This is a genomic window from Nodosilinea sp. LEGE 07298, assembly GCF_015207265.1.
Taxonomy (GTDB): Bacteria; Cyanobacteriota; Cyanobacteriia; order Phormidesmidales; family Phormidesmidaceae; genus Nodosilinea.
This window is the reverse complement of sequence record NZ_JADEXE010000001.1, coordinates 1-85,736: the sequence shown is the minus strand read 5'-3', so window position 1 is coordinate 85,736 and position 85,736 is coordinate 1. Positions and strand designations below refer to the sequence as shown.

Here is an 85,736-nt window from a genome sequence, read left to right as displayed (position 1 = left end):
GAGCAGGGGGGCAGGGGAGCCAGAAAAAGAGTAAAAAGAAGGATGAGGGCTATGCTTCGCTGGAGGTGCAGAGCAGTGCCGATGTGGAGCTGCTGCCGGTAAAGACTATCCCGGCCCACTTTAGCCAGGTGTACGACGCCAGCGATCGCGACTTTCGAATTATTTTTGGCTGGGAAGACGACCCCCATCGCCGCAACTTTGCGATTGGCCAACCCATCGATATGGAGGTGCCCGTCTGCCTGGATCTCGACCGCTTTGTGGAGCGCAGCAACGGCATTTTTGGTAAATCGGGTACGGGCAAATCGTTCCTCACCCGGCTGCTGCTGGCGGGCACCATTCAGCGGGGGGCGGCGGTCAATCTCATCTTCGACATGCACTCCGAGTACGGCTGGGAGGCGGTCAGCGAGGGCAAACAGTTCAGCACTGTGAAGGGGCTCCGGCAGCTGTTCCCCGGCCAGGTGCAGATGTTTACCCTCGACCCTGAGGCGACAAAACGGCGGGGGGTGCGCGACGCTCAGGAGCTATACATCAGCTTTGATCAGATCGATGTCGAAGATCTGAACCTGGTGCGGGGCGAGCTAAACCTGTCGGAGGCCAGTCTAGAGAACGCCATCATTCTGCGCAACGAGTTTGGCAAGAGCTGGATCAACCGCCTGCTGACTATGACCAACGAGGAGATTCAAGAATTCTGCGAGACCAAGATGGGCAGCAAGTCATCGATTATGGCCCTGCAGCGCAAGCTCACTCGCCTGGCCGACATTAAATATATGAAAGCGGCTAGCGGCACCAACTATATTCAGCAGATTCTCGCCGCTATTGACGACGGCAAGCACGTGGTAGTGGAGTTTGGCTCGCAGTCGAACATGCTGGCCTATATGCTGGCCACCAATGTGATTGCCCGCCGCATCCACGCCAGCTACGTCAAAAAGGCCGATCGCTACCTCCAGACCAAAAACGTGGTGGACAGGCCCCGCCAGCTGATGATCACCATTGAAGAGGCCCACCGCTTTCTCGACCCGGCTACCGCCCGGCAGACCATTTTTGGCACTATCGCCCGTGAAATGCGCAAGTACTTCGTCACCCTGCTGGTGGTCGACCAGCGACCCTCGGGCATCGACAACGAGGTGATGTCGCAGATTGGCACCCGCATTACCGCCCTGCTCAACGACGAAAAAGATATCGACGCCATTTTTACCGGTGTGTCGGGGGGGCAGAGCCTGCGATCGGTACTGGCCAAGCTCGACTCCAAGCAGCAGGCTCTGGTGCTGGGCCACGCGGTGCCCATGCCGGTGGTGGTACGTACCCGCCCCTACGACAGCACCTTCTACACCCAAGTGGGGGCTACCGCCTGGGAAGAACTGCCCGACGACGTCGTATTCAAAGCGTCAGAAATGGCGCGGGCCGATCTGGGCTTTTAGGGCCGCGATCGCCTTCTAACGTGATACCCTAATGGCTATTGTCGCCAGTTATGTAGCCTTACCGCTGCTTAATCTCAAATTTTTAAGTATTGTTGAGAGACTTGCTAAGTTAATGGCATGAACGCCGCCCTGCGGTCGGCTGGTTATCATTTTTTTGAGTTCTTGTGCTCTTTTAACCGCAGTCGGGCTTACCACCCGATAGGCTAATTATTAAACTGGGAAATAGGCATCTTCCCCTCGCTTGAGGCCAGGCATAACTACTATGGCTAATCCACCAGGACAATCCCTAGATCGCACAGCCAACTCTGAAATTCGCCACTACTACCAGTCGCATCGGCTGTTTCGCGATCGCTACCGAGTGCTCAAAAAGCTGGGGCAGGGGGGCTTTGGGGTAACCTACCTGGCCCAAAATGCCACCCTGCCTGGAGAGCCCTATTGCGTGATCAAGCAGCTCTGCCCCAAGGCCGGTAGTGAGCTTTCGCTAGAGCGAGCCAAGGTACGGTTTCGCCGTGAGGCCAGAGCGCTGGCCAACCTGGGTAGCCATTCACAAATTCCGCAGCTGCTCGACTACTTCACCACCGAGGGCGAGTTTTATCTGGTACAAGACTATATCCACGGCGAAACCCTGGCCCAGGAAGTGCGTCGCCAGGGTCGGCTGACCGAGGCCCAGGTGAAGTATTTTCTGCGTGAAATTATTCCGGTAGTGCGCTTTATTCACCGCAACCGCATCATTCACCGCGATATTAAACCGCCTAACATTATTCGTAGCGAGCGCGAGCGCCGCCTGGTGCTGATCGATTTTGGGGCTGTACGCGAGTTTCTCTCCGATGTCGAAGATCAGGCCTCACTACAGGCCCCGGCTACCCAGTTCGTAGGTACCCCTGGCTTTGCCCCACCCGAACAGCTTGCTCTGCGACCCTGCTATGCCAGTGATATCTACGCTCTGGGTATCACCAGCCTCTATCTGCTGACGGCCCGCACCCCGATCGAGTTTGACCAAGACCCAAACACGGGCGCTATTCGCTGGCACCACACCGTTAACGTTAGCCCCCACATGACCACGGTGCTCGACAAAATGCTCATGCCCGATGCCCGCGATCGCTACACCACCATCGATCAGCTAGAGCGCGCCCTAGAGCTAGAGCCCCACCTAGAAGCCCTAGCGGGCTGCATGAACACCCGCGATCGCCCCCCCTATGCCCCCGATGGCGATCAGGTCGAACTCAACCCCGATGCCTATCTCACCCCCATTCAGCGCGAGGCCCAGGCGATTCGCAAATGGCGTACCAAGCGATCGCTGAGCCGAGGGCAGCAGGGTCGTCCGGCAGGGCCAGTGTCGCGACCCTAAGTGGGTTCAGGGTACAGGGTTTACGGCAGGCCTTGAACCTGAAACCTTGAACCACATACCTCCCACACCCTTCACTCTTAGGTGTGGCAGACGACTACGTCTTCTGGAGCCAGGTCAGCAGGCGCTGGTTGAAGTCGGCGTCGGTTTCGTCGTAGAGGCAGTGGCCTACCCCCGGCAGCACCTCAAGGGTCAGCAGAGGGCTGAGATTGGCTAGCCCCTTGGACTGGGCGACGGGCACTACGCGGTCTTGGTCGCCCCATAGCAGCAGGGTCGGTACCGCTAGCGTGGTCATCATGTCTTTGACCGAGGGGCTAAAGCTGGGCTGGGTCCGCGATCGCACCAGATAGCATAGGGTACGGGCGGCACCGCGATCGCAGGTAGGTAGCGCAAACAGGTTCACCAAGTCCTTATCCACCCGCTCCGGTACGGTGTAAATGCCCGCCAGCGCCCGCCGCAGAAAGCTAGGACGACGTACCAGGGTAAACAGCGATCGCATGAGTAGCGGGTTGGCGACTAGGCTTTCGACCCGCAGCGCTAGGGCCGCTATCCAGCCCGCCACCAAATCTTCGCGGTTGCCCTCTAGTGGCAGGGCAATTAGCGCCAGCTGCTTGACCCAGTCGCTATGGCTATGGGTCGCCGTCAGAGCTACTAGCGCCCCGAGCGAGTGGCCAACCAGCGCCACCGGCTGACCCACTACAGCCTGGATGAAATCGGCCACTTGATCTGCCCACAGTTCCGCACCGTAGAGGGTGGCCGCCTTCTCAGAATCGCCAAAGCCCAGCAGGTCGATGGCGTAGACCGGGGCCACCCGACTGAGCGCAGGCAAATTGTGCCGCCACTGGTTCAGGTTGGCTCCAAAGCCGTGAATAAGTAACAGCGGTGGCACCGTAGTGCCGACTGGGCCAGGGTGAAACCAGTAGCGCACCCGCCAGCCCCGCCAGTGCCAGAAGCGCTGGTAGCCGGACTGGCTCAGAGTAGAGGGCAAACTGCTCAACAGCGTCGGAGAGATAGCCATTAGCGACGAGAAAATAGCGAGACCAAACTATAGCCAGAGTCACCTAGATTAGGACATCAATAAAGCTTGAAAACGTTCAAACGTTTGAGCGCTCGTCTGACAGACGTCCTAAACAGATTGGCTGTAACTATACCTAAGGGGAGGAACTGACTTAACTACACTGTAGAGCAAACGCCCTGAACGACCACGACAAAGCAGCCTTCTAAAGCAAATGGTAGACTCGGGCGTAGGGTCTTTCGTTCAGGGAGCCACTCGTGATCAACGCTGGCATTTTGACCTTTCACGAATTTGTCATGGGAGAAACCCTACCGCTCGCAACCCTACAGGCGGGGGTGCTAGAGTTTTTGAAGCAGCGTGATGACGCTATTTTGTTTGGCGCGCAGGCCGTCAACGCCTGGGTGAATGAGCCGCGCATGACCCAAGATATTGACTTGCTCTCGAACCGGGCTGCCGACCTGGCCGAAGAACTGCGCATCTGGCTGGCCGAGCGGTTTCAAATTGCGGTGCGTATTCGAGAGGTAAAAGCTGGTTTAGACCGCATTTACCAGCTCCAAAAGTCAGGCAACCGCCATTTAATCAATATTAGAGCCGTGGCAACACTGCCCCCGGCTGAACGCATCGAGCAGGTTTTAGTCTTAACGCCTCCCGCGTTGATCGCCCAAAAAGTGATTGCGTTCTACCAGCGGCGGGGCAAACCCAAGTCAGGTACCGACTGGCGCGATATCGCCATGTTGCTGCTGGCGTTTCCAGAACTCAAAGTTGATGCGGGTCAGGTCACTCAGCAGCTGATCGCCGCTAATGCCTCCAGCGAAATCCTGACCGTTTGGCAAGATCTTGTCCATCAGACCATTCAACCCGTGGAAGAGGATGACGATTTTTAAGCCATAGCCTATCCACCAGGTGTTAGCCTATGCAGCCGTACCGGTTTAAGTCATGCTAGAGACCGAAAACGCAGTGATTTGTGGAGAAAAAAGAGCTATGGCTGAAATGGATCCTGTCAAGCTGATGAAGCAGGAAGTGGGTCGCCAGGCGGCGGCGCGGGTGCAGTCAAACACCGTCGTTGGGCTGGGCACTGGGTCAACCACGGCCTTTGCCATCCAGTTCATTGGCGAGCGGTTGGCCAGCGGTGAAATTAGCAACATCAAGGGCGTGCCGACCTCCTTTCAAGCGTCGGTGCTGGCCAAGCAGTACGGCATTCCTCTCACCACCCTTGATGAAGGTGACGAAATCGCCCTGGCTATCGACGGGGCCGACGAAGTTGACCCTCAAATGAACCTGGTTAAGGGCGGTGGCGCAGCCCACACCCGCGAGAAGATTGTGGACTCTCTGGCCAAAGAATTTATCGTGGTGGTGGATAGCTCCAAACTGGTCGACAAGCTGGGCACCACCTTTGCCCTGCCCGTTGAAGTCATGCCCCTGGCTGTTACCCCTGTGACCAAGGCGCTGGAGGCCCTCGGCGGTAAGCCCGACCTGCGGATGGGGATTAAAAAAGACGGCCCGGTGATCACCGACCAGGGCAACATGATTTTGGATGTGAAATTTGATGCGATCGATGATCCGGCTGGGCTAGAAAAGACGATCAACAACATCCCCGGCGTGCTCGACAATGGCCTGTTTGTCGGCGTAGCCACCGAAGTGCTGGTGGGCGAAGTCAAAGACGGCCAAGCCAGCGTGCGTAAGCTGTAGGACGTCAAATTTTGTGTGTCAATAGCCGAGGGCTGCGATTCTGTTCGGCCCCCGGCTGTTTTTTTATTGTGACGTTACAGCGTGCCATGAACTATGCGCATGGAGTTGGTTTATTGCCTTTGGCAAGGCTTCGCTAACGTTCCTCAACCGCAGCCTACATCTGGTCATTTTACTGATGGCAACCTGCTTTCTGAGATGTTCAAGTGTACGATATGTCGAGCGTGTGGAGATCCAGACTGAGGGGCGATCGCTCAGTTCTTTTAAGGAAATAAATGATTTTGTAGGCCCAGCGGTCAGCCGTCATACACTGCTTATACCAGTCCAGTCGACTGGGTTTATTTTTAGGGCCGGTTAGCAATCAACGCTATGGTTTTTTTAGCAGATTGGCGCGTTCAAAAGCGACAGCTTAGAGGCTGGCTGCTGGGCCTGGCGATGGTGCTGCTGGTGATCGTGCCGCCCATGCTAGCCGCTGGGGATTTAACAGCCCCGCCATCAGAAGGCGCTGGGGTAGAGCAGGCTGAGGCAGAGCGCCCTGGGGGCGAGAACGCTAGCCCGGTTCCTTCACAGGCGGTGGTTGGCAACGTGGTCGATGGCTTTCCGGTAGTGCTGGATGGGGAGCCGCTGTTCTACGTCAGGCAGGGAATTGCCGGGGTGACCTCCGCTGAGGAACGGGCCGCGATTATCACCCAGCGAGTGAGGGCGATCGCCGCCGACCCGACCTTTACCCCAGCCACCATTCGCGCCGAGACTGAAGAAAATCAAAGCGTAGTGCTGGTGGGCGATATGGTGCTGTTTACCGTGCGCGAAGACGATGCCGGGGCCTACGGGCGATCGCATCCTGAACTAGCCGCTGATGCCGTGGAGCGAATTCAGCAGGGGGTCGTTAGCTACCGCGAGCAGCGCAGTATTCAGCGCATTGTCACCAGCCTGGGCATGACCATTCTCAGCACTATTGGAGTATTTCTGGTGCTGAGAGGGATTTTGTTTGGCAGCTCTAGGCTACTGACCTACATTCGGCGGCAACGCAACGCCAACACCCTCGCCATTCGCATTCACTCGGCGCAGGTTTTAGGGTCTGGGGCCACCAGCTATTTGCTCGGCGGGCTAGTGCGTCTGCTGCGCCTGGGGTTGATTTTGCTGGCGCTGTATCTATATGTGCCCTTCGTGCTGAGCCAGTTTCCGGCCACGGCAGAGTTTGGCGATAGTCTGCTGCAAGACATGGCCTTTCGCCTCAGTTTTCTAGCCCAGGGGTTTGTGGCCTACCTACCCGAACTGGCCATGCTGGGCGTAATTGCCGTTGTCACCTACTACGTGATTGAGTTTGCTCGGCAGGTAATTGTTGAGCTGGGTCGCCACGATGTCTATCCCTGGTTTTACCCCGAGTGGATTCAGCCGACGATTCGGCTGGCGATGTTGCTGATTGTGGCGATCGCCCTGGTGATTGCCGGGCCGTATCTGCCGGGGTTTGGTTCCCCAGCGTTTCAAGGAATTTCGATCTTTTTGGGGGCGCTGCTCACCCTGGGCTCGTCGTCAGCGGTAGCCAATGCCCTGTCGGGGATCATTTTGATCTACACCCGCGCCTTTCAGCTCAGGGATTTTATTCGCATTAACGATGTGGTAGGCGAGGTTGAAGACAAGTCGCTGTTTGTCACCCGCGTGTTGACGCCCAAGCAAGAGACCGTCACCATTCCCAATGCTTCGGTGCTCAACAGCAACGTGATCAACTACAGCGCCATCTGCCGCGAGTCGCACGGGTATCTGCTGCTCCACACCACCATTACCCTGGGCTACGACCTGCCCTGGCGCAAAGTACACAAGGTGCTAATCGAGGCCGCCCTGGCCACCCCCGACATCAGCCCGGTGCCAGAGCCCTTCGTGCTGCAAACCGCGCTCAACGACTTTAACGTCAGCTATGAGCTAAATGCCCACACGGCGCATCCGGAGAAAATGCCGGTGATCTACTCTCACCTGCATCAAAACATTCAGGATTTCTGCAACACTGCCGACATTGAAATTTTGTCGCCCACCTTCTCCGCGCTGCGCGACGGCAACCACTCCACCATTCCTGCCGACTACCTGCCCGCTGACTACACCGCCCCAGCATTTGTGGTAAAAGGCAGCAACGGTCAGCCGCCCCTGGCAGACTCTAGGATAAAAGAGTCTCAGCCCGATACCAACGGTGCCTAACTCCTCTAGATGCAGATGGTCACTCCACCAGCCCTTCGGCAACCAATTTTAGAGACCTGGGGCCAGCCGCTGGGGCTGTGCCTGATTTTGTTTATGCTGTCGTACACGATTGGGGTGGTGCAGCCGATTATGCCGCCCCTGGTGCAGGAGTTTAACTCCAGCGTGGGCTATGTGCAGTCGGCCCTGGTGCTGATGTCGCTGGTGACGGCCTCATTTACCCCCACTGCCGAAAACCTGAGCCGACGGCTGGGGCGACGGCCGGTGCTGGCGATCGCCCTGGGGTTCTTTGCCCTAGGGCTGGTGGTGATTATTCTCAGCCCCAATATTGGTCTATTTACCCTAGGGCTGGCGGGGTGCATTGGCGTGGCCGGGGCCGTGCTAATGAGCACTCCGGTCGCCCTGATGGATACCCTCCCCGGTGAGGTAATCCAAAAATATGGACTGGTGGCGCTGGCGATCGCGGGCGTACTTGGTGCCCTGGTCGGCTCCATTACCGGCGGCGTGATGGCTTTTGACTTTAGCTGGCGCTGGGCCTTTGCCTTCGAGCTGGGGCTGATTCCGATCATCTGGTGGCTGGTGCGCTCTATTGCGGTGCCCGCCCCAGTCCAAACGCTGCCCGCCGACTGGCCGGGGGGGCTGCTCTCGGTGGCGGGGTTTGGGCTCACGCTGGTGGGGCTCAGTCTGGCCTCCGAGCTGGGTTGGTGGCAGCCTAAGGGCAACCCTCAAACCCTCGATTTTGTGCTGGCTCCGTTTGGTATTTCAGCGGCCCCGGTGCTGATAGCGACGGGGTTAGTTTGCCTGGGGCTGTTGATCTTTTGGGAGCGGGGGCGATCGCGTTTAGGGCAGCCGTCGCTGCTGCGTCTGGGGGTATTTAACCGCCGCATTTATACCCTGGGCTTAACCATTGGCACTCTGCACACCATGACCACGGTGGGAGTGCAGTTCAACCTGTTCCAGTTCATTCCAGCGGTGCTGGGGCTCAACCCCATTCAAACCTCCATTGCGGTGATTCCCTTCACCGTGGCCCAGCTGGCCGTTCTTCTTCTGCTGGTCAAACGGCGACCTCAGTTTCCGCCCCGCTACCTGCTGCAGTCGGGGCTGGTGGTCAAGACGGTTGGTATTGCCATGCTGTGGGCCGCCGTTAGCCCTCCGGTAACGGCCCTAGAGCTGCTGCCCGCCCTGGTGGTGATGGGGGCTGGCACGGGCCTGTTTGTCACCTACATTACCTCGCTCACCTTTGCCGATACCCACAAAGACCAAAAAGCCGAAGCGCGCGGGGTCTACCGCCCCTTTCAAAACCTAGGTGCCTCGCTGGGGCGAGGCATTTTGGGCACGATGCTGGTGAGTGTGGCCTCGCTCAAGATTGTGGACGGCATTTTGGCCGAGCTGGGGCAATCCGTTGCCCCTGAGGTGCGGCGCAATGCGGTGCGATCGCTCCAAGTGGCCATTCAAACTCTGCGGCGCAGCGATCGCCGCGATCTATTCGACCAACTGCCCGACTCCCTTCAGCCCGCCCTCAACGGCATTTTGCGAACCGCTGCTGTACAAGCGATGCAGAGCACGCTGCTGGTAATTTTGGCCCTGTGCCTGCTGTGTCTGGGGCTGTCATTCTTGCTGCCCAAGACCGTCAAAACGATTGAGGCACCTATTGAGTAAGTCGAGCAAGTATTTCACTCAAACAAGCTGTCTCTGTTGCTACGGGTAGCGCGAAGGGGTTGAAGTGGCGACAAGATAAAAGGCCCTTAAGGCCAACGCTGGGTTGCTTGGCTCTAAGCTCGATGAACCCAAAAGAGATATCACCGAAAAAGAAGATTACTCAACCCAACGTTGAGATGATAGTGGGCGGAGCGAGACTCGAACTCGCACAACCGAAGTCGCCACATTTTGAGTGTGGTGCGTCTACCAATTCCGCCATCCGCCCTTGGATGAGTCCCCATTATACTCGACTGCTGGGCGTTTTACCAGCTGGTAGTAATCATTGGTGCTGGCCCAGCGATCGATCTCTCTAGCCCGCAGTACGGGCACTGGGTGAGTCAGGTCTTGAGTGCGAATTTGCCGCAGGGCATCGCCCAGGGCATCGGCGCTGAGGGTGTCGTAGGCGCGGGCCTGGTCAATAAAGGCGTCTACGTTGAGCTGACCAATGAGCGAGGGCGAGCCGCCGCAGAGCTTCATCAGCAGTGAGGCGACAACGCGGGGGTCTTGGGCAACGAGTAGGGCAGCGCGATCGCAGGTAAACTCGGCACAGCGCACCCACTCCATCAGCTGATTCTGAAGACTTTGAGCCAGCACCCCGCCCAGGGGTAGACTGCCAGCCGCCAGGGTCAGCAGGTTAGCCAGGGTGAGATAAACGCTGTGCTCACACTTGAGGTGGCCCAGCTCGTGGGCGATCACCGCCTGGGTTTCCGCTGGCGTCAGCAGCTCCAGCAGGGCCGTGTGGATGACGATGAAGGGCTGCTCACCGCGCATGGCGAAGGTGTAGGCGTTGGGCACCGGGTTTTGGCGTACGTAGAGCTGAGGCACATCCAGGTCGAGAATTTGGCAGGCTTCGACTAGCGACTGATGCAGATCGGGCAGCTGGCGATCGCTCACCTGCAAGCTAGAGGCCAAATGGTCGAGGTGAAAAAAACGCTCTGCCAGGGGAGCCAGGGCCATACGCACCACTACGTCGAGCCCCGGCAGCTGCTTTAGGGCACGGGTGGCTTCGAGATCGAGGGGATGGCGAAACTGGTCGGCCCGCAGCCCAACCAGAAGGGTTTTGCCGGTCATAATTCAGGGAGCTATGCAGTGTCTTCTATCGTAGCTTGGGGAAGCGGGCTTGGCCTGCGGGCCAGTTTCCCTGCGCCTCAAAAGTTCGCTACTATACCTCTCTGGCATCGATCGCTGAAGCACTGATTGCTGAGTCTGCCAGCAGCTCACTAACTGCGCTCCAAAGACCTCTTTTAAGGCCTGTTTTAAGGAAACACCGTGACGATTCAGGAATTTAGTCTGCTGCTAGCGGCCGTGCTGGCCAGCGCCTTTGGCCAGCTATTTCTTAAGTTGGGAGCAGTGCAGCTGGGCCAGGTGACGAGCGCCAATGCGATCGCCCACATCTTAAGCATTGCCACCACACCTACGCTAATCGCCGGTCTGACGGCCTACGGTGTCGGCGCAGTACTCTATATTCTGGTGCTCACCCGGGTTGAACTCAGCGTTGCGGCCCCGGCGGCTTCTATGATCTACCTGGCCTCTGTTTTGATTGGGGTGCTGGTCTTTAAGGAAGATCTGTCGCCCGGTCGCCTGGTCGGGCTAGGGCTAATTATGGGCGGCGTGGTGCTGGTGGCCTCTCGGTAGCGGCAGGCAGAGCACAGACAACGCCTCTTGATGTCCAATCAGGCAGGGCAGACAATGGGGCCAGGCGATCGCTAGGCTCAAGTCAACGGCGTTGCTTGCACCCATCCCATGATTGTGACCGTAGCCAGCTTTAAAGGAGGCGTGGGCAAAACCACCACCGCCATTCACCTGGCGGCTTTTTTGCAGGGCTACGCCGAAACTTTGCTGATCGATGCCGACCCCAACCAGTCAGCGCTAACCTGGGCCAGTCGGGGCGAGCTGCCCTTCATGGTGGTCGATCAGTGGCAAGCTGGAGCCATTCCTACCCCCCATGGCCACGTAGTCATTGATACGCCAGCTCGACCTATGGCCGCAGACCTAGCCCTGCTAGCGACCTCTTGCGATCTACTGATATTGCCAACCACCCCCGATATTCTCGCCCTCGATGCGCTGGCGCTGATGGTACAGCACCTGGCCGGGCTACCCATCGCCCCTTACCGCATTCTGTTGACCATGATTCCGCCCCACCCCAGCCGGGCCGGAACCGAAGTGCGAGAGATGTTGACTACCACCGGGCTGCCCCTATTTACAGGCGGCATTCGCCGCTACGCTGCCTTTCAAAAAGCCGCTATGGCCGGTACAGCGGTCTACGACGTGAAAGACCCCAAAGCCGAGATCGGCTGGCAAGACTATGCCGCTGTTGGTAAAGAGGTCTTGGCCTACACGCTGAAGATAGAAGGTCAGGGAAACGAGGAAGCGATCGGTCCCTGAGCGAAGTCGAAGGGAGGGCCTGAGCGAAGTCGAAGGGAGGGCCTGAGCGAAGTCGACCCAATCGGTCCCTGAGCGAAGTTGAAGGGAGGGCCTGAGCGGAGTCGACCCAATCGGTCCCTGAGCGAAGTCGACCCAATCGGTCCCTGAGCGAAGTCGAAGGGATGGCCGGAACGGTCCCTGAGCGGAGTCGAAGGGATGGCTTTGTGAGGTGAGCATCCTGCTTGTACACAAACACTCCTCACCTTCCTCATCCCCTCGCACTCCCAGCCCTACGCCAACCCGACCCATTTCCTTCGGTTCTCATCACCTTTGACGGATTAGAGGCTCGTTAACAGTTCGTTACAATAAGTTCATCGGGTAGGGAATGCGTTTCACAGCCAACGCCCTATCCTCAGGTTTTAATATGAGGTGCCCTATGAATGGCAACTTACGGGTAGGGAATCTAATTGGTATTCCCTTTTATGTGAATGTGTCTTGGTTTTTAGTGCTGGCTTTGGTGACGTGGCAGTACGGCAGCGGTTTGGCGGCTGCGTTTCCGGCTTTGGGCGGGTCGTTGCCGTGGGTGCTAGGGTTGGCGGCGGCGCTGATGCTGTTCGCCTCGGTGCTGGCCCACGAACTGGGGCACAGCGTTGCGGCAATGCAGCAGGGCATTGGCGTTAACTCGATTACGCTGTTTTTGTTTGGCGGTTTGGCGGCGCTAGAGAAAGAGTCTGATACCCCAAAGGGGGCATTTCAGGTGGCGATCGCAGGCCCGCTGGTCAGCTTTGCGCTCTTTGCGCTGTTCTCTGTTGCTGGGTTAGTCTTGCCCCTCTCTGGCCCTCTGGCTGGCATTGTGTCGCTGCTGGCCTACATTAACCTGGCCCTGGGTGCCTTTAATCTCATCCCCGGTCTGCCGCTAGATGGCGGTAACGTGCTGAAATCGCTGGTGTGGAAGATTACCGGGCAGCCTCACAAGGGCATGGTGTTTGCCAGCCGCGTGGGTCAGGTGCTGGGTTGGACCGCGATCGCCCTGGGTGTCGGCTCCATTCTGGGCATCAGCCCGGTGGGCAGCGTTTGGACGCTGCTGATTGGCATCTTTCTGCTGCAAAACGCTAACCGTAGCGCTCAGTTTGGTACGGTGCAGGGCCGCCTGGCTGGCCTAACGGCTAAAGATGCCCTGGCGCAAGACAGCCCGGTGGTAGAAGCCAATACATCTCTGCGGGAATTTGCCGACAATGCTCTGCTGGCCGCCCCTTCGGCCTGGCGCAAGTTTTTGGTGGCCGACGAAACGGGTCTGCTGGTGGGTACGGTACTCGTCGATGCCCTCAAGCAGGTGCCCCGCGAGCAGTGGGCCGATACCACTGTTGCCGCCATTATGGAGTCTGCCGGTGACATTGTGACGGTGGGTGCTGAGCAGCCGCTGATGGAAGTCATCAAGACGTTAGAAACTCGCAAGATTCAGGCGCTGGCCGTGATCGGTAACGATGGCTCTCTGGCGGGTCTGCTAGAGAAGACCTCGATTCAGGCTCTGCTGCAATCGCCCCAGGCGGCCTAACCCTGCTTAAAGCCTATTAGAGCGCGCCTCAGCTTAAACGCAGATCAGCTTTGTCTGGTCTGCGTTTTTTGCGATCGCCCATACCCTGTCACCAATGCCTGGCACCTTGAAGTCGCGGTCTCGCCGCAGCGTGCTGTTCCTACCCAGACCTGCCCGTTGTCTAGGTGGTGGGTCTGGGCGGTAGTCATTGTTTGGTTGCTAACTCAGAGATGAATGCTGCCTACCCGGAACCAGCGATACCCGTATCCTTCGAGTTGAACCTCATGAGAACCGTGCTGAATCGATTCGTAAGGCTGGTCTTCTAGCAGATCGATCAGAGGTGTTGCTCTATCATCGTTGAGCTTTAGCGTTACAACGCAGGCGTCTCTCGATAAGTTGTGAATTGCGATTACGGTGCCATCCTTCCACTGGCAGCGATGGGCAAACACAGCCGGACAGTCGGTATCAATGATTTCCCAGCTGCCCCAACCAAATTCAGGGCATTCCTTCCGCATGCGAATGGTGCGTTCCATCCAGTTAAGCAACGATTCAGAATCGCGGCGTTGGGCAATCACATTGAGCTGCTGATAGCCATAGGGGCCTTCGTCAATAACCGATCGCACTAAGTTGCCAGGATCAGCCGTTGAAAAGCCACCGTTCTTCTGATCTGACCACTGCATAGGCGTACGCAGAGCGTCACGGGCTTCGAGGGACAGGTCATCCCCCATGCCAATTTCTTCGCCATAGAACAGAACTGGCGTGCCGGGTAGGGTCAACATCAGGCTGTACACCAGGCGAATGCGACGCGGATCGTTGTCGAGCAGCGGCGGAAAGCGGCGACGAATGCCGCGATCAAACACCCAAACTTCTTCTTTATCCTGGTTAAATCGCTGCAAGATGTCGTCTTGTTCTTCAGCTGAAAGTTTGTCTAAGGTCAGCTCATCATGGTTTCGCACAAAGTATGCCCATTGCCCAATCGCAGGGGGCTGAGGCTGTATTTTTAAGCCATTGATCAGGGGGGCGGCCTCTTCTCGGGCGATCGCTAAGGTAAACGTTTGATTGCCCATAAAACTGAACAACATCTGCATGCGCTCGCCGTCGCCAAAGTAGTCGGCAATCGTGTCCATTGGTTCGTTGACTTCCGCCAAAACGATCGCATCTCCGCGTCGCCAAGACAAAAAATCGCGAATTTCCTCTAAAAATAGCAGCGGATCTTTAGCTTCGGCAGTGTCTTTGATGCCTTCTAGCTCAATCAAAAAGGGAACAGCATCGACTCGAAAGCCAGAGACTCCCATCTGCAGCCAAAAGCCCATCACTTTGTAAATTTCCTCTCGCACCTGAGGATTGGCAACATTCAAGTCTGCCTGATGCTCGTAGAAACGATGAAAATAATAGGCTCCGGCTTCTTCGTTATACGTCCAGGTGCTGTCTTGATACCCTGGGAAAATTACTCCTTCATCAGCATTTTCCGGCTTCTCATCAGCCCAAACATAGTAATCTCGGTACTTAGAGTTTCTATCTTTACAGGCGGCTTGAAACCACCCATGGTCGGTCGAAGTATGATTTACCACCAAATCTACAATCACCCGCAATCCGCGTTGTTCCGCTTGCCGGGTAAATTCAACGAAATCGCCTAATGTTCCTAGCCGCGAATCAACGCTGTAGTAGTCGGTGATATCATAGCCATTATCTCGATTAGGGGTTGGGTAAAAGGGCATCAGCCAGATACAGTTCACACCCAAACCGGCAATGTAATCTAGGCGATCAATTAGCCCCACAAAGTCTCCAACGCCGTCGCCGTTGCCATCCATATAGATTTCTACATCAAGGCAGTAAATAACGGCATCTTTGTACCAGAGATCTAGCATAATCGCCTGTCATTAAGGGCAACGATTATCCTACCGCTACCTACAGCGGCCTTAACATCTATCAGCAGATGTATTTGTACTCAAGCCCATCGCAGAGTAAATCATCACGGGTAATGCACCTCAGCCGTAGCGGATTGGGCGATCGCCGCATACCCTTTACAGCTGGCCCCAGGGCGCGAACATGGCCACCGGAGTAATCACAACGCGTCATTGATGCAACTCAGTCATTGATGTACCTAAGTGTAGAGGCGATGATTGGCCGGTTTTGGGCTGTGAGTTGCCCCAAAGTAGACGGGTTCCTTTTGAAGAGATATTAAGTGTTGCAAAACACTTATATTTTTAGCGCCCCAAAGCAGGTTCAATTGTTTAGGCTTGCGGTAGGTAGAATCGGTGATGAGCATGGCAATACAAACTGCATAAGTGAGCCTGGTGAATGCTTGGTAATTCTTGGTCTTGCCGAAAGACCTGAAGGGGTTTTATCGGCAGCCCGAGCTACGTGCGCATTGGGTTATAGCAAATTATCGTGTCACAGAAATGCTGGTCTGGTCGCGATGATTTTTGATTATTCTGTTGAGCAGTGTGAGTGCAGATTACTGTTTCATTTAGGCATTACTTTCACTTTTCAATCTCGCCGTTGAGAAAGGTCTATCTGGTGTTGAATGCGAGTAAGGAGTTGGGTGAATGGTACTCAATCATAAGGGCCAGCGTGTCCCTCACGTAACTTTTCGGGTATTCGAAGGGGTGGGATGGCATAACATTTCGACAGCGGATCTTTTTGATCACAAAACCGTAGTTGTATTTGCGGTGCCGGGAGCCTTTACATGCCCGCATTCTCCCATTCAGCTATTGGGCTACAACGAGTATGCTCAAGTATTTCGAGCCAACGGAGTCGATAAAATCCTTTGCATTTCGGTCAACGATCCGTTTTCACTGGCGAGTTGGGCTCAAGAAGAAGGAGCCGACCAGGTGCACTTTATTCCCGATGTGAATGGTGACTTTACCCGCGCGATGGGGATGGTGATAAATCTTTCTAGTCAAGGGATGGGGTATCGTTCTCGGCGCTATTCCATGCTGGTGAAAGACGGAGTGATTGAAAAAATGTTCGTAGAACGAGATGACTTTGAGACTATGCCTATGGTTTCAAATGCCGAAACCATGTTGAACTATATTAATCCATTGGCTCAGAGACCCAAGCAAATGGCTGTGCTAATGCAAATGTGGCGAACAATGCTCTCTGTTTAAGGAAAACCTAAGGAAGAACAGTCACGCAGAGAAGAAACAAACGCACCTAACTAAACCACAAAAGGAAAGGAATCATGACAAGTAGCCAAATGAGATGTCCGTTCCCCATGAGCGGGAAGCTAATGGAAATTTGGCGGGCCGTGACATCTGTCCTGGCATCAAGTAGCGCAGAAAAGATGGAAACGGGCACACAACAGTCTACGCCACCCAATGCCGTCAGCAGCGCCAGTAGATGCCCTGTTCTAGCCGGACCTCAGACTCGACTCGGAACGTCAAACCGAGACTGGTGGCCGAGTTCTTTGAATCTCAACATGCTCCATCAGCACTCAGCCAAGGCCAATCCGATGGATGAGTCGTTTAACTACGCTGAGGCGTTCAAAAGTCTCGATTTAGCGGCCCTGCGGGCAGACATCTATGAGCTGATGACTACGTCGCAAGACTGGTGGCCCGCCGACTATGGTCACTACGGGCCGCTCTTCATTCGGATGGCCTGGCACAGCGCCGGCACCTACCGGATTGGCGATGGTCGCGGCGGTGCAGGCTCGGGCAGTCAGCGGTTTGAGCCGCTCAACAGCTGGCCCGACAATGCCAATCTCGACAAGGCGCGCATGTTGCTTTGGCCCATCAAACAGAAATACGGCAATAAAATTTCGTGGGCCGACCTGATGATCTTTGCAGGCAACTGCGCTCTGGAGTCGATGGGCTTTAAAACGCTGGGTTTTGCGGGCGGGCGCGTGGATGTCTGGGAGCCAGAGCTAGACATCTACTGGGGCAATGAAAAAGAATGGCTCGGCAATGAGCGCTACGAAGGCGATCGCGTGCTGCTGAACCCCCTTGCTGCCGTGCAGATGGGTCTGATCTACGTGAACCCGGAAGGGCCTGACGGCGAGCCTGATCCGCTGGGCTCCGGGCGCGACATTCGCGAAACCTTTGCGCGCATGGCCATGAACGATGAGGAGACCGTTGCGCTGACGGCTGGCGGGCATACCTTCGGCAAGTGCCACGGTGCGGGCGATGCGGCGCACGTTGGGCCTGAGCCTGGGGGAGCCACCATTGTGGATCAGGGCCTGGGCTGGAAGAGCAAATTCAACACAGGGGTCGGCGTCGATGCGATCACCAGCGGTATCGAAGGGGCCTGGACCCCTACGCCAACGCAGTGGGACAACAGCTATCTCGAAACTCTGTTTAAGTATGACTGGGAGCTGACCAAGAGCCCCGCTGGCGCGTGGCAGTGGAAGCCCAAGGGTGACGCAGGTGCGGGTACGGTGCCCGACGCCCACGATCCGTCGAAACGGCACGCCCCGATGATGACCACGGCAGATATGTCCATGAAGATGGACCCGATCTACAACCCGATCGCGCAGCGCTACCGCGACAACCCAGATGAGTTTGCCGAGCAGTTCGCCAAGGCCTGGTTTAAGCTGACCCACCGCGACATGGGACCGCGATCGCGCTACCTCGGCTCCGAAGTTCCGCAAGAAGAGTTCCTGTGGCAAGATCCCATCCCTCCCGTCGATCACGACTTGATTGATGAGCAGGACATTGCCTCCCTCAAAGCCAAGATTCTTGAATCGGGGCTGTCGGTTTCTCAACTGGTTTCAACCGCCTGGGCGGCGGCCTCCACGTTCCGCTGCTCCGACATGCGCGGCGGTGCCAACGGGGCACGCATTCGCCTCGCGCCCCAGAAAGATTGGGAAGTCAACCAGCCAGAGCAGCTGACCACGGTGCTGCAAACCCTGGAGGGCATTCAGCAGGAGTTCAACGGTTCGCAGTCGGGCGGCAAGCGGGTTTCGATCGCTGATCTGATCGTGCTGGGCGGCTGCGCAGGCATTGAGCAAGCGGCGAAAAACGCCGGTTACGACGTGACGGTACCCTTCACTCCAGGACGCATGGATGCATCGCAAGAGAAAACCGATGTCGAGTCCTTTGCCCCGCTTGAGCCGGTTGCAGACGGGTTCCGCAACTATACCAGCGGCAGACACACCGAATCGCTCGAAGAACTGCTGATCGATCGGGCGCAGCTGCTGTCGTTGTCGGCTCCGCAGATGACGGCTCTGATGGGTGGCCTGCGCGTTTTGGGTGCAAACGTTGGCGGGTCTAAGCACGGTGTCTTCACCGATCGCCCCGAGACGCTGACCAATGACTTCTTCGTCAACCTGCTCGACCTGGGCACGACCTGGAAGGCGACCTCTGACGAGGAATATGAGTTTGAGGGCAGCGATCGCAAAACCGGCGAACAAAAGTGGACCGCAACCCGGGTTGACCTCATCTTTGGCTCCAACTCGCAGCTTCGCGCCCTGGCGGAAGTCTACGGAGCTGCAGACTCGCAGCCAAAGTTTGTGCACGACTTTGTGGCGGCGTGGGATAAGGTGATGAACCTCGATCGCTATGACCTGCGCTTAGTCCAGGCGCAAAGTGCTGCGAGGAGTTTCTGAACGTAGCCCCACGCAACCTTAAAAGCGAAGCCTCAGCCCGAATAACAGGCTGAGGCTTCGCACATCTGCAGATATCTAAATCGAGTGGAACGAACCTCATCACCTAGCAGCCAAGTCCATTTAGGAATGTGCCTGACTGACAAGGTTCTTTGCCTAGTGAACAAGCCTTTTTGCCTAGTGGGCGAGTCTTTTTACCTCACTAACCAATAGCCCATGGTTCTACTCATAAGCATCTCGTCGATGCTTAATCAACAGGACGATAACGTCTGCAGCATCGTCATCAATGCGATAAATAACCCGATAGTCTCCTACCCGATACCGGTAACGTCCGGCTAGCTCACCTTTAAGCGCCTTGATATTAGGATGCTGACGCGGGCTTTCTTCCAAGACCTCAAAAGCCCTGGCTAGGCGTTTTGATAAGGAAGGATCTACCGATTTAAAGAACTTAGCTGCTCTGTTGACTAGCCTAACCCTATATATCACTACGGAGAACTCTCCAGTCGGCTAACTCGCCTGCATCAGCCTCTTGCTCAGCGGACTTTAGCTCAGCTACAAATCCCGGCAGCGCCAAAAGCTCTTTCGTAGCGTCGTTATCCTCACGCTCTACTAGATACGAGAGAAAATCTAGCACCACTACCAGCCGCTCTTGGGAGAGCTGATCGACATAGCGATAAATTTGCGCACGCGCGTCTGGAGCGTCTAACATAGTCAGCTATTCATGTAGATTTTCCCCATTGTAAGACTGACCTACGGTAGAACTTGCCACCAGGCCGTATGTCTACAAATACTTGTGACATTACCGATTTGGGAACTTGCACACAACTAACATTCCGGCGTCATTCCCGCATAAGCGAGAGTCCATAGTTGAGCAGACTGTCTAGTGGGTGCTTTATTTTGGGCCATATCCCTTAGCCCAGCGATGCGGTCTGCAACGAGGGCTCTACCGCGCTGGCCAGTTTCCGCAGCATAGCGGCGGTGGTGTCGAAGTCAACGCAGGCATCGGTAATGCTCTGGCCGTAGGTCAGCTCCCGCAGATTGTCGGGGATGGGCTGACTGCCCGCCTTAATGTGGCTCTCAATCATCACGCCGAGAATGTGGCGCGAGCCGCCGCGCACCTGGGCAGCGATGTCGTCGAGCACGGTAGTTTGGCGGTTGTGGTCTTTGTTGGCGTTGGCGTGGCTGCAGTCAACCATCATGCGGTGGTTGAGCTTGAGCTTGGCCATCTCTTCGGCGGCTTGGGCAACGTGGTCACCGCTAAAGTTGGGGCCGCCCTTGCCGCCGCGCAGCACCAGATGCCCATCGGGGTTACCGGTGGTGGTGACAATACTGGCCAGACCACTCTGGTTAATGCCCAAAAAGTGGTGGGGGCGGCTGGCGGCCACCATAGCGTTCATGGCGGCTTGCAGGCTGCCGTCGGTGCTGTTCTTAAAGCCAATCGGCATCGAGAGGCCCGAGGCCATTTCGCGGTGGGTCTGGCTTTCGGTGGTGCGAGCACCGATCGCGGTCCAGGCAATTAGGTCAGCAATGTATTGGGGCGTGACCGGGTCGAGCAGCTCAGTGGCGGCAGGCAGCCCCAGCTGGGCCAGGTCGAGCAGCAGCTTGCGAGCCAGGCGCAGGCCGGTGTTGATGTCGTAGCTGCCGTCGAGGTGGGGGTCGTTGATCAGCCCCTTCCAGCCCACGTTGGTGCGGGGCTTTTCAAAGTAGACTCGCATAACAATTTCGAGTTGGCCCGATAGCTCGTGGCGCAGGTTGACCAGCTTTTGGCCGTATTCGTAGGCGGCGTCGATGTCGTGCACCGAGCAGGGGCCAACAATGACCAGCAGGCGGCGGTCTTCGTTGTAGAGAATGTGGCGAATGCGATCGCGGGCCTCGGCCACCAAGGTCGCTGCCTCAGCCGACATAGGAAACTCGTGGTGCAGCAGCGCTGGGCTAACTAGAGGGCGAGTCTCAACAACGTGAAGATCCTGGGTTTGGTGCATTGAATTTGGCCTAATGTTGCCTAATGTTAACGGGGGCTCCGCCACGGAAGCATGCCTACAAAATGGTAGCGTACCTTACTCGCTACCAGGGTTAGGTTACGGTAGTGGGTTCTTAACCAACCGTGACTTCAGAGAGGACCTCAGCCGGTGAGCCCAGGGGCGGCAGCATTTCAAATTCGGCGCTGTTGTAGAGCACCATCGTGGTTGAGGCATTTTCTTCAAAGCCAATGCGCTTGTAAAAGCCCTGCTGGTGGGTGGTCATCAGATATACCCGCTCGACCCGGCTCATGTGGGGGTGAGCTACCAGGGTTTCGACCAATCTGCGGCCCAGCCCGCCACCCTGGTAGTCGGGCGAAATCACCACATCCCAAATGGTGGCGCGAAACACCCCGTCGGAGGTAGCGCGGGAAAACCCAATTAGCTGGTCGCCATCCCAGGCGGTAACGATGGGGTAGCTGTGGGCGATCGCGGTTTCCATATCAGCTCGGGTGCGATCTTTGGCCCAAAACGCCGCCGCCTGAAACAGACTTACCAGCTGGTCTAAATCAGCCGTAGAAAATTGATCGGTGTACTGAAATTGAATAGCACTGCAATCCATCGACAACCTGTTCACATCCCAATCAGGGCTAAGGGGTTAGTGGGAGTTAGCTAAATCGCAAATATTGAGCTGGTTTTGCTCCTCAGCAAGCTGAGTACCTGCCGGTAAAGGTAGACACTCACAAAAACACTCGTGATCTACCGACTTTATTTGCGAGAGCAACGTCGAGGGTGCGCCCAGCGCCATGCTCTCTTGACAGAATAAACAGATTTTTTGGATAGCGGTATACCAAAACCCGAATTCTGTTGACAATACCAACGATCCCTGACAACTGTATGCAGCACGGTACAGGGTTTAGAGCACAGGGTTTACGGTACAGGCGTGCTCCTTAAAACCGTAAACCCTGTACCGTGAACCCCTAAATCATGCTGGAGTACGCTGCTGGCGTAGCTTCCATATGGCACTAGAAACCAGGTTTGTTACCGTGTGGGCCACAATCGGCACCAGCAGGTTGCCCGTCAGCACCGCCCCGATCGCCAGCACCAGGCCAACGGCCGTGGCCCAAACTACGTAGGTCCACTGCTGCAAACTACTCAGGTGCAGCACCCCAAAGCTGGCCGCCGACACCACAATTCCTAGAGTATTAAGCCCGATCGCGGGCAGCATCACTCCGCGAAACAGCAGCTCTTCGCTCAACCCCGGTAGCAGCCCCAGCCAGATTAGATCGGGCCACTGTAGGGGCTGCAGCACCATGCTCAGATAGGTATCGGCACTGTGGCGATAGGCTGGCCACAGTCGGTAAACTGCACCGCTGGCTAAAGTAATCACTAGGCCCAGGCCCAGACCCAGCAGCCCGTCCTGTAGCGACAGTCGCAGCGGCAGCAGCTCCGCTGGGTCAAAGTACAGCCAGATTTTCGAAATCAACAGCAGCACGACTGCCGTAACGCCCATAGCCGCCAGCACCTGCATTCGGGTCAGAGGTTCGAAGGGTGGGTCTGGCTGCGGATTGGGGCTGGAAGGCGGCTGGGTCACAATAAGTTAAGCGTTAAGGGCGAAGAGCATTGCTATCTTAGCGAAGCGAACTACGGAAACTCGTTTTAATCCAGCATCTCGTGGTCTGTCCAACGTCAGGTTTGTAGGGGCATTGCAGTGTGTCACGCGCTGTAAGGTTGTCCCCCCTGCAGGCGACACAAAGTTATGCCCCTACCCAATATCGGTTGCCAAGCGGGGTTTTTGTAAGTCGGATTTGGGGTTTTGGGATTAAAGTTGCGTTAATCCTGGGCCGGTGGGGTCTTGATGAAAGGCCAGGTGAAGTAGAAGGTAGTGCCCTCGCCCACGGTAGACGTAAGCCAGACGCGACCTTTTTCGGCTTCGATAATTTTTTTCACCACGGCTAGGCCCACACCAGTGCTTTCAAAGTCGTCGCGGGCTTTAAGGGTTTGAAAAATGGTGAAAATTTTGTCGTGGTACTGGGGGGCAATGCCAGGGCCATCGTCAGCAACGGCAAATTCGAGCCACTTGCCCCGATCGCGCCAGCTAACGCGCACGCTGCCCTGGTCGCGGTGGTGGTGCTTAATGGCGTTGTTAATCAGGTTGGCAAAGACCTGGCCCAGGGCCGTTTTGTGGCTATAGAGCGTGGGCAAGCCGGTCGGTAGATCAACTACAAACGATTCGGGCGGGGCCAGAGAATCGACAACATTGCTCAGCAACTCATTGAGATCGACCGCCACAATGCTGCGCTGGCGGCGGCCCACCCGCGAGTATTCCAGCAGTCCATTGATCAGCGCTTCCATGCGCTCCACCCGGCTACGCAGTAGATCGAGCTGGCGCTGATTCTCGGGCGGTAGCTGGTTGCCCAGATCTTCGCCAATCCATTCGGCCAGGTTAGAGATAGCGCGCAGGGGCGCTTTGAGATCGTGGGAGGCGACGTAGGCAAACTGGTCTAGCTCAGCGTTGCGCTGCTCTAGCATGGCCGTGGTGTGAGCCAGCACCAGGTTGGTACTGGCCATTTCGTCGGCTCGGTGCAGCAGCTCTTCGCGGGCGGCCTTGCGGTCTCCGATATCTTCGATGATGGCAATCATGGCGGTGGGGCCTGCGGCATCGTCGCTTTCTACCGAGACCGTGACTAGGGTCCACAGGGGGGTGCCGTCTTGGCGCAGGTAGCGCTTCTCAAATTGGCAGGAGGTTTGCTCTCCGGTGATCAGCTGTTGGTAATGGTGCTCATCTTGGCGTTTGTCGCCCTCGTAGGTGATGTCTTGAAAGTGGCGATCGATCAGCGCTTGGGGCTGGTAACCCAAAATATCGCAGAGCTTTTGGTTGACTTGAATCCAGTGCCCCTGCAAATCGAGGCGAGCCATACCCACTGCCGCTTGCTCAAACACCGCCCGAAATCGAGTTTCGCTGGCTTGCAGCGACAGCTCAGCCTGCTTAGCGGCGGTAATGTCCTGCATCACTCCGACCATGCGCTGGCTGCGCCCTTCTTTAACGTCTACCACGCGACCGTAGGCGCTGACCCAGCGACAGGTGTGGTCGGGCCAGTGCAGGCGGTATTGCCCGGCAAATTCGGACTGAGTAGCGATCGCCTCCTTGACCAGCCCCTCTATGGTGGGCAGGTCGTCGGGGTGCACCCGTTCGGCCCAAACCGCAGCCGTCTGTGGCCTGGTGCCAGGTTCTAAACCCATAATGCGCTCGGTCTGAGGCGACCAGATCTGAATGTCGCGATCGAGGTGCCAGTCCCATGACCCCATTTGGGCGGCGCTGAGGGCTAAATTTAGCCGCTCCGCCGTATCTTGCAGGTCATCTTTGGCCTGTTGCAGAGTGGTGCGATCGCGCCGCTCCTGCTCCAGCAGGGTTTCAATCTGCTGATTAGCCTCCTCCAGCTGGGCGGTACGGTGCTGCACCCGCTCTTCTAGGGTTTGGTTGAGCTGCCTAACCTCGCTTTCAGCCGTGCGCAGGCTGGCCTCGGCCTGCTTGCGATCGCTAATCTCGCTCTGCAGCGCCTGGTTCATATTCATCAGCTGAGTCAGATTAGGCAGTGCCAGCGCCAGCGGCAGCCGGGGTACTAGCTCTAGCGCCGTGTAGAGCGAGACCAGCGCCGTCACGGCCTTCATTGCCCCCGACACCCAGTAGGTCGGGAACCACAGCGTCCACACCTCCAGCAGGTGAGTGGTACCGCAAGCGGTAATGAACGCTGCAAACAGCCAAAACAGCGGCTTAAAGGGCACATCGGGTCGCCGCCGCACAAAGTACACTAGCGCCCCCGCAATCATCCAGTACGACAGCGCAATCAGGGCATCTGATAACAGGTGTAGCCACACCAGCCCCGGCCGCCACAGGTAGCAGTGCCCGTGAGGAATAAATGGCCCCGACAGTAGAGCCTGCCAGTACTCAACCATGGCACTATCCTTCTTAGGGAGAAATAGGTGTTACTGAAATAAACGTTTTGCAATAGTCTAAGACCGGTCCAGTAGGGCCAACGCCAAAAGCCTTGATTTACCGAAGGCAAGGCCCACCAGCCTTAATTCAGTACTATTTACAGAGGGGAAAGACAATTCTAAGGAGAGACAAGCGCGTTTTTAATCTTTCTGGAATACCATGTCCTAAGGAGTACAGGGTCTATCCTTAGAGAGAGGCCAAAGGCACGGTAGGTCATCCCGAAGATACGTGCCAGCCTTCTAGAGTTGCCGCATAATCAGAAAACCCTGGGCACCAGTATAGCCCGCAGCTTTTTCAATGCCTCATTTAGGGGGCTACCTATGACAGATATTCGCATCGTATTAATTGAAGATCATGACCTTACCCGGTTAGGCCTGAAGGCGGCCCTCCAGCGAGTACCCGGTATGACCGTAGTCGGCGAAGCTGCCAACGGAGCACGGGGACTCAGCCTGCTCGAAACCGAACATCCTGACATTGCGATTGTCGATATCGGCTTGCCCGACATCGACGGCATTGAGCTGGTAGAGCGTCTGCGCCAGAGCCAGGGCGACAGTGAAAACCCTACCCGCGTGCTCATGTTGACCATGCACGACAGTGAAGCCGCTGTTATGGCCGCTTTTGCGGCCGGGGCAGACTCCTACTGCATGAAGCAAACTGAGCTAGACGATCTGATTGTAGCCGTGCGCGAAACCTACGAGGGCAACTCGTGGATCGATCCCGCTGTAGCCACCGTGGTACTACGCCAGGTGCGCAAAACTCCGGCTGGGGCCTTAGCCGCAAACAACCGCACCGTTGCAATTGAAGCAGTAGAGCCTGAGTTTGAGCAAATTTTAGAATCGTACCCGCTAACCGAGCGCGAGCTAGAAATTCTCGAGCTGATTGTCGGCGGGTGCAGCAACGCTGAGATTGCTGAGCGCTCTTACATTACCGTAGGTACTGTTAAGACTCACGTGCGCAGCATTCTCAACAAGCTAGGGGTAGATGATCGCACCAAGGCCGCCGTGCGGGCCTTGCGATCGGGTTTGGTGACCTAGGCTGCACGAAGGCTCTAGGGCTGCTCAAATTTTAGTTAGCTGTGTCATCTAGAGTCATGGTTAAATAATTTCACAACCGTTCATAACTCTCAAGGTTTGGGCTTACGACCGGTTGTCAAACCCCGACGCACCCCTATGGACACCACCCCCTCTACTCTGTTGCCCACACTGGGTCAGCTTCAGCGCAGGCTGACCCAGCGGTTTCAGCGGCTGTACCGCGAAAATCTCAACCATACCCCCGGCAAAATCACCTGCCAAATCCTAGAAGAAAAACTGCTATTTATCGTTGAAGACTCGGTGACCAAACCCGAACAACTGCTACTAGACGAAGGTCAGTCAGAGTTGGCCGAACAGGTCAGAAGCGACCTTGCCACCGCCCTGCGCCCGCAGATTATTGAGATGGTCGAGACCGTTCTCGATCGCCAGGTAGTCGATGTTTTGACCGATGCTACCCTGGCAACTGGCCGCACTAGCGTGGTGATTATTTTGTCTGAACCGCCAGAGGCGCGGCCTGCCGCCAAAGACTCTCCCTAGGCCATACAAATAAAGCCGGTGGATACGGAGTATCCACCGGCTTTGTCTTTCTTATACATAGTTTTAGTAGTAATTCTTACCAGCTGTGCCTATCGTCACGCTGGCATCCCTGTAGATACAGGCAGGGTCATTTTTTAAAGAGGTATAGAGGCTGTCTCGCGAGGGGAGGCAAAAGCCATTGAGCGTGCCACTTACTCCAGGGTTAAGCGGCCGATTGAGGCACGCTGATAAAGCGATTGATCAGATGCTCTAGCGGTTCAATCAGAAAGGGTTTGCTGATGTAGTCATCGAACCCTGCAGTCAAAATTCTTTGGCGATTTTCCTGGCCAGCCAGAGCCGTCACCGCAACTATAGGAATATCGTGGGTGTCAGCATCGGCCCGCAGCTGCTGAATCAAGCTGTAGCCATCCACCTGAGGCAGATGAATATCCGACAAAATCAGTTGAGGATGATACTGTCGAGCAGCCACTAAAGCGGCCAGACCGTCAGCCACGAAGTAGGTCTCGCACGACAACTGCTCCAGAATGTAGGCCATCAGGGTGAGGCTATCGTCATCATCGTCAACCACAAGCACCATTGGAGCCTGAGGGCGAACAGCTAACGAAACAGAGGCCGAATTTTGCACTACCACAGGCAGAGTTCTCCGTATGGGACCACAAGTACAGGGCTAGCCGTAGCTATAGCCCGTCAGAGAGGCATTCCGCCCGTGGTCAAGAGAGCACGCGAAGGGATTGGCTTAAAGGATCCAGGTCTGCTAAGTCAGTGGTTTGGAAGAGTCAAACTACTACGTTTAACAGAGCTGTAAAAAAACGAAACTTTCTTTAGCTTTGCTTAATCTTTCGTCTATTTTAGCACAGCCTCTCTAGAGATGGAGAGAGGAGGGTTGATTGGATAACTTTCCTTGATTTCCGTATACAGAGATACATTTTCTAGAGGAATAGTTAAAGCTATGCGATGGGAGAGCGGTTGCTAAGCGACGGTAGGCGTAAAACGGTTCCCGGCCACTCTAGCGGCTTTCGCAGCATAGAGTAAAGGGGGTGGGCAGGGATGTGCCTATTACTACGTTATTTAGTTGAAGAAAAAATAGTGCTTTGCGGTCATCGGGCAGGCGATCGCATTTCTTTTTGGAGCTATTGACCCTTGCTTGTACCCCGACTCACCCCGGTTTCATTGCGCCGAGTTTGTTCGGCTGGGTTTGTTAGACTATGAAAGTCCTACTGGCATTTCCCCTCACCCCACAAGGATTCTTTGGCATGACGGTTGCACCCTTACCGACTCCTTTGATCAAGACCAACGACCTGCTCCAGCGTGACTATTCAGCCCCCCGCGATCGCTTCGATGCCGATTGGGAGGCTACTTTATCTACGCTGCTGGGGCTGGGCCGATCTGCCGGAGCCGACTTTGTCGAATTTTTTCTAGAGCGCAACAACTACATCAGCTGCCAGGCCGAAGACGACTCCATCACCAGCCTCTCTCCGCGTCTGGTGACCGGGGCTGGAGTGCGGGTGTTTGTGGGCAAAGCCGACTGCTACGTCAGCACCAACGATCTGACCTTCAACGGGCTTAAAGCTGCCCTCGACAAGGCGCTGGCCATTATGGGACTGGCCCTGCCCGGCCCCAACGCCAACCTGGCCGAGATTAACCTGGAGCTGCTGCGCGACTATGCCACCGCCAAGGGCAAAGACGCCTGGCTAGCTAAGTGCAGCTCGATGCAGGAAATGGGTGATGTGCTGCTGGCGGCCAATGCCGCCCTGGCCAATGAAGCCAGCCATGTGCAGTCGCGCCGCGCCGTCTACTTTCGCGACTGGCAGGAGGTGCTGGTCGCTGGCAGCGACGGTACCTTTGCCCGAGATATTCGCCTCACCCAGTCGGTGGGCTACAACCTGCTCTGCGCCGACGGCGAGCACCGCTCCTCCATTGGCCAACGGGCAGGCGACACCAGCGACCCGGCCTTTTTGCGACAGTGGGACTACAGCACTGCCGCCGCTAGTGTGGCGGAGTCGGCGGGCAAAATGCTCTACGCCGACTATGTCGAGTCGGGTAGCTACCCGGTGATTATGGCCAACAAGTTTGGCGGCGTGATCTTCCATGAGGCCTGCGGCCACCTGCTGGAAACTACCCAGATCGAGCGGGGCACCACGCCCTTTATTGATAAAAAGGGTCAGAAGATCGCCCACGAAAACCTTACCGCCTGGGATGAAGGGATTTCTCCTGACGCCTTTGGCACCATCGATATGGACGACGAGGGTATGCCCGCCCAGCGCACCCTGCTGATCGAGAACGGCGTGCTCAAGAACTTCTTGAGCGATCGCGCCGGTTCCATGCGCACCGGCCACCCCCGCACCGGCAGCGGTCGTCGTCAGGGCTTCACCTACGCCGCCGCCAGCCGCATGCGCAACACCTACATTGCTCCCGGCGACTACTCCCTCGACGAACTGTTTGCCTCTGTCGAAAAAGGCATCTACTGCAAGCAGATGGGCGGCGGCAGCGTTGGCCCTACCGGCCAGTTCAACTTCGCGGTTTCCGAAGCCTACCTGATCGAAAACGGCAAAGTCACCAAACCCCTCAAGGGCGCAACGCTAATTGGTGAAGCCACCGAAATCATGGATAAAATTTCCATGTGCTCCAATGACCTGGATCTGGCGGCGGGCTTCTGCGGCTCAATCAGCGGCAGCATCTATGTCACCGTGGGGCAGCCGCACTTGAAGGTTGACTCAATTACCGTTGGCGGCCGGTAGGGAGGTTAGGAGTAGGGAGTGGGTAACCGTTTCTCATGCAGTTCGAGTGGGATGAGGCGAAGAACTTAGAAAATATTCGCAAGCATGAGATTGATTTTGCCGACATCCCTGACGTGTTTGAAGGGCCAATGCTAATTGAACCAGACGATTGATTTGATTATGGCGAAGATCGCTGGTTCGGCATTGGCTACCTTGGCAATGGTGTAGTGGTTGTGGTTTGGACAGAACGGCAAAATGACGTGATTCGAGTTATCTCAGCACGAAGGGCAAATCGATATGAGCGGCAAAGACTTGAGCAATATCTCGCGTACTAATTGGGCAGCGTTAGAGACACTAGATGATGAAGGAATTGATTACTCCGATATCCCGCCCCTAACAGAGGAGTTCTTTGAGAAGGCCACCCTAAGAATTCCTGCCGCCCAGGCGCGTCAGCTAGTCAAAATCGAGCCTGAGGTGTTGCAGTGGTTTCAGGCCCAAGGCGGTGAATACAAAGCCCTCATCAACTCAATCTTGCGCCACCATATTGAAAGTCAAGGCGAACAGTCAGTTACGTGACGGCTCTTCTAGTGTTTTTGTTGAGAGCCTTAGCAGCGTAAGCTTTGCTCTTGCCAGACTGTATGTTTCGATCCAAAGAACTGCTTCCTGACTGATGTTTAAGCATGTTTTAGTATTCAATTCAACGGCGCAGGTGGGCATGGGTTAGTCCTTTGCCTGCTCTGTATTTCCTATTTCTCGCACCCCTTCACCCCTTACTTTTCATGCCTACTATTCAAGACATCGCCGCCTACGCGGAATCTAGCGCCAAGAAACTCGGCATTTCTAAGTACGACGTCTACGGGTCTTCTGTAGACGAGACCAGCGTGCAGGTCGACAAGGGCGACCCCAAGCAGGTCAAGGCTTCAAATCGCTCCAGCGTGATCGTGCGGGTGTGGAACCCCGACGGCAAGGTGGGGGTGACCTCCACCAGCGATGTCGACCCGCTGGGCATGGATCTGGCCCTACAGACCGCTCAGGAGGCTAGCGCCTTTGGTGTCAGCGACCACATTCCCGACTTTAGCCCTGAGTCGGTGGCCCCCACCGCTGACGTGCAGGTGGAAACAGTGCCCGCAGCCCCAGTGGGCGATTTGATTTCGACCCTGGTTGATGTGGAGAAGCAGTTGCTGGGGGCGCATCCGGCGATCGCCAGCGTGCCCTACAACGGCCTGGCCCAGCGCAGCATCGATCGCTTTTACCTCAACAGCGCCGGGGCCTTGCGCCACGAGGCCCGTTCCTACGCCTCGCTGTACCTGTACAGCAAGACCGAGCAGGAGGGCCGCAAACCCCGCTCTGCCGGAGCTATGCGCGTAAACCGGGGCCTGCCCCAGCTCGACATTGAAGGCTGCCTAAAAGAAGCTACCGAAAAAACCATCAGCCACCTCGACTACAACAAGGTGGCCTCGGGCAAGTACCGGGTGGTGTTTTCTGGCGAGGCGTTTTTGAGCCTGCTGGGCGCATTCTCTAATATGTACAACGCTCAAAGCGTGTTGGATAACCGCAGCCTGTCCACGAAAGACTCCATTGGTAACGTGGTGGCCTCGCCGCTGCTGTCGGTGTATGACGATGCCCTGCACCCCGAGAACGTCAGCGCCGAGACCTTCGATGGCGAGGGCACTCCCACCCGCCGGGTACCGATTATCGAGCAGGGCGTGCTGACCCGATTTTTGCACAGTGCCGGTACGGCCAAGCGGATGGGCACTACCCCCACGGGCCACGCCAGCATTGGCGCTAAGGTGTCGGTGAGCCCCAGCTACTACCATGTGCTGCCGGGGGCCGAGGCTTCGACCGAGTTCAACCTGGACAGTGCTCAGAACGTGATTTTCATCGACGACTTGCAAGCGCTCCACGCCGGGGTAAATGCGCTCCAGGGTTCGTTCTCGCTGCCCTTCGACGGCTGGCTGGTGAACGGGGGCGATCGCGTCAGCGTTGAGTCGGCTACGGTAGCGGGCGACTTCTGCGACCTGCTGAAGGCGATTGTGCATATAGAACCCGAGGCCGAGGTGACCCCCGGCGGCCTATGTCCGCGCATCTGGGTCGATGCCCTATCGATTACTGGAGAAGGTTAGGGGCAACCCAGTTCTGCACGCCTTCCTGCACCAGGCCAACGCTGACCTGCACCAGGGTAAAGCCCACCCCGGCTAGTAGTGTTGCCTTTACCAGGCTAATGTTGAGCCCGGCGCGGACGGCGGCGATCGCCCCCAGCAGCGTCCACCCGGCCAGAGCCAGGGTAATTGGTCGGCCCAATAGCGGAATTACCGTCAGCAGGTTGAGCATCTGGGGCGTGTAGGCAAACCCTACCGGCACCAGCAGTTCCCGGTAGGGTGGCACAGGCGGGGCCAGGTAGGTGTTGATCTTCCAGAGGCCGTAGGTCCACAGGTAGTACCCGACTACCACGCTCAGGCTATTGATGAGCAAACCTAGGGTTAGCTGTAAAAACGAAGGCCGATAAAGCAGCAAAATCAGGCTGCTACCCAACCCGTGCGATAGGCCCGCCAGCACCACAACGCTTCGGGCATATCGCGCCGCTGCCGGGTAGTTATGGCTGTGCTCATAAAAATCCTGGTTGAGGGTGAGGGCATCGGCCAGCACCTGCCTTAACCACCTGATAGAATGCCGCTGCATAGTTGTAGTTGTGTTCACCTGGCCCAGTCTACCGCTGGGGCGCTGCCAATGAAGTCTCTCCTGCAAACTCTAATCGCGCGATCGCTTGGCGACACCAGTAAGCTACTGACCGCCTTAGGATTGTTCTTTTTAGCCTGGGGCACTATAGCGCCGATTAGCACTCTGTCGTGGTGGCTGCGCGACGGCAATAGGCTGGCCCAGCAGCGCCCAGAACTGCCTGAGCAGGATGTCACAACAGGGACAGGGCCGTCGTGCTATCTGGTGTTTTTGGCCGGAGTGGGCAACGTGGCCGACGTGGATCTGTCCCCAGGCGAAGACATCTTTTTAACTCAAATGGCAGCAGCGGTGCCGAATTGTGTGGTGGTGCGCGAGGTGTTTCCCTACTCGGCGGTGAGTGACGATGTGGGCGGGCAGCCCTTCTTTCGCTGGGTTTGGTGGCTCAGTGAAAGAACCGGCGGCGAAGATGCGCCCGCCCGCCTGGTGCTCAAGATTCGCAACCTGTGGCGCATGGCGCTCTCTGCCGACAACCGCTATGGACGGGCCTACAACCGGGGGTCAGCGGCCACTATCTTGGAGCGTATGGCTGCCACAGAGGCTGTTCCCCTAGAGTCTGAGCAGCCGTTTCAAATAGTGCTGGCGGGCACCAGCGGCGGTGTTCAGGTGGCCCTGGGGGCAGCGCCCTACCTACAGCAGTGGCTACCGGTCGAGATTACAGTACTGTCGTTTGGCGGTGTGTTTGACGGTCAAACGGGCTTTGACGCCGTTGAGCAGGTCTACCACTTCTACGGCCAGGACGACTGGATTGATAACCTGGGCACTGTGCTTTTTCCCTCGCGCTGGGAATTGACCCTGGGATCGGCCTTCAACCAGGCGCAGCGGGCGGGACGATACGAGGCGATCGCAATTGGCCCCCATGCCCACGACGGCGATCGCGGCTACTTTGGCCAAGGCTCTGTGGAGGGTGAATCAGCCGAAGATACCACTTACCTAGACCTCACCCTAGAGCAGGTCAAATCTCTGCCGATTTGGCCCAGCCCTTAATGTCACTCATTTTCAGCGGTGTAGCGATGGATTCTGCTTTCCCAAAACCTCGCTCTGGCTATACGCTGCCGGTATTTGCCTGTGCTGGGGCCGTGGCAGCCCTGAGATGCTTGGTGCATGAGGGCGATCGCCCCGCTACCGTCACCCTCGACCTGCTCAACCCGCCCCAGTCGGCAGAAATCCCCATCAATCAACTCGCGCCCCTGCCCGATGGCTCGGTGCTGGCCATTACCCACAGCGACCCCGGCGACAACCTCGACCTCACGCGCCACACGCCGCTGTGGTCAGTGGTAGCCTGGGGCGGGGACGATCAGCCCGAACCCATTCAGCTAGAGGGGGGCGAAGGCATTGGCCGACAGGTAGATCGCGAGAATGCACCCGCCATCTACCGCTACGCCAGGGATCTGATCACCCACAACCTGACGCCCCTACTACCTGAGGGCAAAACCCTGCGGGTCACGATTATTTTGCCGGAGGGCCGGGCGCTGGGCGATCGCACTTCCAATGCCGCCTTTGGCGTCGTCGATGGACTGTCGCTGCTGGGCACCTCTGGCATCTCGGCACCGCTGAGCGCTCCTGGCCAGCTCGATCAGTCGAGGGCCATTCTGCAAGCTAAGGCCGCTCAGTATCCTCACCTGGTCTTTTGCCTGGGTGAAAACGGGCTAGACCTGGCAATAAAGCTGGGGATCGAGGGCGATCGCCGGGTCAAAACCGCCAACTGGCTGGGGCCAATGCTGGTGGAGGCGGGCCAGCTGGGGGTGGCTGGGGTGCTGCTGCTGGGCTACCACGGCAAGCTGGTCAAGCTGGCGGGGGGCATTTTTCACACCCACCACCATGTTGCTGACGGTCGGCAGGAGATTTTGGCGGCCTGCTGTACGGCGGTAGGGGCAGAGCTGCCCGTTATTCAAAGCGTGCTGGGGGCCAAAACCGTTGAGGCGGGGCTAGAGATTTTGCGCCAGCAGGATGAACCCCTAGCCCAGCGCGTCTATCAGCACATGGTCGATCGCATTGACGAGCGGGCCGCCGCCTACGTCTATGCCCATACGGCCCAGCCCCTAACAGTAGGGACCATGGTGTTCGATCGCCAGCGGCAGATCGTAGCTCAAAGTCATCTAGCTAAAGACTTGTTCGATCAAGTTTTGGTAGACTAGAAAGAATAACTTTTTATAAAACGTCCTTAACAGCTGCATACAACATCCACCGCGTTTGCCGCCCCTAGGAAAACCGGTTTTCCTCTCTATCCACTGCTCTTGTTCTGTTGCAGAATCTTTTAATCTGGACGTCGATCAGTCTCGAACGGTAGCTATTAGCAGACGATCAGGGCCAATATCTAGGTTCTGATGGCTTAGCCTCTTCCGTTTTTTCTAGCCCCAGAGCGGCTGACTTTTAGTTCCATCGTCTAACGCCCCCAGCCCACCACCTGCAGGATTTTTAACCCGTGACCATTCAAACCGAACCCACTACCCAGCTTGGGGAAGACTCCCTGCCAGAGGTTAACCGCCAGATGCTGGTCATTCTCGACTTTGGCTCCCAATACTCTGAGCTAATCGCCCGCCGCATTCGTGAGACCGAGGTGTACTCAGAGGTACTCTCCTACCGCACCACCGCCGAGCAGCTCAAGCAGCTCAACCCTAAGGGCATTATTCTCTCTGGCGGACCCAACTCTGTTTATGACAACGGCGCACCCCACTGCGACCCAGCCATCTGGGAACTGGGCATTCCGGTGCTGGGGGTGTGCTACGGCATGCAGCTGATGGTGCAGCAGCTCGGTGGCCAGGTCGACCGGGCCGAGCGGGGTGAGTACGGCAAAGCCGACCTCTTTATTGACGACCCCACCGACCTGCTCACCAATGTCGAAGAGGCCACCACCATGTGGATGAGCCACGGCGACTCGGTTACCCAGTTGCCCGACGGCTTTGAGGTGCTGGCCCACACTCACAACACCCCCAGCGCCGCCGTTGCTGACCATACCCGCAAGCTCTACGGCGTGCAATTTCACCCCGAGGTAGTGCACTCCAAAGGCGGCATCGCCCTAATTCGCAATTTTGTCTACCACATCTGCGAATGCCAGCCCACCTGGACCACCGAAGCCTTTGTAGAAGATGCCATTCGCGAGGTGCGAGCGCGGGTGGGCGACAAGCGGGTGCTGCTGGCCCTCTCGGGCGGGGTAGACTCTTCCACCCTGGCCTTTTTGCTGCACAAGGCCATTGGTGACCAGCTCACCTGTATGTTCATCGACCAGGGCTTTATGCGCAAAGATGAGCCCGAGCGATTGGTGAAGCTGTTTGCCGAGCGGTTTCACATTCCTGTGACCCATGTCAAAGCGCGCGATCGCTTTTTGGCCATGGTCGAAGGCATCACCGACCCTGAGGAAAAGCGCAAGCGCATCGGCCACGAGTTCATTCGCGTGTTTGAAGAAGAGTCAAAGCGGCTTGGCCCCTTCGACTACCTGGCCCAGGGCACTCTCTACCCCGACGTGATCGAGTCTGCCGATACCAACGTCGATCCCAAAACCGGGGAGCGGGTAGCAGTCAAGATCAAAAGCCACCACAACGTCGGCGGCCTGCCCAAAGATCTGCAGTTCAAGCTGGTCGAACCCCTGCGCAAGCTGTTTAAAGACGAAGTGCGTAAGGTAGGCCGTTCCATTGGCCTGCCCGAAGAAATTGTGCGTCGTCACCCCTTCCCTGGCCCAGGGCTGGCCATTCGCATCATTGGCGAAATTACCGAAGAGCGGCTAGAAATTTTGCGCAACGCCGACTACGTAATTCGCGATGAGATCGGCAAGCAGGGCATGTACCACGACTTTTGGCAGGCCTTTGCGGTGTTGCTGCCGGTGCGCAGCGTGGGCGTGATGGGCGACCAGCGTACCTACGCCTACCCGATTGTGCTGCGCCTGGTCAGCAGCGAAGACGGCATGACCGCTGACTGGTCGCGGGTGCCCTACGACCTGCTAGAGACGATCTCTAACCGCATCGTCAACGAAGTTGATGGCGTCAATCGCGTGGTTTACGACATCACCTCCAAACCGCCTGGCACCATCGAGTGGGAATAGATCTTAGCTGCTGAACGTTGGCTTCGACTCCGCTCAGAGAACGCTAGCTGAGCGGAGTCGAAGAGAATGCTGGCTCAAGAATACAAGCCGTGCTCAAAACAAAAAGGGGGGAGGTGACTTTTTGAAAAGTCACCTCCCCCCTTTTTATTCAGCCTGTTCGCCTACAGATGCTAAACGGCAGCCAGCTCGGGCGCGGGGCGCTTGCTGGTGCGAATGCCTTCGATCGCAGCCGCATAGTCCGGCGCATTAAACACGGCCGAACCCGCCACGATCGCGTTGGCCCCAGCCTCTAGCACCTGCCAGGTGTTGTTCACCTTGAGGCCACCGTCTACCTCAATCCAGGGATTCAAACCGCGCTCATCGCACATATTCCGCAGGGTACGAATCTTGTCCACCATAGTGGGAATAAAGCTTTGACCGCCAAAGCCGGGGTTGACGCTCATGATCAGCACCAGGTCGCAGAGGTCGAGTACGTTCTCGATTAGCGATAGCGGGGTGCCGGGGTTGAGCACAACGCCCGCCTCTTTGCCCAGCTCTTTGATCTGACCTAGGGTGCGGTGCAGGTGGGGCGAAGCGTTGTGCTCGCAGTGCACAGTGATAATGTCAGCGCCAGCTTTGGCAAAATCGGCCACGTACTTCTCAGGCTCGACAATCATCAGGTGCACGTCGAGGGGCTTTTGGGTGACGGGGCGAATGGCATCGACAATCAGGGGGCCAATCGTAATGTTGGGCACAAAGCGACCATCCATCACATCTACGTGAATCCAGTCAGCACCGGCCTTGTCAACAGCTTTGATTTCTTCGCCCAGGCGGCTAAAGTCTGCCGACAAAATTGACGGGGAGATTACGACAGAATCTTTGTTGGAAGAAGTATGCGGCATGGTGGATGGTTCTCCTGTGCGTTTGTGACCATCGTAACAAAGTCTTAAAATCACTTCTCACAAAACTTCAGGAATTGAAGGAATTACCCATCAATTTATGATGAACCCCTGGGATCGCCTGGATATGGGCGCGAGGCACGTAGGGTGGGCACCGCCCACCACTCAACTAGGGCACTGCCACTCAACTAGGCATTCGACAACCGCGCCATTGCCTGACCAGCCAACGCCTCGTGAGCCTCAGCCAGCAGATGCGAAATTTTGTCGGCGTGGGGGCTGCGGCGCAGGCAATCAGAGAGATCCACCTGGTCCAAGTTTTCGGCCTTTTCGCCGGGGAACCAATGGCCAGCGTTACCCAGCATGTTGTAGCGAGCTTTGCAGTAGTCTTCCATATCGAAGGCGATGAGCAGATTTCGCAACCACAGAATGGCGGGGATGTTGATATTGCCGGGGGTATCGTCGGGGCTGGGCAGGCCGATCGCCCAGGTGCGCAACCAGTCTTCGCCCAGTACAGCCTGAGCGTGGCGGTGCAGGCGATCGCGCACCGGCTGCAGGTGCAGCTCAGCCTCTTCCAGCAGGGGCAATGTCTTCAGATGTTCGTCAAAATCGCTGGGTCGCGCTGCCCCAATGCTGAGGGTGTGCACCTGGGGATGGCTGAGGCAAAACAGGTCATTAAACACCAGCGGGCTGAGCGGGTCGCACAGATCCACCAGCTTAGCGGGGGGATTGTATAGGTGGCCCCCCTTATCCGACGGGCTAATGATAAACATACCCAGGTCGTGGCGCTGGGCAATGTTGATCGCAGGCCAGTTGTCTTGGTTGATGTAATACCAGTGCAGGTTGACGTAGTCGAACTGATCTGACGCGATCGCCCGCTGAATGATCGCCGTGGGCGCGTGGGTCGAAAAGCCAATAAACCGCACCCGCCCCTGGCGCTGAAACTCCCGCGCCACCTCCATACAGCCGCCGGGGCGCAGGGTCCAGTCCAGCAGTTCGGCGGTGTTAATGCCGTGGATACCCAGCAGGTCTACCGTTTCAAGGTTGAGATTGTCTAGGGATTGGGTGAGGTGCTGGCGAAACTCGGCGGGGTCGGCAGTGGGAGAAACCTTGGTTTGCACGATCAGGCGGCTGCGATCTAGCCCCGGCAAAATTTGCCCCAGTTGCACCTCCGATGTACCGTAGCCCCGCGCTGTCTCGATGTGGTTGATGCCCACGTCTAACGCGCGGCGAATCGTGGCCTCCAAATTCTCCTGATTTTTCTGCGGAATATCCGCTAGCGGCACGTCTTTCCACGAGTGCTGATACCGCATGCCGCCGCAGGAGAACACGGGCATCTGAAGCTCGGTGCGACCAAAGCGTCGATATTGCATAGGGTGTGAGTTCACAAAAGAGCAGAGGGCTATCCATTACGGTAAGTAAGGGATTGCTGGTTGTAAAGGCTGACATGGAGCGATCGCGTCGTTGTAAGCACAAGCTAATCGGGCTGATGCAGCAAAACAAGCTGTGACTAAAATTTGACACCGTTTTTTGACCTGCCAGAGCTGCAAAAAAGGGGTATTGGCTCAGTATTACGCCGTTCTCTCTCTAAGGTTTCGCCCCTCTACTGCTGCTTTGTCCCAGGTATTGTCCATGAATGCTGACGGCGTAGGGCACTAGATAGGTCAGCCCCGCTGAGATCCATCGCACCTGCGTCATGGTGCCCGATCGCACCGCCGCGCCGTGATTAATTAAAAACAGCACTGTCCCCACAAACAGGGCTACCCGCACGGCCCTACGCGCCAGCGACGGCATCACCAAAGCGGCTAAATAGCCCTGAACTGCCTTCATCAGTTGTGGCCTATTGCTACAGTCATACTCAGAACCCCTCTCCTGGGGGAAAGGGGTGGGGCGGAGGGCTAAACGGTCTGCATAAAACCGCCCTAGGAAACTAGCTCCTTGGCCAGATTCGCTTCCCACTTGCGCGGGGGGCTGGCGCGGCGAATAGTGCGCCAGATCTGGGTGGCGGCCAGCGTGCCATCGGCCACAGCTACCGACACCTGGTTAACGCCCTGCTTCAGATCGCCGATCGCAAAGATGCGATCGTGGGCGGTTTGGCACATGTTGTTGGTGACCAGGTTCTCGCCCTCCCACTCCAGGCTGGGGATGCCCTTGAGGTAGTGGTTGTGGTAGATCGAACCCATGTTGATCAGGCCGGTGGTGGCTTCGACGACGGTGCCATCGGTTAGCTCTACACCGCTCATTTTGTGGTTTTCGCCAAGGAACTTGGCGATCGGGGCTTCGTAGAGAGGGTAGCCGTAGTCGGCTAGCTTGGCCCGCATTTCGTCGCCGACGGTGCAGAGACCGTGGGTGAGCACTGTAATGTAGGGGGTAAACCAGTCGAGCACGAAGGCGGCGTTAATCTGCGACTCTTTACCAGCAATCAGAACGGCTTTTTGGTCCCACATGTCGAAGCCATCGCAGATCATGCAGACGTGCAGGGTGTAGCCTGCGTAGTCGTAGACGTTCTGCATATTGTCGAGCTGGGGCAGCACGTCAATGACGCCCGAGGCCGCAATTAAGTACTTGGCACGAAACACGGGGTAAACGCTGTTGGTTTTACCTACTTTCACCTGTACGGCTAGCTGGTCGCCTTCATCGACGACATCTTCAACGAAGCCGCGCAGGTAGTCGGCCCCCCAATCTACCGCCTGCCTGGCACCGTGGATAAGAATGTCACGCCCAGGGGTTTCGGGGTCAAAGCCAACGACGTTGCGCACCTCCTGCATCCACAGCGATCGCCCCTTCCCCTTTTCAATCACCAGACACTTGAGCCCGTAGCGGGCCAGGTAAATAGCCGCCGACAACCCCCCCATGCCGCCACCTACGACAATGGCATCATAGACCTGGTCGGTGCGCTCGTGAAGATTTTGACGGGAGAGTTTCATAGCGGTGATGGATGGAGAGGACTGCGATCGGCCTAAGCCGTAGGGATGAATTAGGCCATATCTCTAGGCTAAAGGATTTCAAAAAATCGAGATGAGAATTGTTGAAGACCGTGGAGATGTCGGTGGAACCTGCCCACACGACCCCAGATCTAAAAAGGCAAAGGGGATTGCATCAACCCCCTTTGCCTAACTCTCACCCAGGGTGAGCCAGAGGGCAATTAGCCCACGAAGGCCAGACGAGGCTCAGAAACACCGGCAGACTCAGTACCTTTTAGGTAGGCCATCATGGTGTCGGCATCAGACACTTCGAAGGGGTCGATGGGGCAGTTGTCGCCGAAGTCAGGCTCGACGAAGATTTTTTCGATATTGCTGTCGTTGACAAGCATGGAGTAGCGCCAGGAGCGCATACCAAAGCCCAGATTGGACTTGTCAACCAGCATGCCCATTTTGCGGGTAAATTCGCCATTGCCGTCGGGCAGCAGGAAGACGTTATTAGCGCCAATCTTTTGGCCCCACTGGAACATCACAAACGCATCGTTTACCGAAACGCAGATAATGGCGTCAACGCCGTGGGTCTTGAACTCGTCATAGAGCTCTTCGTAGCGGGGCAGGTGGTTAGAGGAGCAGGTGGGGGTAAAAGCACCAGGCAGGGAGAAAACGATGACTTTCTTACCAGCAAATAGATCGCTGGTAGTCATGTCTTGCCAGCGGTAGGGGTTGGACCCACCCACAGACTCGTCGCGCACGCGAGTCTTAAAGACGACGTCAGGTACGCGCCCAGTAGCAACCATAGCAACCATAATTACCTCTTTCGTAGTTCTACAACAGTTAACTGCGTTTCCAGCCAGTGCTGCTCAACTCAGAATAATTCCGAGTTAAGAAATCTTCAATAAGCATAATAGCCTAAAAATCAGATTTGTTACAAAGTCAGATTTATTCTTAGATAGGAATGCTAATCTACTAAGAGTAGGTTATCGTGGAATGTCCACCCATCACCCGTGGCCGTTACGTATGGCCGTTACCTGCTGGGGCGGAACTACAGTACGCTAAGCGCCGGAGCCAGGGAGAATGTCGTCCCAAGCCGATCAAATCGTTACTATGCTGAAGTCTCGGGGGTTGCGCGTCACTCCTCAGCGATTTGCTGTGTTTGCCAACCTGCTAGGCCGCTGCGATCACCCCACCGCCGACGATATTCTCAGCGATCTCAATCAAGACGCGCCGACGTCATCTCAGGCCACGGTATATAGCTCGCTGCAGGCGCTGCGTGAAGTCAACCTGGTGCGCGAGGTGCTGCTTGAAGAAGGGGTCTGTCGCTACGATGCCAATGTTGGCCCCCACCACCACTTTCGCTGCCAAAGCTGTGGCGCGATCGCCGATATTCCCTGGGAAACCCTGGCCAGCCTAAACCTGCAAACCCTCAGCCCTCGCTGGCAGATTGAGGGCTACGAGGTAACGGTGCGCGGGGTGTGCGATCGCTGCCAACCTGAGTAACCCCCATGACTGAACCCACACCCATCACTAGTCCCTGGCAGCTTAAACCCTGGTGGTGTCAGCCCTGGTCCATTGTGCTGACGGGGGTGGCGATCGTAGGCGGCAGCTGGGTCTTACTCCATCGTCTCTGGCTCACGGCCCTAGTCGCCGCGCCCATTGGAGTATGGATGGGATTCTTTCTGTTGCTCTGGCCCCGCCTGATGATCGAATCGGGACTGCTGGAACCGCACCACGACATCGAGTAGTCTTAAGCCGTTGCCCAAGCGTTGACAGAATAGGCCGTAGATCGGGGTGAGAAAATCATGGGGAAGGCCGCTACATGTTACGCCCTAAAGTGATATTCCTTGCGGTTTTGGCTGGCGTTGTACTGTGGTCAGGCCGAGGCATAGCAATCACCCCCCATAGCCTGCTGGCTCAGGGGCCAACTCCCCAAGCTCATCACTGTGCCCTGGCTCGCTGGCTCAGGCTGGAACGTGAGCCAACCTTAGCCGACCTAGCGCGCAGGCAAGACCTGTACGTGGGCACAGCCGTCAACCTCAAGGCCTTGGGGCGCGATCGCCGATATCGCCGCCGTTTGGCCCAAGAATTTAACCTGGTCACTGCTGAAAATGACATGAAGCTGGAGCGGCTGCAACCGCGCCCCCACGAGTTCGACTTTAGCCAGGCCGATCGCCTAATGGCCTTTGCCGCCGATCATCACATGGCGGTGAGGGGGCATACTCTGGTGTGGCACCGAGCCTTGCCCGATTGGCTAGAGCAACGAGACTGGAGCCGAGACGAGCTGATGGCACTACTGGAAAACCACATCAAAACGGTTGTCGGGCGCTATCGCGGCCAAATAGTCGCCTGGGACGTGGTGAATGAGGCGATCGCCGATGACGGCACCCTGCGCGACACCCTTTGGCTGCGAGGCATTGGCCCCGACTATATTGAACTGGCTTTTCGCTGGGCCTACGAGGCCGACCCCGACGCCCTGCTGATGTATAACGACTACGGCGGCGAAGGGCTGAACGCTAAGTCTGACGCCATTTATAACCTGGTAAAGTCGCTGCGGGACAAAGCCGTACCCATTCACGGAGTGGGGCTACAAATGCATGTACAAGCTAACTCAGCCCCTAGCCCCCAGGAGGTCGCCGCCAATATGGCACGACTAGCTGACCTGGGCCTTCAGGCGCACATTACCGAAATGGATGTGCGAATTGAGCAGCCCTCCAGCCCCGGCGATGCTGACCAGCAGGCCGACGTTTACCAGGCCATGCTGCAAACCTGCCTGCAAGCCGAAAACTGCAACACGTTTGTGACTTGGGGCTTTAGCGATCGCTACTCGTGGGTACCCGGCTACTTCGATGGCTGGGGCGAGGCCCTAATATTCGATCGCGACTATCGAGCCAAACCTGCCTATCACAGCCTCTTAGACGCTCTAGCGAACCACCCAACATCAAATTAGTCATCCACCAAGCCGATAGTGACAGGTTCGTGGGGGCGTACGGTTCACGGTAGGCCTTAAATCGTACACCTCGTACCCTAAGCCGTCAGAGAGGGTCAAAATCAGCTTGGTCGAAGTACTAGAACGGCAGCTTTTTCTTGTTGGCTTTGTCGCTGTCGTAGTCGAGTTCCTTCAGCTTCTTCATAATGCGGCTGAAGTACTCCTGCATGTAGTCTTCCAGGGTGGTAATTTCGTCTTTAGGAATGCCAAACACCTCATAGACCTCGTCCATGGGGGCATCCAGCGGCTGGCTACCGGCGACAACTTCCACAAAGGCGAGGCGATCGGCAAAATTCCAGCCCCACTGAAAGAACTGCGCCACCTTGCGAATGGCCCGCAGCAGGTCTAACGAAATGCGGGAAACTCTGGCCTCCTGGCCGCACTTGCGCTCGCACAGTCGCATGATCTCGTAGGCTCCCCAAGCGCGGGTGCCCGCCAGCGGAAAGCTGCGGTTCTCGGTTTCGGGTACCGACAGCGCTTTGACGGCGAACCGGGCAATGTCCTGGGTGTCCATGTAGGCGATCGGGGCGGCTTCACCCATCACCCAAATCGGCTGCTTCTCTAGAATGGGGATGGCGTACTGGCCAATTAGCCCCTGCAAAAAGCCGCAGGGCTGAAGAATGGTGTAGTTGAGCCCCGACTCGGCCAAAAACTTCTCGGTGCAGCGCTTGACGTTCATCAAGGGCACGTGGGGAAACTTTTCGGAGTTAAGAATTGAGACAAAGATGAAACGCCGTATGTCAGCGTCCCGGCAGGCCTTGATTAAATTAACTTTGCCGTACCAATCAACCGCCATCACCGACTCCGACGGACGGGCGGTGGAGGCATCGATTACAGCATCAATACCCTCAAGGGCAGGGGGTAGACTTTCTGGCCTGGAGAGGTTGCCCCGCACCAGTTCTACCCCCCACTCTCGAAGAAAAGCAGCTCGTTGAGCGCTTCTGACTAGGCAACGAACCTCGTGCCCCTCATCCAAGGCACGGCGGGCAATTTGCCTGCCAAGAGTGCCAGTAGCGCCAACGACCAATACTTTCATGAGGGAAATGATACAAAAGTTTAACTTCCTCTAAGAATATCAGATGGTTCCACCGGATACACCCCCAAGGCAAAAACTACTCCTCACCACCCTGCACTCGCAGCATTAGAAACCCGATGCCTAGGCCCACCAGGGTGAGGGTGAAAATAATCACTGCCGTACTAAAAATCTCGCCGCCCATACGCTCTCCTTCCACAGCACTATAGTAATTGGGCCAGTTGCCCAGCCCGCCAGCGGTTATATAACCCCTAGCCGCCCTCATTTTAGACCAGTTTGGTATCACCCCCTGCGCCTATGACTACCCCTACAGCCTCGATTTTGAGCCAGTCTCCGGGTCGCCCCCGGTTAGTCATTACCCTGGGTGACCCGGCGGGCATTGGGCCAGAGGTGGTGCTGAAAGCGCTGGGCGCTAGAGACTGGGCCGCGATCGCAGACATCACGCTTATAGGTACGCGATCGCTGCTCGACCAAACCCTCCAGGCCCTCCAGCAATCTGCCTGCGGCGGACCGCTTCCCGACCTGGGCCATCTACCGCTAGTCGAAATTCCCCCGCCCCTGCCCCTGGAGACAGTGACCTTTGGTCAGGCCAGTGCCGCTACCGGGGCAGCCAGCTTTGCCTATCTCAAAAGGGCGATCGCAGGTGCCGTAGCGGGTCAGTACGATGCCATTGTCACGGGGCCGATCGCCAAATCGGCTTGGAAAGCGGCAGGCCATCACTACCCTGGCCAGACCGAGCTGCTGGCTGAAGGGGCGCAGAGCGATCGCTTTGGCATGGCTTTTGTGGCCAAGTCGCCCCATACGGGCTGGTGGCTGCGCGCGCTGCTGGCCACCACCCACATTCCCCTGGCCCAGGTGCCCGATGCCCTGACCCCAGCGCTGCTGACCCAAAAACTCGATCTGCTCATTCACAGCCTGAAGCAAGACTTTGGCCTCAGCCAGCCCCGCATTGCCGTAGCCGGCCTCAACCCCCACAGCGGCGAAGGCGGACAGCTGGGCCGCGAAGAAATAGACTGGCTGATGCCCTGGCTGGAGACCCAGCGATCGCGCTACCCCCAGGTGCAAATCGATGGCCCCATTCCCCCCGACACGATGTGGGTGCGCCCAGGGCAGGCTTGGTTTGGCACTGAGGGAAGCGCGATCGCAACCGCCCACGACGCCTACCTGGCTCTGTACCACGACCAGGGCCTCATTCCGGTAAAGCTGATGGCCTTTGACCGAGCGGTAAATACGACCGTAGGGTTGCCCTTTGTGCGCACCTCGCCCGACCACGGAACCGCCTTTGATATTGCGGGCAAAGGGATCGCCGATGCCAGCAGCATGGTGGCGGCGATGGAGCTGGCCGTGGCGATGGTGGTGGCGAGGGGGGGTGAATGAGTGGATGGGTGGATGAGGCGATGAGGAAGATGTAGACGCTAAGCGGCTTCCCAAAAGGTGGGGATGAGTTTCAACGTACGGTGGGCAGTGCCTACCAGACCCTATTCATGGCTGTTCTGAGTAGGTTACGGGTGTGCGTTAGAGTACTTGGGTTAAAGGCAATTCACGCTGCGCTATGGCTACGCAAGAGGTTCTCTCCGACCAGCTCCATCGCCTCGATGGCCAAGGCTACGGGGCGTACAAGTCGCTTAAGGGAGCGTACGACTTTGAAAACTTTACCCTGCACATTGACCATGTGCAGGGCGACCCGTTTGCGGCTCCGAGCCGGGTACGGGTGGTGGTGCCGCAGGCGGTGGCGGGGTTTCCCAAAAGCCTGTGGGAGCTGCCCTGTCGGGCGATCGCCCTGGCCGACTACCTGACCCGCGAGTTTTACCGGGCTGCCGAGGGGAGCCAGCGGACATCAGGTTCAGGCAAAAGCGGGCTGATTGGCATTGTGCGGCCTAGTCAGGCCGTGCTCAACCGCAGTGCGGCCAGGGTGGCGGCAGAGGCTGTAGAACTTCGCTTTACCGTGGGGCTACCGGCCTTTGGGCGGCGGATTGCAGGGCGGCAGGCGGCGGCACTGTTGTGTGATTCTGTGCCCGCTCTGGTAATTAGGACGTTGTTCTACGAGGCGCTGGATGCGGCCAAACTTGAGCGTCATGTGGATACTGCGGAGGATGCGGAGGTGCTGCGATCGCAGCTCTCCGCCCATAACCTTGTTGCCTTCGTTGCCGACGGCGCAATTCTGCCCCGCCGCAGCGGCGTTGATGAACGCCCTCTGACAAACCAGGCGGTTCCGTTCAAGTCTCCAGACTCACTGCGAGCGACGCTCACCTGTCCCCATGCTGGGGATGTGACGGGGATGGGAGTACCCCAGGGCATTACCCTGATTGTGGGCGGTGGCTACCACGGCAAATCGACCCTGCTGCGGGCGATCGAAACAGGGGTGTACAACCACGTACCGGGCGACGGACGGCACCAGGTGGTGACCGATCGGTTGGCGGTAAAGGTGCGGGCCGAAGATGGCCGCAGCATTGCAGGAGTCGATATTTCGCCCTTTATTGGCAGCCTGCCCCAGGGCAAATCGACCCAAAAATTCTCCACACCCAACGCTAGCGGCAGCACGTCGCAGGCCGCCAACATTATTGAGGCGATTGAGGCGGGGGCGACGGCGCTGCTAGTGGATGAAGATACGTCGGCGACCAACTTCATGATTCGCGATCGCCGTATGCAGGCCCTGATCACTAAAGATCGCGAGCCCATTACTCCCTTTATTGACAAAGTGCAGCAGCTCTACACCGACTACGGCATCTCCACGGTGCTGGTGATGGGGGGCAGCGGCGACTACTTCGATGTGGCCGATACGGTGATTGCCCTAGACGAGTTTGTGCCCCAAAATGTGACCGAGCAGGCCCAGGCCATTGCGGCGGAATATAGGACGGAGCGCGATCGCGAGGGTGGCCCTACCTTTGGTACCCTTACCCCGCGTACCATTCAGCCCGATAGCATTGACCCCAGCAAAGGCCGCCACAGCGTTAAGCTGCGGGCGCGCGATGTCGATCAGCTCCAGATCGGCACCGAAGCCATTGACCTGTCGGCGGTGGAGCAACTAGTGGAATCGGGACAGGTACGGGCAATCGCTGCTGCAATCGTCTACGCCCAGCGCTACCACATGACGGCAACAACCCCGCTTGCGGCGGCGATCGCTGCCGTCATGGCCGACATAACCCAGTCCGGACTCGACTGCTTGACTGAGTGGCCCATGGGCGATTTGGTCTGCTTTCGCGGGCTAGAACTAGCCGCCGCAATTAACCGCCTGCGGACCCTGCAGACCCATTAACCGTCAACCGGCACGCAGGATGCAGCAGGGAGAATAAGCCTGGGCCTTATAAGCAATGTAGACAACGACTAAACGGGTCTGGCCTGTACGACCATGGGTGAATCTACCGTAACGCTATTGGCCACCCGCTGTAGCAGGCGAACTATCTGTTCAATGTGGTGCTCACTCGTGTGGTTTTCTAGGAAGTATTGGTAGGCCGCCTCTGCCCTGGCGCTGGCTTCCTCAGGATGGCTGAGAATGTACTCGACAGTAGCTTTCATCTGATCAGGAGAATCAGGGTTTACTCCCCAGACCAGTCCTTTGTCGGCCATTTCTGTGGCTAAGCCCGTGGTTTTAGTAATTACGACAGGTCTACGGCAGGCCATGGCTTCCATTAAGACCGTTAGCCCGGCAGAGTAGGTGTTGTCAATTAAGCTAACTACGGCTATATCTGCGCTGCGATATAGATCGCGCAACTCGACCCAGTCAAAGTAGCGCATCTCCATGTTTGCGGGGGGGTGCTCTGGAATTCGGCACCGGGTTTTAGAGGTGGCGTTGGGCGATACTGCGCAGACTTTTACGTCTAGGTCTAAGTCCTGCATTGCTTTAGCGAGGGTGACATAGTCTCGCTGTTCTAAGCCAGCACTGGCAATTAACGGGCGATTTTTTTTGATGGTGCCAGGTTCAGGGTAAAAGAACTGTCTATCGGTTTGCTCAGCTAGGCAAAATACATTTTCCTCAGGCAGCTTGAGCATAGTCCTTATCGTTTCAGCCTTAAGGGTTGTATTGACCAGAAAGGTATGAATGAAACGATGAAGTTGAAACCCTTTGAGGAGCAGTCGAGGCCGCCGCCGTTCTGGGCACATGACATTCATGACTAAATGGGGGCGATCTTTTTTGAGTGCGGCCAGAATCGTCAGCGGTAGACCAGCATCTTCTCCACCGCAGTAAACAATGTCGCCCGAACTAGTCTGGGCTAAGACCTGCCTGGCCAAAGTCCACTGGTGGGGCCTGCCAACGATTTTGGCAAGCAGTTTATCGGCGATCGTAACTGAACTATCGTCCTCAAAGTCTGGCTGGTGAACTTGGGCATTGAGCCTTTCTTTGAGTTGCCAAATGGTGTGCCGTGGCCCTTGACCCTGTTCAGCACGAGCAGAAAAGTGCGCAAAGTCAAATTTAGTACTGGTTAAGATGTGAAAATTGGGATTATTTTCTCGACTAGGTGGAGGCGTCATTGTAGGCTAAACCCTAATTAATTGTACAATGCATAGGCCGGAATTTAATGCGATCGCACGCACAATTGCCAGCCACAAAATCATCTGTTTTCTAAAATTCGTCAAAACGACTACCACAGGCTCTACATCGCTAGCCGATTATCTTTGCGTCACTGACATTACTCATCGGTGCGGCGTAGAAAAGTGATACTGCCAAAAAGCATTTGATTCGCCAAATATATCGCTTTCTACAAGGCATTTCAAGCAAATGTTAATCGAAGTAAATGTTGATGCAGACCAGCACTATCTGTAATTAAGCGAGGCTTCTCAACAGGTACCAAATCAATCGACTATGGCCCTTACTTCCTTTGCTTAATACTTGATATTTAGCTAATAGAAGTTAGCTCAAATAAATCTGTTAGATTTGCTTTGAGAACTTTTCTGAGGCTGGCTGGCTAAATTCTATTCATCTCGGCCCTGTCTTTCCGGCCAAAACAAATTCGGCATTCTAAAAACTATTTTGGTTCGAAAAACATGCTTCATTTCGCGGTGCCTCCAAAGACATTGAGCAGCCCTTCCTAGAGCTTGCTGAGATGATTAAGCCTAAGCTATCCGCAAGAGTACAAACTACAGATATGTATTAGCCGTAAGTTATAGTCTTTTCCAGACTGGCTGGGCTTGTTCTTTGGCCAAGGTATCATGGTTGTCCCTGGGGACCAAAGTCTATACGTACGTAGGAAACATAATCTTAATCAATTCAGTCAAGTTTAACCATTGTATAAAGCTTCTATGTTGCATATCTGACGGTGCAGGACGTCTAGCTAGATAAAACCCATGAGTCAAGACGAGAAAGGGCAATTTTCTCAATTTCTTGAAGGGCAGCGGCTAATTCCACATCCGTAGAATTACATAATCTGTTTGTAAAGTTTTCTAAAATTGAAGTTTTGGTGTGCCCTGCCACCGCCAGGATGAACGGAACACCAAACTTCTCTTTGTATTGCTGGTTGAGAGCTTGAAACTGGTGGTACTCCTCCGAGCTAAGGTTACTGAGACCGGCTTTGCTTTGTTCTGCCACAGATGCCTCGGCCATGGCAACCCGAGTTCCCAGATCGGGGTGGGCTTTGATCAGCGCCAGCTTGTCTTCAGGAGTCATAGCCTGCACAACGCTGACCATGCGCTGATGGAGATTAGCTACCGATGTAAAGGGGCGCTGGGGCCAAACTTGGGCAGCAATACTGGGCGTGTCTTCAAAGGCGGGGCCGATGGCCGCTACAAATTCGGCCTTGGTCATGGCGTTGAGCTGGTCTAGGGTGTAGGGCATGGAGAGTGGGTCGATGAGGTGGGTTAATGAGGTGCGCCCTGTCTCCCCTTCGCGAACGGCTTCGTTCAGGGCACGCTGCTAGGAAGCAATCATGAACCATACCAAATGGCTTCGATCGCAGCGGCGGCGGCGGTCGGATCTTCGGCAGGACCAAAACATTGGGTAATGTGGCCGAGCTTGCGACCGGGGCGAATGTCTTTGGTGTACCAGTAGAGGGTGCTTTGGGGCAGTTCTTTGAGCACCTGGAGTTTGCGGTGGTGGCTATCTTCAGGTTCGTCTAGGCCCAGTAGATTGACCATCACCGCCTGGGAGCAGGTGAGGGTGGTGGGTCCGATGGGGCGATCGCTGACCGTCCGCAGCTGCTGCTCAAACTGCGAGGTTTGGCAGGCATCGAGGCTGTAGTGGCCCGAGTTATGAGTGCGAGGGGCAATTTCGTTGATCAAGATGCGATCGTTTTGGGTCAGAAAGCACTCAATACCGACGACGCCAACTAGCTGTAGCTGCTCTGCCAGAGTGCGGGCAATGCCCTCCATTCTGCTATCTACCCCAGCTCTAACCCTGGCCGGAGCAAAGACTCGACGGCAGACTTGGTCAACCTGCTGAGTTTCAACGGTAGGATAAACCGCAACGTCACCCTGAGTCGAACGAGCCACCATAACGGCCAACTCTTGCTTGAAGGGCACAAACTCTTCTAGCAGCACTGGCACGTGGTCAAACCTGTCCCAGGTGGCGCTGAGTTCTGACGCCTCTTTAACGACGGTGGTACCCTGGCCGTCGTAGCCTAGGCGGCGGGTTTTCATCACTAGCGGAAATCCAATGATCTCGGCTTTGGCGGCTAGGTCTGCCTCGCTTTCGTCACCGTCTAAATAGTTGTAGCGGGGGTTGGGTAAGCCAATCTGCGCAAAAAACTCGCGCTGGTGGCGCTTATCGAGCACTAGAGTCAGCACGTCTAGACTGGGGCGAAAGATCGTGCCGCTCTCGGCTAAGGTTTGCAGCCCCGCGCAGTCAATGAATTCATTCTCAAAGGTAATCACGTCGCACTGGGCGGCCAGAGAGGCCGTGGCGGCGACGTCGGCAATGGGGGCGAGCACGGTGGAGTGGGCGATCGCAACGGCAGGGTCGGTCTCCTGGGGGGTTTGCACCACTAGCTCTAGCCCCAGCTTTTGCGCCGCTTGCCCCATCATCCAGGCCAGTTGGCCGCCGCCAATTACGCCGACTCGTTTAATTAGGTTTGCCTTGTCTTGCGCCATACGGCTGCGCCTAGTGCTGTTGTCGTGGATGCAGACTCCTATTATTCCACGGCGCTAGAGTTTCAGAGCGCTGGGGCTAGCCAGGCTAGCCCCAGCGGTAAAAAGGAACGGCTGACATCGCTAGAGCCATCTACCCGACGGCATTCATCCGGCGGATTTTGAGCACATCGGTCATTTTGCGAATCTGCCCAAAGGTTTGGTCGAGGTGGGCGTGGTCTTTAACGTCAAGGCCTAGATCAATTTCGGCGGTTTGGCCGGGGAAGGTTTTAACCTGGGCCTTGTGGACGTTGATTTGCAAGTCTGACAGGTGCGACAGAATATCCTTGAGCACGCCCACTCGGTCAATCACCTCGATCCGCACTTCCACCGGGTAGGTATGGCGAGAGCCGTTGTGGTCGCCAGGATTCCAGCTGACGGGAATAATGCGATCGCACGGAATGTCGGCCAGATTGGGGCAGCCCTGCCGGTGAATAGCAATGCCTCGGCTGCCCAGCGACACGCTGCCCATGATTGGTTCACCGGGCAGCGGGTTACAGCAGCCTGCAATATGGTGTACCAGCCCCTCAATCCCCAAGATGGGGTCTTTAGAGGGGGCCGGGCGGTGGCGGCTGGTAACAGCCCCGGCCAAAAAGTGGTCAGAATCTTGCAGCGATGCCTCAGGCGACAGTACCTCTAGGGGCTGCTTGGTCTTAATCGCCTCCCGCATTCGGTTGACAAACAGGTTGAGGGTGACCTCGCCGTAGCCCAGCCCGGCCAGCAAATCGTCAACGCTTGGGTAGTTGCAGCGCTCGGCGGCAATCTGAGCGGGTTCAGACTTGAGCAGTGCATCAAAGCCGCTGCGGCCCAGCTCTTTTTCGAGCATGTCGCGGCCTCGGGCGATATTTTCGTCGCGGTGCGATCGCTTATACCACTGGCGAATCCGGTTGCGGGCGCTGGGGGTAACGACAAAGTTGAGCCAGTCGAGGCTAGGGTGGCTGTTCTTTTGGGTAATGATCTCCACGATGTCGCCGTTTTCGAGCGGCGTGTCGAGGGTGACAATGCGGCCATTCACCCTGGCTCCGGCGCAGTGGTTGCCCACCTCGGTGTGAATGCGGTAGGCAAAGTCTACTGACGTTGCCCCCCGACTCAGGGGCACCACGTCGCCATCGGGGGTAAACACGTAGACATCTTCGTCAAACAGGTTGCCCTTGACGTTCTCAAGGAATTCTTGAGCATCATCCTTGAGGTCGTTTTGCCACTCTAAAAGCTGCCTGAGCCAGGTAAACTTGTCGTCATCGGCGCTGATGCGAGTGTTGGTGGACGCGCCGGTCTCCTTATACTTCCAGTGGGCGGCGATCCCGTACTCGGCCACGTGGTGCATTTCTAGGGTGCGAATCTGCACCTCGATGGGTTTGCCTTTAGGGCCAATCACCACGGTGTGAAGCGATTGATAGCGGTTGGGCTTGGGTAGGCCAATGTAGTCTTTGAATCGACCCGGCACCGGGCGAAAGGCGTCATGAACAATGGCCAAAGCGCGGTAGCACTCTTCGTTGGTGCCGACAATCAGGCGAATGGCGGCAATGTCGTAGATTTCGCTGAAATCTTTTTGCTGCCGCTCCATTTTGCGGTAAATGCCGTACAGGTGTTTGGGGCGACTGCTCACGTCCACCACCTGAATCTCGGACTGGTGCATGCGCTGGCGCAGGGTTTCGGCCACCTGCATCAGCCGTGCCTCGCGATCGGCCCGCTTTTCGGTAATGTGCCGCTGCATCTGCCGGTAGGCGTCGGGCTCTAAATACTTAAAAGAGAGGTCTTCGAGTTCCCACTTAAAGCGTCCGATCCCCAGGCGGTTGGCCAGAGGCGCAAAGATCTCCATAGTTTCGCGAGCAATGCGGCGACGCTTTTCGTCGCCGAGGTGCTCCAAGGTGCGCATGTTGTGGAGGCGATCGGCCAGCTTCACCACAATCACCCGAATATCCTGGGCCATGGCCAAGAACATGCGGCGAAAATTCTCGGCCTGACGCTCGGTTTTGCTCTCAAAATTAAACTTGGAAAGCTTGGTTACCCCCTCAACCAGCTGTCGCACCTCGTCGCCAAAATTGGCCTCAATTTCTTCGGAGGTGACATCGGTATCTTCGACAATGTCGTGGAGAAAGCCAGAGGCAATCATGGCGCTGTCGCCACCCAGGTCGCGCAGCAGCCCGGCGACGGCAATGGGGTGACAAATGTAGGGTTCGCCAGAAGCTCGCATCTGACCTTTATGCAGGGTGTAGGCAAACTCAAAGGCCTGGCACACCAGCACGTTGTTTGACTTGTCTTCGGGGTCGTGGGCAAGGTCATCCTGGCTGTCGTCGTGGTGAGCCAGCACGCAGGTTTCGAGCCAACCGGGCAGGGTGCAGTCGTCGGGTAGAGGGGGATGAACCGTTGCAGTCATAAAGATGCCAGTGACCTCTCAGGGAAACAGATAGGCTAAAAAATTGCCAGGCTAGATGACAAATAATTGAACACTGTATTCAGCTTTGAACAGAAATCGAAGAACGTAATCGCTATATAGAACGATTTGCCACCCGAGAAAAAGAGAAAGAATTGTTAGGTGGATAGATGCAACGTTAAACCCTCAGTAAAACTCGTACAGGTGTTCTACTAAGGAATGCAAGGCTACTGCTCTAGCGCAGTACGATGAGATAGAGATAACCTACACCATAACTTTGAGGAAATAACCTCTGTTGGCCACGGCGCAATAAATGCTTATGGCCGGTTCTAAGTAGATGGAGTGTTATGTATTAACTTTAACATTTGTCCCCCCAGGGGGGAATCGGCAATTTATCTCTGGCTACGCTAAAGCGCCAGCTAGAGGCTCCGTTCACAGCCCTAAGGGGCACATTTATATGATAAGCGCTCTGTCAAATCTGCGATCGCAGCTGCAAGCTTTAGAGACCCTGGCGCGCTCAGCCAACCCCAGCGGTCGTCAGCTTCAGGAGCAGTTTTTACTGGCTCAGCAACACTTTCAGCACCAGATTTTGCCCCTGGGCAATGAGTTGGCCAGTGCCCAACCTGTACTCACCGAAATGAACCGCACCCTGCGGCTGCTGGCGATGGATGTGGCCTTTTTGCAGGCGGCCCGCCAGTCGAGCACTACACAGCAGCGACAGCGGCAGCTGATTGAAAAGCTTGAGCAACTGTTGGGCTTTTGTCAGGCCTTGGAGCAGGCGATCGCTAATTCGACCTAGTTCTGATGGTGGCAGGTGGGGGACAATTTTTAGATGTTAGGGAGTTAGGGAGCAGGGGAGCTAGGGAGCAGGGGAGCTAGGGAGCAGGGGAGTTAGAACGGTGGTTTATTTCAGCCTTCAGGTATTAACACGCAGACCTAGGGATCATCCCCATTCTGGCGACACACTACAAACGTTGCCCCCTGCTCTCCCGACCCCTAGCCCCAAGAGAAGCCCTGACCAGGCAAAACTGTATGACCCAGGTGGTTTAATAGTAGGGTCTCGTTGGGCCAATGGTAAAAGAACGCGGTGGAGAGTAGGTACGTTGTATCAGTGCCCTAAGGAAGGCAATATTGACCTTCAAGATAGTCAGCTGGCACCGGGTCTGCCGGTCAAAGCGTGCTCAAGCTGTGGCGGAGCCTGGATTCCACCGGAGGACTATGTGACTTGGCAGCGATCGCAGATTGACCCCGATGCTCCCATCAGCGTAGCGGTGCTGCCCCTATCGCTGAGCACCCCCTTTCAGCCTGCCGACCTCGACAATCGGGCGGCTCTCTGCCCCGACTGCCGCAGCTACCTGGTGCGGGGCCGCATTACCCTCAAGCAGGGGGCGTTTTATGTGGAGCGCTGCCCTAACTGCAACGGCATTTGGTGCGATGCCGGGGAGTGGGAGGTGCTGGGACAGCTCGATTTACAGGCTCATATTAACTATATTTTCTCTGCCGATTGGCAGGGGCAGGTGCGCGAGCTAGAGCATGTCGAACGCGAAAGGCAGGCCACCATCGACAAGCTGGGGGACGACATTGCCCACCGCGTGTTTGAGCTGGCCGACCTGCTAGAGCAGCACCCGAACGGGGATTTTGGGGTAGCGTATTTGATGCGACGGGTCGATCAGTGAGGGTATGGGTAGATGGGTGGATGGGTGGATGAATGGATGGGTTAGATCACTGACACAAGCATTTGTTCTCTGTCCGGTTCGCATTTTTCGCACTCCTCCAATCCTCTACTGTCGCACCCCCTACCCATCCACCCCCTACCCGAATGCCTGACGCTCTCCTCTCCCTCGAATCGTTCTCCGTCACGTATCCTGGCCAGGACGATCGCGCGGTCGATCGCGTTTCGCTGACCCTATCGCCGGGGGAAAAGCTGGGCCTGGTGGGCGAGTCGGGCTGCGGTAAGAGCACTCTGGGGCGGGCGGCGCTGCGGCTGTTGCCCAAAGCGACCGATTTGCAGGGCCGGGTGTGGTTTAACAACGAGTCGGTGCTAGATTTCACCGCCCAGCGGCTGCGGCGGTTTCGAGGCGAGGCGATCGCCCTAGTGTTTCAAGACCCGATGACGCGGCTCAACCCGCTGATGACCATTGGCGACCACTGTGTTGAGACGCTGCGGGCGCATCGGGCAGAGGTTTCGCAGGCGGAGGCGAAGGCGCGGGCGATCGCGGTGCTCGAAAAAGTCAACATTCCCGCCAGTCGATTTGGTCAGTACCCCCACGAGTTTAGCGGCGGCATGCGCCAGCGGGTGGCGATCGCCCTGGCGATGATTCTAGAGCCGCAGCTGATTGTGGCCGACGAGCCCACCACCAGTCTGGATGTGACGGTGTCGGCCCAGATTCTTGACGAGCTGACCCGGCTGTGCGACGAGCTGGGTACCGCGCTAGTGCTGATTTCCCACGATCTGTCGCTGGTGGCGGAGTACTGCGATCGCGTTGCCGTTATGTACCAGGGTCGGGTGGTCGAAGAGGGTACCGCCGCCACGGTATTTCAAGACCCGCAGGACGACTACACGCGATCGCTGGTCGAGTCGGCCCTGCAAATGCAGCAGGCGGAAGGGTTGGTCTACAGGGCCACCGCCGCCGAACCCATTCTGCGCCTGACGGATGTCAAACAGCACTACGTTTTGGAGGCCAACCCGTTCGCCCGCCTGTTGGGCAACCAGCAATCGAAGGTGATTAGGGCCGTAGACGGGGTAACGCTAGAGATTTACCCCGGCGAGGTGGTGGGGCTGGTGGGCGAGTCGGGCTGCGGCAAGAGCACCCTGTCGCGCACCATTCTGCAACTGGTAAAACCTACCGCCGGGCAGGTAGTCTTTGACGGCACCGAGCTTACGACCCTGTCGCGAGAGGCCATGCGGCAGCAGCGGCGACAGCTGCAAATGGTATTTCAAGACCCCCACGCCTGCCTCAACCCAATGATGAGCGTGGGCAAAAGCATTGCCGACCCGCTGCTGATTCACAGCCTCGCCACCGTCGCGGAGGCCGAAAAACAGGCCCACGACATGCTCGCCCGCGTCAGCCTCAACCCCACCGCCGACTATTTCAATCGCTTTCCTGGCGATCTGTCGGGGGGGCAGCAGCAGCGGGTGGCGATCGCCCGCGCCCTGATTACCAAGCCCAAGCTAGTGATCTGCGACGAACCCGTCAGCATGCTCGACGCCACCGTGCAAACCCAGGTGCTAGAGCTGATGATTGCCCTCAAGCAGGAGTTCGACCTCACCTACCTGTTTATTACCCACGACCTGTGGGTGGCGCGGTTTATGTGCGATCGCATTGCCGTCATGCAGCAGGGCAAAATTGTTGAACTCGCCCCGACCAAAACCCTGTTTGAGTCACCCCAGCACCCCTATACCCAAGCCCTGCTGCGATCGGTGCCGGTGCTGACCAAGGGCGCTTGATACTCTTTTGCACAGAAGCCGCTATGGCAGGCGATCGCAGGCGCATTCTATATCACTCCTGCGCAATCGTATTGCCGCACCGTGATCTGCTATATCCAGCCAGTGATATGCCATTGCAGACGGATGTTATGCCATGTCCAGCCAGTGATATGCCATTGCAGACGGGTGTTATGCCGTGTCCAGCCAGTGATATGCCATTGCAGAGCGGTGTCACGGCATACGCGGGCGATCGCATATCATTGCAGAGCGATGTCATCGTATGCGCGGGCGATCGCCTGATATTTCATCCCTGGATAATCCGTAGCGGGCGGCGGGTTTTGCGATGCGACCGCTCTACGTTTCGTTAACCTATCGCCTTACTGTCTGGAAAGGTCAGCTACGCTCTTGAAATCTTACCTGTTGGGTTTTTTAGGGCATCTATGAAACAGCTTCCGTTTATCATCCAGAAATTTGTCTTTGCCGACGAGAGCCTGGCTCAAATTGTCGACCTAGACAACTTCAGCGGTGCTGAGGGCAAGGTGCCTGGCTACTTTGTCATGAGTAGCGCCCCGCCCAACATTGAAGATGCCGAAGAATCTAGCGATCGCCATCAGCAGCAGGCCATTCAGGGCATTAACGACATCGCCGACCACCTGTGCCACATGATGACCGACGCCCCCGATCGCTGTGCTGAACTGGTAATTTCGGTGCACGGCTACAACACCAGCCTGGACGGGGTGCAGGCCTGGTACAAAAATATTTTCAAGTATGTCAATCGCCACGACCCGGCCATTAGCAGTAGCCCCAGCCGAGTTTTTGTCGGCTACCGCTGGCCTTCTGAAAATGTCGCCCTCACCAAGCCTAAAAAAGTCATAGAAGCCCTGGGTGCGCTGCCGCCCCTGCCCCGCGATTTGCTGCTGACTGGGGCCGTATGCGCTTTGGCATTGCTTGTTTTTGAGCTTCTTTTCCTATTCAAAATGTCGGTCGCCGGTTTTTTTCTCAGCCTGGTGCTGGCGCTATTTTTGGTGCTGGGGTTGCTGATGGCGGCGCTGGTGGTGCTGCGATTAATTGTCTATTTTCGCGATAGCTACCGAGCCGATAATTTTGGTGTGCTAGACCTCGTCGAGCTGCTGCGCCAAATTGACCAGGCCGTTGTGCAGCGCACTGCCAACAGCCAGTTTCCGCTAGCGGTCACCGAGCATGAGCAGCAGCAGGCGGTCCTCAAAGCTCGCGAGTACTGGGCAAAGAACAGCCGCAACAAGGTCAAGCTCAGCTTCATTGGCCACAGCATGGGCGGCTTTGTGGTGACGAATGTGATTCGCATTTTGTCAGATGTGTTTGACTCGCGATCGATCAGCAAACAACCCCCCAGCGATGTGGGCGATGTGTACCGTCTAGAGCGACTCATTCTCGCCTCACCCGACATTCCGGTGCTGACGATTGTGTCGAGCCGGGCCAACTTTTTGGCCTCATCGCTGCGGCGATTCTCAGAGTCGTACCTGTTCAGCAATGAGGGCGATATTGCCCTGCGCATTGCCTCGACCGCCGCTAACTACATTGCATTTCCGAGCCGCACCCAAGCGCGAGGCTATCGATTGGGCAACGTGGCGCTGCAAAACAAAACGGGCAGCGTTAACGACTATGGCCTGGTCAACTTAGACTCTCTCGATCGCGATTTTCCGGTCGATGTGCCGGTGGGTGAGGCGATTGCCAAGACGAAACAGAACGTGATGGACAATCTGTTTCTCACCTACGATCGGGTTCAGACTCGGGGCGTGGTTACCCTGGCCAAACTGTTTGAAGTGCAGGCCAGACGAGACAGCGATCGCGCTACCGTAGCCGACTTCTTTACCTACTTCGACTGCACCGACTACACCGACCTGAAGTTTGACCTGCAAAACAATTTTTGTTCAGCTCAGCCCGTCGGTATCTTGACCCGCGCCCTATGCAAGGCGGCCCTCAATCCGCTGGACTATTTTTTGCTCACCCTCGACTATGGCACCGGCAAGCGCGACGTGCACGGTGGCTACTTTGAAGGCAAGTTTAGTCAGCAATTGCTCTACCGACTGGCGTTTTTAGGGTTTAGCGACTATTTAGATACGCTTGATGGCGATCGCCAGGTCGCCCTCAGCCAGCTCCATCTCGATTGCCAAAAGCTCAAGATTCAGGGCTACCTATCGCCCATGCGCTACCGGGTCAGCATTCAGGGCGGCAGCGTAGACGGTACGAAGACAGAAATGCTGGATGCGATGCGGATGCGTCAATAGGTGAGGGAATGTTACCAAATCGGAGTTTGGCCCTGGCCCCAAAAGCCGTCGTACTTGGTGACGGTGATATCGCCTAGCACCTGAGTTTGGCAGGCGAGACGCAGGTTGCGCGCGGGGTCGTGGGGAGGGAGCGATCGCCGCGCCCTGTCTTTCCAGTTAACGGCTGAAACGTCGCCATCAATCTGCACCGCGCAGGTGCCGCAGGTGCCCAGACTGCGGCAGTTGATTACCGTCGCCTGGCCGTTGTAGAGATCTACGCCATGGGCCAGCAGCACCTGACGCAGGTTGGCCCCAGCCTCGCACTGAATGGTCTTTCCCTGGGCGGTGACGGTGGGCATGGCATTTCCTGGCAGACGAAGAATATCTACGTTTTATAACGCGATCGCCCCTGCACTCTCAAGCATCCCCAGGCCAGGGCTTACGCTAGATAACTGAATCGTTTAGGTCACCAGTGGCTATGGCTGAGCAGCGCACCTCCCTATACATCTACGACACCACCCTGCGCGATGGAGCCCAGCGGGAGGGGTTGGCCCTGTCGATTGAAGACAAGCTGCGGATTGCGCGACGGCTCGATGCCCTGGGCGTGCCCTTCATCGAAGGCGGCTGGCCGGGGGCCAATCCCAAAGATGTGCAGTTCTTTTGGCAGCTGAAAGAAACCCCACTCACTCAGGCCAGCATTACCGCCTTTTGCTCGACCCGCCGCCCTGGCAAAGTAGCCGCCGAGGAACCGATGCTGCAGCCGGTGCTGGCCGCCGGCACCGAGTGGATTACGCTGTTTGGCAAATCCTGGGATTTGCATGTCACCACCGGGTTGCAAACCACCCTGGCCGAAAACCTGGCCATGATCGACGACACCATTTGCTACTTTCGCAGCCAGGGCCGCCAGATCATCTACGACGCCGAGCACTGGTTTGATGGCTACAAAGCCAACCCCGACTACGCCCTGAAAACCTTAGCCGCAGCGGTGAGTGCTGGGGCCGAGTGGCTAGTGCTGTGCGACACCAACGGCGGCACCCTGCCCCAAGAAGTCAGTGAAATTGTGACCGCTGTGAACACCTGGCTACAGCAGTTCCCGTCCCCCCGGCCCCAGCTGGGCATTCACACCCACAACGACAGCGGCACGGCGGTGGCCAACGCCATGGCGGCGGTGGAGTCTGGGGCCACCATGGTACAGGGCACCATCAACGGCTACGGCGAGCGCTGCGGCAACGCCAACCTCTGCACGCTGATTCCCAATCTTCAGCTCAAGCTGGGCTACCCCTGTATTGCCCCCACCGGGCTCGCAACCCTGGCCGAAACCAGCCGCTTCATCAGCGAGGTCGTGAACCTGGCCCCCGATGACCACGCCCCCTACGTGGGGCGATCGGCCTTTGCCCACAAGGGCGGCATTCACGTTAGCGCCGTGGAGCGCGAGCCCAAAACCTACGAGCACATCGACCCGGCCACCGTGGGCAACAGCCGCCGCATCGTGGTGTCTGACCAGGCGGGGCTGAGCAATGTGCTTGCGCTAGCGCGCAGCTTTGGCCTAGAGCTAGACCGCCACAACCCGGCCTCACGCCAGCTGCTTACCCGGCTCAAAACCCTGGAGCATGAGGGCTATCAGTTTGAGGCCGCCGAGGCCAGCTTTGAGCTGCTGATGCGCGAGGCCCTGGGCGATCGCCCCCGCTTTTTCGACCTCAAAGGCTTCTACATCAACTGCCAGCACCAGGGCAACGGCGACGACCACAGCAGCCAGTCACTGGCCACGATCAAAGTCATGGTAGGCGCAGAAGAAATTCTCGCGGCAGCCGAGGGCAATGGCCCAGTGGCCGCGTTAGACACAGCCCTGCGGAAGGCGCTGCTGAATTTTTACCCAGCGATCGCCAACTTTCACCTCTCTGACTACAAGGTGCGCATCATCGACAGCGGCGCAGGCACAGCCGCCAAAACCCGCGTGCTGGTCGAGTCGAGCAACGGTACCCAGCGCTGGACCACCCTGGGGGTTTCGACAAACATTATCGAAGCTTCGTACCAGGCCGTCACCGAAGGGCTGGAGTACGGGCTAATGCTAGAGACCGAACAGCGATTTTGCGCGGTTACCTTTTAGGCGGGTCTAGCGCGATCGCCCATTGCAACTTGGGGCAGGTTTTAACCTTTGTTAGGAATGGCCCCTGACATATTTGTCGAACCACCGTAACTGCTCCCAGAGGACATGCTCTATGCTCTCTTTGGCTCGATAGCCATGATCCTCAAAGGGCAGCAGCACCAGCCGGGTCGTGCCTCCCGCGCCGCGTACAGCTTCGTAGAAGACCTGGGACTGAAACGGAGGAGTACCAGGGTTAGAGTCGTCATCACCGTGGATTATGAGAACCGGCTCGTTGACCTGGTCGGCGAAGAAGGTCGGTGAAAGCTGAACGTAAGCCTCCCTCGCTTCAAACAGAGAGCGCCGCTCGGCCTGGAAGCCAAACGGCTGATTCGTTTTGTTGTATGACCCGCTGCGAGCAATACCGGCCCGAAACAGATCGGTATGGGCCAGCAGATTCGCCACCATCAGCCCGCCGTGGCTGTGGCCAATAACGCCAACTCGCTCAGGATCGGCCACGCCCATCTCGATGGCCTTCGCTATGGCAGCTTCTGCATCGGCCACCAGTTGCGGCACGAAGGTGTCGTAGGCGGTCTCAGGATCGCCGAGGATCGGCATGGCGGTCTGGTCGAGGACGGCGTAGCCCTGGAGTAAGAAGTAAAGGTGAGAGGCCCCGTACAAACGCATAAAGCGCTGGGCCGACCCTCTCACCTGTCCGGCGATCTCCGCACCCGAGTACTCCATCGGATACGCATAGAGCACCGTAGGCAGCGGTGTACCCTCCTTATAGCCGGGGGGCAGATACAGGTGAAAGCTGAGCGGCACGCCGTCGTTGCGCTCGTAGCGCACAATGCGTTTCTCGATCGCGCGCAGCTGAGGAGTAGGGTCTTCGAACTGCGTAATCGGTTGGCGCGTCAGGGCGCGGGTAGCTTCGCCCGCCGCCGCCTCAATCGCCTCGCCGAAGCTGGCCAAATAGTAGTTGGGTACCTCTACCGCCGACTCGGAGCGCAACACGATGCGGTCGCCACCCGCAACGGCCACAACGTACTCGTAGCGGTTTGAATCGGAGCGGAATAGACGCTCGGTCTCCCCAGTGACCAAGTGGCGCAGGTCTAGAAACGGTCGGTCGCCCTCGTCGGTCGCCCCGCTGCCGCTGAAGTAGACCGCATCTCCCCGCTGGCGCAGCACCTTGCGACCGTTGGGCAACGTGCGAAACAAAGGGGAGCCCGGATTGCCATAGCGATCGCCCTCGTTCAAATCAAACCACAGGCGCGCTGTGCCGTTGTCTACATCCAGTAGCCAAACGTAGCGCCAGCGGCGGATGCGCTCGCGCTGGGTGAGCATGAGCGTGCCGCCCTCTGCAGTCCAACCATTCTGCTGGGGCTGAATGCGGTGCTCGGCTTTAAAGGCGACTTCGGGCTCTGCCGTGAAGGGAGCCTCTAGACGCATGAGGCGATCGCGGTGGGGCACCTCGGCCACAGGGTCGCCGCCGTCGAGCGCCTCGACCCAGAAGAGCGTGTGCGGCGCAGTGGGCCGCCAGGCCACCGATCGCGGGCCGACGGGCACACCGTGGGCTGGTACCTGGTCGGCCACGGGCAGCGACGCGATCGTGGCGACGCGATCGCCCTTCTCAGTCCACACCTCGATCTCGCTGGCGAAGCGCCACCAGGCCACCTCGTGCGACCAGGGGCCAACCAAACGCTTGACTAGCAAATACTCACCAGACGGTGAGTACTTAGCCACGGTGTAGGGAGCCGGTGCCCCGATAACGTTGACCTGGCCAGTTGCCGGGTCAACGATCGCCAGCTCGGAGGTGGCGTAATACGCAAAGAGGGCATCGTCGTGGGCAGTTTCCAGCAGGTTACGGGCCTCGTAGGTGGAGCGAGACGAGGCCCCCGACCCTTCGACAATCTCTGGACCCACTGGGATAGCTGGCGGCGCAGGAACTGGCCCCCGCGCCGGAATGCGGCGAATTAGCAGGCGATGCTGGTCGGGTAGCCAGCTCACGGCGCTACCCAGCAGCGGGTTGAGCGCCAGCCCTTCAAGCTCGACCACGTCGCCCGCCACCGAGCCGACCCATAGACCGATATGGTCGCTATGCCTGACGCTGAGTGCAAAGCGCTGACCATCCGCTGTCCATTTCACCTCCAAAATCTCGACCTCCCCAGGCAGATCGAGCGGGGTTGTGGCTCCGTCCTCGACCCGTACCAGGCGCGGTGAGGTGCCCCCGTGCCGACCGTGGTAGTCGTTAAGCGCAGGATTGAGCCGAATGCCAGCCAGCTTGTGCATGGGCGCAGCCAGTTCGGCCAGAGGTGGGTAAAGCACCGGGTCGGCCAAGAGCAAATACGCTCCGCCGGGTGCCGTCCATACGTAGGGCAGTTGGGGCGCGTGGAGCACCTCCAGCACCTCTTTGGATGGAGACTGCCACCCGGTAGCCGGTTGCAGGCTGTCGTCGAATGCTCCTGTGTTTGCCTCTATGCTTGCCGCTGTCATAAATACCGCCACAAATAACCCAACCGACCGACCAGGTCCAGTTTGAGGGCTGCCGCTGCCGCTCAGGCAAAACGCCGCTTCTAAACCTGGATGTGTCTAATCTTACGCTTACTCCCCGTTTTACCCCCCATAGGGTAAAAGGGCTGCTCAAGACAAGCAAAACAGCTTTGGGCTGGGCATGGGCTACAACGCTCTACCCGGTTGCCCAACGGCAAATGGATGCCCATTAAAAAAGCCCACAAGAAACCTGCGGGCTAGACATCAGGGGAAAATTTGAGCCGCAAAACGCTGCCGAGCTAGGCGCTGCGGCGGCGGGGGCGCTTGTACTCAGACTTTTTCTTGTAGCCAACGGCCTGGGCAGCGTTGCTGTCGGGGCCAAACTGAGCCCGCACGGCTTCTTTCATGCCCAAAATCGAGTTGTGAAAGTCCCATTCGGCCTGCCGGGCGGCATCGGAAGCGGCTTTGACCATGGCTTGCAGCTCGGTTTCTTTTTGCTGCATGGCCAGCATGTTGTTGAAATTGGTCTTGAGGGCTTCGGGCGACGCATCGGTGCGAACGGGGCGATAGCCTTCGACGGTGCCAAGGGCGTTGAGGGAGTCGATATCGTTGCTGATCGTTTTACCGGGCAGGCGACGGGCGATGTTGACAACGGGCATGGTGGATACACCTTTAGTAAATGGGTTTATAGCGGACAGGTTGAACCAGCCTGCCTGAAGAAATTTCAGGAGTGATAACGGATGATTGGGGCAGCGACGAAGGCTTTCAGGTCAGGCGATCGGAGACGACGGTTGGGGCGCGGCGTTGTCTCGTCTGTTGCCAAGATTGCCCGGTGCAGGAAGCCTATTGCGGCCTCGATTTGAAAGATTGTGACCAAACACTAGCAGTTTTGATAAAGCCTGGATAAAAGTTGCAGCGGGTGGAAGCGAGGTTTAGCCCAACAATGGCGATGCAGCGCGAGAATGATTAATTTGCTGCAATGACAGAAGCATTGTGTATTGAGCAGGTAAGGGTGCAGCGAGTGACTATTCGAAGTTGCTCTATGACAGAAGCATTGTGCATTGACTACTTAAAAGGTTGCGCTGTTGCAGCAGCATTGTCGCGCCACAACTTAAGATGTTGCGGCCCGACAATGAGAAGTTGCGCGATCGCATTAAAGAGTTGCAGCCTGACAATCGAATGTTGCGCCGCTGCACTAAAGCATTGTGGCCGCACAATCGAATGTTGGGCTGTTGCACTAAAGCGTTGCGGACTCACACTAGTGCTCTATCACGCCTGAATCTGTAGGTTGGGTGGCGCGATAGCAGAACCCAACAAAACTAGCTCTGGCGTTGGGTTCCACTGCGTTTCACCCAACCTACTTCTAAAGCTCTCCAGCGTCGAGACGCACTCCAGACGCTCCAGCGTCATCTATATCGGAGCGCAGGAGCGCCAGGGGCAACGTTCCCACGCAGAGCATGGGGACGATGCTGTAAGGGGCATCGCACTTTGGCCACCAAACCGATAGCCCGCCTGATGCCCAAGCCGAATGGGCAACGCAATGCTGGGCCTCCTGGCATCAACCCAGCCTAGGGCGATTAGCCCTCGCACTCCCGCAGTATCGCCTGGGCATTGGCCAGGTCGGGTGAGCCGAGTTGGGTGTAGATGGCCACGGCCCGACGGGCGTAGGGCAGAGCCTCGGCGGCTTGGCCCTGGCGCACCAGGGCTTTGGCAATGCGGCGGCAATCCTCGGCGATCAATTCCTGGCGACCCACCTTTTCCGACAAGGACAGCGCCTCGCAGGCCAGGGTCTCGGCCCCCGGCCAGTCTTTCTGGTCTAGGGCCAACGCAGCCAGATTGCCCGTATAGCTGGCTACGCCCTCGGCGTAATCGACCGCGCGGGCCACCCGCAGCGCTTCGCGAAGATCCCGCTCTGCCGCCGCGAAATCGCCGGAGAGCTTCTCGACCCCAGCGAGGCTATTCAGGGCGATGGCCACATCCTCGCTCTCGGCAGACAAACTGCGATACAGGTCGAGCGCCTCGCGGTAGGCGCTGATCGCGGTGGGGTAATCCTGCTTTAACTGGTGCCCGATGCCGCGCAAGCCGATGGCGACGGCACGCTCACGGGCACCAGCGGCCTGCCAGTGGGTCGCCGCCCGGTCGGCCCAGGCCAGCACCGCGTCCGCCTGCTGGCGTAGCTGGTGAATCCATCCCACCTGATGGGCTCGCCAGCCCGCATTGTACAGATCGTCCGCCGCGATCGCCCTGGTTTCCGCCTGCTGGTTGAGCGAAAGAGACTCATCATAGCGGCCTGTAAAGTTGAAGAATTGGAAAAGCGCAGCGCACACCTTTTGCAGGCGAGGATTGGGGCCAGCGAGGAAAAGCGGTATCGCGGCGGCCACGGTGGGCCAGGCGGCATCCAACACCGGGAAGCGATCATACTTCTTATAACTGTTCTCGACGATGAGGGCATAGGCGCGCTGCTCCAGGCGGTTGCCGGTCTCTGCCACCACCTCGGGCTTTTGCTTGCGCAGAAAGTCGGCGACCAGGGGCACGAGGGCAAAGTGGCGTTCCTCTGAGTCTGGCAGCACCAGGGCCCGGTTGGCGAGATCGCTCAGGGCACCCTGGGCGGCGGCTTCATTCAGGCAGGCGAGTTCGACGATGATCTTGGCCGGCATCAGCTGGGTGAAATGGGTGAGCGCAGCGAGAACCTGGGTTTCGTTGGCGGTGAAGGTGTCGAGCAGGTCGCCAAAGACAAACTCCAGCGGGTTATTCTCGGCTGGCGCACGGCGCAGAAAGGCGAGGGCGGCGGCGATGGTTTGGCAGCGCCCCAGGCCAAGCTGCCCCACCACCCAGCGCATCAACAGCGGGTTGCCGCCGGTTTCTTCATAGAGGGCGCGGCGTTCTGGTTCGGTCGTAGGGGCCAGCTGGGCATTGGTCTGGGCCAGATCGGCGAGGAGGGCCTGGGCGGCGGGCCAGTCGAGTCGGTCGAGGCGCAGAATGCTGGCCATAGCATCCGCCCGGCGGCGGCTGGTGACAATGGCGCTACAGCCCCGGGGCAGACGATCGAGAAAGGCGAACAGCCGATCGCGATCGGTTTCCGGGAGGGTCTCCAGATTGTCGAGCACCAGCAAGACTTCTGCCTCCCGCAGGGCCCGTAGAATTGCGTCTGAGCGTTCGGTTTCTGGGGCTTTTGCCAAGTCCGGCTGATCCAACTCACGGGCAATGGCATTGAGCATTTCTAGATAGCTCGGCAGCACGAAGTATCCCAGCGATCGCTGCCCATCGGCGGTGAGTTCGCGCTCCTTCGACGAGAGAAAGATGATGCGTTGGAAGCGCCCGGCAGGGACTAATTCGGCGGCACGAATGGCGAGTGCGGTCTTGCCCATACCGCCGGGGCCATCAATCAGCGCTCCCCAACCCCGGGCCTCGGGGGCGAGGGCGGTGGCGATTTTCTGCAACTCAGCCTCGCGTCCGAAGAAGGCTTGCAGACGCGGGAGGTTGTGGGGGATGTTTGCGCTGGACCGCGCTCCGCCGCCGCCAGAGTTCTTGGTGTAGTAGTCCTTGGGCCTGCCTTCATTGAGGGCAAGCCGTTCGAGAATGAGTGTGGCGGCTTGCGCTGGAGACTTGTGATCGAGTTCGACGAACCCAGCCCCCCCAAAGAGTCCATCGACCTGGGCGCGGGCAAAGCGGCAAAGCATAACTTCTTCACGACGACGTTGCTGCAACAGATTGTGGATCGCCAGCCACTCCAAACCGGTCCATTCTTTAGCATCGTAGTTTGGGCAAACAATGACAACGACGAGGTTGCTGTCTCGGTTATAGAGGTTCGGCAGGTAGATGCCGAGATCGTTGCGACCAAACTCGGCCTCGTGATACTTGTCGTAGAGAATTTTATCCTGACCAAATTGCTGGGTGAGAAGGGTGGCGATCGCTTCGACAAACTCTCTTTTCTCTCCCGCAAAGGAGAAGGCAATGCGAAACCGCTTGGTACTCATAGAGACACCCCCCGCACTCCGTCTGACCACACCACAGCTTTGTCCCTCCAACTCCCCCGAACGGCTTCGCTTTTTCGCATAATATGCTCTACCTGCTGATGAGCCCGAAAGGTGCAGGATTTCTTCAGGCTAGTTGCTTTTGAAGTCTTGCCTAATCTAACCGATACAAGATCAGAACGATCGCCCCAAAGAATTCTGCATCAAAACACGCCAATTCAATGCGATCGCTCAGCACAACAAAAACCTGCCATCATCAGTCGAAAACCGATCAATGACTCAAGTAGCCGACGTAGGTTGGGTGAAACGCAGTGGAACCCAACACCCTCAAACCAAGCCCTAATCCCTTACTCACGACCAATATTTTCATCAAACTCAACCGCTCTTGTCGCGCCCCAATCTGCCGGATAGGCCCTATCTGCAACATAGCGATGAAAGCTCGAATAGGGCCAATCTAGCGGCCTATTCACCAGATTGTGTTTTACCGGATTGTAGTGAATGTAATCCACATGCTGCCTAAAGTCGGCTTCATTACGAATTTGATGTTCCCAAAACCGTCGCTGCCAGATAGCTTGCTCCCCTTTGCGAAGGCGGGAGATAGATTGTTGTTGCTTGTAGGCTTCAGGGCACCGCAGGCTAAACCAGGCTTTGATTCGCTTCCATCGAGAAGAAAAGTCGGCATCACCCTCAGGCAGAGTCCAAATGCTGTGGATGTGGTCGGGCAGGATGACGATGGCGTCAATGGTGAAGGGATACTCTGCTTTGACGATGTGAAAGGCTTTGCGGAGTAGGGCTATGGTTTCGTCGTGATGAAATAGGGGTTGCCGATTGTAGGTAACGACGGTGAAGAAGTAGGTTGCCCCTAAGGTTTGGGCACGTCGGTAGCGCATGAATGTGGTGGAGGAAAATCGTGCGCTTAGGGTAGGTTTTTGGGCAGGAAAACTATCAGGGGAGTTGGGTTACGCTGGCGCTTCACCCAACCTACACGGGCCTGAATTGGCGTTCTAGGCTCTGTAGCGATTTTGACTTGATTTAGGGGTCTGAATAGAGTACTTTACTGAGCTATGGCTGTCTGCGTGCAGTCTGAGCTTCCCAAAAATTTGGTCTAACGCCACTGGAAGGTGCTACCAACACCAACCAGCGGCTAACCCCGTCGACTGACCAACCAGTCTCGGAGGCTAAGGTGATCTTACCTGGCCGCCCTGAACTGCACATGTCTGGGGCGGCCAAATTTTTGGGTTTCTTCCCCGTCGTTTCACCGGAAAGGAACCCGATTATGTTGTGTTTTACCCGTCAAGACCTCCGAGTTCTTCAAGAACTCGGAGGTCTCGATCCCCTACGTCTGGCAAGCCCCAGCCCTCGGCCAGAGCGATTGCGCCACCTGGTCATTGGCTCACCCGAAGGCGTGCGAGCGACCATTAACCTGCTGCATGTGCTGACCTACGCCGAGCAGGCGGCCTGGAGCCAGCTAGTGACAATCCCACCGTCCGGGATTTTGATTACCCCAGAGCAGGGAGAGGTGTTTAGCCTGCTGCGGCGCGATAGTCCAAGACTGGAACGTTAAGGCGATCGGCGAGTAGATTAACGTCAATCTAAATTCCTGGGTTCTGACAGAACCCAGGAAACTTTTCGATAACGGTGAAGCTAGTTCTATCTGAGAGTTGAGCTGGGGTGGATTTCCAGAAGGTCGTTAAATACGCCTATTTGAACGAGGACGTCTTTGCCATGACGGGGGGGACGATTCCCCACAGTCAAATTGCGCTGAATTTAGCCTCTGCGCTTAAAGCCTACCTGCGCGGCAAGGGCTGTCAGATGATGGCCGATGTCACCATCTGATTGGTTTGCCAAATACAACAACTATCTCCAAGGCATTTCCAAAGACTCAGTCTTGGAGTTATGACCCGCGATCGCTAGCCAAATCCCCATCCCTTCTTGGCTTTTTTAGGCTTGCTAGTCTTTACAACCTTGACCCCAGTGACCGCAAAAAAGTCATTCACCAGGTCTCTAACCATGGATGGAATCAGCATCTCTACATTGTTCGCATAGTTTGCCTGCCAAATTTTCATTAGCTCTTGTCTGGCGTCTTCATTGATATACACCGTTTTGTTGCGGGTAGTTAATACCATTGCCACATCGCCAGTGTTTTCTGTCACCACAAAAACAACATCTTCTTTATCGCGCTTGAGGCCCTTGTACAAGTAGTCAACTTGTTCTTTTAGCTCATGTTCATACAGGGCATGAGACATCTCACCATTTTCGAGCAAGGCCTTTTTCAGTAGTTTGGTAATTTTTGCAGCAGACATAGGCGGGTCCCCAGTATCTCGTCATCCAAAAAAGTCTTTTAGTGCTGATGCCTTCAAGCATCAGAAACCCACAAAGACGTAGGCTCTAGCGCCTCATTGCTAAGTCACAATTATTTTGCCATCTTGTACGATGGTCTTCAAAACCGCAGCGGTTGACTAGACCCACCCATGCTCCTGCCTAACCTCACCCTAACCACCATTCAGCACCACGCCACCGAGCCATCCTACGCTCGGGGTGAAAGCTATTTTCGCTCTGGCGCAGTGGTCTCCCTTACCCAGCGGCAGCAGACCCTACAGGCCGAGGTCGAAGGCAACGAGGTTATGCCCTACCGGGTCACCATTGAGTTTGATGAGGTGGTGTAACCCAGGCTAACTGCTTTGGCTCGGCAGGAACGCTACGAGGAATATCTGCACCTGGCTGAGGCCGAAGGGCAGACCCAGCAGTATTTGACTATGCTGGGGCAGCTGGGACGGGTTGACCAGGCAATGACCGTTGCCCAACGCCAAATGACTACCCTGAGCGAGGCCAAGGCGTTGGCTGAGATGCTGCGATCGCAAAACCAACTTTCCCAGGCCTTAGACATTGCTCTACAAGGGCTCCGGTTCGAGCAAAACAACTCCTACATGGCCTTTGATTTTGCCACCTGGACCAGTGACCTGGCGGAAGGCATGGGCAACACCAGTGCCGCCCTGGAGGCTCGCATCCTGGCGTTCAAAGCCAAACCGTCGCTTCAGGACTACCAAAAGGTCGAAATGCTAGCTGGGACCGACTGGCTTGCCGTTCAAGAGACGCTGCTGCAAAACCTGCGCACCAGTCAAACGTGGGGGCTAGAGCAGGCCCAGATCGATATTTTTCTCCATGAAGGGCTGCTAGAGGATGCGATCGCGGTAGCCTCGGGCCTAAGCAGCTACCATAGTCAGCTCGTTTTACGAGTGATGGATACCGTCGTTGCCACCCACAGCCAGTGGGTGATTGACAATGCCCTCCCCCGCGCCGAATCGATTATGGATGAGGGTAAGGCCAAGTATTATGACAACGCGGTGGCCTGGCTGAAACGCGTTAAGGCCGCTTACCACGTCCTGGGGCAAGTGGCAGATTGGTCTCGCTACTACCAAACACTGCTCAACCAGCACGGTCGTAAGCGCAAGCTAATCGGGCTAACGCAGCAAAACAAACTGTGAATAGGATGACCTAACACCAATTGTTGACCCATTTTGGGGCGATGCTCCCACGAAAACCCAAGCATGCCAATGAGGTGATTGCGATCGCTAAAAGCGCCAAAAATACCGTTAGCAGCACTTGGGCTAGGGCGCAGTCGGGTGGCAAAGTCGCTCAACAAAAGCTGCGCTTCCTGTTCATAGCTAGAGGCAAACACCATTGGCGACTCTTTTAAAGCTTGCAGGCGCAGGTCTCGGTAGGCGATCGCATCCACTACACCCACCTCCCACCAGATCTCACCCATTTTCCCCAGCTCTGCAACCTTTCGCTACCTATAGCGGAACCTTACGATCAGCCGATAAGCTAGAGGGTGCAATCGATTCGCCCCTTTTGGTTTGCTATGAAACGATTCTTTCGCGCCCTTACGGCTCCCCTCTTAGCCTCAACCCTGGTCGCTGGCTCTATACCTCTTCCCATTGGCAACGCCCGCGCCCAAGAGTCGGTCGCGTCCCGCGTGGCCCAGGTGCCTCGCACTCCCGACCAGGTCGTAGAGTGCGAACTGCTGATTGTCGGCGGCGGCTTGGCCGGGACAGCAACCGCCTACGAAAGCCTGCTGATGGGCCACACCGTCTGTATGACCGAGCTAACCGACTGGGTAGGCGGGCAGATCTCCTCCCAGGGCACCACGGCGCTAGATGAGTCGCGGGAGCAGCGTAACCAGCTGTTTTACTCGCGGGGGTACAAGGAGTTGCGCGATCGCGTGGAGCGCAAGTACGGCAAACTCAACCCCGGCAACTGCTGGGTTAGCGCCACCTGCTTTCTGCCCGCCGATGCCAACGCCATTTTGATGGAGATGCTGGCCGAGGCCGAGCGCGAGGGCGGCGGCGAACTGAAGTGGTTTCCCAATACTGTCGTCAAAGACCTCAGCCTCAACGCCGACAGCACCCACATTGACGAAGTGATTGCCATTCGCCACAGCCCTGCACCGGGCACTGCCCCCCTCAATACCGACTTTCTCTCCAACATCATTGAAGACGCCTACACCTACGACGACTCGGCCCGACTGGCCAAAGAGATTATTCAGTTTGTGCCCGCAGGCATTGAGCTAGAGGGCGGTGAGAATGCTGCCCCCAGTCGAGTGGACTGGTTTGTAGTCGAGGCCACCGAGACCGGCGAGCTGATTGTGTTGGCCGATGTGCCCTACGAGCTGGGGCTAGATCCCAAGTCACCGCTAAACCCATCCTCGCCCGTGGTCGAGCGCGACCCCTACTGCACCCAGGGCTTCACCTACACCTTTGCGATGGAGCGCACCGCCGAGCCGCAAACCTACGATATTCCTGAGTTTTACAGCATCTACCAGCCCTACTACAGCTGGGAGCGCGAGCGCGACTCGCTCAAAACCGCCCAAGACCACTTCGATTTTGTGTTTACCTATCGGCGGCTGTGGAATGCCTCGCCCCGAGCTGAGGGCAACATTGCCGGGGTGTCCCGCCCTGGGGTTGGCGATATTTCAATGCAGAACTGGACCTGGGGCAACGACTATCGCCCCGGCACCAATCTGGATAATCTGATTCTCTCCGAAGATCAGCTAGCGGCCAGCGGTCAGCTAGAGCCAGGCGGCTGGCTGGGGGGACTGCGAGCCGACACGCTGCGCAAGGGTGAAGAAAATGCGATCGGCTATTTCTACTGGCTGACCACCGGCACCACCGATTCGCAAATTCCCGATACCTACAAAGAGCCTGAACCTTACAACGTCTATCTGCAAGGGCTAGATTCACCGATGGGTACGGCCCATGGATTGTCGAAGTACCCCTACATTCGCGAGGCCCGGCGCATCATTGGTCGCCCCGCCTACGGCTACGAGAACGGGTTCATGATTAGCGAAATCGACTTTTCGTGGAACGACTTTGCCTCCGATTATTACCAGCAAAACCTGGATGAGGAAACCTACACTTCGCTACGGCGCTACCTGGCGGGGCTAGATACGGTTAGCACCTTTGAGCCCGATGCCAACCCCAATGATTTTCCGATTCGGCAGCGATCGCGCCTTTACCCCGACACCGTAGGCATTGCCCAGTATGCGATCGACTTTCACCCCTGTATGGCTGAGTATCCGGCCGAAAAGCCCGGCAACATCGAGCGCCCCGGCGTGCGCCAAGCCCACGGCCAGGCCTACCCGGCCCAAATTCCGCTGCGGGCGATGATTCCTCAGCGGGTTGACAACATGCTGGTGGCCAGCAAGAGCATTGCCGCCAGCACCATCGCCGCCGCCGCCTACCGGGTGCACTCGTTTGAATGGTCGGTGGGGGCCGCCGCTGCCCACACCATTGACTTCTCACTGCGCAATGGGGTGCTGCCCTACGAACTGGTGGATAATTTGCCCAGCCGCGAGCCCCTGCTCGACCAGCTGAGGGCCGAAATAGACGCCAGCGGTAACCCGACGAAGTTCCCCAACACCTCAATCTTCAACGAAGACTGGGGCAACTGGCGACCCTGGTAAGTAGAAGGGTCAAATTAAACCCAGCTTAAGTTTCTGGGTTTTCTCCCTTCGGGAGACACTTCGTGAACGACTCCGCTCAACCCTCTGCCCAGCAACGGATCGAGCATTGAGCGGAGTCGAAATGCGTCTTATAGATAATCAGATCTACTTATCTAGGTGACGAGTCGGTATCCCTTGAACCCTCACCAGCAGGCCTCAGGATCCCTAGCGATCTTGAGGCCTGCTCGTTACGGTTAGAATTGGCATAACCTCTGGGCGAATGGACTATGGTGCAGACCATTGCGGCAAATACAGCCACCCTGCGCGATCTCAAACAGGCGCTGGGGTTACAGCAATCCTTAGATCCCGCCTTTTTTGACGAGTGGCAGCAAGACATGCCTCCTTTGAGTGAGGCCGAACAACAGCTGCTCGATCGCGTCAAAGCGAATTTCACGGCATTGATGGAAGATCCACCCATGCTAGAAAATAGCGTCAAGATGGTGGTGTTATCTCCTCTGCTAGATTTAGCCGGGTTTTACCGCAAGCCCTTTCGGATTGAAACTGAAACCAGCATCGATCTTGAGCTAGAGGATGACGGCATTGTCATTCGAGGGCGCATTGATGTGCTGGTCTTAAAAGAACAGTTTTGGCTTTTGGTGATTGAGTCCAAGCGCAGCGATTTTGCGGTGACGAGGGCCATTCCCCAAGCCTTGGCCTGCATGCTAAGTAATCCCAAATTGACTGATCCAACGTTTGGTCTAATTACGAATGGTAATGAGTTTTTGTTTCTCAAAGCTACCCGGCAGCCTACGGCTCAATATGCTAATTCTCGGTTGTTCTCGTTAATCAATCCGGGTAACGAACTGTACAGGGTATTGCAAACGCTCAAACAGTGGGGGGCAGAGATTTTAGCAATAGAAGAACCATAGACGGCAACCCGCCTGAGAACGATCGTAAACACCGACCCTGCTAAGCAGGCCAGTCTTTCTACAATGCAACCATACAGAGATTTTATGGAGTAACACCGGAGAGCGGAGCCTATGCAACCCACCCAAAATTTATTTACTGAAAAAGCCTGGGATGCCATTGTGCGATCGCAGGATGTTGCCAAGCAGTCTCAGCAGCAGCAGATTGAGAGCGATCACATGCTGCTGGCGCTGCTCGACCAAGACGGTCTGGCCAACAGTATTTTTGCCAAGCTGGGCGTCAACGGTCAGGTGCTGCGCGATCGCACCGAAGCCTTTATCAATAGCCAGCCCAAAGTCTCAGGCAGCGGGTCGTCTGTCTATTTAGGCAAGTCGCTCGATAGCCTGCTCGATCGCGCCGACAAGTCCAAAAAAGACTACGGCGACGAGTATATTTCCATCGAGCACATCATTCTGGCTTACCCTGGCGATACTCGCTTTGGCAAATCCCTATTTCAAGATTTGGGGCTGAGTGAAGCCAAGCTCAAGCAGGTTATTCAAGACATTCGAGGCACCCAGAAAGTGACCGACCAAAACCCTGAAGGCAAGTACCAATCGCTCGAAAAGTACGGGCGCGACCTCACCGATGCCGCCCGCCGGGGCAAGCTCGACCCGGTGATTGGCCGCGACGACGAAATTCGCCGCACGATTCAGATTCTCTCGCGGCGCACCAAGAATAATCCGGTGCTGATTGGCGAACCAGGGGTGGGCAAAACCGCGATCGCCGAAGGTCTGGCCCAGCGCATCGTTAACGGCGACGTGCCCCAGTCGCTCAAAGACCGCCAGCTGATCGCTCTCGACATGGGGGCGCTGATTGCCGGAGCCAAGTACCGGGGCGAGTTTGAGGAGCGCTTGAAAGCGGTGCTGAAAGAAGTCACCGACTCCGAAGGGCAAATTGTTCTCTTTATCGACGAAATTCACACCGTTGTCGGCGCGGGCGCGACCCAGGGTGCCATGGATGCAGGCAACCTGCTCAAGCCCATGCTGGCTCGCGGCGAGCTGCGCTGCATTGGCGCGACCACTCTCGACGAGTACCGCAAATACATTGAAAAAGACGCCGCCCTGGAGCGCCGCTTCCAGCAGGTATATATCGACCAGCCCACGGTGCCCGATACGATCTCGATTTTGCGTGGCCTCAAAGATCGCTACGAAACGCACCACGGGGTAAAAATCTCCGATAGTGCCCTGGTAGCGGCGGCCACGCTCTCGACTCGGTACATCAGCGATCGCTTTCTGCCCGACAAAGCCATCGACCTGGTCGATGAAGCCGCCGCCAAGCTCAAAATGGAGATCACTTCCAAACCCGAGGAGCTTGACGAAGTCGATCGCAAGATCCTCCAGCTCGAAATGGAGCGCCTGTCGCTGAAAAAAGAGAGCGATGCCGCCTCAATGGAGCGCCTAGAGCGAATCGAGAAAGAGCTGGCCGACCTCAAAGAACAGCAGAGCGCCCTCAATGCTCAATGGCAGTCTGAAAAAGACATCATTGACCACATTCAAGCGATCAAAGAAGACATCGACCGGGTCAACATTGAGATTCAGCAGGCCGAGCGCGACTACGACCTCAACCGGGCCGCCGAGCTTAAGTATGGCAAGCTCACCGAGCTACAGCGCCAGCTCGAAACCGCCGAAACCCAGCTGGCCGATACCCAGACCACCGGCAAAACCTTGCTGCGCGAAGAGGTGACCGAGGAAGACATCGCCGAAATCATCTCCAAGTGGACCGGCATTCCAGTCAGCAAGCTGGTGCAGTCGGAAATGGCGAAGCTGCTGCTGCTCGAAGACGAGCTGCACGAGCGAGTGATTGGTCAAGAGGAAGCGGTGACGGCGGTAGCCGATGCGATTCAGCGATCGCGGGCTGGCCTGGCTGACCCCAACCGCCCCACCGCCAGCTTCATATTCCTTGGCCCCACCGGGGTCGGTAAAACCGAGCTGGCCAAGGCCCTGGCCGCCTACCTGTTCGACACCGAAGAGGCGCTGGTGCGCATCGACATGTCGGAATACATGGAAAAGCACGCCGTCTCGCGCCTGATCGGTGCCCCTCCGGGCTACGTCGGCTACGACGAGGGCGGTCAGCTCACCGAGGCCATTCGTCGCCGTCCCTTTGCGGTCATTCTCTTTGATGAAATTGAGAAAGCGCACCCCGATGTCTTCAACGTCATGCTGCAAATTCTTGACGATGGTCGCGTCACCGATGCCCAGGGCCATACGGTGGACTTCAAAAACACCATCATCATCATGACCAGCAACATCGGCTCCCAGTACATTCTCGACGTGGCGGGCGACGACAGCCGCTACGACGAAATGAAGGCTCGCGTGATGGAGGCGCTGCGAGGCAACTTCCGGCCCGAGTTTCTCAACCGAGTCGATGAAATGATCATCTTCCACGGGCTGCTCAAGTCGCAGCTGCGCGAGATTGTCAAGCTGCAAGTAGTCCGGCTCGAAGAGCGGCTGGCCGATCGCAAGATGGCCGTCAAGCTCAGTGAAGCAGCCCTCGACTTCTTAGCCGAGGTGGGCTATGACCCCGTCTATGGGGCTCGCCCCCTCAAGCGGGCGATCCAGCGAGAGCTTGAGACTCAGATTGCCAAGTCTATTCTGCGCGGTGAGTTTGGCGAGGGCGACACGATCTACGTCGATGTCGAAAATGAGCGGCTTTCCTTTAAGCGGCTACCGACCGAACTACTGACCCTGTAAAACGGGTCAAGTCTGGGGAAGGGGGGAAACCCTCTTCCCCCAATTCTAGTCCTATGGTATGAATCTTTGAAACAAGCCGTTGAAGTTTTGATGACTACGGTTGCGAGGATCCATATTATTTTGTCAGTATAGCTAGATAGGCCAATTAGGCATATTCACCAGGTCAGGTTGTAGCTAGCCACCGAACAATTTCCGTAAGTTTCCGGAATCCATTCGGGCATACTGTTGTTAGGCAGTACGCTGCTCCCCAGCCACCTTGTCCCGTTTACCTCTGGTTGTGGTCCTTGAGGTTTGGGACTAACGCCGTTGGTGACCCATTAGGAGCATCGTTATGGCGGGCCGGTTCTACCGGGGTTCGCCAATTTATTCAATAGAAATGGGGTTGGTTATGAAAGTCGCTCACGATGTTCCCAGACATAGCTACATGAATGCTATGGAGCTCCTCGTTACCGAAGAGGTAGAGAAGCAGCTCAAGACCATGCACCCCCGCGTGCTGAAGTATCTGAAGCGGGTAGAGGTCGAAACCTATGCCCTCAACCGTTTACCATCGCTCTATGCCTCCAGTGAGAAGGGGTGGCAGCACCAGTATGAAAAAGCTGGCCGAGAGTTGCACAATCAGATTAAAAGCGCTGTGCGTCAGGCTTTTGCGGCGGTACAGGTAGACCCCATTCGCTCCTCTGAGCCCCTGCGTGGGCAAGACAACGAAGCTGCCAACGTTGCACTCAACGCCTTGAGAGACATTCTTAGACAGCCTGACCTCACCTGGGATGGGGCCATCACTCGCCTGCGAACAGTGCTAAGCCGTCGGGGCGAGCAACCCTCTCCCACCGCCGCCAACGGCACCGATACCTCTCACCGCACCCGCTACCGGGGTGGCCCTTCTGAAACAACAAACGGTGAGCAGGCCGACGGTAATCAAGGCCACTATTGGCGACCGGGCACTTACGGTTCTGACGTGTCGTGGCAAAAGTCGCACCCGTCTTCTTCAGGTAATTCCTCTTCAGAGGGTGGCTTTGATTGGAATGATGCCCGCTACTCTAAGTAACTAAGCAGAGCGCGGCTTAGCCGCGCCACTCATTTACACTAGCCCTGCCTGAGCTAACAGCTCTGGGGGAATACCGAGTTTTGTCACTCCCTGGCGCAGACTGGCGGCAGTAGCCGGATCGATCGCCTCGTAAAGGGCGATCGATCGCCGGAAGGACTGCAGTGCCTCGGGCAGTTGCCCCAGCTTAAACAGGGCCACAGCCAAGTTTTGGTGCGCTGCAGCATAGTGGGGGTCGAGGTCGATCGCGCTGCAGTAGGCAGCGATCGCCTCGTCGAGGTAGCCCCTAGCCCGGTGAGCCGTACCCAAGTTGTAATGGGCGACGGCCAGGGTGGGGTCGGCCTCAACGGCCTGCTGAAACAAGTCAACAGCGGCTTCAAAATCGCCCTGAGCTTTCTTGAGGCTACCGTAATTAATCCACGCGCCCAGCTTGAGCTGAGGCGGCACCGGCTGGGCTAGAGCTGCCTGATAGTCGCTGGCGGCTTCACTTGGCTGACTGGCCAGGGCCAGGGCGCGGTGGTAGTGCAGTTCGTAGCGGGTCAGTTCATCTAGGGTGTCAGCCTGGGTTAGAGCGCGATCGAGCAGGGGTAGGGCGGCCTCAGCCTGGTCAGACTCGACGTAGAGGGCGGCCAGTTTATTCAGTAAATAGGCGTCATCGGGATGGTCGACCAGGTAGGCCTCCATCATGGTGCGGGCGCGATCGAACTTGCCCCGCTGCACCACCACCAGAGGATCGTAGCCGGTGTGGTGCAGGGCGACCTCGGCCAGGGTAACGACTTGCCAGCGAGGGTTTTGCGCCTGCAAAATCGCCACGCTGTCGTCTACAGTTTCGTGGTACGGACGGCTAAAGCTAATTTCGGGCAGGCGGCGAAAGCACCGGGTAGTCATCGTGTAGGGGGACTGGGGTGCCTTCAGCTCCAGGCGCAGTAAATTCACCGCCAGCACGTCGGCGGCAGCCACATTTCCCAGCGGCTGGCCCCGATCGAGGGCCTGGAGAACCTGAGCGGTTGCGGGCAGCAGCACCTCGTCGGCATCGAGCACCAGCACCCAGTCACCCGTGGCGTGGCGCAGCGATTCGTTGCGGGCGGCAGCAAAGTCATTGACCCAGGCAAAACTGTAGACCTTAGCTCCGTGGGCTTGGGCGATCGCCACCGTGTCGTCGGTCGAGCCAGTATCGACCACGATAGTTTCACCCACGACGCCCTGCACGCTCGCCAGGGTATGGGCCAGGCTACCGGCCTCGTCTTTCACAATCATGCAGAGGCTAATCATTACCCTTCTCCCAACGCCTGCCGCGCCCGCTGGAGGGCCTGGCGCACCTGCTCAAAGCCGGTGCCGCCGTAGCTGTTGCGGGCCGAGACTACCTGCTGAGGGGCGATCGCCGCATAAATATCCTCTTCAAAGGCAGGATGAATCGCTTGCCACTCGTCGAGAGTAAGCTCCCGCAGCAGCTTGCCCGCCGCCAGCGAGGTCTTCACCACCTGACCCACCAGGTTGTAGGCCTCGCGGAAGGGCACGCCCTTGGTGGCCAGATAGTCGGCCACATCGGTAGCGTTGGAGTAGTCTTCGTTGACGGCCTGACGCAGGCGCGGCACCCGAAAGGTGACCCCTTCCGCCAGCAGAATGGTCATCGCTTCTAGACAGCCCTGCACCGTCTGCACCGTGTCGAACAGGGCTTCTTTGTCTTCTTGCAGATCTTTGTTGTAGGCCAAAGGCAGCCCCTTCATCATCACCAGCAGCCCCTGCAAATGGCCAAACACGCGCCCGGTTTTACCCCGCACCAGCTCGGGCACGTCGGGGTTTTTCTTCTGGGGCATAATGCTGGAGCCGGTGGAGCAGCTGTCGCTGAGGGTAATAAAGCTAAACTCCTCCGAGGCCCAGAGAATCATCTCTTCGGACAGGCGCGACAGGTGCACCAGAATCAGGCTGGCCGCACAGGCAAACTCGATCGCAAAGTCGCGATCGCTCACCCCATCCAGGCTGTTGCCGTAGACGCGCTCGAAGCCCAGCAGCTCGGCCGCATACTGGCGATCGATGGGGAACGTGGTACCCGCCAGCGCGCCGCTGCCCAGGGGTAAAATGTTCACCCGTTTTTGAACGTCTTGGAGCCGCTCCCAATCGCGCTGGGCCATGTCGAAATAGGCCAGCAGATGGTGAGCCAGGCTAAGCGGCTGCGCGCGCTGCAAATGGGTATAGCCGGGGATCAGGGTTTCGACATGGGCTTCGGCTAGGCCGAATAGGGTCTGCTGGTACTGGCGCAGCTGCCCCTGAATTGCTTCAATTTGGGCGCGCAGGTAAAGGCGCACATCGGTGCCCACCTGGTCGTTGCGCGAGCGGGCTGTGTGCAGCTTTTTGCCCACGTCGCCAATCAGCTCGGTCAGCCGCCGCTCGACGGCGAAATGTACGTCTTCGGCCTCAACGCCGGGGGCAAAACTGCCGCAGCGGTACTCCTGACGAATGGTCTCCAGGCCATTCACAATCTGCTCGCCTTCCTCAGGGCTGAGGATGCCGGTTTTAACCAGCATTTTGGCGTGGGCTGCCGAGCCGGTCAGGTCGTACTCGATTAGCTGAATGTCGAAGCCAATGCTGGCGTTAAAGATCGCGATCGCCGGGTGCAGCGCCGTTTCAAAGCGCTGGCTCCAGGTCTGGGGCGGGGGTGTTTCCATGGGAGGGCGTTTAAAAGGCGGTCAGATTGCGAATAAAGTAGCCAAGCACAATGCCAAAGAGCAGTGCCCAAAGCTGGCCCGACTCGACAAAGTTATTCCAAACGCTGACCATATCGCCGAGGATATCTTGGTCAAACTGCTGAGCCAGCACCGGAGATAAGGCCTCAGGGGTTACCGCCATTCCAGCCATCCCGGCCACACCGGGTAGATTAACTCCGGTAAAATAGCCGCTGAACCCATCCCCTGCGTTTAGCCCTGTGTCTAGACTAACGGGGCGTAGGATCGTGTCTATAGATAGGGGCTGAGCCGTACTTTGAAGCAGAGCATTGGGCAAAAGATAATTGTGAGGCTGGGGCATAACGTCCATGGCACCGTGACGACCTGAACATGGTTGACACCCAACAGACTATCACCATACCGCTGCGCCCGAGCCTCTGGAACCCAAAAACAGCCAGCGCTCTAGGGGTTTTGCTCGCTCTGGGACTGGCCGCGTACCAGGCGGGACTGGGGCGACCGGGCGCAGAGCTGATTAACTGGGGCGGCTGGCCGCAGCTGCGCGAGTTTTTGGTAGCCAGTTTGCGACCCGACCTCAGCCCCGAGTTTGTAGCGCTGATGGGCCGCGCGGCCCTAGTTACCCTGGCCTACGCGGTGTTGGGTACAGTCTGTAGCATTGGGCTAGGGCTGGTAGGCGGGCTGCTCTCCTCAGCGGTGTGGTGGCAAACGCTGCTGCCGCAGGACAAATGGGGGCTGCGCCAGAACCTTTGGTTTGGGGTGCGGGGGCTGCTGGCCTTTCCCCGCGCCATCCACGAGCTGATCTGGGGGCTGGTGCTGTTGCAGGTGCTGGGGCTTGACCCCGTCGTGGGAGTGCTGGCGATCGCGATTCCGTTTGGGGCGATCGTGGCCAAGGTTTTTTCAGAAATTTTAGATGAAACGCCCCCTGAGCCTCTATATGCCCTGCTCAATGCCGGAACGCCGCCGATCATTGCCCTGATCTACGGCCTGCTGCCCCAGGCTCTACCCAACCTGCTCTCCTATACCTTTTACCGGTTTGAGTGCTCGCTGCGGGCCTCGGCGGTGCTGGGCATTATCGGGGCTGGGGGGCTGGGCTACGAGATTTTTCTCAGTCTGCAATCGCTGCGCTACGAGCAGCTGTGGACCGGGTTTTACGCGCTAATTATTCTCAATGGCGCAGTCGATGCCTGGAGCGCTCTGGTGCGCCGCCGCATGGGCTTTACCAGCCGCCTCGACATCAACCGCAAACCGGGCGGTACCGCACGATCGGGTGCTAGAGCCCCCAGCCAGGACGGGTTTTTGCGATTGTCGTGGATCGGGGCGGTGCTGGCGGTGCCCCTGAGCTGGTGGTTCTTACAGCTCGATGTGGCGGTGCTGTGGTCGACGCGCACCCAGCGGCTGTTGGGAGAATTATTGGGCACCAGCTGGCCACCGCTGCCAACCTGGGCCGAGGTGGTGACTTTAGCGCAGCTCGCCTGGCTCACGGTGGCAATGTCAATGGTGGCGATCGCCCTGGCCAGCCTCGGCGGCATCCTCTTCTCGCTGCCTGCGGCCCAAAACTTTTGGCTGCCGGGGGGGCTGCTGCACCCTGTGGGTCAGCGCGGCGGCTCTGCCTGGATAGCCTTTACGCTGCTGGGCCTCAGTCGTCTGGTGCTGCTGGTCAGCCGCGCCATTCCCGCCCCGATTTGGGCGCTGGTGCTGCTGTTTGTGCTGTTCCCAGGGGTGCTGCCGGGGGCGCTGGCCCTGGCCCTGCACAACTTCGGCATTTTGGGCCGCCTGATGGCTGAGGTCAACGAAAACCTGGACGATCGCCCCGTCCGCGCCCTTACTTCCCTGGGCGCTGGCCCCGGCGCAGTCGTAGCCTACGGCATTTTGCCCCAAAACCTGGGCCGTTTTTTGGCCTACAGCCTCTACCGCTGGGAGGTGTGCCTGCGCGAAACTGTGATTGTAGGCCTGGTCGGTGCCGGTGGGCTCGGTCGCCTGCTCACCGAGCAAATCAGCAGCTTTGACTACAGCGGCGTGATGGTGACCCTGGCGGTGTTTGTGGTGCTGACCATTGGGGTCGATGCGGTGAGTCAGCGACTGCGAGGGGTGTTGAGGGGGTAGCGAGCTAGGCGATAGCTAAGGTCAAATGTGTTAGCTATCGCCTAGCCAATCAGGACAGCCTCCACCCCCCTGCCAGCCGTAGGGGTGCATCGCGCACACCAGGGTACAACGCTTAGCCCGACTGGTACCGTAGGCAATGCCATGGTAATTGGTGCAGCCTTGACAGATGGATGGGCGAGTCGAGGGCAGGGTTTGGAAGCCGACCTGCGATCGCAAAATTTGCTGCTTGCTCTGCCCCCGATGCCACTGCTCATAGGCGCGGCGGCGGCACAAATCGTTGGCTCGGGAAAAGAGTTCGTTGGTCACGCTCATGACCTGTCCTCCCGGTGGGGATTTACGGTGCTGGGTGTGCCGATGCAGCCTTGGTTAAAGCTAATGCTGCTAGTTCGCTGATCGGCGTAGTACCAGCGGTGGCCCTAGTAATAGGCTACCCAATGGAGCGGGGTGATTCCGAAAATTTTAACGGGTTGCAACGTCAAACCCTAGCTCTGCAGCTCCTATGCTGGCAGTCTAAAACCCCAAGCTAGTCAAAAGCGATGCAGGCTTGGCGGGGCATTGTGCAGTAATTGCATTGAATCTAGCGAAAATTACATATTACAGGGTTGTTACAGTCGAGAGTGTGGTAATGGCAAAATTACAGCATTTGTTAATGGCATGGCCCAAAGATTAAGGCGAAAATAAGCCAAGCTGCTAGCCAAACCCTAAAAACTATCAGTAAACTGGGATACGGAATCTAAAGATTCTTGTCTGGCTTGTTTGACTTTTGTCTCATGCAGCTTCTCCGTCGTTACTGGGTTTAGGTATGCTTCAGTCCCTCCACTATTCCATCGACATCATCCGTGACGAGGCTCGACAGCTAGTTCAAAAGGGTGTAGTTAGCCGTCAACAGCCCATTTATACCCTCTGCCGCCACATTCCCGCCCGCGAGTGGGCGTTGGTAGAAACAGAGCTAGAGTCTTCTGGTTTTTTGCTGCGCGATCGCGTAGGCGATCTCATGGGCCGCGAAGACTGGGAAAACGACTAGGGTTAGTCGCCCGCCGTCGGTAGTACGGCTTTTTTTAAAAAACTCTATCAACCAAATAAACTGAGCTGGGCTGAGGATGTATCTTCCTCAGCCCTTTGTCGTTCAGCCCTATCCCACAGCAGCTCGGGTAGCTCGACGCCCGCCTGCTGCAATTGGTGGTAAACCTCGCGGGCCACCGCCGGAGACTTGGCCTCTTGGGGGCAGTGGGCGAAGAAGTAGACATCGGTACCTGCCACTAGCCACTGGTACAGCCGGGGCACCCATTCGTCAAAATAGGGCTGGTTGTAGGCCAGGTCGGGATGGCTGATGTAGCGAATAATCGTAAACGCCGCCGTCACCTCGGGCTGGAGCGGCACCCTGGGCTTTTTGCGCTCGGAGCCAATCTGAGGGTCGTCGTCGGGGGTATTGATGCAGTCGTAGATGGGGCGCGTATCGAGCAGTACCCGACCTACCCCCAGGCTGGTGAGCGTTTGGTTGAGGCGGGTGGCGTGGGGTGCGGCAAACCAGTCGAGATGGCGTACTTCTACTGCGATCGGGTGCTGCTGCCGAGGCCAACGGGCCAAAAATTCTCGCAGGTCGGCCAGCTGCTCGGGGCTGTAGGTGGGCGGCAGCTGAATGAACAATGGCCCCAGTCGATTGCCCAGCGGCATCAGCGTTTGCAAAAAGCGGTGGGATGCTTCGATAAAGGGCACCAGCTTGCCCTGGTGGGAAAAGGCGCGGGGCAGCTTGGGGCAAAACCGAAATCCTGGCGGCATCGTAGCGGCCCAGCGATCGATGGTTTTAGCATCGGGCATGGAGTAAAAGGTAGTGTTGCCCTCGACGGCGGTCATGCGATCGCCATACAGCCGCAAAAAATCCCCCGCTTTACTGCTTTTGGGGTAAAAATCGCCCACCCAGTCCTTAAATGCCCACACCGCACATCCCGTAAAATAAGCCCCTACCATTACCGCTCACTCCTTTGATTCCACAGCAGCACCCCTCTCCCCATCCACCCTTCTACCCGGCTCCTTTTACCCTAAACGTTTATTAAATCCTTGGTAACTCCACCTAAAACGCGTTTACCTGAAGGAGATGCCCTTTAAAACCTCCTCCATGGACTATGACTCTTTTCTGGAAGCTCTAAATCCAGACGCAATGCTAGTCAAGCCCGGCAGCAAGGTCAATCTAAAAGACTTTGACTCTGGCTTTACCGGCGGTTTCAACAAGAAAGCAGCCAAAAAAAATCTCCAGCACTGTATTGGAGAAATGGCCAGCTGCCAAAATGTGCTCTATGCCCAAAATACCTATGCCCTACTGCTGATCTTTCAGGCGATGGATGCGGCGGGTAAAGACAGCACCATCAAGCACGTGATGTCGGGCATTAATCCCCAGGGCTGCCATGTGGTCAGCTTTAAGCAGCCCTCCAGTGAAGAACTCGACCACGATTACCTATGGCGCGCCAGCAAAGCCCTACCCGAGCGGGGCAAAATCGGCGTGTTCAACCGCTCGTACTACGAAGAGGTGCTGATCGTGCGGGTGCATCCTGAGATTTTAAACAACCAGCAGCTGCCCGACAACGTCAGGGGCAAACACCTGTGGCAGCAGCGGTTTGAAGACATCAACAATTTTGAAAAATACCTGACTAACAACGGCATCTTGGTGATGAAGTTTTTTCTCAACGTCTCTAAAGAGGAGCAAAAGCAGCGGTTTCTAAAGCGCATTAATCGCCCCGACAAAAATTGGAAATTTTCGGTCTCCGACGCTGAGGAACGCAGCCACTGGGACGACTACCAAGCTGCCTATGAAGACGCCCTTACCCACACCAGCACCGACTGGGCACCGTGGTACGTGATCCCGGCTGACCACAAGTGGTTTATGCGGATGACGGTAGCCAACTTTATTCGCCAAAAGCTCAAGTCCCTAGACTTGGCCTACCCCGAGCTAGAAGAACACCATTTGGAGCGGCTGCAAGAGGCCAAGATAATACTGGAGAGTGAGGAGTAAGGGAGTGAACGAGTGAGTGTCCATCTACCCCCTCCCCATCCAC

The 85,736-nt window shown here is 57.1% G+C and carries 75 protein-coding genes, 1 tRNA gene and 2 pseudogenes; 40 read left to right on the top strand and 38 right to left on the bottom strand.

The window, feature by feature from the left end; translation table 11 throughout:
- Together IQ273_RS00385 and IQ273_RS00380 are read left to right on the top strand one after the other, a co-directional pair.
- Window positions 1-1,418, top strand: a 1,418-nt coding sequence (locus IQ273_RS00385; RefSeq protein ID WP_194020976.1) for an ATP-binding protein, incomplete at its 5' end; no start/stop codon positions are given.
- 262 nt (window positions 1,419-1,680) lie between these two features.
- The gene (locus IQ273_RS00380; RefSeq protein ID WP_194020975.1) at window positions 1,681-2,766 is read left to right on the top strand and encodes a serine/threonine-protein kinase; all 1,086 of its coding nucleotides are present in this window, start codon (window positions 1,681-1,683) and stop codon (window positions 2,764-2,766) included.
- Window positions 2,767-2,860: 94 nt separating this feature from the next.
- Here IQ273_RS00380 and IQ273_RS00375 read toward each other — a convergent pair whose 3' ends face one another.
- The gene (locus tag IQ273_RS00375) at window positions 2,861-3,781 is read right to left on the bottom strand and encodes an alpha/beta fold hydrolase (protein WP_228052177.1); all 921 of its coding nucleotides are present in this window, start codon (window positions 3,779-3,781) and stop codon (window positions 2,861-2,863) included.
- Between the two features lie 254 nt (window positions 3,782-4,035).
- Between IQ273_RS00375 and IQ273_RS00370 the strand changes: the two genes are divergently transcribed.
- The 4 genes from IQ273_RS00370 to IQ273_RS00355 all read left to right on the top strand — a co-directional run bounded on the left by IQ273_RS00370 (window position 4,036) and on the right by IQ273_RS00355 (window position 9,310).
- Window positions 4,036-4,662, top strand: coding sequence for a nucleotidyl transferase AbiEii/AbiGii toxin family protein (locus IQ273_RS00370; protein WP_194020974.1), 627 nt, complete (start codon window positions 4,036-4,038; stop codon window positions 4,660-4,662).
- A gap of 97 nt (window positions 4,663-4,759) precedes the next feature.
- Window positions 4,760-5,467, top strand: a complete 708-nt coding sequence (rpiA, locus tag IQ273_RS00365; RefSeq protein ID WP_194020973.1) for a ribose-5-phosphate isomerase RpiA — start codon at window positions 4,760-4,762, stop codon at window positions 5,465-5,467.
- Between the two features lie 366 nt (window positions 5,468-5,833).
- Window positions 5,834-7,654, top strand: coding sequence for a mechanosensitive ion channel family protein (locus IQ273_RS00360; RefSeq protein WP_228052176.1), 1,821 nt, complete (start codon window positions 5,834-5,836; stop codon window positions 7,652-7,654).
- Between the two features lie 15 nt (window positions 7,655-7,669).
- Window positions 7,670-9,310, top strand: a complete 1,641-nt coding sequence (locus IQ273_RS00355; RefSeq protein WP_194020972.1) for an MFS transporter — start codon at window positions 7,670-7,672, stop codon at window positions 9,308-9,310.
- A 183-nt stretch (window positions 9,311-9,493) separates the two neighbouring features.
- On the opposite strand, the gene IQ273_RS00350 is transcribed toward IQ273_RS00355, so the two are convergent.
- Window positions 9,494-9,575, bottom strand: a tRNA-Leu gene (locus IQ273_RS00350).
- On the bottom strand, window positions 9,554-10,423 hold the full coding sequence (locus IQ273_RS00345) for a M48 family metallopeptidase (RefSeq protein WP_194020990.1): 870 nt from the start codon (window positions 10,421-10,423) through the stop codon (window positions 9,554-9,556). The genes IQ273_RS00350 and IQ273_RS00345 overlap by 22 nt, the downstream gene beginning before the upstream one ends.
- A 195-nt stretch (window positions 10,424-10,618) precedes the next feature.
- Between IQ273_RS00345 and IQ273_RS00340 the strand changes: the two genes are divergently transcribed.
- The 3 genes from IQ273_RS00340 to IQ273_RS00330 all read left to right on the top strand — a co-directional run bounded on the left by IQ273_RS00340 (window position 10,619) and on the right by IQ273_RS00330 (window position 13,268).
- Entirely contained in the window at window positions 10,619-10,984 is a 366-nt protein-coding gene (locus IQ273_RS00340) for an EamA family transporter (protein WP_194020971.1), read from the top strand.
- A gap of 108 nt (window positions 10,985-11,092) precedes the next feature.
- Entirely contained in the window at window positions 11,093-11,734 is a 642-nt protein-coding gene (locus IQ273_RS00335) for a ParA family protein (RefSeq protein WP_194020970.1), read from the top strand.
- 415 nt (window positions 11,735-12,149) lie between these two features.
- Complete coding sequence (locus tag IQ273_RS00330) at window positions 12,150-13,268, top strand: site-2 protease family protein (protein WP_194020969.1); 1,119 nt, start codon at window positions 12,150-12,152, stop codon at window positions 13,266-13,268.
- 203 nt (window positions 13,269-13,471) lie between these two features.
- Here the strand turns inward: IQ273_RS00330 and IQ273_RS00325 are convergent, their stop codons facing one another.
- From IQ273_RS00325 to IQ273_RS33450, 3 genes are all read right to left on the bottom strand, one after another.
- A complete protein-coding gene (locus tag IQ273_RS00325; protein WP_194020967.1) occupies window positions 13,472-15,115 on the bottom strand; it encodes an alpha-amylase family protein in 1,644 nt (547 codons plus the stop codon).
- Between the two features lie 61 nt (window positions 15,116-15,176).
- The gene (locus tag IQ273_RS00320; protein WP_194020965.1) at window positions 15,177-15,326 is read right to left on the bottom strand and encodes a hypothetical protein; all 150 of its coding nucleotides are present in this window, start codon (window positions 15,324-15,326) and stop codon (window positions 15,177-15,179) included.
- Window positions 15,327-15,351: 25 nt separating this feature from the next.
- On the bottom strand, window positions 15,352-15,516 hold the full coding sequence (locus IQ273_RS33450; protein WP_228052174.1) for a hypothetical protein: 165 nt from the start codon (window positions 15,514-15,516) through the stop codon (window positions 15,352-15,354).
- A gap of 280 nt (window positions 15,517-15,796) precedes the next feature.
- Here IQ273_RS33450 and IQ273_RS00315 point away from each other — a divergent pair, with 280 nt between their 5' ends.
- Window positions 15,797-16,357, top strand: a complete 561-nt coding sequence (locus IQ273_RS00315) for a peroxiredoxin (RefSeq protein ID WP_194020963.1) — start codon at window positions 15,797-15,799, stop codon at window positions 16,355-16,357.
- Window positions 16,358-16,533: 176 nt separating this feature from the next.
- Window positions 16,534-18,792, top strand: a complete 2,259-nt coding sequence (gene katG, locus IQ273_RS00310) for a catalase/peroxidase HPI (protein ID WP_397196725.1) — start codon at window positions 16,534-16,536, stop codon at window positions 18,790-18,792.
- Window positions 18,793-19,011: 219 nt separating this feature from the next.
- Here katG and IQ273_RS35605 read toward each other — a convergent pair whose 3' ends face one another.
- From IQ273_RS35605 to IQ273_RS00280, 6 genes are all read right to left on the bottom strand, one after another.
- Window positions 19,012-19,275, bottom strand: coding sequence for a type II toxin-antitoxin system RelE/ParE family toxin (locus IQ273_RS35605; RefSeq protein WP_194020959.1), 264 nt, complete (start codon window positions 19,273-19,275; stop codon window positions 19,012-19,014).
- A complete protein-coding gene (locus tag IQ273_RS00300) occupies window positions 19,265-19,498 on the bottom strand; it encodes a hypothetical protein (RefSeq protein WP_194020957.1) in 234 nt (77 codons plus the stop codon). Before IQ273_RS00300 ends, IQ273_RS35605 begins: the two co-directional genes overlap by 11 nt.
- A gap of 202 nt (window positions 19,499-19,700) precedes the next feature.
- Window positions 19,701-20,771, bottom strand: a complete 1,071-nt coding sequence (locus tag IQ273_RS00295) for a 3-deoxy-7-phosphoheptulonate synthase (protein WP_194020956.1) — start codon at window positions 20,769-20,771, stop codon at window positions 19,701-19,703.
- A 112-nt stretch (window positions 20,772-20,883) separates the two neighbouring features.
- Window positions 20,884-21,369, bottom strand: coding sequence for a GNAT family N-acetyltransferase (locus tag IQ273_RS00290; RefSeq protein ID WP_194020954.1), 486 nt, complete (start codon window positions 21,367-21,369; stop codon window positions 20,884-20,886).
- Between the two features lie 363 nt (window positions 21,370-21,732).
- On the bottom strand, window positions 21,733-22,341 hold the full coding sequence (locus tag IQ273_RS00285; protein ID WP_313897984.1) for a CPBP family intramembrane glutamic endopeptidase: 609 nt from the start codon (window positions 22,339-22,341) through the stop codon (window positions 21,733-21,735).
- Between the two features lie 239 nt (window positions 22,342-22,580).
- Window positions 22,581-24,704, bottom strand: a complete 2,124-nt coding sequence (locus tag IQ273_RS00280; RefSeq protein WP_194020952.1) for a PAS domain S-box protein — start codon at window positions 24,702-24,704, stop codon at window positions 22,581-22,583.
- A 360-nt stretch (window positions 24,705-25,064) separates the two neighbouring features.
- Between IQ273_RS00280 and IQ273_RS00275 the strand changes: the two genes are divergently transcribed.
- Both IQ273_RS00275 and IQ273_RS00270 read left to right on the top strand, forming a co-directional pair.
- Window positions 25,065-25,778 carry a response regulator transcription factor gene (locus IQ273_RS00275; protein WP_194020950.1) on the top strand — a complete coding sequence of 238 codons (714 nt, stop codon included), beginning with the start codon at window positions 25,065-25,067 and terminating at the stop codon, window positions 25,776-25,778.
- Between the two features lie 135 nt (window positions 25,779-25,913).
- Entirely contained in the window at window positions 25,914-26,312 is a 399-nt protein-coding gene (locus IQ273_RS00270) for a DUF2294 domain-containing protein (RefSeq protein ID WP_194020948.1), read from the top strand.
- Window positions 26,313-26,514: 202 nt separating this feature from the next.
- Here IQ273_RS00270 and IQ273_RS00265 read toward each other — a convergent pair whose 3' ends face one another.
- On the bottom strand, window positions 26,515-26,889 hold the full coding sequence (locus tag IQ273_RS00265; protein WP_228052173.1) for a response regulator: 375 nt from the start codon (window positions 26,887-26,889) through the stop codon (window positions 26,515-26,517).
- Window positions 26,890-27,565: 676 nt separating this feature from the next.
- On the opposite strand from IQ273_RS00265, the gene IQ273_RS00260 reads away from it, so the two are divergent.
- The 4 genes and pseudogenes from IQ273_RS00260 (at window position 27,566) to IQ273_RS00245 (ending at window position 31,152) form a co-directional block, all read left to right on the top strand.
- The gene (locus IQ273_RS00260) at window positions 27,566-29,050 is read left to right on the top strand and encodes a TldD/PmbA family protein (protein WP_194020946.1); all 1,485 of its coding nucleotides are present in this window, start codon (window positions 27,566-27,568) and stop codon (window positions 29,048-29,050) included.
- Between the two features lie 35 nt (window positions 29,051-29,085).
- Window positions 29,086-29,364: pseudogene (locus IQ273_RS00255) on the top strand (BrnT family toxin).
- Complete coding sequence (locus IQ273_RS00250; RefSeq protein ID WP_194020944.1) at window positions 29,327-29,605, top strand: BrnA antitoxin family protein; 279 nt, start codon at window positions 29,327-29,329, stop codon at window positions 29,603-29,605. Before IQ273_RS00255 ends, IQ273_RS00250 begins: the two are co-directional and overlap by 38 nt.
- 203 nt (window positions 29,606-29,808) lie before the next feature.
- Window positions 29,809-31,152: a TldD/PmbA family protein gene (locus IQ273_RS00245; RefSeq protein WP_194020942.1), complete on the top strand. Its 1,344-nt coding sequence runs from the start codon at window positions 29,809-29,811 to the stop codon at window positions 31,150-31,152.
- Here the strand turns inward: IQ273_RS00245 and IQ273_RS00240 are convergent.
- Window positions 31,136-31,726, bottom strand: coding sequence for a hypothetical protein (locus IQ273_RS00240; RefSeq protein WP_313897983.1), 591 nt, complete (start codon window positions 31,724-31,726; stop codon window positions 31,136-31,138). The genes IQ273_RS00245 and IQ273_RS00240 overlap by 17 nt on opposite strands.
- Before the next feature lie 30 nt (window positions 31,727-31,756).
- On the opposite strand from IQ273_RS00240, the gene IQ273_RS00235 reads away from it, so the two are divergent.
- The 3 genes from IQ273_RS00235 to guaA all read left to right on the top strand — a co-directional run bounded on the left by IQ273_RS00235 (window position 31,757) and on the right by guaA (window position 35,801).
- Window positions 31,757-32,749, top strand: coding sequence for a hypothetical protein (locus tag IQ273_RS00235; RefSeq protein WP_194020940.1), 993 nt, complete (start codon window positions 31,757-31,759; stop codon window positions 32,747-32,749).
- Window positions 32,750-32,775: 26 nt separating this feature from the next.
- Window positions 32,776-33,900 carry a cobalt-precorrin-5B (C(1))-methyltransferase CbiD gene (cbiD, locus tag IQ273_RS00230; RefSeq protein WP_194020938.1) on the top strand — a complete coding sequence of 375 codons (1,125 nt, stop codon included), beginning with the start codon at window positions 32,776-32,778 and terminating at the stop codon, window positions 33,898-33,900.
- Between the two features lie 353 nt (window positions 33,901-34,253).
- Complete coding sequence (guaA, locus tag IQ273_RS00225; RefSeq protein WP_194020982.1) at window positions 34,254-35,801, top strand: glutamine-hydrolyzing GMP synthase; 1,548 nt, start codon at window positions 34,254-34,256, stop codon at window positions 35,799-35,801.
- Window positions 35,802-35,971: 170 nt separating this feature from the next.
- On the opposite strand, the gene rpe is transcribed toward guaA, so the two are convergent.
- The 5 genes from rpe to IQ273_RS00200 form a co-directional block, all read right to left on the bottom strand.
- Entirely contained in the window at window positions 35,972-36,682 is a 711-nt protein-coding gene (gene rpe / locus IQ273_RS00220) for a ribulose-phosphate 3-epimerase (RefSeq protein WP_194020936.1), read from the bottom strand.
- 185 nt (window positions 36,683-36,867) lie between these two features.
- Complete coding sequence (locus IQ273_RS00215) at window positions 36,868-38,049, bottom strand: aldo/keto reductase (protein WP_194020934.1); 1,182 nt, start codon at window positions 38,047-38,049, stop codon at window positions 36,868-36,870.
- Between the two features lie 214 nt (window positions 38,050-38,263).
- Window positions 38,264-38,506, bottom strand: a complete 243-nt coding sequence (gene nrtS / locus IQ273_RS00210) for a nitrate/nitrite transporter NrtS (protein ID WP_194020932.1) — start codon at window positions 38,504-38,506, stop codon at window positions 38,264-38,266.
- Window positions 38,507-38,598: 92 nt separating this feature from the next.
- Window positions 38,599-39,603, bottom strand: coding sequence for an NAD(P)/FAD-dependent oxidoreductase (locus IQ273_RS00205; RefSeq protein ID WP_194020930.1), 1,005 nt, complete (start codon window positions 39,601-39,603; stop codon window positions 38,599-38,601).
- Between the two features lie 218 nt (window positions 39,604-39,821).
- The gene (locus tag IQ273_RS00200) at window positions 39,822-40,394 is read right to left on the bottom strand and encodes a peroxiredoxin (protein ID WP_194020980.1); all 573 of its coding nucleotides are present in this window, start codon (window positions 40,392-40,394) and stop codon (window positions 39,822-39,824) included.
- 277 nt (window positions 40,395-40,671) lie between these two features.
- On the opposite strand from IQ273_RS00200, the gene IQ273_RS00195 reads away from it, so the two are divergent.
- The 3 genes from IQ273_RS00195 (at window position 40,672) to IQ273_RS00185 (ending at window position 42,541) form a co-directional block, all read left to right on the top strand.
- The gene (locus tag IQ273_RS00195) at window positions 40,672-41,094 is read left to right on the top strand and encodes a Fur family transcriptional regulator (protein ID WP_194020929.1); all 423 of its coding nucleotides are present in this window, start codon (window positions 40,672-40,674) and stop codon (window positions 41,092-41,094) included.
- A 5-nt stretch (window positions 41,095-41,099) separates the two neighbouring features.
- A complete protein-coding gene (locus IQ273_RS00190) occupies window positions 41,100-41,339 on the top strand; it encodes a DUF6737 family protein (RefSeq protein ID WP_194020928.1) in 240 nt (79 codons plus the stop codon).
- Window positions 41,340-41,413: 74 nt separating this feature from the next.
- Window positions 41,414-42,541 carry an endo-1,4-beta-xylanase gene (locus IQ273_RS00185; protein WP_194020927.1) on the top strand — a complete coding sequence of 376 codons (1,128 nt, stop codon included), beginning with the start codon at window positions 41,414-41,416 and terminating at the stop codon, window positions 42,539-42,541.
- A gap of 118 nt (window positions 42,542-42,659) precedes the next feature.
- On the opposite strand, the gene IQ273_RS00180 is transcribed toward IQ273_RS00185, so the two are convergent.
- Both IQ273_RS00180 and IQ273_RS00175 read right to left on the bottom strand, forming a co-directional pair.
- Window positions 42,660-43,616: an SDR family oxidoreductase gene (locus IQ273_RS00180; protein WP_194020926.1), complete on the bottom strand. Its 957-nt coding sequence runs from the start codon at window positions 43,614-43,616 to the stop codon at window positions 42,660-42,662.
- 76 nt (window positions 43,617-43,692) lie between these two features.
- Window positions 43,693-43,797, bottom strand: a complete 105-nt coding sequence (locus tag IQ273_RS00175; RefSeq protein WP_194020925.1) for a PetM family cytochrome b6-f complex subunit 7 — start codon at window positions 43,795-43,797, stop codon at window positions 43,693-43,695.
- A gap of 113 nt (window positions 43,798-43,910) precedes the next feature.
- Here IQ273_RS00175 and pdxA point away from each other — a divergent pair, with 113 nt between their 5' ends.
- Entirely contained in the window at window positions 43,911-44,990 is a 1,080-nt protein-coding gene (pdxA, locus tag IQ273_RS00170; protein ID WP_194020924.1) for a 4-hydroxythreonine-4-phosphate dehydrogenase PdxA, read from the top strand.
- A gap of 175 nt (window positions 44,991-45,165) precedes the next feature.
- Window positions 45,166-46,869, top strand: a complete 1,704-nt coding sequence (locus IQ273_RS00165) for an ABC-ATPase domain-containing protein (RefSeq protein WP_194020922.1) — start codon at window positions 45,166-45,168, stop codon at window positions 46,867-46,869.
- 68 nt (window positions 46,870-46,937) lie between these two features.
- Here the strand turns inward: IQ273_RS00165 and IQ273_RS00160 are convergent, their stop codons facing one another.
- The 4 genes from IQ273_RS00160 to IQ273_RS00145 all read right to left on the bottom strand — a co-directional run bounded on the left by IQ273_RS00160 (window position 46,938) and on the right by IQ273_RS00145 (window position 53,046).
- Entirely contained in the window at window positions 46,938-48,083 is a 1,146-nt protein-coding gene (locus IQ273_RS00160; protein ID WP_194020920.1) for a glycosyltransferase, read from the bottom strand.
- A 796-nt stretch (window positions 48,084-48,879) separates the two neighbouring features.
- Window positions 48,880-49,383 (bottom strand): 2-oxo-4-hydroxy-4-carboxy-5-ureidoimidazoline decarboxylase, encoded by a 504-nt coding sequence (gene uraD, locus IQ273_RS00155; RefSeq protein ID WP_194020918.1) that lies wholly within the window; start codon window positions 49,381-49,383, stop codon window positions 48,880-48,882.
- Window positions 49,384-49,472: 89 nt separating this feature from the next.
- The gene (locus tag IQ273_RS00150; protein WP_194020916.1) at window positions 49,473-50,633 is read right to left on the bottom strand and encodes a 5-(carboxyamino)imidazole ribonucleotide synthase; all 1,161 of its coding nucleotides are present in this window, start codon (window positions 50,631-50,633) and stop codon (window positions 49,473-49,475) included.
- 130 nt (window positions 50,634-50,763) lie between these two features.
- Window positions 50,764-53,046: a bifunctional (p)ppGpp synthetase/guanosine-3',5'-bis(diphosphate) 3'-pyrophosphohydrolase gene (locus tag IQ273_RS00145; protein ID WP_194020914.1), complete on the bottom strand. Its 2,283-nt coding sequence runs from the start codon at window positions 53,044-53,046 to the stop codon at window positions 50,764-50,766.
- 454 nt (window positions 53,047-53,500) lie between these two features.
- Here IQ273_RS00145 and patD point away from each other — a divergent pair, with 454 nt between their 5' ends.
- The 4 genes from patD (at window position 53,501) to IQ273_RS00125 (ending at window position 58,737) form a co-directional block, all read left to right on the top strand.
- The gene (patD, locus tag IQ273_RS00140; RefSeq protein ID WP_194020912.1) at window positions 53,501-53,842 is read left to right on the top strand and encodes a heterocyst frequency control protein PatD; all 342 of its coding nucleotides are present in this window, start codon (window positions 53,501-53,503) and stop codon (window positions 53,840-53,842) included.
- A gap of 304 nt (window positions 53,843-54,146) precedes the next feature.
- A complete protein-coding gene (locus IQ273_RS00135) occupies window positions 54,147-54,719 on the top strand; it encodes a zf-TFIIB domain-containing protein (RefSeq protein WP_194020910.1) in 573 nt (190 codons plus the stop codon).
- Between the two features lie 143 nt (window positions 54,720-54,862).
- Window positions 54,863-56,491 (top strand): ABC transporter ATP-binding protein, encoded by a 1,629-nt coding sequence (locus IQ273_RS00130; RefSeq protein ID WP_194020909.1) that lies wholly within the window; start codon window positions 54,863-54,865, stop codon window positions 56,489-56,491.
- 419 nt (window positions 56,492-56,910) lie between these two features.
- Window positions 56,911-58,737 (top strand): alpha/beta hydrolase, encoded by a 1,827-nt coding sequence (locus tag IQ273_RS00125; RefSeq protein ID WP_194020908.1) that lies wholly within the window; start codon window positions 56,911-56,913, stop codon window positions 58,735-58,737.
- A gap of 11 nt (window positions 58,738-58,748) precedes the next feature.
- Here the strand turns inward: IQ273_RS00125 and IQ273_RS00120 are convergent, their stop codons facing one another.
- Window positions 58,749-59,075, bottom strand: a complete 327-nt coding sequence (locus IQ273_RS00120) for a 2Fe-2S iron-sulfur cluster-binding protein (RefSeq protein ID WP_194020907.1) — start codon at window positions 59,073-59,075, stop codon at window positions 58,749-58,751.
- Between the two features lie 119 nt (window positions 59,076-59,194).
- Between IQ273_RS00120 and cimA the strand changes: the two genes are divergently transcribed.
- Entirely contained in the window at window positions 59,195-60,823 is a 1,629-nt protein-coding gene (gene cimA / locus IQ273_RS00115; protein ID WP_194020906.1) for a citramalate synthase, read from the top strand.
- 51 nt (window positions 60,824-60,874) lie between these two features.
- On the opposite strand, the gene IQ273_RS00110 is transcribed toward cimA, so the two are convergent.
- The 5 genes and pseudogenes from IQ273_RS00110 to IQ273_RS00095 all read right to left on the bottom strand — a co-directional run bounded on the left by IQ273_RS00110 (window position 60,875) and on the right by IQ273_RS00095 (window position 68,153).
- The gene (locus IQ273_RS00110; RefSeq protein WP_194020905.1) at window positions 60,875-63,292 is read right to left on the bottom strand and encodes a S9 family peptidase; all 2,418 of its coding nucleotides are present in this window, start codon (window positions 63,290-63,292) and stop codon (window positions 60,875-60,877) included.
- A 296-nt stretch (window positions 63,293-63,588) separates the two neighbouring features.
- Window positions 63,589-63,948 carry a hypothetical protein gene (locus IQ273_RS00105; protein ID WP_194020904.1) on the bottom strand — a complete coding sequence of 120 codons (360 nt, stop codon included), beginning with the start codon at window positions 63,946-63,948 and terminating at the stop codon, window positions 63,589-63,591.
- A gap of 918 nt (window positions 63,949-64,866) precedes the next feature.
- Window positions 64,867-65,445: a tetratricopeptide repeat protein gene (locus tag IQ273_RS35600; protein WP_397196733.1), complete on the bottom strand. Its 579-nt coding sequence runs from the start codon at window positions 65,443-65,445 to the stop codon at window positions 64,867-64,869.
- 684 nt (window positions 65,446-66,129) lie between these two features.
- A pseudogene (locus IQ273_RS35595) lies at window positions 66,130-66,969 on the bottom strand (ATP-binding protein); the annotation flags it as partial.
- Between the two features lie 641 nt (window positions 66,970-67,610).
- Window positions 67,611-68,153 (bottom strand): REP-associated tyrosine transposase, encoded by a 543-nt coding sequence (locus IQ273_RS00095; RefSeq protein ID WP_194020901.1) that lies wholly within the window; start codon window positions 68,151-68,153, stop codon window positions 67,611-67,613.
- A gap of 386 nt (window positions 68,154-68,539) precedes the next feature.
- Between IQ273_RS00095 and IQ273_RS00090 the strand changes: the two genes are divergently transcribed.
- Entirely contained in the window at window positions 68,540-68,827 is a 288-nt protein-coding gene (locus IQ273_RS00090) for a hypothetical protein (protein ID WP_194020899.1), read from the top strand.
- Window positions 68,828-69,173: 346 nt separating this feature from the next.
- Here IQ273_RS00090 and IQ273_RS00080 read toward each other — a convergent pair whose 3' ends face one another.
- Window positions 69,174-69,566: a hypothetical protein gene (locus IQ273_RS00080; protein WP_194020895.1), complete on the bottom strand. Its 393-nt coding sequence runs from the start codon at window positions 69,564-69,566 to the stop codon at window positions 69,174-69,176.
- 168 nt (window positions 69,567-69,734) lie between these two features.
- Here IQ273_RS00080 and IQ273_RS00075 point away from each other — a divergent pair, with 168 nt between their 5' ends.
- Together IQ273_RS00075 and IQ273_RS00070 are read left to right on the top strand one after the other, a co-directional pair.
- Complete coding sequence (locus tag IQ273_RS00075; protein WP_194020894.1) at window positions 69,735-69,929, top strand: SWIM zinc finger domain-containing protein; 195 nt, start codon at window positions 69,735-69,737, stop codon at window positions 69,927-69,929.
- Window positions 69,930-69,944: 15 nt separating this feature from the next.
- The gene (locus IQ273_RS00070; protein ID WP_194020893.1) at window positions 69,945-70,748 is read left to right on the top strand and encodes an SWIM zinc finger domain-containing protein; all 804 of its coding nucleotides are present in this window, start codon (window positions 69,945-69,947) and stop codon (window positions 70,746-70,748) included.
- Here the strand turns inward: IQ273_RS00070 and IQ273_RS00065 are convergent.
- A complete protein-coding gene (locus tag IQ273_RS00065) occupies window positions 70,676-71,029 on the bottom strand; it encodes a hypothetical protein (RefSeq protein ID WP_194020892.1) in 354 nt (117 codons plus the stop codon). The genes IQ273_RS00070 and IQ273_RS00065 overlap by 73 nt on opposite strands.
- A 96-nt stretch (window positions 71,030-71,125) precedes the next feature.
- Between IQ273_RS00065 and IQ273_RS00060 the strand changes: the two genes are divergently transcribed.
- The 4 genes from IQ273_RS00060 to IQ273_RS00045 all read left to right on the top strand — a co-directional run bounded on the left by IQ273_RS00060 (window position 71,126) and on the right by IQ273_RS00045 (window position 77,905).
- On the top strand, window positions 71,126-73,225 hold the full coding sequence (locus IQ273_RS00060) for an FAD-dependent oxidoreductase (protein ID WP_194020891.1): 2,100 nt from the start codon (window positions 71,126-71,128) through the stop codon (window positions 73,223-73,225).
- A 266-nt stretch (window positions 73,226-73,491) separates the two neighbouring features.
- Entirely contained in the window at window positions 73,492-74,133 is a 642-nt protein-coding gene (locus IQ273_RS00055; protein WP_194020890.1) for a type I restriction endonuclease, read from the top strand.
- A 111-nt stretch (window positions 74,134-74,244) separates the two neighbouring features.
- Window positions 74,245-76,860, top strand: coding sequence for an ATP-dependent chaperone ClpB (gene clpB, locus IQ273_RS00050; RefSeq protein ID WP_194020889.1), 2,616 nt, complete (start codon window positions 74,245-74,247; stop codon window positions 76,858-76,860).
- 433 nt (window positions 76,861-77,293) lie between these two features.
- Window positions 77,294-77,905, top strand: coding sequence for a late competence development ComFB family protein (locus IQ273_RS00045; RefSeq protein WP_194020887.1), 612 nt, complete (start codon window positions 77,294-77,296; stop codon window positions 77,903-77,905).
- Between the two features lie 33 nt (window positions 77,906-77,938).
- On the opposite strand, the gene IQ273_RS00040 is transcribed toward IQ273_RS00045, so the two are convergent.
- The 3 genes from IQ273_RS00040 to IQ273_RS33445 are packed head-to-tail and all read right to left on the bottom strand — an operon-like array spanning window position 77,939 to window position 80,926.
- Window positions 77,939-79,174 (bottom strand): tetratricopeptide repeat protein, encoded by a 1,236-nt coding sequence (locus IQ273_RS00040; RefSeq protein WP_194020885.1) that lies wholly within the window; start codon window positions 79,172-79,174, stop codon window positions 77,939-77,941.
- Window positions 79,174-80,568, bottom strand: a complete 1,395-nt coding sequence (argH, locus tag IQ273_RS00035) for an argininosuccinate lyase (RefSeq protein WP_194020884.1) — start codon at window positions 80,566-80,568, stop codon at window positions 79,174-79,176. The genes IQ273_RS00040 and argH overlap by 1 nt, the downstream gene beginning before the upstream one ends.
- A gap of 10 nt (window positions 80,569-80,578) precedes the next feature.
- Window positions 80,579-80,926, bottom strand: coding sequence for a hypothetical protein (locus IQ273_RS33445; protein WP_228052172.1), 348 nt, complete (start codon window positions 80,924-80,926; stop codon window positions 80,579-80,581).
- A gap of 29 nt (window positions 80,927-80,955) precedes the next feature.
- On the opposite strand from IQ273_RS33445, the gene IQ273_RS00025 reads away from it, so the two are divergent.
- Window positions 80,956-82,686 (top strand): ABC transporter permease, encoded by a 1,731-nt coding sequence (locus IQ273_RS00025; RefSeq protein ID WP_194020882.1) that lies wholly within the window; start codon window positions 80,956-80,958, stop codon window positions 82,684-82,686.
- A gap of 30 nt (window positions 82,687-82,716) precedes the next feature.
- Here IQ273_RS00025 and IQ273_RS00020 read toward each other — a convergent pair whose 3' ends face one another.
- Complete coding sequence (locus tag IQ273_RS00020) at window positions 82,717-82,998, bottom strand: hypothetical protein (RefSeq protein WP_194020880.1); 282 nt, start codon at window positions 82,996-82,998, stop codon at window positions 82,717-82,719.
- Window positions 82,999-83,488: 490 nt separating this feature from the next.
- On the opposite strand from IQ273_RS00020, the gene IQ273_RS00015 reads away from it, so the two are divergent.
- On the top strand, window positions 83,489-83,710 hold the full coding sequence (locus IQ273_RS00015) for a DUF4327 family protein (protein WP_171973034.1): 222 nt from the start codon (window positions 83,489-83,491) through the stop codon (window positions 83,708-83,710).
- A gap of 47 nt (window positions 83,711-83,757) precedes the next feature.
- Here IQ273_RS00015 and IQ273_RS00010 read toward each other — a convergent pair whose 3' ends face one another.
- Window positions 83,758-84,654, bottom strand: coding sequence for a DUF72 domain-containing protein (locus IQ273_RS00010; protein WP_194020878.1), 897 nt, complete (start codon window positions 84,652-84,654; stop codon window positions 83,758-83,760).
- A gap of 148 nt (window positions 84,655-84,802) precedes the next feature.
- On the opposite strand from IQ273_RS00010, the gene IQ273_RS00005 reads away from it, so the two are divergent.
- Window positions 84,803-85,693, top strand: a complete 891-nt coding sequence (locus IQ273_RS00005) for a polyphosphate kinase 2 family protein (protein WP_194020876.1) — start codon at window positions 84,803-84,805, stop codon at window positions 85,691-85,693.
- Window positions 85,694-85,736 lie beyond the last annotated feature (43 nt).

Coding starts and splice junctions, on each gene's coding strand:
- IQ273_RS00065 (WP_194020892.1), bottom strand. CDS start 71,029: ATGGGTGAGATCTGGTGGGAGGTGGGTGTAGTGGATGCGATCGCCTAC.
- IQ273_RS00380 (WP_194020975.1), top strand. CDS start 1,681: ATGGCTAATCCACCAGGACAATCCCTAGATCGCACAGCCAACTCTGAA.
- IQ273_RS00260 (WP_194020946.1), top strand. CDS start 27,566: ATGACGGTTGCACCCTTACCGACTCCTTTGATCAAGACCAACGACCTG.
- IQ273_RS00325 (WP_194020967.1), bottom strand. CDS start 15,115: ATGCTAGATCTCTGGTACAAAGATGCCGTTATTTACTGCCTTGATGTA.
- IQ273_RS00190 (WP_194020928.1), top strand. CDS start 41,100: ATGACTGAACCCACACCCATCACTAGTCCCTGGCAGCTTAAACCCTGG.
- IQ273_RS00375 (WP_228052177.1), bottom strand. CDS start 3,781: ATGGCTATCTCTCCGACGCTGTTGAGCAGTTTGCCCTCTACTCTGAGC.
- IQ273_RS00125 (WP_194020908.1), top strand. CDS start 56,911: ATGAAACAGCTTCCGTTTATCATCCAGAAATTTGTCTTTGCCGACGAG.
- IQ273_RS33450 (WP_228052174.1), bottom strand. CDS start 15,516: ATGCTCATCACCGATTCTACCTACCGCAAGCCTAAACAATTGAACCTG.
- clpB (WP_194020889.1), top strand. CDS start 74,245: ATGCAACCCACCCAAAATTTATTTACTGAAAAAGCCTGGGATGCCATT.
- IQ273_RS00055 (WP_194020890.1), top strand. CDS start 73,492: ATGGTGCAGACCATTGCGGCAAATACAGCCACCCTGCGCGATCTCAAA.
- IQ273_RS00015 (WP_171973034.1), top strand. CDS start 83,489: ATGCTTCAGTCCCTCCACTATTCCATCGACATCATCCGTGACGAGGCT.
- argH (WP_194020884.1), bottom strand. CDS start 80,568: ATGGAAACACCCCCGCCCCAGACCTGGAGCCAGCGCTTTGAAACGGCG.
- IQ273_RS00235 (WP_194020940.1), top strand. CDS start 31,757: ATGAAGTCTCTCCTGCAAACTCTAATCGCGCGATCGCTTGGCGACACC.
- katG (WP_397196725.1), top strand. CDS start 16,534: ATGGAAACGGGCACACAACAGTCTACGCCACCCAATGCCGTCAGCAGC.
- IQ273_RS00180 (WP_194020926.1), bottom strand. CDS start 43,616: ATGAAAGTATTGGTCGTTGGCGCTACTGGCACTCTTGGCAGGCAAATT.
- IQ273_RS00215 (WP_194020934.1), bottom strand. CDS start 38,049: ATGCAATATCGACGCTTTGGTCGCACCGAGCTTCAGATGCCCGTGTTC.
- IQ273_RS00250 (WP_194020944.1), top strand. CDS start 29,327: ATGAGCGGCAAAGACTTGAGCAATATCTCGCGTACTAATTGGGCAGCG.
- nrtS (WP_194020932.1), bottom strand. CDS start 38,506: ATGAAGGCAGTTCAGGGCTATTTAGCCGCTTTGGTGATGCCGTCGCTG.
- IQ273_RS00150 (WP_194020916.1), bottom strand. CDS start 50,633: ATGGCGCAAGACAAGGCAAACCTAATTAAACGAGTCGGCGTAATTGGC.
- uraD (WP_194020918.1), bottom strand. CDS start 49,383: ATGCCCTACACCCTAGACCAGCTCAACGCCATGACCAAGGCCGAATTT.
- IQ273_RS00280 (WP_194020952.1), bottom strand. CDS start 24,704: ATGGTTGAGTACTGGCAGGCTCTACTGTCGGGGCCATTTATTCCTCAC.
- IQ273_RS00355 (WP_194020972.1), top strand. CDS start 7,670: ATGGTCACTCCACCAGCCCTTCGGCAACCAATTTTAGAGACCTGGGGC.
- IQ273_RS00265 (WP_228052173.1), bottom strand. CDS start 26,889: ATGGTGCTTGTGGTTGACGATGATGACGATAGCCTCACCCTGATGGCC.
- IQ273_RS00090 (WP_194020899.1), top strand. CDS start 68,540: ATGTTGTGTTTTACCCGTCAAGACCTCCGAGTTCTTCAAGAACTCGGA.
- IQ273_RS33445 (WP_228052172.1), bottom strand. CDS start 80,926: ATGCCCCAGCCTCACAATTATCTTTTGCCCAATGCTCTGCTTCAAAGT.
- rpiA (WP_194020973.1), top strand. CDS start 4,760: ATGGCTGAAATGGATCCTGTCAAGCTGATGAAGCAGGAAGTGGGTCGC.
- IQ273_RS00165 (WP_194020922.1), top strand. CDS start 45,166: ATGGCTACGCAAGAGGTTCTCTCCGACCAGCTCCATCGCCTCGATGGC.
- IQ273_RS00045 (WP_194020887.1), top strand. CDS start 77,294: ATGGAGCTCCTCGTTACCGAAGAGGTAGAGAAGCAGCTCAAGACCATG.
- IQ273_RS00060 (WP_194020891.1), top strand. CDS start 71,126: ATGAAACGATTCTTTCGCGCCCTTACGGCTCCCCTCTTAGCCTCAACC.
- IQ273_RS00175 (WP_194020925.1), bottom strand. CDS start 43,797: ATGGGCGGCGAGATTTTTAGTACGGCAGTGATTATTTTCACCCTCACC.
- IQ273_RS00270 (WP_194020948.1), top strand. CDS start 25,914: ATGGACACCACCCCCTCTACTCTGTTGCCCACACTGGGTCAGCTTCAG.
- IQ273_RS00330 (WP_194020969.1), top strand. CDS start 12,150: ATGAATGGCAACTTACGGGTAGGGAATCTAATTGGTATTCCCTTTTAT.
- IQ273_RS00245 (WP_194020942.1), top strand. CDS start 29,809: ATGCCTACTATTCAAGACATCGCCGCCTACGCGGAATCTAGCGCCAAG.
- IQ273_RS00025 (WP_194020882.1), top strand. CDS start 80,956: ATGGTTGACACCCAACAGACTATCACCATACCGCTGCGCCCGAGCCTC.
- cbiD (WP_194020938.1), top strand. CDS start 32,776: ATGGATTCTGCTTTCCCAAAACCTCGCTCTGGCTATACGCTGCCGGTA.
- IQ273_RS00130 (WP_194020909.1), top strand. CDS start 54,863: ATGCCTGACGCTCTCCTCTCCCTCGAATCGTTCTCCGTCACGTATCCT.
- IQ273_RS00160 (WP_194020920.1), bottom strand. CDS start 48,083: ATGACGCCTCCACCTAGTCGAGAAAATAATCCCAATTTTCACATCTTA.
- patD (WP_194020912.1), top strand. CDS start 53,501: ATGATAAGCGCTCTGTCAAATCTGCGATCGCAGCTGCAAGCTTTAGAG.
- rpe (WP_194020936.1), bottom strand. CDS start 36,682: ATGCCGCATACTTCTTCCAACAAAGATTCTGTCGTAATCTCCCCGTCA.
- IQ273_RS00005 (WP_194020876.1), top strand. CDS start 84,803: ATGGACTATGACTCTTTTCTGGAAGCTCTAAATCCAGACGCAATGCTA.
- IQ273_RS00185 (WP_194020927.1), top strand. CDS start 41,414: ATGTTACGCCCTAAAGTGATATTCCTTGCGGTTTTGGCTGGCGTTGTA.
- pdxA (WP_194020924.1), top strand. CDS start 43,911: ATGACTACCCCTACAGCCTCGATTTTGAGCCAGTCTCCGGGTCGCCCC.
- cimA (WP_194020906.1), top strand. CDS start 59,195: ATGGCTGAGCAGCGCACCTCCCTATACATCTACGACACCACCCTGCGC.
- IQ273_RS00195 (WP_194020929.1), top strand. CDS start 40,672: ATGTCGTCCCAAGCCGATCAAATCGTTACTATGCTGAAGTCTCGGGGG.
- IQ273_RS00315 (WP_194020963.1), top strand. CDS start 15,797: ATGGTACTCAATCATAAGGGCCAGCGTGTCCCTCACGTAACTTTTCGG.
- IQ273_RS00020 (WP_194020880.1), bottom strand. CDS start 82,998: ATGAGCGTGACCAACGAACTCTTTTCCCGAGCCAACGATTTGTGCCGC.
- IQ273_RS00145 (WP_194020914.1), bottom strand. CDS start 53,046: ATGACTGCAACGGTTCATCCCCCTCTACCCGACGACTGCACCCTGCCC.
- IQ273_RS00095 (WP_194020901.1), bottom strand. CDS start 68,153: ATGCGCTACCGACGTGCCCAAACCTTAGGGGCAACCTACTTCTTCACC.
- IQ273_RS00110 (WP_194020905.1), bottom strand. CDS start 63,292: ATGACAGCGGCAAGCATAGAGGCAAACACAGGAGCATTCGACGACAGC.
- IQ273_RS00105 (WP_194020904.1), bottom strand. CDS start 63,948: ATGCCCGTTGTCAACATCGCCCGTCGCCTGCCCGGTAAAACGATCAGC.
- IQ273_RS00120 (WP_194020907.1), bottom strand. CDS start 59,075: ATGCCCACCGTCACCGCCCAGGGAAAGACCATTCAGTGCGAGGCTGGG.
- IQ273_RS00360 (WP_228052176.1), top strand. CDS start 5,834: ATGGTTTTTTTAGCAGATTGGCGCGTTCAAAAGCGACAGCTTAGAGGC.
- IQ273_RS00040 (WP_194020885.1), bottom strand. CDS start 79,174: ATGATTAGCCTCTGCATGATTGTGAAAGACGAGGCCGGTAGCCTGGCC.
- IQ273_RS00010 (WP_194020878.1), bottom strand. CDS start 84,654: ATGGTAGGGGCTTATTTTACGGGATGTGCGGTGTGGGCATTTAAGGAC.
- IQ273_RS00275 (WP_194020950.1), top strand. CDS start 25,065: ATGACAGATATTCGCATCGTATTAATTGAAGATCATGACCTTACCCGG.
- IQ273_RS00300 (WP_194020957.1), bottom strand. CDS start 19,498: ATGTTAGACGCTCCAGACGCGCGTGCGCAAATTTATCGCTATGTCGAT.
- IQ273_RS00075 (WP_194020894.1), top strand. CDS start 69,735: ATGCTCCTGCCTAACCTCACCCTAACCACCATTCAGCACCACGCCACC.
- IQ273_RS00335 (WP_194020970.1), top strand. CDS start 11,093: ATGATTGTGACCGTAGCCAGCTTTAAAGGAGGCGTGGGCAAAACCACC.
- IQ273_RS00200 (WP_194020980.1), bottom strand. CDS start 40,394: ATGGTTGCTACTGGGCGCGTACCTGACGTCGTCTTTAAGACTCGCGTG.
- guaA (WP_194020982.1), top strand. CDS start 34,254: ATGCTGGTCATTCTCGACTTTGGCTCCCAATACTCTGAGCTAATCGCC.
- IQ273_RS00290 (WP_194020954.1), bottom strand. CDS start 21,369: ATGGATTGCAGTGCTATTCAATTTCAGTACACCGATCAATTTTCTACG.
- IQ273_RS00295 (WP_194020956.1), bottom strand. CDS start 20,771: ATGCACCAAACCCAGGATCTTCACGTTGTTGAGACTCGCCCTCTAGTT.
- IQ273_RS00080 (WP_194020895.1), bottom strand. CDS start 69,566: ATGTCTGCTGCAAAAATTACCAAACTACTGAAAAAGGCCTTGCTCGAA.
- IQ273_RS00205 (WP_194020930.1), bottom strand. CDS start 39,603: ATGAAACTCTCCCGTCAAAATCTTCACGAGCGCACCGACCAGGTCTAT.
- IQ273_RS00320 (WP_194020965.1), bottom strand. CDS start 15,326: ATGACGCGTTGTGATTACTCCGGTGGCCATGTTCGCGCCCTGGGGCCA.